Raw genomic sequence first — 115343 nt, 5'->3', positions numbered from 1 at the left:
GTTTAGTAAAGATTTATTAAAAGCCGACAAAAAATGTAATTACAATCGGTGTGTACAATACTTTTGCAGTTATGTCACCTACGTTACCAAAAAAATGTCACCAAATGAGAGAGAATATCAATAATACTGGATCTAATTATATTTTTAGTAAATCTACTAGATATGACGATTACCCTCTCAAAGACGGAATATTGGGACATTTTAGAATCAAAAAGGCCAATAATATCAAACGAGTTTGAAAATTTATACCAGTTCCCCGAGGCTCTTGGCAAGGGCTATCAGCGAGAATTTACATTTAGTAACGGACTGTTGTTAGAGATTTATGACTATGAATTGCAGGATGATTTAAGTCTAAAAATGCCCGTGCGAGAACACCCTGTAGAATTTGATATTCGTCTTGCAGGTAATTTTGGTTTTTGGGGTAATAAAAAGGAGAAAGAGATTCATGTTAAAGCTGGTGAAAGCAGTCTCTGCGGTAATGGTATTGCAGCAAAAGGAATATCGAATTACAAAGGCGGACAGCAAAATTTCGGTATTAATGTTCATATTGAACCCGATTTGTTAACATCATTTTTTTGTGATTCTTCAGAACCAATTACTCCAGAATTACAACTATTAATAAAAGGAAAAGATTGGCAAAATTGGTTTCCTAATCTAAAAATAAGTCCTGCAATGCAATTGGTAACACAACAAATTATCAATTGTCCTTACCAGGGATTCACGCAACGAATGTATTTGCAAAGCAAAGTATTTGAATTACTAGCTTTACATTTAGAACTGTTGCAACCGGATAAAAAAACTCAAATTCGTGCAAATAAACTCAACAAAGAAGATATTGAACGCATTCATCAAGCAAAAAACATCCTACTTGCTCGCTTTCACAATCCTCCTTCTTTGCTAGAACTATCAAGAGAAGCAGGTTTAAATGATTTTAAATTAAAAATTGGGTTTCATCATTGTTTTGGGACTACAGTATTTGGTTATTTGCATCAGTATCGGATGGAACAAGCAAGACAATTATTGAAACAAGGGAATTTAACAATTGCAGGAGTTGCCAGAGCAGTTGGATATGCAAATCGCAGTCATTTTTCATCTGCCTTTAAACGTAAGTTTGGTGTTAACCCCAGTATTTATAATAACACTAAGCTCTGTAAATAATTTCTAAAAAATCCGTCTTCGAGTCATAAAAATCCGTCTTTGAGTCATGAGAGTTTTCAGAATCCTTTATCATGCAGATTAATAACACTAATTGAGAAAAATTATTAAAAGCATCGAAGCTTTTGGTATTTATTTGCAATGTCTGTAAATTATGGTGTGAGGAAAAATTTATCGTGGGATTTAAAAGACAATCGGTTTGGGGGTTAATATTTACAGCATCTGTTTTTGTGCTGATGATACAACCTGCTTTTGCGGAAACTGGAAATAAAAGCAGGAAAATATCCCAGCAACCACAAGAAAAACCATCTAATTCAGAGCAGGATAATCAAGGGGGTATTGTACTAATTACCGGAGTCAAAGCCAACCCCACGGATAACGGCTTAGAAATAGTTTTACAAACTTCTCTTGCAAAGCAGTTACAGGTAATAAATCGCAGCAGTGGTAATAACTTTATTGCCGATATTCCCAATGCTCAATTACAGCAAGCGACGGGTGATGCGTTTAAATTTAGTTCGGAAAAGCCTGTAGAGGGAATTACTGAAATTACGGTAACTAATTTAGATGGGAATACAGTCAGAATAACCGCAACTGGTCAGACAGCATTACCCAAGGTGGAATTATTTGATAGCGGACAAGGTTTGATTTTTGGATTAGCACCTGCTGCTTCGACTGCACAAAAACCGGACTCTAAACCCGAAGAAACTCCATCAGAAGTAGAAAAACCTGCTAGTGAAACTCCGTCTCAGAAACCATCACAGGAGGATGAAACAATTGAGTTGTTGGTGAGTGGTGAGCGTTCCGGATATCGGGTTCCGAATAGTTCAACTGCTACTAAAACTGATACACCATTGCGGGATATCCCCCAATCGATTCAGGTGATCCCGAAGCAAGTATTAGAAGATCGTAACGTCACAGAACTTACAGATGCCTTAGAAACCGCAGGTGGTGTGACTTCTCTTGGCGCAAGGGGTTCGAGTGTCTTTGGAGAAGGCTTCCAAATTCGGGGCTTTAATGTTGACGGTGGTATCTTTCGAGATGGCATTCCTACCACTTCTTTAGGAGTATTAAGTACTAGCGATATCGAAAGTGTTGAGATACTCAAAGGTCCGGCTTCTGTATTATTCGGTCAAGGAGAACCTGGTGGAATTATCAACTTGGTTTCTAAGCAACCTTTATTTGAACCTTACTACTCTACCTCCTTTACAGTGGGAAGTTTTGATACCTATCGAGGAGCTATCGATTTATCTGGACCGTTGAATGATTCAAAAACAGTCCGGTATCGCTTAAATGCATCCTACGATGACTATGGTAGTTTCCGCGACTTTGTAGATGGCGATCGCTTTTCCATAACACCAACTGTAACCTGGGATATCAGCCCTGATACCTCTTTAAACGTTTACGCACGATACGTCACCGAGCGGGAAACTATAGATTTGGGGCTTGCGGAAACCAGTGATGGTGTGGTTGATGTTCCCCGAGATCGGTTTCTTGGCGAAGATTTTGGTGAATTTGAGCAGGATCAGTTTAATATCGGCTATACGCTGAATCATAAATTTAACGAAGATTGGTCAGTAAGACACGCTCTGCAATACTTAGAGTACGATCCTCTCAGATATAATCCTTTATATGATAGCTTTGACGAAGCAACGGGTGAGCTTTCTCGTACAGAATATGCTGCTGGGGGAACTTATCGGAGGTTTTTCACAAATGCAGATGTAATTGGTAAATTCAAAACTGGCTCAATTCAACACAAACTTTTATTTGGTGCTGAATATCGTCGTAATACTGAAGATCCAAGTTTTCAATTTAGTAACCCTTATCCATCTATTAATGTCTTCAATCCAGTTTATACTCGAAGACCTTACCAAATTGCTCCAGAATTTTTCCGGGACGACAAAGTAACACAGATAGGTATTTATCTGCAAGACCAAATTGATTTACTGCCCAATTTGAAAGTGTTGGCAGGTATTCGTTATGATAGTGCCGACCAATTTCGTACTGTCAGAAATTTAGGCGAACCAAGGGAAGAATTTGAGCAAACTGACAGTGCTTGGTCGCCTAGATTCGGTATTGTTTACCAACCAATTCAACCGCTGTCGCTCTATGCATCTTATACACGCTCGTTTGCTCCATCCTTTGGAGCAAGTCGTAATAATGGTGAGCCTTTTGAGCCAGAAACCGGACGGCAGTTTGAAGTCGGTGCTAAGGCAGATTTATCAGATACACTGAGCTTGACTTTAGCAGCTTTTGAGATTCGCAAACAAAATATAAGTACAACTGACCCCAATAATATTGCTTTTTCGATCCAAACCGGAGAACAAACCAGTCGCGGGGTTGAACTGAATTTGGGAGGGGAAATTTCACCGGGGTGGAAAATGACAGCAGCCTATACTTACCTTGACGCTTTTGTGAGTGAAGACAACACCGATATTGAAGGAAATCAGCTTCCTGGTGTACCAGAAAACCAACTCAGCTTATGGACAACTTACGAAATTCAAAAAGGTAATTTTGCAGGATTGGGGTTTGGCTTGGGGCTGTTTTATGTAGGATCTCGCCAACGGGATTTAGATAATACCTATAAGCTTCCCAGCTACTTTCGTACCGATGCAGCTTTATTCTATAAACGGGATAACTGGCGTGCTCAATTGAATATCGAAAACTTGTTTGATATCGATTATTTCAGTTCAGCGAATTATGACTATGTAGGAGGTGGGGTTAATCCCGGAAAACCTTTTGGAGTTTCCGCGACGTTTGCGATAGAGTTTTAGCCCAATACAGTTAATTATCTAAAATATGATCGCCCATCTACGTGTAAAAAGTTTTGAATTAATGGCAAATCGGTTGTGGAAATTTGCGCTCTTGACACTTTGCACTTTACTCCTGACTGTAGCCTGTAACAACGATATTTACGTACCAGCTAATTCTCAAGGAGCAAAAACAGCTTGTCGCAATGTCAAACACGCTAGTGGAATAACCTGTGTTCCCCAAAAGTTTGAACGACTTGTGACTATCGATCCTACAAGTTTTGAAAATGCGATCGCGCTAGGAATTAAACCTGTTGGTAGTGTTTTCTCTAACTTGTCATCCAATCTGAAAGATGAGTTTGTAGGTGTGGAAAACATTGGACAAGTTGGAGAACCCAGTTTAGAAAGTGTTCTGCTTCTCAAACCAGATTTGATTTTGGGGTTGGACTACCAACAATCTATTTATTCCCAAGCTTCACAAATTTCACCAACAGTACTGTTTAAATTTGAACATAGCGGTCAATGGAAAGATATGTTTCAAAAAGTCAGTACAGTATTAGGTAGAGAAAATGCCCCCAAACAAGCAATGGATAAATATTACCTTCGCCTAAAAGAATTTAAGCAGAAAATTGGTAATAATCCCTCAAAAATCAAAGTTTCTGTAGTGCGAGTTTATCCCGATAGGATCAACCTTTATCTACGTGATTCCTTCTGCGGCATAGTTTTACAGGATGCTGGATTATCACGTCCCAAATCTCAAGATATCCCCGCTTCCGTTGCCGAAAAACTATTTGGCAATCCAATTCAAACTTCTATTAGTAATGAATTGTTTGAAAAAGCTGACGGCGATTTTATATTTATTTTGACAGGTGAAAATACTTCTCAAGAAACTCAAGCAGCAGAAAAGAAACTAGAACAACTCAAGTCAAATCCACTATGGAAAAATTTAAAAGCCGTGCAGCAAAACAAAGTTTATACAGTTCCAAATTATTGGATTGGAAGTGGTGTTTTATCTGCAAATGCAGTTATTGATGATTTGTTCAAGTATCTAGTCAACACACCTTAATTGAGAGTTTGATAATTCGGTTCAATAATTTTTATAAATCCGATGGCTATGATTCATACTTTATTTGTTTGTAAATCATGTAGTGCTGTTATCGACCACGAAGAAGCAGACGAACGTGCTGAAGGTAATCAACTGCTTTTACAATTATTAGAAGCACAAAAAAATTCAGCATGCAATCTTAATATCGAAGCAGTAGGTTGTTTATGGACGTGCAATCGTCCTTGTTGTGTCACTTTCACCTGTCCGGGAAAGTATACATATCATTTTGTGGATTTACCCGTTCAAAATATTGTTTCCGACTTGTTTAAATTCCGCGAACTATATCAACAAAGTGAAGATGGTTATGTTTTACCTGCAAAAATGCCAGAACAACTTAAATCAAATTTACTTGTGCGGATTCCACCAGTACCAGAAGCTAAAAAATCTATTTAAAATTCATTTTTTAATTTTTACTATGTCTATCGTACTTCTAGATAGACAATTCTAAAACTAATTATGAATATTTCCCTTAAAGCCTATACTAATCTGCTCAAAAAATATCTTTTACCTCAACGAAGACGAGTAATTTGGCTAAGTTTGACTCTACTTTCTACTATTGCTTTACAACTAATCAACCCACAAATTATTAGCTATTTTATTGATACTGCTGTTGCTGGTGGTTCCACTCAAAAACTATACATTGCTGCTTTTATTTTTCTTGCTGTTGCACTTCTGACTCAACTATTTTCTATCTGTGCTAAATATCTAGGTGAAAATGTTGCTTGGACAGCTACAAATGCTCTCCGCAGCGATTTAGTAACCCATTGTCTTTCCCTTGATTTTTCTTTCCATAAATCTCGTACACCTGGAGAACTTATCGAACGAGTTGATGGTGATGTAAACGCTCTGTCGCGTTTTTTCTCGCAATTCATAATTGATATTATTGGCAATATTATTTTACTTTTGGGTATATTGATAGTGCTTTTTTGGCAAAATAGGCTTGCTGGTGCTTGCTTGAGTATTTTTAGCGCGATCGCACTCACTACCTTGGTAAGTTTGCGTCCCCTAGCAATCATTCCCTGGACTAATTACCGTCAAGTCACCGCTGAGTTTTTCGGTTTTATTGGAGAGCATATCGCTGGTTTAGAAGATATCCGGGCAAATGGTGCTGTAAATTATGTAATGTACCGCTTTCATCAATTTCAGCAACGTTGGCAATCTACTTACTATAAAGCTCGTTTAGCAGCAACTACTTTATGGGGGACTACAGTTGGTTTATTTACTTTAGGTAATGCTTTAGCCTTGGGAATAGCTGCTTATTTATGGAATCAACAGGCAATTACTATTGGTACGGCATATATCTTGTTTTACTATACTAATTTATTGCAAGAACCGATAGAAAAAATCCGCGAACAATTAGAAGATTTTCAACAAGCGGAAGCAAGTATTTATCGGATTCAAGAATTATTAGAAATATCGCCAGAAATTGATCGTAATATTATTGGTAATGTACTTGATGATGGTGCTTTATCAATAGATTTTGAGAAGGTTTATTTTAATTATGAAGATTTAAATAATATAGATAATAATAATTCAAATCAATGGATACTCAATGATATTTGCTTTAAGTTAGCACCAAATCAAGTCTTAGGAATTCTAGGACGTACCGGAAGCGGAAAAACCACAATTACCCGCTTACTATTACGCTTTTATCAACCGCAGTTAGGTAATATTCGTTTAAATAATATTCCCATAGGACAAATATCTACAAAAGAATTAACGCAGCGCATTGGAGTTGTCACCCAAGATGTACAATTATTTCAAGCCACAGTACGCAATAATTTAAGCTTCTTCAATTCAGCTATTAGTGACGAACAAATTATTAATGTTTTAGATGATTTAGGCTTAACTACATGGTTACATTCTCTCCCAGAAGGATTAGACACATATTTAACATCAGAAAGTGGTGGACTTTCTGCCGGACAAGCACAATTACTTGCTTTTACAAGAGTATTTCTTAAAAATCCCAGTTTAGTAATTCTTGATGAAGCATCTTCTCGTCTCGACTCAAAAAGCGAACAATACTTAGAAGTAGCAATTGATAAATTATTAACAGGCCGCACGGTAATAATTATTGCCCATCGTCTAAAAACTCTACAACGAGCAAATCAAATATTAATGTTAGATGATGGACGCATTATTGAATATGGTTTATATCAAGATTTAATTGATAATATTGACTCACATCTTTCGCAATTATTAACAAAAACATCATCATTAATTACGTAAGATGGTAATATATAAAAGCTGAATGTTTAGGCATAGCAGGTACAAAATTTACTCATCCAATCATCAAACAAGAATTAGAAAGAGCAGTATTTGTAGGGTGTGTGACTAGGGTGTTGACTCTATACCTTTTTTGGGGGTAAGAAATCATGCAAAAAACGTGTTATCCCTCTCCCCCTCCCCTCTCCCAAGCTTGGGAGAGGGGTGCCCTTCAGGGCGGGGTGAGGGAGAAAGATTATGGTTGCTACCGGCATAAAACTTGTATGAATGAAGCAGGCGGAAATTTTATCAAAGTCAACAGCCTAATGTGTGACGGCTATGAGAAATTTAGAAAACACAACTTAAAGCCTTAATATTGTCGTCACGCACCATCGTAATTAAACAACAATTTTAATTAGGAAGAAGATTATATTGAAAATCCTAAAAATCATATGAATTCAAATCAACAGTCCAATATTTGGCAACTTTTATGGCGAATGATTCGCTATACTCCCAGACTATATCTGATAGATGCTTTTTTTTGGTTATTTATTTTGGGGCTTCCTATATTACCAGGATTAATTATTCGAGAATTTTTTAATACTCTTACAGGTGAATCGAGATATAACTTTTCTCCCACAACATTAATAATATTTTTATTAGCTATTGGATTGGCAAGGGTAATATTTATTTTTATTGGTCGCTTGACAAAAACTCAACACCGCTTCACTATGAGTGCTTTATTACGTCATAATCTACTACAAACTATTCTCAAGCGTCCCGGTGCAATGTCTTTACCTGTAAGTCCGGGAGAATTAATTAGCTATTTCCGCGATGATATCGAATTGATTGAAGATAATATTGTAGGAACTGCGGAAATTTTGGATGCTGGTATATTTGCTTTTATTTCTTTGATTATTCTAGCTAATATTAACTGGAAAATGACTATTTTAGTTTTTCTACCTTTAGTATTAGTCATTATTGTAATTCAACAAATGGAGAAGCAAATTAAACGCTATCGTCGTGCTAGTCGCATCGCTACTGAGAAAGTCACGGGTTTGATAGGGGAAATATTTAATTCAGTTCAAGCGATTAAAGTCGCTGGAGCGGAAACTTTACTTATTAGTCACTTTCAACAGTTAAACGAACAACGACGAAAAGCCATATTAAAAGACCAATTATTTGCAGCAATTTTAAATTCTAATTTTCAAAATTTAGTGAATTTAGGCACGGGAATTATTTTACTTACTGCTGCAACTTCTCTGCAACAAAGTACAAACGATTTAAGCGTCGGAGATTTTGCTTTATTTGTTTATTATTTGGCTTTTATAACTGAATTTGTGACCTATTTAGGAGAATTTATCGCTTCATCAAAGCAGACAGAGGTATCCTTTGAACGAATGACAGCTTTAGTTGAAAATCAGAATAACTCAGCTTTGAGTTTAGTCGCTCCCCAACCACTTTATTTGAATCATATTTTTGGACAACAGCAACAACTACCTCAAATAAAAACATCCCTAAATTATTCATCAATACAATTATCACTGCAAGAATTAACTATTCAAAATCTGACCTATCATTACCCAGGAACTAACCAAGGAGTTGAAAATATTAGCTTTTCTTTGCCGAGAGGTAGTTTAACTGTAATTACTGGTGGTATTGGTGCGGGGAAAACAACCTTATTGCGGACTTTATTAGGATTATTACCCCTACAATCAGGTAAAATTTACTGGAACGGTTGCTTAATAGATAACCCGACAAACTTTTTTGTACCTCCCCGCAGCGCTTATACATCTCAAATTCCGCAATTATTTAGCCAAACTCTAAGAAATAATCTACTTATGGGCTGGGATACGACAAAAAATAATATACAAAAAGCACTTTACACATCTGTATTTACCGAAGATGTTACAGATATGTCTTTAGGCTTAGAAACCCTCGTCGGACATAAAGGGGTGCGTCTTTCCGGTGGACAGTTGCAACGTGCTGCTATTACTCGTGCTTTAATTCGTCAGCCAGAATTACTAGTATTTGATGATATTTCTAGCGCTTTAGATGTGCAGACAGAAGAAAAATTGTGGTCACGGTTGTTAAATAAAGAAAATACTTGCGAGTGGCAACCGACTATTTTAATAGTATCGCACCGCGAATGGTTGCTTAATCGTGCCGACCGAGTAATTTTTCTCGATAAAGGTAATATTAGCAGTTTTTGAATAATTATGTATATTGCGGAACCTTCTTTTTATCTCATATTGCGGTATAAATAAGGTTTAGATAATATCCGAATATATAAAATTGACATGACAATTACTGTCTCAAACCATAATTGGCAAGAGTTTTGGCAGGAAGAGAAACAACCAAATAATAATCAGCACGAACGCATTTGGAGTTTTTCTAATAATTTAGGAAAGGGTTATCAAAAACAAATTTTTCTGCGTTCTGGTATATCTATTTATATTCACGAGTTGGAATTTGTAGATAATATTGTTGAAACGATTTCGTCTCAAAAGTTTTTACCTGAATTTGCTTTTCATCTCCAAGGAAAGCGTCAGTTAGTAGATGGAAACTATCATCAAGATGGTGACAATTTCTTTGCGATAGGACCTTGTTTAAGTGGAACTCAAGAATGGTCTGCGAATTCTCCAATCCTCAAGGTTGATATACATGTTGAACCGAATTTTTTAGGAAGTTATTTAAGCGATTATAACCAAAAAACTCCTTCTCAATTAAACCAGCTTTTGGAAGGGAAAGACGAAAAGTTTTATTTTAATTCCGGTAAAACAACACCCCAGATGCAGCTTTGTTTGCATCAAATTTTAAATTGTCCCTATCAAGGTGCAACTCTAAAAATTTATTTGGAAGCTAAAGCATTAGAATTAATTGCTATGCGTTTGCAAGAAGTGCTTTCTGAGGAGAATTCTCAACATTGTTTGTCCCAGGTTATTAGAGCGAATGACGTTGAGCGAATTTATCAAGCTAAAGAAATTTTACGCGCTCAATTTGAGAATCCCCCTTCGTTACCAGAATTAGCTCGTCAGGTTGGCTTGAATCAGCGGAAACTCAAGCAAGGATTCCGTGCTTGTTTTGGAACTACTGCTTTTGGATATTTGCACGATTATCGCATGGAGCAAGCCAGACTGTTACTGACGGATACTCAAATGGGTGTAACTCAAGTCGCTCATAACGTTGGTTATGCTAGCTTACCGTCTTTTAGTGCGGCTTTTCGCAAAAAATTCGGTATTTGTCCGCGTTATATAGGGAAAGAGAAAAAAGTACCTTTGGAATAAGAAATAGTTCGTTTGGAATAAGACTTTAACGCCAAATTTGGTGTAATGTAATTGAAAATAATTGAAAATAATTCTTAACTGTCTCAAAAATTATCGTTAGCGCAGATTTTGTGTGTTAGCGACAGCCTAACGCTTCGTTATTAAGTAATTGGTGCGTTACTTAAACTTATTCAAAATCAAACTGATTCCGATATATTTTATTTCTTGTGTGAGGAAAGAATGAAATTACACCAATTGCTGAAAATTCTTATATTTACTAGTGTAATGGGAGTATGGGGAAACAATCTCGCTCAAGCTGAGCAGGTGCTTCCCGAAAGTAATTCTCGCAAATTCGCACAATCTTCACCACCAGTAAATAACAACGCAACGCAATTAATTAGAGTAAGTGGGGTCAGATTAAATCAAACGGATAAAGGTGTAGAAATAATTTTAGAAACAACTTCGGCTCGAAGTTTACAGGTTGTAAATCGCAGTCAGGGTAATAATTTTATTGCAGAAATCCCTAACGCTCAACTCAGCGTGTCTGAAGGAAATGCATTTACGGTTAGCAAGCCGATACAGGGAATTAGCGAGATAGAAGTAATTAATAAAGATGCTAATACTATTCAGGTAAAAGTAACGGGAGAAACAGCTTCACCACAAGTTGAGTTATTTGATAGTAGTACGGGTTTGATTTTTGGATTAAAGCCAACAGCATCTACGGCTCAAACACCGGAAAAACCCGCAGCAACTCCACCACCGCAGGAATCACCAACACCAGAAAAACCTACCACTTCTCAAACAGAGGATAATAATCAACCAATTGAATTAGTAGTAACTGCAACCCGAACCGAGCAAGATATTCAAAAAGTACCGCGATCAATAACGGTTATTAATCGTTCGGAAATCGAACAGCAAACTAGATTATCGCGTAATTTAATCGAAATTCTGGGTAAATCAGTTCCGGGTTTAGCACCTCCGACTCAAAGCGGTAGTAATTTTGGATTATCTTTGCGAGGACGCAATACTTTAGTTTTAATTGATGGGGTTCCTCAATCTACAAGTCGTAACGCTTTCCGAGATTTGAAAACAATCGATCCTGCTGCAATCGAACGAGTGGAAGTTGTACGCGGTCCGAGTGCGATTTATGGTGATGGTGCAACTGGTGGTGTGATTAATATAATTACCCGACGAGCAGATACAGATAGATTGACTTCAAAAACAGAGTTCGGTGTAAATGCTGCTTTGGGAGAATTGGAAGAAGATAGTTTCGGGACAAATTTACAACATACAATTTCTGTCAACGAGGGTAAAGTTGATTTTACTGGTAATATTTCATTCACTAATACTGGGAGCTATTTCGATGCAGAAGGAGACAAAATTCCTTCCGACCCCAACGGTCAAGGCGGTTTCGCCGATGCTCGCAGTATTAATTTATTCGGAAAGTTAGGTGTTGATTTTGACGATTATCAACGATTGCAACTGACATTTAATCGCTTCGACGAAAAGCAAGATACAGATATTGCTAGCGACCCCACTGTTAATACTATAGAGGGAAGACAAAAGGCTCGCGCTATTGAAGGACTAAGTTTAGACGAACTTCCAGGAAATGAAAATACGCTGTTAAATTTACAGTACAATCATGACAATTTGTTAAATAGTAAAGTCCAGGCTCAAGCATATTATCGAAATTATCTCACCAGATTCTTCCCTTTTGATGGTCGAGCTTTTGCTAGTTTGGGTAACGAAATCATTCAATCAGAAGTGGATTCGGAAAAATATGGGGGACGCTTACAGATAGAAACTCCTTTATTTGATGGGGAAAAAGCCAAATTACTATGGGGTGCAGATTATTTCAAGGAAGAAACATCTCAGATAGTCTCTACATTCGATGGAGATATTTTTGATTCGAGTGGAGGGTTGGTTTTTCGTAAAAATGGCGATCGCACTTGGGTTCCACCTCTGGATTTAAGCAGTCTGGGAATATTTGCTCAGTTAAATTTGAATGTTGGCGAAAAGTTAGTTTTAAACGGTGGTGTACGGTACGAAAACTCCGACGTAAGCGTTGAGGACTTTAGTACTTTAGCCAATCCCGATGTAAATATAGAGGGTGGCGACCTCGATTTTGATGCAACTCTATTTAATGCCGGAGCAGTATACTCTCTTACTGATAATGTAAGTGTATTTGCTAACTTTTCTCAAGGATTCTCCCTTTCAGATATTGGTTTAGCACTCCGCAACGCACCACCAGGCTTTTCTGTAGAATCATTAAGTCCGGAACCTCAGAAAGTAGACAATTATGAAATTGGTTTGCGGGGTAGATGGAATAAAGTTCAAGCATCCTTATCAGCTTTCTACAACGAATCAGAATTGGGTACTACCTTCACAGCCCCAGGAACAGTTATCCGCGCACCGGAAAGGATATATGGGCTAGAAGCAGCCCTCGACGTAAAACCCAGTCCCAGATTTGCTTTAGGCGGCACGCTTACTTTAACCGGAGGTGAAATTGATATTAATGATGATGGTAACTATGGTGCTTTAGATGGATTTCGGATTCCACCATTAAAGCTGACAGCTTATGTAGAGAATGAAACTTTACCAGGATGGAGCAATCGTCTACAAGCATTATTCTCAGGAAACCGAGACTTATTTGCAGATAATACCCGTTTTGGTAGAAGACCTGTAGACAGCTATTTTGTATTAGACTACATCAGTAGCATTAAAATGGGTGCGGGGACATTGCAAATTGGCGTTGAAAATCTTTTAGATAATCAATATTTTCCCGTAGTTTCTCAATTACAAGCAAGCAATAGCTCTTATAGCGCTGGAAGAGGTAGAACTTTGAGCGTTAGATATTCAGTGGATTGGTAAATAAGGAGTAGGGGGTAACGAGTTTTGAAAAAGTAGTGGGAGCGTCTCGCTCCCTAGAAAACAATTTCCTTCCCCCTCTCCCCCTCTCCCTATTCTTCCTCTGCGCTCTCCGCGTCTCTGCGGTTTTTGAAATCAGTAATTATCTGCTGTAAAGATAGCTATCCAAAATATATAATTCAATGAGACAAACCCCATGAAAAAACACAGCAGACGCTTTTTTCTCGGAACAACAATAATGTCTGCTTTAACAATTGCTTGCGAAAATAAATCAAATATTTCTCCAAAAACAAATCAATCAAATACTTCAAAAACACCAACTCGAATCGTCGCTTTAGAATGGGTTTACGTCGAGAATTTACTTGCGCTAGGGATTCAACCAGTCGGAGTTGCTGATATTAAAGGTTATAACAACTTTGTTAATATCAAGCCACAATTATCAGACAAATTAGTTGATGTAGGAACCCGAAACGAACCCAGTTTAGAAGCTATCGCGAAACTGAAACCAGATTTAATTTTAGGAGTAGAACTAAGACATAAAGAAACTTATAATTTACTTAAATCTATTGCTCCAACCTTTTTATTTAATCCTTCTTCTTCAGCAAATAGTGCAAATCAATTAGAGGAAATGCAGCAAACATTTCTCAAAATTGCTAACACTGTTAACCGCGAGAATACCGGGAAATTAGTATTACAAGAAATGCAGCAAACTTTTGACAAAGCTCAAAAACAACTTAGTAATTTAAAAAAGGTTCAAAGCAAATTTATTTTAGGACAATTAAGCGATAGTGCGCCGCAGTTGCGATTATTCACTGATAATGCAATGGCAGTACAAATATTAAATAAAATTGGTTTAGAAAATGCATTTGAAGGTAAATTTGATGCTTTTGGATTTAATACGGTTTGGGTAGAAGCGTTACCTAAAGTAGAAGATGCCAATTTTATCTATATTTCCGCAGATAATAACATTTACTGGCAGAACTTACAGAATAATCCCGTGTGGAAAGGATTAAAGTTTGTCCAGCAAAAACGAGTTTACCCTATTGAAGCAGATACTTGGGTATTTGGTGGCCCGCTTTCCGCACAATTGTTAGTGGAGAAGGTTGTGGCTGCTTTGAGTTCAGAATTGTGAATCAAACTCGGATATAAACACCTATTACCCGTGAAATATTGCCCTAACTACATCTTCGCGGTAAAATTATTACAATTAATTATCATTAAATCTTGATAAATTGTTTAATAATTCCCAACGATGACAATAACTATTGCTTCAAAAGACTATGATGAACTGTTAGAGGAAAGCAAACAAAATAGTAAATCTAATCCAGCCCTAGAAGAATTTGAGCATTTTTGTGAAATACCCAGACAACTAGGTAAAGGTTATAGACGAACTATTGAATTGCGTCCCGAACTATGCTTGTGTATTTTTGACGAAGAATATCATCGCGATGTATCGGTTCAAATCCCAGCAAATCACCATCCGCTTCAATTCGGTGCTTTAGCTTTAGGGATGTATACGGATACATACGGACAAGTAGGGGGAGGAAATACGTTTATTGCTGGTGGTGGGGTTCAACGTGAATTTGATATATGTTATCGTGACTCTCAAAGGGTAATAGGTGTTTATATTGAAATGACACCGGAGTTTTTAGTAAATTTGGTTCCTGGAAATGATGTAGAAACAGCACCGGAATTAAAGTTTCTTAATAAAGGTAATGATTGGCAAACATTAATTTATCCTCAAACAACTCCAGCCATTCAGGGAGTAGTACAGCAAATTATTGATTGTCCCTATAAAGGAATAACCAAACGCATGTATTTACAGGCTAAGATACTGGAATTAATTGCTTTACAGCTCGCTCCTTTCTTAGCCCAGCAAGGACAACAGCAAGCATCAGTACGACTCAAAGCAGCAACTATTACCCGAATTCATCACGCTAGGGAAATCTTACTTTCTCGTTTAGAAAATCCACCATCATTATTAGAATTAGCGCAGATGGTAGGGGTTAGTCAAACTACTCTTAAACGAGGATTTAGAGAACTTTTTGGGAAAACCGTATTTGGCTATCTTACAGATAAACGTATGATACAAGCAGAAACACTATTGCGACAAAACAACAGTAGCGTTGCAGAAGTTGCAAATTTAGTAGGTTATTCCCACCTGGGACATTTTGCTACTGCTTTTAAAAGAAGGTATGGTATTACACCAAGTCAATGTTTTTTGGGTAAAAAAGTCGTTTCGGGATAATAAAGGCTTTTTTGGATAGACTTACTTGCTGTAACTTCTTTACACTTAGCTCCACTGAAGTTAGTAATATTTCTCAATTATTGTTTGCTTCTGTCCGAGAGTGCGAGAAGTATACATATTAAATTAAAAGGAGCTATTATGCAGCCGTGGTGTTTATCCGTTAGCTTTCGTCTATGGATTTTGTTGAGCCTTTCAGGATATTTAAGTATTATTACAGTTCAACCGGGATTGGCTAAGGAGAAACCGAAGCATCAAGATAATAAGGCACGTTTAATTGCATCTTTACGCACGCAGCAACAGAAAAGTCCTAAAATTCATCAAGTCAGCGAAATTGAATTTCCTTCTACTAATGCTCGGATGCTGGTACAACAACCCGCACCAAATAATTCACCTGCAACCCCAATAGAAGTTATTACAATTACGGGAGTGAAAGCCAATCCCACAGAAAAAGGCTTGGAAGTAATTCTACAGACATCTCAAGCAAGGCAGTTACAAGTAATAAATCGCAGTAGTGGTAATAATTTCATTGCCGATATTCCTAACGCTCAACTAAAGTTACCATCAGGAGATACATTTAAATTTAGTTCGGAAACACCTCTAGATGGAATTACTGAAATAACAGTTATAAATTTAAATGCAAATACTGTCAGAATTACGGCAACTGGTAAAACAGCATTACCGAAAGTTGAATTATTTGATAGTGGTCAAGGTTTGATTTTTGGGTTATCACCTGCTGCTTCTACAGCACAAAAACCCAAACCACAGAGTGAGCAAACCCAACCACAACCAGAGAAGCCTGCAAATGAAACTCCCTCAAAAAAACCAACTCAGCAAGATGAAACAATTGAATTGATAGTTACGGGGGAGCGAGATGGATACATAGTGCCAAATGCTACTAGTGCGACTCGAACTGATACACCGATACGGGATATTCCCCAATCAATTCAGGTAGTTCCGAAACAGGTATTAGAAGACCGTAATGTCAGAACTGTAATTGAATCCACAGAAACGGTAAGTGGTGTTGTATACAATGGAGGCTATCCTGATGCTCCTACAGGTTCTGTAGTCATCAGAGGTTTTTCACAATCGCAACAGTTCCGAAATGGGATTAGAGATACAGACCGTGTTGGTTTGACGGGTATTGGAACCGTTGAGCAGATAGAAGTTCTTAAAGGACCTGCTTCAGTGCTTTTCGGAGCAGTGGAACCTGGTGGTATTGTCAACGCTGTCACCAAACAGCCCCTGAGCGAACCTTATTTCAACTTCGGTTTAGGGGTAGGTAATCGTGAATTTTTCCAACCCAGCATCGATTTATCCGGTCCGCTAAATACAGATAAAACCCTGCTTTATCGCTTTAACGCTAGCTATAAAAATTCAGATAGTTTTCAAGATTTTGCCACATCAAATCTAACTACAATTGCACCAACAATCACAGCAAAACTGGGAGATAATACAGACCTGAATTTATACTACGAATACATCAACTATTATGGTAATCCTCCTGAAGATTATTCTTTTCTTTTGAGCGATGGGAGCAAATCATCTCGAAGTTTCTTCTTGGGATATCCTGACTTCTCTTTTAGAGATTTTACTACTCAAAAATTTGGTTATGCATTAAATCATAAATTTAATGAAAATTGGCAGATTCGGAATAATTTCTCTGCTGCTGTTAGCGATGTCGAAGACAGATTTGCTGGACCATTTTCACTAGTAAACGATAGCGCTATAGAATTAGAAGCTTATGACCGCGAATTTACCAGAGATAATTATTACGGAAATATAGATGTAGTTGGTAATTTTAAAACGGGAACAATTACACATCAATTGTTAGTAGGATTTGATGTCAATCGCTACGAAGATACCTTTGCATTCTCTAGCGCTAGTGTTCCTAGTCTAGATATCTTCAACCCAAATTACGATGTTCCAAGACCTGAAAATTTCGTCCCAGCTTTTAGCGACGCTAATTTTATTACAAGATACGGGTTGTACCTTCAAGACCAGATTAGCCTTCAAGATAACTTGAAAGTCTTGATTGGGGGACGTTTAGATTGGATTTCCCAAAGAACTGAAGTACCTGAGGAAGAAACTCAAGAGCAAGATGATAGTGCATTCAGTCCTCGAATTGGGTTAGTATATCAGCCAAGCAAATCTGTTTCTCTGTATGCAAGTTATAGTCAATCTTTTAACCCTACCTTCGGGTCAAATCCTGATGGTACAGAATTCAAGCCTAGTAAAGGAACGCAATATGAAGCAGGTGTTAAAGCCGATTTTCTAGAAGGCAGACTTTCAACGACTTTAGCAGCCTATGAAATTACTAAGACAAATATTACAACACCCGACCCCAATAATCCCGATTTTTCTATCCAGGTAGGAGAACAAAGAAGTCGAGGGATTGAATTAGATGTAAAAGGTGAGATTTCACCGGGTTGGAAAGTAATTGCGTCCTACGCTTATACTAATGCCGAAGTCACCGAAGATAATAGTATTTCTGAAGGTAATAAATTAACGAATGTCCCTACCAATCAAGCAAGTCTTTGGACAACCTACGATATTCAGAAAGGTAATCTAAAAGGTTTGGGATTTGGTTTAGGATTGTTTTATGTTGGACAAAGACAAGGAGATTTAGATAATTCCTTTGAACTAGGAGATTATTTACGTACCGATGCTGCAATTTACTATCGTAAAAATGGTTTTAAATCAGCTATCAATATTCGTAATTTATTTAATACAGACTATTTTCGAGCTTCTGATGGTGGAGATTTATTTCTTTTCAGAGGTGAACCTTTTACAGTCGTCGGTTCCGTTAGTTGGGAATTTTGAGAATGGGTAATTGGTAATTGGTAATTGAAATTCAGAAAGTGAATAGAATATAACGTTTACTAAGCAACTAAGGTACAGCGATTACCTCACGCCGATAAAGCTGTGCTTTATATCCCCTCTCCTTATTAAGGAGAGGGGTTGGGGAGCCACTGCGTTGGGCGGGTTCCCCGACTTGTAGCAAGTGGCGTGGTGAGGTTTTAAGATATACCGAATATTCATGCAATTTATGTTTTTACCGAAACGGTTTAAATTTTTACTAATCTTTTTAGCAACGCTTCTATTTTTATCAATTTCCGCTTGCAACAACGATAAATTACAGCCAAAACAGACGCAGCTAAATTCATCTGCATCATGCCGAAAAGTTGAACATATAATGGGAGAAACTTGTATTCCCAAAAACCCGCAACGAATTATTACCTTGTATACTCCACCTTTGGCTAATACACTAGCACTTGGTATTAAACCGATAGGAATGACTCCAGTTACAGGTGTCCTGGATAAATTTCCCGAGTATTTAAGAGACAAAGTAAAAGGAATAGAAATAGTAGGTAATTTAAACGATGAACCGAACTTAGAAAAAATAGCCCAATTAAAACCCGATTTAATTGTAGGTTGGGATTTTCATCAAAAAAACTATTCTCTTCTTGCTCAGATTAGTCCTACTTTATTGATTCCAAAAGATAAAACAATATCATCTCGTGAGAACTGGAAAGAATATACTAAATTTTTAGCTGAATCATTAGGAAAACAAGAAAGCGGACAAGAAATATTAAACAGCTATAACCAGAGAATTAAAGAACTGAAAAAAGTTTTAAATAATAAATATTTAGGTAAAACAATATCTGTTGCTCATGTCAGCGATAAATACGGAATCGAAGCCCATACTAAAAACTCGTTTTCCGGCTCTATTTTGTCCGATTTAGGTTTGCAACGTCCCAAATCACAAGATGTAATTAAGCCGAATGGTGTAATTGAAGCAATTTCTCAAGAGAAATTAGAACTAATAGATGGTGATGTTCTGTTTGTTCTAAATTTCAGTAAAAATGACAAGAGGATGTTGGAAAATTTATTGAAAAAACCTTTGTGGAGAAACTTGAAAGCAGTTCAACAAGGACAAGTTTATCCCGTAGATGGCTGGACTTGGATTGTCGCAAATCCGCTTGCTGCTAATGCTGTCATTGATGACCTTTATAAATACCTCGTTAATGCATCCTAAGCTTAATTTGTGTAATTGTATCGGTTTTGATTAAATTTATTCATCGCTATCTTCTAATAACTGTTTGGAATCACGCAATCCCTGTTGTGAACCATGACGAACTCTATGAATACGAACAATCCCCTCATCTTCTTCCAAGTTTTGAATAACAGTGAACAAAATTCGGAAGCGCTTTTTGTAAATTAATTGTCGTACTTCTATATCCATATACTCGCTTTCTGGTGACATACGACAACGAGTAGGAAATTTTTCTAAAGTCAGCATGATTTCGTAGCATCCTCTAACCCATCGATGAGCTTGATCTAAAGAAGTTTCCCGCATCCACAGTCGGCGAAATTTCAATCTGGTATGTCATACTTATCCCGGAGTTGCTCGAATGCTTTGTCTAGAGACATACCTTTACCAAGCTCGAATTCCTCCATACTTTTGCGAATTCCTACACTTGTTTCTAAAAGTTCCAGTCGATCCAGCAGTTCTTGATAGCTTTCGGCATCTTGAACAACCACAGATGCTTTACCATTAACCGTGAGAACAATAGGCTCTTTGGTTCCCCTAAGCTTCTCTAAAAATGCTTTTGCACCCCGTTGGAATTCTGAGAGCGGATAAATATTACGAAGGCTAAGAGTCATATTTTCATAAAAAAAACTGATAATTTCATGTTAATTATTTGAAGCTCTGTTGTCAAAAATATTTTAAGTTGTTTGTTTTTTCGTCAAACTAGGATACTTACCTTTTTAATTGAGAAATAGTATCATTAATTTTATAATTACCAATCCCCCCAGCTATGGTGATCGCACTCACATTAAGAGAGGAAGAGGAACTTTGGCATGAAGCAACACAAAATAGTCCTCAAGCTTCATCTATAGAATCATTTGAAGTGTATCGAGAAATGCCGAAGCTTTTAGGAAATGGATATGCGATAGATACAGAACTTCATCCCGAGCTTTTGCTAACAATTTTAGACCATGAATTTCACGATGATTATTTGCTAAGATACCCGACTTCAAGTCATCCCTTACAGTTATCTGTGTTGCTTTCAGGGATAGTTAAAAGTAAATTTGGGTGCCTTGGGGAAGCAAACACGGTTATTTCTGGGGGTGGTATTCAACAGAGGATGAAGGTCGAGTATTTTCAATCTTCCCGGATAATGGGAATTGATATTCATATGTCCCCCGATTTGTTAGCAACTTTTTTTCCTGGAAAAGATGGGGGGATTCCTCCAGAGTTAAAGTTTTTGGCAAAGGGAGATGATTGGCAAACCCTAATTTATCCAGAAATGACCCTAGTAGTGCGATTTTTAACGCAACAAATATTGAATTGTCCCTATCAAGGAATAACAAAACGAATTTATTTACAAGCGAAAGTGCTAGAGTTAATCGCTTTACAACTATCTCCAATTCTTGAAAATGAAGGAGTTCCTCAAGCAGTATCGTTAAAATCGGATACCATTGCCCGGATTCACCACGCAAAACAAATTATCCTTTCTCGTTTAGAAAATCCTCCTTCGTTGATAGAATTAGCTGCATTAGTTGGGGTAAGTGACAGAACTCTGCGACGTGGATTTAGAAAGCTATTTGGCACAACCGTATTCAGTTATCTTACCAAGAAACGCATGGAGAAAGCCGAACAATTTTTGCGGGGAACTAACATGACTGTGGCTGAAGTTGCAAATTTGGTAGGTTATACGCATTTGGGACACTTTGCAGCAGCCTTTAAGCGTAAGTATGGCATTACACCAAGAGAATGTTTGTTGCCTTAAAAGTCCGTTTCCAAACTGTGATAGCATTTGAAAACAGATTACAGATTCAACTCTGCTTTTTAGGAGTGATAGTGGAAATTCAAGAATTAAAAGCATTAATTAAAGAAACAATGCGTGAAGTATAACAGGATATTGACTTCGCTTGTGCCAAATTCTTGTACCTTACATAAGTGATGATGAACAAAGCGAACTTGAAGCTGAATTTGGTTTACCTTCGGATGATGAAGATGATGAAGTAGTTGATATGACTGATTGGGTGAAACATGGCAATCAAATTTCGCAAAAAAGCGATTAAAATTTTAGACAAAGCAAATCCTGAAGATGTCGAAAATATTCGAGAAGAAATAAATCAAATTTTTGTAGCTATTGAAGACTTAGGGGTTATCCCGTTCACGGAATTAGATATAAAAAAGATGAAAGGCGATTGGGAAGGATATTACAGTACAAGTGTAGGCAAAAACAGAATTATTTTTACCGTTGATATTGATTCCCAAGATATTGAAATTTACGCTATTGGTGCAAGAGGGGATATTTATAAGTAATTTATAGACAGCATATTATTATTACTTATTTCTATAAAGCAAGCTGTGAAACTCGCTATAAAAATCCGATTTTTTCAAAAAACCGGGTTTCTGGGCACCTAGAAATTTTACAGGCTTTTGCTCCGTTTCACTCTTTAATTGAAAAACTTCATAGAGGCGAAGGATGAAACAGCTTATTATTTACTGTGTACGTGCAGCATTTTTAAGAAATATTATTGATAAATTGCAAAAAATATACTAAATTAATTGAATATATTGAGAAATAATAGCAATAATTTAAAATGTTATTTGATTAGCAGCCTATTTCTATGACTAAAGAATTAGTTAGATTAAACCGCAGATTTAATTTATGGTACGCAAATGCTTGTCTAAGTCCCAATTTCGTGCTTGATAATTTGTTTTTTGAAGATTTTTTCATCAATACTAATTGTAAATAATAATGAATAACGTAATTCTAAGCGGGATAAACCAATTTCCACAAAAACCCATATGCAGATAGTATCGCGAGCGAAACCTGTAATTGGCTTAATAGTAGGATGTATAGTACTTATCATCTGTCTTTTTGTTAGCGTTTCCTACGGTGCGGCTGATATTTCTTGGCAAGGTGTTTATGATTCGTTAATATCCTTCGACGGTTCGAGAGAACATCTAATTATCCGTACTGTTAGATTACCGCGTTCCTTACTGGCAATGATAGTAGGAGCATCAATATCGACTGCGGGTGCCATCATGCAAGGTATAACTCGTAACCCGTTAGCTGACCCCGGAATACTGGGAATTAATGCAGGTGCGGCTTTTGCGGTGGTGATGGCTATCTTTTTATTTGGTGTGTCATCGCCGAGTGTTTATGTATGGTACGCTTTTGCGGGTGCGGGAATTACTGCGGTGAGCGTCTATTTTTTAGCTTCTTTAGGTCGTAGCGGCATTACTCCACTCAACTTAACTATTGCTGGTGCCGCGATTAGCGCTTTCCTCGCTTCCCTTACCACTGGCATATTAATTATTAGTCAAAGTACTTTGGAAGAAATTCGTTTTTGGCTAGCGGGTTCTTTAGCTGGTGCGGATACAAGTCTGATTCTACAAATTCTACCTTATGTCTGCATCGGCATGGTATTAACGTTAATTATTTCCAAACAAATCACAATTTTAAGTTTGGGGGAAGATATCGCTAAAGGTTTAGGGCAACAAACCGCATGGGTAAAAATCGTTGCTGCTGTATGCGTTTTGCTATTAGATGGAAGTGCGATCGCAGTTGCTGGTGGGATTGGATTTATCGGTTTGGTGGTTCCTCACATTGTCCGGTTTGTGGTAGGGGTAGATTACCGTTGGATTCTGCCCTATAGCGCCTTATTTGGTGCCATATTACTTTTAGCATCCGATATCGCAGCTCGATTAATTATTAATCCGCAAGAAATCCCCGTAGGTATTATGACAGCTTTAGTCGGTGCGCCATTCTTCATTTATTTAGCTAAAACCAAGGTGAAGAAATGAAGACAAATACAATAGTTTTTCGTTCTCGATTACTCCCGATTTCCTTCCGTCTCAAAAAGCGGGTTCCTATTGTCTTGTTAATAATAATTCTGACTACTTTAACGGCAATGGTGATGAATACTTCCTTCGGGGAATATCCCATTCCACCGCTTGCAGTTATTCAAACTGTTTTGGGAATAGATACGGGAAATGCAGATTATGCATTTGTAATCAATACCTTACGCTTACCTAGAACCCTTACCGCTTGTCTTGTGGGTATGGCTTTAGCGATTTCCGGTACCATCATGCAAGGTATAACTCGTAACCCCCTCGCCGATCCAGGAATTATTGGTATTAACGCCGGTGCGAGTTTGGCTGCGGTGAGTTTAATTGTATTATTACCAAATTTACCTGCGGGAGTATTACCTGTAGCTGCTTTCGGCGGTGCTTTGATAGCTTCGTTATTAATCTATCTTTTAGCTTGGAATAGAGGTACGCATCCAGTACGCTTAATTTTAATAGGTGTCGGAATTGCATCTGTTGCTGGTGCTTTTACTAATTTATTGGTGACATTTGGCGATATTAATAATGTCAGTCAAGCCTTAGTATGGTTAGCAGGAAGCGTTTACGGACGCAGTTGGGAGCAGCTTTTCTCGTTACTACCTTGGTTAATTGTTTTTATACCGTTAGCTTTAGCAAATGCACCTCAGTTAAATGTTTTGAATTTAGGAGAAGAAACGGCTAAAGGCTTGGGTAGTAAAGTAGAATGGCAGCGGAGTTTTTTATTGTTAATTAGTGCTGCTTTATCAGGTGCAGCAGTAGCGACAGCAGGAACAATAGGTTTTGTGGGCTTAATCGCACCTCATATAGCCCGTCAATTAGTAGGTAATATCCATGAAGGATTAATTCCAGTGGCTGCAATTACCGGAGCAATGATTGTAGTGATAGCTGATTTTTTAGGAAGAATTTTATTCGCTCCCATAGAAATACCTTGTGGAATTGTTACTGCTGTTATCGGTGCCCCTTATTTTGTTTATTTGTTAATTAGAACTCGGAGAAAATAAGATAAAACAAAAGACTAGAAATAACTTCTCAGCGTATCTCCGCGCAAATCTCCGCGTACCTTTGCGTTTACAGACTCAATTCAATCTCTAAATTATAAATGAAACTAGCAACTAAAACTCATTACCAACTTTCAACCAAAAACCTAACATTAGGATACGATAACACCAAAATAATTAAAAATATCGATTTAAGCATCCCTCAAGGTAAAATCACTGCTTTAGTTGGTGCCAATGGCTGTGGTAAATCTACATTGTTGCGGGGTTTAGCAAGATTATTGAAACCCTATAACGGAAGCATTTATTTAGATTCTACTGATGTATTTAAACTATCGACAAAAGCTGTTGCAAAAAAGTTAGGAATTCTTTCTCAATCACCAGTTGCACCAGAAGGTTTGACGGTAAAAGATTTAGTCGCTTGCGGACGTTATCCTTATCAAAATTGGTTGCAGCAATGGACGAAGGAAGATGAACGTTTTGTTGAGATAGCGTTAGAAACTACCAGAATGAAGGAACTAGCGGAACGTGAATTAGATACTTTATCTGGGGGACAGCGACAACGTGCTTGGATTGCAATGGCTTTAGCTCAGAATACTGATATTTTACTGTTAGATGAACCCACAACTTTTTTAGATTTAGCGCATCAAATTGAGGTGATGGATTTGCTGTGGGAATTGAATCAAAATCAAGGAAGAACCTTGGTAATGGTGTTACATGATTTAAACCAAGCTTGTCGTTATGCTGATTACTTGGTAGCGGTGAATGAGGGGAATATTTATACGCAAGGTAAACCAGAAGAGGTAATGAGCGAAAAGATGGTTTTAGATGTGTTTGGGTTGGAATGCAAAATTTTTCCAGATCCAGTTTCTGGGACTCCGATGTGCGTTCCAATTGGGAGAAAGGGTAAGGAATAAAAAAAGTAAAATGCATCCCGAATTACAACCCAAACTGTAGTAGCTCACTAATTTATTTTTGCACTAAAAAATCTGATTTACGGTAATTAGAAAAGAGAATATCTAAGTCATATATTAGCGCGTCAAATCAATTTAAAAAACTACTGAATTCAAAATTCACGTCTCAGCAAGAGGCAATTCAATCAGTAGACAGCTTAAATAAATTGATTGGTTCAAGTAAAGCAGTAACGAGAACAATTCAGGTTCTGCATCAACTCGGTTATGCAAATATACGCGACTGTACTCCATTAGTACCAACTTCAAATCCAGGGGAACTAATGAGCGTGTTGATTCGTTTAATTACAGTGCAAAAGCAGCAATTTTTAGCAAATAAAATGCCTCTTAAAAGGAGTCTTTTTTTTCGTAAAAGCTTTTATTTGATTGCTATGTATTAGTTTAAAATGGGCATTGACTTTTGGTAAAAATTAATACTTAACGTATAAATATGTGTAAACCAAAATGTTTTACTGAGGAATAAATTTTTCCATTAATATCAATCAATGTTGCTCATTTAATCTTTAACTTGATTGAGCTAAAATCTTTCCTCGATACATATTCATCCCACAAGTAAAAGGATATTCACCCGGTTTTTCGGGAGTAAATTCTACGGTTGTCACTTGATTAAGGGTTAAATCTTGAGCAATATGAAAATCTGGAACTAATACTTTTTCCAAACAGCTACTAGCATCGCGCCTTTCAAAGTTAAGTCTCACTGGTTGCCCTGCTTCCACAACAACTTGATTTGGTTCGTAGCCGCCATCTACAATAATTGTGATTTCTTGTATATCTTGATTTCTATTAGCTTGAACGGCTTTAGATTTACTCAAAAGAAACCACCATAACTCTAATCCAATCAAACCAATACCGCCTAAAGTCACAGCAACTTTTAATCCTAAAGGTTGCTCAATTCGGCGAAACTGCACGTTTTCTTGTTTGGAAGCAGGCATTTCTACAGGTTTTTGAGCCAAAGCTGTTCCAGAAGCAACCGATAGAAAAAATCCCGCCCCAGCAATACCGCTTAAAATCTTTTTTTTATTAAACATAAATAACTATCCCTCGCCCTTCAACCGAAAATTACGCAAACGCAAAGCATTGGTAACAACCGAAACCGAACTAAAAGCCATTGCACCACCAGCAATAATCGGATTCAACAACCAGCCAAATATGGGAAATAAAATTCCCGCAGCGATGGGAATACCCAAAACGTTGTAGAAAAATGCAAAGAATAAATTCTGGCGAATGTTATTGATAGTAGCCTTAGAAAGCTTGATTGCCGTCACAATTGAACGCAAATCGCCAGAAATTAATGTGATATCACTTGCGGCGATCGCCACATCTGTTCCGGTACCAATTGCCATTCCCACATCGGCTTGCGCTAAGGCTGGAGCATCGTTTATACCATCTCCCACCATCCCCACGATTTTAACAACGGATGCTTTTGTTTTGTATTGAGAACTTTTATTTTTACCCTTTTTTCTTATGCCTTCGGCTTGCAAAGACTTGACAACAGAGGCTTTTTGGTCTGGTCTAACTTCTGCAAAAACGCGGTCAATACCAACTTCATCCGCAATTGCTTCTGCTGTGGGACGGTTATCTCCGGTCAACATTATTACTTCTAAGCCCAACTTACGCATGACTTTTACGGCTTCAATAGAAGTAGGTTTCAAAGTATCGGCAATTCCCATTAAACCTTCAACTTCTCTATCCACCGCAATCCAAATTACGGTTTGTCCGAGGGATTCCCAATTGTCTTTTTGCTCTTGGAATAAATTGGTATCAATTCCAACTTCAGACAGCCAGCGTTTAGTACCAATTTGCACAAGTTTATCGGAAACATATCCCTCAACGCCACTTCCAGCAACTGCTTCAAAATCGCGGCTATTTACTAACTCCACACCCTGAGCCTCAGCATATCTAACTACCGCTTCCGCCAAAGGATGTTCGGAATTACGCTCTAAACTAGCTGCCAATCCAATAAGTTTAAATTCATTTTGGTTAGCAGTACCGCGTACCGTGACAAAATTAGTTACAGTCGGTTTTCCTTCCGTTAAAGTCCCAGTTTTATCCAAAACAATCGTCTTGATTTGATGAGCGAGTTCTAAACTTTCCGCACCCTTAATCAAAATACCATTTTCTGCACCCTTACCCGTACCAACCATTACTGATGTCGGAGTTGCTAAACCCAAAGCACAGGGGCAAGCAATAATCAAAACACCCACCGTGGTAATTAAAGCGAGGCTGATATTACCCATGAAATTAAACCAGATGATGAAAGTAAAAATTGCAATAGCTATAACTACCGGGACAAACCATCCCGTCACCTGGTCTGCTAATCTTTGAATAGGAGCTTTACTTCCCTGCGCTTGTCTAACTAACTGCACAATTTGCGATAGTACGGTATCGCTTCCTACCCTTGTTGCCTTAAACTTAAAACTACCAGTTTTATTAATAGTTGCGCCGATAACTTCATCACCGGGTTGCTTTTTCACGGGTACGCTTTCCCCCGTCACCATTGCTTCATCGATGGTAGATGTACCTTCTACAACTTCTCCATCTACAGGTATTTTTTCCCCAGGACGTACTAAAATAATATCATCAAGCTCAACTTCTTGAATCGGAACATCTACTTCTTTTCCGTTACGAATTACTCTTGCATCCCTAGCCTGTAAACCAATTAATTTACGAATTGCTTCGCTAGTTTGTCCTTTGGCACGATTTTCAAAAAATTGTCCTAAAAGAATTAAGGTAATTACAACCGCAGCAGTTTCATAATATACCTCCGGCATCAATCCTTGATTGAGAAAGAAATCGGGAAATATGCTTGCAAACAGCGAATAGAAAAACGCTGCCGAAGTACCCAAAGCAATTAGGGTATCCATTGTAGCACCGTGGCGCTTCAAAGCTTTCCAAGCTCCGGTATAGAATCTATAGCCACACCAAAACTGTACGGGTATAGTTAGTGCTAACTGCAACCACTGATTGTGCAACCATGCCGGAATAAAGGGCAATTCTAACCCCGTCATCATTGGTAATGAACCAATAATTAGTACAGCACTAATCACACCTCCGAAAATCAGCTTACGAATTAAGTCGCGGGATTCGGCTTTTCTGGCGGCTTTATCTTCATCGTCTTCCCCCGTAATCATTTCTTGCTCTTGTAGGGGAGTTGCACTGTATCCAGACGCATCAACTGCATCTTGAATACTTTTAATGTCAGTTTTCTGAGGATTATACTTAACAGTAGCTTGTTCGGCACCAAAGTTAACATTACATTCGCTAACTCCGGGAATCGAATTGATTGTTTCTTCGATGCTGTTTGCACAGGAGGCACAACTCATACCTCGCAGTTTAAGGGTGGTGGTATCCATAATCGGAATTTAATTAGTAAAACGAGAAAACCCGCTTTTTGTATTTGTTTAACTCAAATCAAAATTAAGCAGCAGGATAGCCCGCTTCAGCTATAATTTCTTTAATTTTGTTTTCTGATTGTTGAGATTGAACATTAACTATTTTTGTTTTTGTGTCAGCGTCTACAGTGGCATCAGCATCAACTGATTTGATCGCTTTAGTTACAGTATTTATACAAGCTGAACAAGCGATATTTGGAACTTTTAGTTGAATAGTCATAGTCTTAAGAATCAAGAACAGTAATTTACTTTGTTGATGATATGGTAAACCCTCTAGTAGGCTAGAGAGTCAAGGGATATAAAAAAATATTTTTTGCAGATTGAAGGAGTATTGCATAGTCTTTCATCAAAGCCCTACAAGTAATCAGGTACGAGCTAAAGTAAGCTTTAAATGCGTAAAGTAGATATTAAATCGGTATTCATACAATAAAAGTATTTTAATTCAATAATTTATTTCTTGAGAAATAAGATCGAAAAACTCTTCCCAGTCGTTTTGCAATTCACCGATATTCCAAGTCGGACAGCCGATAATAATATTTTCGTATTCATCAAAATCGCTTGGTTCAATTTGGTAAATTTCTTGCAATTCCACGACTGATTCACCTCCAAACTCTTTCTGAATTATTTTAGCTTCTGTTTGAGTATTTCCTGTTTGAGTACCAAAAAACAAACCTATCTTAGACATGATTAGCTCCTTATTTTGATTGCTTAACTAACAGTATTTGAGATTTTTTAGCTATTTCAAAAATCTCTTTTTTTAGTAAAAATAGTATGTACCGAAAGGATAAAACTAAAAAATTTTTTCTACATCATCAAGAAAATATTGGTTTGATATTTTTGATTTCAAAACTCAATGAGAATGTCCAGATTCTTCAGATTCTTCTCCCCCTTTTTCTGTTTGAGAACCTTGATTATTATTAAGTTCTACATCATCTGGCATCAAAAATGGTAAATCTCCTCGCACTTCTGTATGTCTAATAATTCCTCCTTGCAATCCAGCCCAAGAAACTAAACCTGTAGAAATTATTACAAATATGACGAATGTAGCTGTAAGCCAATTAGGAGTTTTTCTCGGACTTTTAGAGATTAATAAACCCATTAAAGCAAAAGCTCCGGTAATTTCTAAAGCAATAAAAGCCCACTCGGCAATGTTTCGGTGTTTGTGAACAAAAGCTTCCGAAACGTTAGGAAGGTCAAGAACAATACCTGCGGCTTGTTTGCCAGCAAAATATGTAGGTATTGTTAGTAAAGCAATGATTATAAAAAGCCAGTAAGTAGCAAGATTTAATTCTTTACTGTCTTTTACCATTGCATAAACTAATAATGATAGACCAAATATTGCACCTACAATCGGAAAATGATTCAGAAGTAAATGTGTGTGTGCCCAATTAAAAGTCATAAGCTAAAGTATCTCCTCTGTTAATAAAAAAAGTTAGGGGCTTGGAAAAGTTTGTCTTTTACATTTAGATGTTTCTACTTGTTAAAGCCTAAGTGATGATGCGTAGAAAAACCTTGTTAAACTTAGCGCATGGTGAAAAATTCTTCACCTATCGTAGGATGAATACCGATATTTGTGCCAGTGGTGGAAGATATGAATTAAATACTACTCACCACGAAAAATATTTAGATATGAAAATCTTTCAATGTTCGCTACTATGACTCAGACTATTTCATAAGTGATTTCATGATTCTTATCTCTTCCTTCTGTGTCTGGACAATAGTCGTGCATAGCTCCTGAATACGTTCATCTGTAATCGATGCTTGCTGACATACCAAAATAGCAGCAGCGTGATGTGGAATCATTGAACGCAAAAATTGTTGATTTATTACTGCTGCTTGAGTTCGCACAAGCGTCCAGAACAATAATATCGATGCGGTTCCTACAGCAAGAAGCGCAATGTTTAACTTTTTGTTTTTGTACATTGAACCCATTGCGAACAGCATGATGAGCAGCATCGTTGATACCATTAGTCCAGACATATAGACTTGGTTAAGGCTAAGGAACAAATTGTCAAGCTCGTTAACCCGCGAAAGCATCAGACCTAACATTACGATGTAAGAAATTATCAGTGAAATTAGCAGGCTAATGTAGGGCTTCATGCTAGATTTGGATTCCATTTTAGATTTTTCCTTATTGGTTTAAATCAGTTATCAGTTAGCAGTGAGCAACAATCACCTATTTATTTCACTGGTAACTGTTAATTGGTAACTCGTAACTGAAAAGCTTATGCTGCTACGGCAGCAATTTTTTTGTATTCTTCTACACTGTCTCGACAGGCTTTTGCACATTTCTTACAATGTTCTGCATCGTGCTTTTCACATTCAATTGCACAGGCTTCACAAATCTCTGAGCAAGCACGCGCTAAGTGAGGAATGTAGCGCGAACCTCGCACCATATATGTTGCAGCAGTACGACAAATTTCTGCACAATCTAAGCAGCTACGAGCGCACTGCACCATTTCTGACATACCCATACAAGCTTCAGCACAATGTTCGCATTCCACGACACAACGCATTGCAACATCAAAGCTAGACTGATATTTTTCGTGAACTAAAAGCATAAATTTATTTCCTATTAAATTTGGTTCGGGTTTAATAGACATCTCCGGTTAGGAAAAAAACCTCTCTCCAAACCTCTCTCCGGAGCAGGAGAGAGGCTTTAAAACCCCACTTCCCTGCTCCGGGAAGGGGGGCAGGGGGGTTAGGTAAATCTGTAAATTTAAAACTATAAATGTTTTCCGGAGATGTCTAATACGATTGCGACGATCAAATTACGTTTCGGAGACGAATCTGTAAGATTAAAAACTTAAACGGAGATTTATTTGGATAATTACTCGTTAGGTTAGTAGACATCTCCGGTTAGGAAAAAGACCTCTCTCCAAACCTCTCTCCGGAGCAGGAGAGAGGCTTTAAACCCCACTTCCCTGGCAGGGAAGGGGGGTAGGGGGGTTAGGTTTTCAACTGTAGTGAATGTTTTCCGGAGATGTCTAGTAGATCAACTGCACCAATAATTTGAGAAATTTTGTCAGTGCTGAAAATATTCTCAATTTCATCCTAATTTCATATTGCGATGTCACACTAGTAATCAGGTGCCGAAAAGTACACTAAATACCAAGCCTATTTTGTTTAATAATTTTTATAAATATAATTTCTTTTTCTAGCTAATATTTATGATTGATTACTATGCCTAAATCTTATCGCTGCCAACAATCTACAGCAATTCGTTATATTTCTAGCACAATCTTGAGCCTATCTTTGCTTGCATCTCCCGCAGCAGTACTGGCACATGCCGGACATGGGGACGAATTTCAAAGCGGGGGTGAAGCCCAAACTACTTCAATTCAAGTTGACGCTGATACTGCTAATAGATTAGGTATTAAAGTTGAACCTGCGAAAAAACAACGGTTGGATGTAGGTATAAAAACTACAGGGCAAAGTGAAACTTTACCCGACCAAAAAGTTGAGGTGACTGCACCGCTAACGAGCAAAGTTGTTGAACTATTAGTTAAACCCGGCACTAAAGTTAAAAAGGGTGAAACTGTAGCTGTGATAGCTTCGCCTGAGTTAGTAGAGTTGCGCGTAAATTCTCAAGAAAAACAAGCGGATGCACAAGGTGAATTGCAGAAAGCACAAGCCGATTTGAAATTAGCCCAAGAAAATCTAGTAAGGCAGCAAAAAATATCTGACGCTGAAATAGCACAGACGCGCAGCCAATTAGCAGCAGCAACTGCACAATATAACCGCGATTTGGCATTAGTAAACCAGCGTGGAGTTCTCAAAGTTGCTCAAGAAAACCTCAAACGTCAGCAGCAAATAGCTTCGGCAGATATAGCACAAACTACCATAGAAGTAGCAGTGGCTCAAGAACAATATGACCGAGATCGGGAATTAGTCGAAAAAGGTGCATTACCGAGACGACAAATGCTAGAATCTCAAGCTAGGTTGTCCAAAGCAAAAGCAGAACTTGCTAGAGCAAAAAGCAGTCCAGAAGTAGTTCAAGCCGAATCTGAAGTCAAAAAGGCTGAAGTTGACTTGCCCCTGCGAGAATTACGTTCTGCTCAATCGCTTGTAGCCGAAGCACAAACTCAACTCAAAAAAGCTATTGCCCGCCGAGATGTTTTAGAAGCACAAGCGCAACTCAAACGCGCCCAGTCCGATGTCAAAGTGGCAAATTCACGGCTCAACCTGAGTAATACTACTTACAATACCAGATTGCAACAGTTAGGAACTACTGCTAATGCTAAAGGGCTAATAACGATAACAGCACCCATTGATGGCATTGTTGTAGACCGTGAAGTTAACATCGGTCAATCTCTCCAAGATGCTGGTGGCAAGCTGATGACGATTATTAATGATAATCAAGTTTTTGCAACAGCGAATATCTATGAAAAAGATTTAGACAAAGTAAAAATTAATCAAAAGACAATAGTAAAAGTTGCTTCGCTCCCTGACATTACTTTTGCAGGAAAGATTACCCGCATTGGTTCAGTTGTGCAGGAAGAAACGCAAGTTGTACCCGTCCAAGCGGAAATAAATAATCCAAACGGACAACTCAAACCTGGAATGTTTGCTGAGTTGGAAGTACTTACAGACAAAACCGAGGCAGAAATTTTGGCAATTCCCAACTCTGCGGTTGTAGATGTTAATGGGAAGAAAACAGTTTATGTGCAAAATGGAAATGCTTTCCAGCCTACAGAAGTCAGTTTAGGACAAACAACGGGGAATATGGTCGAAGTTAAGGCTGGTTTATTTGAGGATGATATGATTGTCACGCAGCGTGCGCCGCAGCTTTATGCTCAGTCTTTGCGCGGTGGAAGTACTAAGAAAGCAGATATTCCTCACACCGAAGTAATGCAGAGTAGCAGTAACAGTTTGCCTATACCCTTGTTGTTAATAACAGCAGCAGGAGGCTCGTTAATAACTATTTTAGGTGTTTTAGGTGTGAATTTTTTACGAAATCGTCGTCAGGGTTCGGGCTTAGTTGCAGTTAATGCTGCTTCGGACGATGCAAGCTTTGAAACTGAAGCGGAGATTTATTTGGATAACCACGAGCAAGTTGTTCCTGTCTGCGATCGACAAGAGAATAAAATTTAACCATAAAATATTGATCGCTAGCTAAGTCTGGGACAAGCCGTAGGAATTTGTCAAATTGACTAAGTAAATCGGCATAAATAAACAGAAATTAACGCTTCGGGCGGCAGCCACTCAGAAGTGAGTATCGCACCCCTCTATAATGGGAATATAAAAAGTAGCTTGGCAAAATAGTGAGGGATTTAAATTTGTGACACTCCAAGAATTAGAGCAACAACTTCTTGCCCTGAGTCCCGACGAAAAAGTACAAGTCATACAGTTACTTGCTCAAAGTTTGGGTAGCAATTGGCAAGGAATTGAGAAAACACCCAGAGTCTGTGGTGGAGAAGCACGGATTGCAAAAAGTCGTATTCCAGTTTGGGTACTGCTGGAAGCTCGCCATCTCGGATATAGTGATGCTGACCTTTTAATCAGCTATCCAAGCATTACTGCTAAAGATTTAGCAAATGCTTGGGTGTATGCAAAAGCTCATCCCGATGAAATTCAATTGGCAATCGAGCGTAATCAGGTAGCCTAGCAGATGGCACGTTTTTACGCAGATGAGCAGTTTCCGTTTCCGGTTGTGGAGCATTTACGTAATTTGGGGCATGATGTTTTAACAGTTCGAGAAGCAGGAAAGGCTAACCAAGGCATACCTGACGATGAAGTGTTAGCGTTTGCCGTCAGCCAAGAAAGGGCAATCTTAACTATCAATAGAGATGATTTTATCTGTTTGCATCGTCGTGATAATAAGCATTTCGGCATTATTGTTTGTACCAACAATCGGAATTGGGAGCAGTTTGCAGCACGGATCGATGAGGCTGTAACAGCAGAAGAATCATTACAAGGTAAGCTAATTCGTGTGGTACGTCCGGTTATTTGAAGGGTAGTAAGAGGGCGATCGCAATATTCTAAACCACCAATAAATTCACGCTTCGGGCGGCAGAGCCACTTAGAAATGAGTATCGCATCCAATCAACCCAATAAATCGCACCCCAAACCCCATAACGAAAAAAACCTAACTGTCATTGCGACGTAAGGAAGCAATACCAATATCTCTCATCACCAACAAGTCAATGCGATGGGATTGTAAAATCGACTACTAGCTCACAAAAGAAAATAAATTTCATCTTGATTTCATCTTTGTGGTGGAGATTAGATATAGTGACCAATCGAGAATATTGAAATTTTATCTAACTTAATTAACAGTGAGGAGTAAATCAATGCGATCGCTCAAATTAGGCTTTGTCGTTTTAGCTAGTACAAGTTTATTATTTATAGGTGCTTGTAGCAACCAAGCTTCTGATATCAGCAATACAAATGGTGGTACTACTGAAACCGCAAGCAAAGTTGAAACTGCTGCAAGTAACGCAAGTGAAAGCAAAGGTGGACAAGTTGTAGAAACTGGAAAATACCACTTAGAGTTAGTACCTGAGAAAGAAGCTAATGGAACACATTTAGATTTATTCCTCCAAACAGGTGACAACCACGAAACAATACCAAATGCCAATGTTACGGCTGATATTCAGTCACCTGACGGAACACAAAAAACAGTTCCTTTTACCTATGATGCCAGCGGGAAGCATTATGCTGCTGAGTTAGAGAATCCTACACCAGGTCAATACCAAGTAAGAGTTATAGCAGATGTTGGTGGTGAAAAAGTAAACGGTCGATTTAATTTTAATCAGTAAGTAATAAAATTAGCAAACTGGAGAAAAAATGAAGCGTATTCTAACTGCACTTGCGATTACTTCAATTGCAATTACTGCTGGTTGTACAAGCAAAATTTCGAGTAGTCAGACACCAGATAGTAATGGCATTACGGTTGCTGCGGATAATCCTCATCAAGGTCATAACATGGGTGCTACAACTCCTGACACCAAGGAAAATCCTCATGGAAATCATGGTGGTCATTCTGAATCTAAATTGGAACCCGCAAATGCCACAACTAAACTAATTGTTCCGCCTAAAATTAATATTAATACACCTGTAGCTCTAGCGATTGATATTAAAGATCAACAAGGTAATTCTATTACCAATTTTGATCAATTCCAAGAAAAACTAATGCATTTGATTGTTGTTAGTGACGATTTTGAGACTTTTAATCACATTCATCCTACATACAAAGGCAACGGACGGTTTGAAGTTCAAACTGATTTTTCCAAGCCAGGTGGTTATACACTGTTTAGCGATTATAAAGTAGCTGGAAAAGCAGAACAAGTTTCAACTTTAAAAGTCCAAGTTCCAGGTACAAATCTGAGTACGCCAAAAATCGATTTAGCGACAAATAAAACTTTTGGTAATACTAAAGCTAATCTCAAATTATCTCAACCGACTATCAAAGCTGGACAAGAAGTACATTTAATTTTTAATTTATTAGATGCTACAAGTAATCAACCACCGCAAGATTTACAAAATTACTTGGGTGAAAAAGGACATTTAGTTATCCTGAAACAATCAGCACCGCTAACTGAAGCAAACTATATTCACGCTCATGCATTGAAAGATACTCCCCCAGGTGAGATTCATTTTATGACTAAGTTTCCCCAACCAGGAAAATATAAAATGTGGGGTCAATTCAATCGTAACGGCAAAATTGTTACTGCTGATTATTGGGTGGATGTGCAATAACGAGCGATAAAATTTAAGATAATTTAGCAGACAATCATGATCGATAGCATTCTCAAGTGGTCAATTGTACAACGGTGGCTGGTGGTAATTGGAGCAATGATTGTGATGATGTTAGGAGTTTACAACCTAACTCAAATGCCTTTGGATGTTTTTCCGAACTTTGCTCCACCTCAAGTAGAAATTCAAACCGAAGCACCGGGATTAGCACCCGAAGAAGTAGAATCTTTAGTAACTTTACCAATTGAAAGTGCTGTAAATGGAACTCCCGGTGTAGAAACTGTACGTTCTTCCTCTGGAATTGGGATTTCTGTTGTCAGAATTATATTTAATTGGGGAACCGATATTTACCAAGCGCGTCAGTTAGTCACCGAAAGATTGCAGCAAGCCTCGCAAAAACTGCCTGCAAATATCGAATCACCCCAAATTTCGCCGATTAGTTCCCCTATTGGAACAATACTTTCATACGCTTTTACTATCGATTCGGAAGCAGGAACTAAAACTGACATGATGGATGTAAGGCGATTTGTTGACTTAGTTGTCACCAATCGTCTCCTCGCAGTTCCGGGTGTTTCTCAATTAATTTCTTATGGGGGAGATATCCGCCAATATCAAGTTTTAGTTGACCCTGCAAAGCTAAAAGCTTTTAATGTCTCTTTAGAAGATGTCACCACAGCTGCTGCTAAAGCTAATAATAATGCGGCTGGTGGATTTTTAATCGATCCAGACCAAGAATTATTAATTCGGGGTATCGGAAGAGTTACTGCAATTGAGGATTTACAGAAATCAGTTGTTACTGCCCGTGACGGTACTCCTGTACTTTTAAGTAATATTGCCGATGTCCAAATTGGTGCAGCATTAAAGCGGGGTGATGGTAGTTTTAATACTCAGCCTGCGGTGGTGGTAATGGTTAACAAACAGCCCCAAGCTGATACTCCTACTGTCAGTCGGGCTGTTGAAGCCGCGATGGAAGAACTCAAGCCTAGCTTACCTGCCAATGTTAAGTACACGGTTACTTTTCGCCAGGAAAGTTTTATTGATGATGCTATACAAAATGTTACAAGTTCTCTGAGGGATGGCACAATAATTGTTTCAATTATTTTGCTGATGTTCTTGATGAACTGGCGTACAGCCGTGATTACTCTGAGTGCCATTCCTTTGTCGGTATTAATTGGGATGATGATTCTCAATTTCTTTGGTCAAGGTATTAATACTATGACCTTGGGGGGATTAGTAGTAGCCATCGGTTCGGTAGTGGATGATTCTATTGTTGATATGGAAAATGCCTACCGGGGATTGCGGGAAAACCAGCAAGCAGAAAATCCCGTTCATCCTTTTCAGGTGGTATATGACACTTCTGTAGAAGTGCGAACCAGCGTCATTTTTTCGACAGTAATTATTGTTGTAGTGTTCGCGCCAATTTTTACTTTAAGTGGAATAGAAGGTCGAATTTTTGCACCAATGGGTTGGGCTTACTTGGTATCAATTTTGTCGTCAACCTTAGTGGCAATGACTTTATCTCCGGCATTGTGTGCCATACTGCTAGCTAACCAGAGACTACCAGATGATGAAACTTGGGTAAGTAGATGGTCGCAAAAATTATACCGTCCGCTGTTGAATTTTTCGATCAAACGTCCCAGCGTAGTGATTTTGACAGCAGTTGCAGTTTTTGTGGCATCAATGGTGATTTTTTCGAGTTTGGGACGAGTGTTTTTACCGGAATTCCAGGAACGTACTTTAGTAAATTCCATGCTACTGTATCCCGGTACATCTTTGGAAGTTACCAACCAAGCCGGAAAAGCAATTGAGTCAGCACTCAAAGATGACCCCCGCATTGCATCAGTACAGATGCGCTCCGGACGCGCTCCGGGTGATGCGGATGCTGCACCTGTCAACTTAACCCACCTCGATATCGAGATTAGCGATGTAGGGATGAAAGATCGGGAAGCAACGGTAGAAAAAGTTAGGGAAGAATTTGCCAAAATACCTGGTTCAGCAGCAGCTATCGGAGGTTTTATTTCTCACCGCATGGATGAAATTTTGTCCGGTGTCAGAAGTGCGATCGCCGTAAAAATATTTGGTTCCGAACTTGAAGAGTTACGTAGTTTGGGGAAAGAAGTGGAAGCTGTAATGCAAGATATTCCTGGTTTGGTAGATTTGCAGCTAGAACCACAAATACCTATAAAGCAGGTGCAAATTGAGTTTGACCGCGATGCTGCGGCGCGTTACGGTATTTCTGTGGGTGATTTATCGGAAATCACCGAAACTGCCTTAAATGGTCGCGTAGTATCCCAAGTATTAGAAAAACAGCAGCTGTTTGATTTGTTGGTGTGGTTAAAACCAGAAGCACGCAACAACTTAGACACCATTCGCAACCTACTTGTCGATACTCCTAACGGACAGAAAATACCTTTAGCAGCAGTCGCAAAAATTGACTACGGAACTGGTCCCAATACCATTAACCGAGAAAATGTTTCTCGCTTAATTGTTGTTTCTGCAAACGTTTCTGGTAGAGACTTGGGTTCTGTGGTAGATGAAATTCGCGCCCAAGTTAAAGCACAAGTACAAGTACCATCTGGCTACTTTATTCAATATGGCGGTCAATTTGAATCGGAACAACGAGCTTCCCAAAATTTATTGATATTTAGCAGTTTATCAATGGTTGTAATTGCTGTTTTAATGTATTTCGCCGTCAAATCAGTACCAGCAACCTTGATCATTATGAGTAACTTACCTTTAGCATTGGTTGGAGGAGTCTTGTCTGTAGCTTTGGGTGGTGGTATCCTTTCAGTAGCATCAATGGTCGGATTTATTACTTTATTCGGCGTAGCTACCCGTAACGGTTTATTGCTTGTAGAAAACTATAACAGCAAATTTGCGATGGGGATGCCTTTACGGGAAGTGATTTCCCAAGGTTCAATCGAAAGACTTGTCGCTATTTTGATGACAGCCCTAACATCTGCGTTAGGTATGGTTCCTTTAGTAATTGGGACTGGTGCGGGTAAGGAAATTTTGCAACCTTTAGCGGTAGTTGTATTAGGTGGTTTATTTACTTCTACAGCTTTAACTCTGTTAGTACTTCCAGCTTTATATAGTAAATTCGGTAAGTATTTGATACCCAAACAAAAATCATCCGCAGTTCAAGTAAAAGTCGCTTCAGAAATTACCGCGAATGATGATTTAAGTATTCTTAATAATGGTAAAGGGAGATAAGCATTTAGAAACTACTACTCAATTTAATTCTTTGCGTTTCTCCGCAAACCACTCTGCGTTCCTTTGCGTTAATAAATTATATTCTGAAAAATCAAGGAGTCAAAAATGAAATCACTGAAATTAGGTGCGATTATTCTAGGTAGTATAGGACTGGGTTGCGGATGGAGATGAAGCTTGGAGTTGTTTGCAAGATAACTGGAACAAATATACATTGGCAATCTTTGATTGGTTGTTACCGGGATTATCTGGTTTAGAATTATGCAAATATTTACGGCTGCGGAACAACCCATTACCCGTACTAATATTAACAGCTAGAGATAGCATGGAAGATAAAGTGACTGGTTTGGATGCGGGTGCGGATTAAAATACTGACGGGCAACTTTTCGCCATCCTTCTTTACTTTGAATTCTCTCTTTCCAGTCTGGTAAATCTTTTTTATCTTCTTCCTCTCCCTCATCTTCATTTAGTTTACGGCGGGCTTTTTGCAGCAATTTCTTAGGACGAGTAAATTTAATAATTTGCCAGCTAAGCAGAATTAAAAGTATACCCCCGATATATTCTCCTACCACAAATTGCCAACCTAGAAAGATAGAAATAATAATACCTAGCTCGATGACAAGATTGGTAGAAGCTAACAAAAATGCAATAGCAGGAACAAAACCCGCACCTTTTTTAAATAAAGATTTGGTCGTTGATAAAGCTGCAAAGCTACAGGAGCTAGATATGAAACCGAAAAAAGTACCCAGGGCTATGCTTTTTTTTCCAGCTTCCCCCATAGACTGTTTCATCCGTTCTCGCGTCACAAAAACTTGAATGCAGCTACTAACAATGTAACCAACAACAAACGCCCACAATGCTTTCCAGATAAAGCCCAAGGAAGTTAACGCTGCTTCACCGTAAAGTTGCCAAAAGTTGCTATCGTTCATCGTAATTCTGTTATGTTTAGACTTCTGCTTTCTCCAAGCTTCTCAAGGCTTGAAAAACAATGTTAATAATTGCCACTTCTGTAGATATCAATCACTTGGCTGCTAGAAATGGCGAAATTATAAGTTAGTTTCGTTTTTTTACCGAATATTTTCAACCTAAATGATTTTTAGAAGCTTTTGTATCTAGCTGAAGGTTGAGAAGAATATTTTATTAAGTTACTACTCAGGAAATACTTACATTTCATCTTAATTTCATCTTGATATGATATGTATTTTAGCTAAAGATTTACTTTCAAGATTTAATCAGAAAAAATCTCGTCCGTTAACCATTCTGTTACGGCTTTAAAATTATGAACTGGAGTAGGTAAAGTTGTTAAGTACCTGCTTTGACGAATCAAGTGAGCGGGTTCTCCCGTAATAATCGCCTTGTTAAACAAGTTTGCTCCTGCTTCACCTACTCCGAATTTCATCAGCGAACCGCGTATACTAACACTGCTATCATTCGGAGAATTTTCCATAGATAAAGCTTTGAGATTATTCGCGATTGTTGCTCCCTGCTGATAAGCGACTTGAGCTAAGGGTGGTTGGGAATTCTGCATTGGTGTTGCACAATCTCCCCCCGCAAAGACGTAAGGAAATTCAAGTAGTTGTAATGTTGGTAGAACCTGCAATCGACCTTTTTTGTCGCGTTTTTCTGATGGTATTGGTAGAGATTCAATTAATGGATGGGTAGTTGTTCCTGTAGTCCAAATAATAGTTGCAGCTTCAAGGGATTCATGATGTTCGTTGCGTTCAAATTCTAAGCGTTCTTTTTCAATTTTGGTTGCCGAAGCATTCATCTGTAATTCAACGGCAATATTGCGATTTCGTAATGCTGTTTCAGCTACTTCCTGTAAACCTTTATTGGTATCACCCGAAAGAATTTGAGAACCACGATTGATAATAACAATACGAACTTCCTCTTTCATGCCCCCCATTTCCATATACCAGTTAGGAACAACATCAGCCAAAGTTGCTGCTAATTCTACTCCGCTAGGACCAGCACCTACAATTGCTACCGTTAAAAGATGGCGGCGCTTTTGAACATCAGTTGTTTGGATTGCTTGCTGGAGGCAGTTTATTAGATGTTTTTGTAGGGCGATCGCATCTTCATAGTCGCGGAAAGCAAAAGTATTTTCTTTGGCTCCTTCAACCCCAAAATAACCAGTAGGATTACCTAAAGCTAAAACTAAATTTTCATAACTATATTCTTGAGTGGAGTTGATTTTAACTTTTCGAGAATGCAAATCAATTTCCTGCACTTCTGCTGGTACAAACTTTACACCGCTATCTTTGAGTAAATCCGTGTAGTGAGGACAAACTTGTGATTCATCTAATTCCTGACTTAGTAAATCATAGAGTAAGGGTTTGAAAGTAAAACGTTTATTTTGGTCAATTAGGATAATTGGTTTTTCATAATTTTGCTGTCGCAAATGAAGGACGGTAAATAATCCGACAAATCCACCACCAAGAATGATTGTGTAGTTATTTGAGTTATTCATTAGATAAAAGTAAAGTACAAAACTAATTTTGGTTAAATTTTTTCCAAAATAACTCTGCCTAATGGTACTTAATTGTTCCAAAAGGCTCCTATTAAAAAAAATTCTCTGGAACCGGTACTATTTCACTCCATTGATACATCATATAGTCAGCAAAAGCGACTACATAATAATTCCAACGGTGACGCAAAACAACGTAACAGTTGAATTTGTCTTAATATTGCTGAACCTCCTTAACTTCAACCGTCCCCATTTCCCCACCAGTCTGCATTTCGCGCTTCACCTGTAATTTAATCCCCCGATCGCGATCGCTATTGCGTATTTCGTTAACCACCTGTAGTGTGGCTTTTGGATCTAACAATACAACTCTTCCTTCTTCATCTATCAAACCGTAGCCACTTTCAGCGCAATGTCCGGCTAAACCGCAATCACGAGTGTGAGCGCGGGCACGTTCGACCATTTCATTGCTAGGGTATTTCCGAATGCAGATAATATCAACAACGTATCCTTCAAGAGTTTCAGTACAATTAGTCATGGGTTTGTTTATTCCTAAATATGTTGGATTAAATTGACTACATAAGATTAAGAATGCATCTGAATCAGCTAGCATCCGTTCGACATTAATTAATCGGTAATAAAGCAGAAAACAAACAAGTTAACTAACTAAAGTGGTAAGAATTTTTTGCCAATGGTCAAATATCAACAGATGTCCTTCATCGGGATAAAAACGAGCTTCACAGTTGGGAATAGTATTTGCAAGATATCGCCCAGCACTCAAAGTAACATTTTCATCTTTCTCGCCATGCCAAAGGTAGACTTTTGGTGAGATATTCTTGAGTTGAAAGCCCCAAGATTCGGCAAAAATGTTCATATCTAAGGCAAATCCACGAGCTCCCTGATGAAAAGCTTGAGGCAAGTGTTCTAAAAACATATCTCGCACCGCAGGCCGAAATAAAACCTTTTGGTCGTGTACGGGAAAATAATTTCTCAGCCCATAATCAAATAACTTTTGCGGATTTTTGCGTCCTATTAGTGCGATTGGACTCAACAAAGGTTTTAGAAGAAAAGGGGTATAGTGCGCTATCCCTATTAAAACTCGGTTAATCGCGTTCGTTCCTTCAGTAAAGTGAGAGACATTAAGGGGAGACAGACTGCTAATAACACCAACCCGTATAATCCTTTCGGGGATTTCGGATGCACAAGCAAGAGCGTAAGGTCCACCTCCAGACACGCCTGCAACAACAAATTGCTCAATGTTCAAAAAATCAGCAAATTGAACTACGTCTTGAGTCCAATTCACTAACGTATTATCTGGCTGAAAGTCTGACAAACCATATCCTGGACGCTCAATGGTAATAATTCGAGTTGTTAAAGCAGTCGCAATAGATTCGTCAAAATGAGGAAATAACCTCGCTCCTGGTGTAGTGTGGAAAAAGAACACGGGTTTTCCATTCGGGTCGCCAAATTCGGCATATCCCATCTGACGACCATCTTTTAATTGAAAGGTTTGATTTGATTTATTTGATTTAGAAATATTATTCATGGGGATTTATTTCAAGGACAGTAATCCTGACAATCCTTTGCTTCTTTCGTCATCACTTTTTCTGGCTGTACCGCACACTTTAGGTAAGAATTATTATTAAAGTAGCGGCATTTTGAACAAGGAGTTTTATGATTAAAACGAATCTTGAAAAAACCTTCTTCTGGCGACTTGCCAATGTCGCACCATTTGATTAAAGTTATCACCAAAGCTAGAAAGAATAAAAAACCCATTCCTACTAATGAGCCGCTATTAGTAGGGGTTTTCTCATTTTTAACTGCTTCAATTACAGTAGTCGGCGGCGAGACTGTTTCCTTTAATACAATTTGATGAAAATTTTCATAAGCATTCATCTTACTTCCCCTTTGTAAAGATAATCTTAAAATTACTACGATTGAATTTCCAAAATTTACGCTGGTTTTTCTACTGGTAAATTTTCACTTTTCCAAGCAATCCACGAACCGGGTATATTAATAACGTTCTCAAAACCGTGTTTTTGTAAAATACTCGCAGCGATTGAAGCCCGATAACCACTACCACAGTAAGTAGCAACTGTTTGATTTTTATCCAATTCATCTAAATGTTCTTTTAGATGCGGTACATAAATATGTTTTGCTCCCGGTACATAACCATTTTGATATTCGCCGTCGCTGCGGACATCTAACACCGTCAAATTAGAATCTTCTTTGTGTTGATTTAACTCGTTTACAGTCCACTCCCCTAGATCTTGTAAAGGTAATCCAGCATTTTGCCAACTTGTCATTCCATCATGTAAATATCCAGCACAGTTGTCATAACCAATACGGAAGAGATGTTCTACCACCAAAGATATATCTCGCTCGCTCTCCACCACCAGCAAAATAGTTTTATCCGGTGAGATCATCCAGCCAATCCAAGCTGGAAATGATGAGGTTAAAGCAATATTGATTGCACCGGGGATATGTCCGCCACCAAAAGCCAGAATTGAGCGGGTATCAATAATTACGATGTTTTCATCCTGCATCTGTTGTTGGAATTCCTCAACCGATAGCGGTGGTAAAGTCGGTACGCATCCCAACACTTTTGCACCTTTAGCATTAACTTTCTTCAGATAAGAATAGTAAGTGGGTGGTTCTGGCATTCCGCTTAAAATCCACTCGATAAACTCCGACTCCGTTCTTTCCTTAAAAGCTTGACTAAAAACTCGTTCGTTACCGATAGTACTTTGTTTTCTGTCTCCGATCGAACGTCCGCAAGCCGAACCCGCGCCGTGACAGGGGTAAATTTCGATTCTATCTCCCAAAGGTAACAGCTTATCAAACAGCGAATGATAAAGTTGTGCGGCTTGTTTTTTCTCCGTACCCGTACCGAGTAAATCCGGTCTTCCTACATCTAAATTAAACAGAGTATCGCCAGTAAATAAACCAAATGGTTCTTCACCTTGTTGAGCATCAAATATCTGCAAACAAATGTGTTCTGGGGTATGTCCGGGTGTTTGCAAAACGCGGAGAGTAATTTTACCAAGTCTTAACTCATTACCTTCAGTCAACTGGTGTAAATCAAACTCATAATCATTACTTTTTCCACCGTAAATAGTAGCACCCGTTCTGGCTTTGAGTTCGTGAGAACCGGAAACAAAATCGGCATGAATATGAGTTTCAATAATATGAGTAATTATCAAGCCAACTTTTCTCGCCATTTGTAGATATACATCAGCATCGCGCTGCGGATCGACTACAGCCACCACACCTGCTTTATCATCACCGATTAAGTAAGATAGCTGAGCAAGCCCTGGTGCGTTAATTTGTTTTAAAACCAGTGCCATTTTATTTCTCCAGAATTTCAATTTTTGGGTAAAAGTTTTCTAATTAAGGTTAGTAATAAACAACTATCAACTAACAATCCCTAAGCCAACTTTGCTCGTCGCAACATAACAGCATTAATTCCCACAACCACCGTTGATAAACTCATTAATAATGCCCCGATCGCTGGAGAAAGTAAAAATCTCCAAGCATACAGTACCCCTGCGGCTAAAGCAATCGCAATTACGTTGTAACCTGTTGCCAACCACGCGCCATATACGTTGCCGCAGTACGACAGATTTCTGCACAATCTAGACAGCTACGAGCGCACTGCACCATGTCTGACATACCCATGTTCGCATTCCACTAATCAAAAGCTAGATTGGTATTTTTCGTGAACTAAAAGCATAATTTTATTTCCTGTTTCAACATAGATACTTACACATTGATAGGTAATTTCTCCTTTGTTTCGCGTCTATCATTAGAGTTAAATAAAATTTATACCAAAAGAAATACTCCTATTTCATGCTGATTTCATATTTATATGTATTTATGCTTTTATAAGGTCAAAGCCTAGCTTCTCGGCGGCTTCAAAAGCTTCTCCTGGTCTCATTCCCTTATGTACACATTTGCTCTCATTTTTGATGGTTGGAGTTTCCTTTTATCCCAGCATTTTCTCCCATGCACTGATTCATCTGCTCCATCATTCCCATCATTATGAAATTTTGTTAGGTTTCTATAAATTGCACTTTTAATATTCAGCTTGCGGTTTCATCTACTTTTAAAAGTTATTTCGTCTTTAAATATACATATCTAAAAACAAAAGCGGAGCAAGGTAGTTTCAGCAAAAAATTTCGCATCAAATGTAAATTAAGATAGAAATGCAGTTCAATAATTTAAACTTACAGCAATGCAAGTTACTTATACGGACAATATCATCATTGCTGGCTTTCATGCTCTTTCCGATCCACTGCGGATTAAAGTTTTGCAATTACTGAGAAAACAAGAAATGTGTGTGTGTGCCTTGTGCGATGTTTTACGGGTAAGTCAATCTAAGTTATCTTTTCATCTCAAAAATCTTAGAGAGGCTGACTTAGTTTATGCTCGTCAAGAAGGACGCTGGATTTATTACAGTCTCAATTCGCCTCAGTTCCAGGTTCTAGAGCATTACCTCGCACAATACCATCTCGTCAACCAAATATTACCTGCGCCTTCTTGTAAAGATTCTTAACATACATATCAATTTTTTTTGATTCATTCTCTGGTATTGTGATATCGTTTACTTGATATATCAAGATTTTTTGAAATGATGGGAATATCCCCTTGAGGTCAACATAAGTACATACTATGAAAGCAACAGCAAGAAAAATCGCTCTGATGCTGGGAGTATTAGTTTTGACGGCTAGTTGTACCAACACATCCAGCACTTTTAGCAAAACTCAGCCACAGCAGACAGCAACTGAAGTTAGTAATTCTGAAGCGACGATAAAAATTGATGGTTCGAGTACGGTATATCCAATTACAGAGGCTATAGCTAAAGATTTCCAAGAACAGAATCAAGCACAAGTCCAAGTAGATGTTTCCGGTACTACAGGTGGCTTTGAAAGATTTTGTAAAGGAGAAACAGATATCAGTAACGCTTCGCGTCCGATTTTGAAGCAGGAATTGAAAGCCTGTACTGCTAATGGCGTAATATTTACCGAGCTACCTATAGCTTTTGATGCTTTGACTGTAGCGGTGAATCCCCAAAATACATGGGCAAAAGATATCACTATAGAGGAATTAAATAAAATTTGGCAGCCATCAGCCCAAGGAAAGATTACCAATTGGAAACAGGTACGTGCTTCTTTTCCCGATAAACCATTGAATTTATATGGTGCTGGGGATAAATCGGGTACTTATGACTACTTTACAGAAGCGGTAGTTGGAAAATCTGGAGATATTCGTAACGACTATACAGCCAGTGAAGACGATGAGGTTCTAGTTTCTGGTATCAGTAAAGATCCTAATGCATTAGGTTTCTTTGGCTATGCGTATTACGAACAAAACCAAGATAAACTGAAAGCTTTGGGGATAGATAGCGGTAAAGGAGTAGTATTACCTTCGAGAGAAACTGTTGAAAAAGCAGAATATCAACCACTTTCTCGCCCTTTGTTTATCTACGTAAATACTAAGTCAGCTCAACAAAAAGAAGGGGTGAGAGACTTTGTAAATTTCTATATCGAAAAAGCGCCGCAAGTAGTTAGTTCTGTAGGGTATGTAGCTTTACCCGAAGATGCTTACTACCTAGACAAGGTTCATTTTACTACAGGTAAAGCAGGAACTGTATTTGAGGGAGAAGCCCGACTCGACTTAACTATCGGTGAAGTCTTGCGAAAACGAGCCGAGTTTTAGCGATTAGCTGTAGATATAAAGGAGGTTAGACAGATGAGTACAAATAATTCTCAAGCCAGTAAAGCGCCAGTAAAAGCTGGAAGTAATCTGAGTTTTTTTGAAAAATACCTTACAGTTTGGGTGTTTTTCTGCATCATTGCCGGGATTGGATTAGGGAAAATGTTTCCTGGGATAGCAACGGCATTAGATGCTATGAGCGTGTTTCAAGTATCCATTCCCATCGCGACATGTTTGTTTTTCATGATGTATCCCATCATGGTAAAAATTGACTTTACCCAGGCTGTTCATGCCATTCGCGCTCCTAAACCTGTAATTCTGACTTTAGTAATCAACTGGTTGATTAAACCATTTACGATGGTAGCGTTTGCTCAGTTTTTCTTGGGATGGTTATTTCGTCCTTTGATTGAGGGAAGTGAAATAATTCGCGGTAGCGAAGTTGCGCTGTCAAATTCCTATATTGCGGGGACGATTTTGTTAGGAATTGCCCCTTGTACTGCAATGGTGTTGATGTGGGGATATCTTTCTTACAGCAACCAAGGACATACTTTGGTAATGGTGGCGGTAAATTCTCTGGCAATGCTGTTTTTATACGCACCTTTAGGTAGATGGTTGCTGGCAGCGAACAATTTAACAGTTCCTTGGCAAACTATTGTCTTATCGGTGATAATTTATGTAGGATTGCCCTTAATAGCCGGGATATTCAGCCGTTACTGGATTTTGAAAAACAAAGGTGAGGAATGGTTTGAGAGGCGATTTTTAAAATATCTAACTCCGATTTCCATTACCGCTTTACTGTTAACTTTGGTACTGCTGTTTGCCTTTAAGGGTGAATTAATTGTCGAGAATCCCCTGCACATCTTATTAATTGCCGTACCACTATTTATTCAAACTAACTTCATTTTCTTGATTGCATATGTAGCAGCGCTAAAACTGGATTTATCTTACGAAGATGCCGCACCTGCTGCTTTGATTGGCGCTAGCAATCACTTTGAAGTCGCTATTGCTACGGCGGTGATGCTGTTTGGCTTGAATTCCGGTGCAGCCTTGGCAACAGTGGTAGGCGTTTTGATTGAAGTGCCATTGATGTTGATGTTGGTTGAATTTTGTAAGCGTACTGCTGCTTGGTTTCCACGAGAACCAGAAAAGGCGACTTTACGAGATCCACGCCCTCCTCTAATTGTGCGGATGAATAATGATAGTTCATCAAGGTAAGTATAAAGTCGTTTAAATAGTAATCGGTCGCAATGTTGGGTAAAACAGCAATCTTTCCAAATTTCCGTTAATTAAATATTATGACCGATTTCAATCATCCACCCAGGATTTTATTTTTATATGGCTCCTTACGAGAGCGTTCTTACAGTCGGCTTGCAGCAGAAGAAGCAGCCCGAATCATTGCTGGATTTGGTGCGGAAGTCAAGTTTTTTCATCCCCATGAATTACCAATTCGGGGTAGCGTACCCGAATCACATCCTAAAGTTCAAGAATTACGGGAATTAAGCTTATGGTCGGAAGGTCAAGTTTGGTCATCTCCAGAAATGCACGGTAATCTTACTGGTATTCTCAAAAATCAAATTGATTGGATTCCTTTAAGTATAGGAGCCGTTAGACCAACTCAAGGTAGAACTTTAGCTGTCATGCAAGTCAGTGGTGGTTCTCAATCTTTTAATGCTGTGAATTCAATGCGGCTTTTAGGACGTTGGATGCGGATGTTTACCATTCCTAATCAATCTTCCGTTGCTAAAGCTTACCAAGAATTTAACGAAGACGGAACCATGAAAGATTCGCCTTATCGCGATCGCATAATCGATGTCATGGAAGAATTGTACAAATTTACTTTATTGTTGCGTTCTGAAGTAGATTATCTGACCAACCGCTACAGCGAACGCAAAGAAGAAGCAATCACAGCAGGTATCAGTGCAGATACTTGTCTGCCTAAATTTTAGTCTCACAACAAATAGGTAATACCATGAAAAAAGTTATGTTTGTTTGCAAAAAGAATTCTCGTCGTTCCCAAATGGCAGAAGCCTTCGCTCGAACTTTAGGAGAAGGTAAAATAGGCGTTACTAGTTCGGGTTTAGAATCGAGTTTTGTAGACCCCAAAACTGTAGAAATCATGTCTGAGATTGGCATTGATATCAGCAATCAAAAATCCAAACCTTTAAGCGATTTTAATTCTGAAGATTATGATGCGGTGATTTCTTTATGCGGTTGCGGTGTAAATTTACCACCAGAATGGGTGACAAGAGATATCTTTGAAGATTGGCAATTAGATGACCCAGAAGGCGGAGATATTGAAACATATCGTCGTATTCGCGAGGAAGTTAAACAACGAGTCATAAAGTTAATTGCAACTTTGAGTTAGTTTTTACAAAAATATCGGGGAGGTTCATAATATGTACGCTGTGTGACGCTTGAATAAATATTATACGTAGTAATCAAACTATAGCGTCACGCACCATTTGTCATTACTGTTGATTTCATCCTAATTTCATATTGCAATGTCACACTAGTAATCAAGTGCCGAAAAATACACTAAATACCAAGCCTATTTTGGTTAAAAATTTTTATAAATATAATTTCTTTTTCTAGCTAATATTATTGATTACTATGCTTAAATCCTCCCGCTTCCCAGAATCTACGGTAATTCGTGATGTTTTTAGCACGCTATTAAGCTATCTTTGCTTGCATCTCCGTCGGTAGTACTGGCACATAGCGGACATGGGGACGAATTTTAAAGCGTCAGTGAATCTGAAACTACAAGTTCAATTGAAGTTGACGCTGATACTGCCAATCGATTAGGTATTAAAGTTGAGCCTGCGAAAAAACAACGATTGGATGTAGGTATAAAAACTACAGGCCAAATTGAAACTTTGCCCGACCAAAAAGTTAAGGTGACTGCACCACTAACGAGTAAAGTAGTTGAGCTATTAGTAAAACCAGGGATTAAATTATTCAGTCGCGTAACTATGTAGTACCATATGATGATAATGATATTCATTATCCAGAAAAAAGAGAATGACTGCCCAAACATTAGATACAGTCCCGGTAACTGTTTTGACTGGTTACTTAGGAGCAGGAAAAACAACTTTACTCAATCGGATTCTCACCCACGAACACGGTAAGAAAGTCGCGGTGATAGTCAATGAGTTTGGGGAAGTTGGGATTGATAATCAGTTGGTTGTCGATGCTGATGAAGAAATTTTTGAAATGAATAATGGCTGCATCTGCTGTACGGTACGCGGTGATTTAATTCGGATCATTGCTAACTTGATGAAACGTCGTGACAAATTTGACCACTTAGTCATTGAAACTACTGGATTAGCCGACCCGGCTCCTGTAATTCAGACGTTCTTTGTCGATGAAGATATGCGGGAAAAACTAAACTTAGATGCTGTAGTTACGGTAGTTGATGCTAAGCATATTTGGCAGCATTGGGATGCAGATGAAGCCCAAGAACAGATTGCTTTTGCAGATGTAATTTTACTAAATAAAACCGATCTAGTAGCTCCAGAACAACTTGATGAATTAGAAAACCGCATCCGGGGAATGAATGCGATCGCAAAAATTTACCGCACCCGCAATTCTGAGCTAGAAATGGATGCACTCTTAGGAGTACAAGCGTTTGATTTAGATCGAGCCTTGGAAATTGACCCAGAATTTTTGGGTGAAGATGCTCACGAACATGATGAAACAGTTTATTCTATCGCTTTGGTAGAACAAGGAGAATTAGACGGAAATAAATTAAATCAGTGGTTGAGTAATTTACTCCAAACCAAAGGTCAAGATATTTTCCGGATGAAAGGTATTCTAAATATTTTTGGAGAAGATGCCAGGTTTGTTTTCCAAGGAGTGCATATGTTATTAGATGGTAAGGAAGACCGTTTGTGGAAAGAAGGCGAAAAACGCAAGAATGAACTGGTATTTATTGGTCGTAATTTAGATGAAACTCAGTTAAGAAAAGATTTTTTAGCTTGTATGGTCTAGTTTCAGTTAACAATTAACAGTTGTGAAATAATTTTTGGCGTTGCTAATTTAGTGTATGAATAAAAGTGTTTTATTTGAAGTATAAAATCTACATTTTGAAAGAAGATTCAGCAACGCCTATTTTTTTGTAAGTATAAAAGGTAAAATATGAAAACTATTAAGTCTACTTTTGATTTGGATTGGAATTGTATACTTTCTGATTATACAACCGCTGTAAATTGGTCGCCGAATGGTGATATTCTAGCGATGATTTCTGCGGCTGGGGAAGTAAAGCTTTTTGTTGAGAATAAGTTGATTGCTTTACAAGAAGCAACAAATACTTCGATTGATGGAATGAATTTTTCTGCGGATGGACAATTTATTGCTGTTGGCGGACAGGATGGTAAAGTAAAAATATGGCATATTTCTAATAACCAACTTATTACTACTTTAGACAATGCTCCAGCTTGGGTAGATAAATTAGTATGGAGTCCCCGCGAAAATCTTCTAGCTTTCAGTTTAAATCGTTACGTACAGATTTGGAACGCAGACATTCAAGAGATTGTCGTCACCTTAAATTTTGAAACATCTTCGGTACTAAGTATTGACTGGAGTTCTGATGGTAAATTTCTTGCCATTGCTGGTTATCAAGGTGTAAAAATTTGGCGTTCTGATGAATGGGATGAAGACCCCTATTTTTTTAGCATACCATCTGCAAGTGCGGTTGTTGCTTGGTCTGGGGATGGTAAATACCTAGCTTCGGGTAACATAGATAAAACCATCTGTGTATTAGACACAGATTTTATTATGAATGCTAAACAAGCCGAACCTTGGTTAATGCATGGTTTCCCCGGTAAAATACGTCATTTAGCATGGTCAAAAGTTAGCACATCAAAAAAAGAACCTTTACTAGCATCTTCTAGCGCCGAAGGTATAGTCGTCTGGGAAAAACAAGATGATGCATCTTTGGGTTGGGGTGCGACTATATTAAGCAACCACTTTAGTACTGTTGAAGCAATAGAATTTGCACCCGATAGTTTGATGCTTGCTTCTGCTGCTGCTGACAGTTGGCTTTGTTTATGGAAGAATGCCAAAAAAATCGCGCAAACTTTCCAAGGTGCTGACAAGGGTTTTTCTTCTGTTGCATGGCACCCCCAAGGTAATAAAATTGCTGCGGGAGGTCAAAATGGAGAAGTAATGATTTGGTCTAAAGCTAGTCGTGGGCTTGGTTTTGGTTGAAAAATCCATTTTAGACATTATTACTTTATGTTAAGTAACGTCAAACATCTGTGCGATAATGATTATCATTGTTTGCGGCGAGTCTATCAAGCTACTTAGCTCAATATAGGAGAAAAATGTCACTAGAATTTAGTGAGAATCTTGTTAAAGAAACTGTTAGTAACATCAACGCAGTAAATTTCCCTGCCGCTATCAAGGATTTACCTTCAGACAATAATGATAATGCGTGTTTTATTGAAGGCGAACAAGCAATACCTGTAGATATGCTTCCTCAATCTTGGCAAGATATTTATACGGGAAAGTCAAATACAAAGCTTTCCGATTCTCCAGCATATGTGAAGATGGCACAATTATTTCTTCACAAAATGTCGAATGGGGATGTAGATTTGTTTAATGAATCTAAAAATTCAGCACATCTCAAGCCTGCTTTTTGCGAAATTTTTGGTAGTCTTGCTTGGGAAGCGCTTGAGTTTTATGGTGAAGATTTTAAAGTTGAGAAATATCCCGACTTTGACTTAATTGAAAAGGAAATTTCTGTAGAAAAAGATTACAGCGAACGTAAGAAGATAGTAGATATAAGTAAAGCTCTTTTTGAAGAGTTCGGATACGACTTACCCGCATCTTTTTATCACGTACACTTAGCACCTATTTACAGAAAAGAAGTATCAGAAATTCGTCCCTTAAGATTTTCTGAGCCAGATAAAAACAATGCTCGTGCGTGGGATGCTTCTTTACACGGACAAAAAGTATTTCCTATTCAATTAACGGTGCAAAGTATATCTTCTAAACATGGCTTTTTCCAAGAGCATGGTTGTGGATGCAATCACGCAATGACCAGAGTTGGTAGTACCGATAGCGCTTTTGATTACCAGATTCGTCCCGAAATGCGAACCACCTGGATTAGAGACTTTATTTGGACAATATGGTACGAGTATGCATTTTTTAAGTTTACTCCTGTAACTCGTTTCTTGATTAGTTAATTATTGGTAAAACAATAACAAGAACCAATATATTTACTACAATATTCTGGAGAAACTACATTCTTCAGGATTTATTTTTTACTAATCAAAGTAGATGATTATATCCATAATCTGAATTAGTCATATTGATAAGTTTGTTTCAAAAATTAAAAATAACAATATGTCTTCCTAAAGAAAGATATTATATAAAAATGATTCTTATTCTCAATTAATATGCTATATTAAAATCGTTTTGAATAAGGAAAATTTGGAAAATGTTCAATTCCTCAAAATCAGCTTATCCCAGTAATTCTAGAATGTTAAAAAGCCTTTTTTCCGAAGCATATAAAACAGCAAAGCAAGGCTTATGTGGCGATAGAGTTTTAGCAGAAAATAAGACTGTAGAAGACAGATTAAAAATATGTTCAACTTGCGAAAAATTTGATGCTCCAGAAAAACGCTGTACTGTTTGCGGATGCTTTATGATGGTAAAAGCTAATCTTGAAGCTTCTAATTGTCCGGATGGTAAATGGTAAAAAATATGGTTCTTTCGCTACTTTTATGGTAGAAAATAATTATAAATATTGAATTTTCAAGCAGTTTTAGCTTGATTTTGAGCAACATTAGATTTGATAATTGCTTTAAGCATTTTATCGCTTGCCATTCTTGCACCCGATAAATTTCGGGCTGTTGGTCCGATTTGCAAAGCTGCTAACCCACCCATAATAAATAACGAACAACCCCGCCACTGCAAATTATCATCTAAAATAGGTAGACCGTCGATCGCAGGAATTGGATACATCTCTAAAACTTCCTTTAACAAAGGTTCGCAATTCACATCGAAACGGGTTCCAGTGGATAACCAAATCCGATCAAAGCGATCGCAATTCCCATCGTCAAATTTCACCAGCCATTGATTATCTACCCACTCAGCTTCGACGACTTGAGTATTCTCCTGGATTTTTAGCTTACCATGACGCACTTGTTGTCGCAGCTTAATTCCCATAGCAGGAGTCATCGAACCACCGTTACGAGCTTGTTGAATCATTGCAAAACGCTTTGCAAAATCTGACTCGGCAAAAAATCCTTTGAGATATTTTGGCCCCAACCAACCAGCATCCGCATCAAATATCTTCTCTTGTAACTTTCGTCGCATCGATATCACCACTTTAGCACCGCGAGATATTGCACCTATCGCTAAATGTCCGCTGGTTAAACCTCCACCTACAATCAACAGCTTTTGATTAGCTAAAGTTAACTTGCGTAAATCTACTGCATGAGAATGACAAATTTTATCTTCTGAATAATTTTGATGAATTTGACTTACCCAATCTGGTATTTGTACTTGACTGCTACCAGTTGCGAATACCACTCTCCGAGCTACAATTGATTTCCCCGAACTCAACCACAGGCGAAACCGGGAAAATAAAGGATTGCGTATTGGTTGAATTCTCATCACCTTTTCACCCACAACCATATTATCTAAATCCCAACGGCTGACTATATTCTGACAAAAATTATTAAACAGGCTAGTTCCAGGTAAATCATAGGGAGGAAAAAACTCATTCGAGCCGGACTCTGCGAACTTTCGTAATGCAAAAGGATTGGGTTCTGGGTGATGAACAGCAGGAGAACGCAAATGGGGTATTTCCAATGCAGCAAACTGATGCTCCCACCCACTCATCCATTTACCACTAGGATCGAACACCGCTATTCTAGAGCGGATTTTTTGTCTTTTCTGTAGTAAATAACTAACTAGAGTTAAAGCGTGAGGGCCAGCACCAATAATCGCTAAATCAACTTTCTTCAAAAGCTGTAAGTAACTAGACATAAAATCTTGCAAATAATGATAATCGTTATCATATTAGCATTAGATTTTAGAAAAGTGTCCTGTTGAGTGAAAATTCACCTCCGTTTCATCGAACTTACTTGCGACAAAATTTTGGAACGATTCTTTCTTCTCGGACGAGTTAATATACCCTGAGTTGGACTAAATAAAAATGTGAATAAAAATAATCCGCAAATAAATAATACAATCGATGCTCCCGAAGGTACATTTTGATAATAACTAATATATAAACCGCCAACGCTACCAATAACCCCGATTATCGAACCGACAAACATCATTTGATGCAGTTCTTTGACTAATAAATAAGCTGTAACTCCAGGACCAATTAATAAAGAAATCACTAATACAACTCCTACAGCCTGCATACTAGCAATAATTGTTAAAGTAATTGCCGCTGTTAAACCAAAATTAATTAGATTTACTGGTAATCCACTGGCTTTTGCACCTAAAGGGTCAAAGGTGTAAAATAGCAATTCTTTATAACAAAGTTTAACTAAAAGTAAGGTAATGACTGTAATGATTAAAGTTCGCCAAACGTCCGCTGTAGTCACACCTAAAATATCGCCAAATAAGAAGTGATGTAAATCAACTTTACTTTTAAAAGTGCTAATTAGCATAATACCCAATGCTAAAAAACCAGAAAAGACTAAAGCCATCGCAGCATCAATTTTAACGCGAGACTGTGACTCAATCCAGGCAATGACAAAAGTGCTGAAAGTCCCTGAAATAAACGCACCCAAGAAAATATCAACACCTAAAAAAAGCGCGATCGCAATTCCCGGTAATACAGCATGAGCAATTACATCACCAAGTATACCTTGACGCTGTACTATCAAATAAGAACCGACAACAGAACAAAGAACACCCAAGCAAGTCGCAATCAGTAGCGCATCTCGCATAAACCCAAAAGTCAACGGTTCTAAAAGCAGATTAAGCATAATTGATAATTGTTAATTGACTAAGCTGATTTATGTTCTCTATTTAAAAATAAAAGATTATTGCCATAGGCACGCTGCAAATTTTCAGTTGTCGCAACCTCTTTGATCGAACCATCTGCAATAATATGTTTGTTTAACAATAGTAAGGAGTCACACTTGGTTAAAGTTTCACCCAAATCATGGGTAATTAAAATCAAGATTTTGCCCTCCCGTTTTAATTCGTGAAAAACATCAAACATAATATCTTCAGTAGTGCGATCGATGCCAACAAACGGCTCATCAAAAAAGAATAAATCCGCTTGCTGTGCCAATGCTCTAGCTAAAAATACTCGCTGCTGTTGTCCCCCGGATAGTTCACCAATTTGACGAGAACGAAATTCCCACATCCCCACTCTCTCTAAGGCAAATTTAACTATTTCTTTAGACTTACGATTTGGTTGACGAAACCAACCAGTGCGTGCTGTACGTGCCATCATCACCACCGAAAGCACGGTAATTGGGTAATCCCAATCTACTTGGGTTCTTTGAGGTACGTAAGCGATCGCATTCAACTGCTTTTTAATTAGACCGTTACGAAATCTAATAATTCCATTTGCGACGGGAATTAAACCTAGTATCGCTTTGACTAAAGTACTTTTCCCTGCGCCATTTGGACCAATTATACCAATCATCTGTCCAGGGGTAATCCGAAAGCTCACATCTTCAACAGCCACTACTCCCCGGTAATCTACATCCAAATGCTCTACTTCTAGCACCAATTTCTCCTGTATGATAATGATTATTGTTAATGTTAAAAATTTATTTCCCTTAGTACAATAGCTGCTGTATGATAACGATTATCATTCTACGCTATTATCGTTATAAGTGATGTTTAGAAAATTACCACTAAGCGCAATTACAGGATTAACATTAGCTATCGGTTTAATTAGTTGCGGTGAAACCCCATCCGTTTCCAACACCCAGACGACAGAAAATACTGCTACAAACACTAGCAGCACGACGGGAGAGCGTCCTTTGGTTGTAGCGACTACAAGCGTACTATGCGACTTAACTAAGCAAGTTGCGGCCCAAACCGTTGACTTGAAGTGTTTGGTTGATGCAGGAGCAGACCCCCATACGTATCAGCCAAAACCAGAAGACAGGAAGGCGATCGAGCAGGCTAATTTGGTTTTGTACGGTGGTTACGATTTTGAACCCAGTATTATTAAGTTAGTTAAAGCCAGTGGCAATACAGCCCCAAAAGTAGCTGTACATGAAGTTGCAGTACCTAAACCATTGATTGGGGAAGAACACGACCACGAGCATGAGGGAGAACACTCCGAAGAAGAAGAAAAACATTCCGACGAAAAAGTACCAGACCCCCATGTGTGGCATAATCCTCAAAATGGGATTCAGATGGTGGAAGCGATTCGGAGTAATTTAGAACAAGTTTCTCCAGAGAATGCTCAGTTATATGCAACTAATGCTGAAAAAATGACCGGGGAAATTAAACAAGTTGATAGCTGGATTAAACAAAATATTGCCACAATTCCTGCTGAACAGCGTAAATTAGTTACCACTCACGACGCTTTGGGTTACTATACTCAGGCTTATAACATTAATTACGAAGGTGCTGTAGAAGGTTTGAGTACAGAAGCACAACCAACAGCAGCGAGAATTGCCGAACTATCAAAAGAAATTAAACAAGAGAACGTACCGACAATTTTTGCTGAAAGTACCCACAGTCCTAAACTAATCGAACAAGTTGCGAGAGAAGCGAACGTCAAGGTTTCTCCAGAAAAACTATATGCTGATGGGTTGGGGGAACCGGGAACGGATGCCGATACTTATCAAAAAATGTTGATTGCTAATACTAAAGCTATTGTTGATGGTTTGGGAGGTAAATATACGGCTTTCCAAAATTAATATTTGACTCTTAGCTAAAAGTAATTAATCATAAATTTGATTAACTTTTTATTGTGAAATTGATTACTTTTTTGTGATTTATTATCTCAGATAAAAGCCGGGTTTCTTAAGAATGCATAAAACTTAAAATCTCAATTTTGAGTAAAATTTCTTATCAATAAATCTTGCCAAGCCATATTCTAGAAACCTGGTTGTTTATTTTTTAAATTTGGAGTGTATTTCGTTTTCCGATATCTGTATTTTTTTTAATCTAAGTGTGAGGAAAAAGTAATCATGAAGAGAAGCTTGTGGAAATTTGTACTAACTAGTCCCGTCGTATTTGCAACATCATTATTAATTAATGACAGCGCTATTGCACAAACTCAAGCCCAAGAAGAAACGTTAGGACAAGTTACTTCTGTTTCGCAATTTTCTGACGTACAGCCAACAGATTGGGCATTTCAAGCACTACAGTCATTAGTCGAACGTTACGGTTGTATTGCGGGGTATCCCAATGGTACTTTTCGCGGAAATCGAGCATTAACTAGATATGAATTTGCTGCGGGTTTGAATGCTTGCTTGGATAGAGTCAATGAGTTGATTGCAACCGCAACTGCCGATATAGTAACTAAAGAAGACCTTGCAACCCTACAAAGGCTACAAGAAGAATTTTCTGCGGAATTAGCAACTCTCAGAGGAAGAGTAGATGCAGTCGAAGCAAGAACTGCTGAAATAGAAGCAAATCAATTCTCTACAACTTCTAAACTCGAAGGTGAAGTAGTGGTGGGGATTACAGATGTATTTGAAGGGGATACAAACGATGAGAATACCGCATTAGGTGCAAGAACAAGAATCAACTTTGCAACTAGCTTCACAGGAAAAGATATTCTCTACACCAGATTGCAAAGCAATAATATAGTTGGTCCCGATATTGGTACACCCGAAGGAAGTTTAGCTTTTGCTGGTGAGAGTGGAGATAACAACATTGAATTAGATGCGCTGTTCTACGGCTTCCCCCTAACTGAAAGCACTAACGTCATCGCGATCGCAAACGCAGGTGCAGCAGATGATGTTGTCGATACAGTCAATTTATTTGATGGTGATGGTACAGAGGGAGCTTTATCTAGCTTTGGAACTCGTAACCCGATCTATGGAGCAATGGATGGTGCGGGTTTGGGAGTTACTCAAGAATTTGGTAAAAATTTGTCTTTGAGTTTGGCTTATTTAGCAGGTTCGGCAAATGATCCTAGTACCGATAATGGTTTATTTAACGGCTCCTACGGTGCATTAGCACAACTAACATTTGCACCAAGCGATCGCTTTAAGATTGGTTTAACTTATATCAATTCTTATAACCAGTTCAATGGTACTGGTAGTAGTGCTTCTAACTTTAATACAGTTTCACCATTAGACAATGTATCCACTCTTGCAGATACTCCCTTCAGTGCCGATTCCTATGGTGTTCAAGCATCATTAGGAATCAGTAAAAACTTAGTATTAGGTGGTTGGGCTGGTTATACTAATGCTCGTAATTTAGCCACATCAGCAGCTTTTCCAGACCGGGGAAGCACAGATATTTGGAACTGGGCTGTAACTTTGGGTTTACCTGACTTTGGTAAAAAAGGTAACTTGGCTGGGGTTATCTTTGGTATGGAACCCAGACTTACTAGTTCTAGTATTGATGGTTTAGAGGAAGACCAAGATACTTCATATCATATTGAAGCATTTTATCAGTATAAGATTAATGACAATATTGCCATTACTCCTGGTGTGATTTGGTTAACTGCACCAGACCATAATGAGAATAACAATGATGTAGTTATTGGTACTTTTAGAACTACCTTTACTTTCTAGAAATTAAAACTCTGGAGTTCAACAGTATTTACCCAATAGACATCTCCGGAAAACATTTATATAGTTTGCAAACCTAACCCCCCTACCCCCCTTCCCTTAAAGGGAAGGGGGGTTTTAAAGCCTCTCCCCCACAGGGGGAGAGGTTTGGAGAGGGGTATTTTTCTTTTTCGGAGATGTCTAATAGTCCACCACATAAGTTATTAAGTTATGTGGTGGATTACTAATTTACGAATACCGGATATCCCAAATGAATTTAGACAAATACAAAATTGTCAGCATTTAAACTACTTGCTTGAATACCCTCTAATACTGCTAAGTTATTACCGTCAAAGCTAATTAACAAATCCTGATTTTGCTGTGTAAATGTCAACTTACTAAAATCACCACCACTCCCGGCAATTCCCATGACATCTTCACCAATGCTAAAGTCGGTAATTGTGTTTGTTTCTTGAGGTATTTCACCTGTAACAATCCAAAATTGATCCGCTCCGCTACCACCTGTTAATATATTTCCACCACCCGATTGGGCAAAAAATCTGTCGTTTCCATCTTCCCCAAACACCATATCTCCTTGACCAAGAATAAATGTATCATTGCCATTATCACCGTAAAGACGATTATTTCCAGAACTTGAGATTGCATCAATCAAATCGTCTCCTGCTCCAGCAAAAACTAATTGATTACCTTTATCGATGGTGATTAAATCATTGCCAAATGTACCAAATATTGGTTCGCTGGGAAGCGTTGTAGCTAATCCTTCATATTCGGTCGAAACTAAAGCATTTGTACCAGGAATATCGCTGGCAATTTGCACCAGTTGCAAATTCTCACCATCTTCGAGCCGAGCCATGAGATCGCCATCTTTGTTAGCAATCTGGAATTCCTTATAGACAACTCCTTCATATACGTCATCGTATATTCCTAACTGATAGTCATCAAGATTCCCAGCGACAATTAATTGGTCTTCTTTAGGATCGAAATCACCAATCAATACATAATCTTCATCCTCTTTACCAACATAGAAATCTTCTCCTTGATTTCCTAACAAAAAGCGATCGCTACCAAAGGAACCGTGATAATGGTCTCTGTCACCTGTTCCAGTTGTTGCTGTTTTGATTGCTCCTGTCATTGGATCGTATTCAGTAATGGGAAAACTGACTATTGTGGCATTTCCTTGGGGATAGAAAAAGCGGTCGTTTCCGACTACTCCATTAAAAAATGTTTGTCTTTCTTCATGAATCCCAGCTTTGATAAAGTGGTCCCAAGCTGATTGATATTCTCCTGAATCAATCAATGCTTCCACATCGGGATTCGCTGCGAGATATGCTGGTTGATTGAAATAGGGTTGAGTGTTTCTTGCGTAGTAAGAATTCTCTGGGGCAAATAATAGTAACCCGTTATCTGTAAATAAACCATCGGGAATCAGTTTTGTTACATCCTCAACAATACCGATCAGGTCGTCGTTTTTAGAAATATGAACGCTATTATCTACCGTCTCTAATGTATAATCTTCAGGCTTACCCGCTAGATATACCGCATCTTCACTAGTAGGAGCAAAATAACGAATAACTGCATAATCTTCATCCCCATTACCTAAATAGAAATCTGAAGGATTTTCTGCGGCATTATCCCCAAGGTAAAATACATTACGTCCCGGTGAACCTAGCAAAGTATCGATCTCACCAATTCCCAAGGATGAGGTTTCGGTATTAATTAATCGATTCCCAATTTCGGCTGTCTCAACATTAACACCTATGACTGAGGATTTTTGTCCGGAAGCTTGAACTGTATCATTGCCATTGGTGCCGTTAAATATAACACCGCTACGCTCAACAAATTGCCCGACTTGAGTAAATTCATCGTATCCAGAAGCGTGCTTTCCTTCTTTTACCGAAGCAGCAACTTCTGGATTATTGGCAAGATATAGTTCTTCGTCGAAAAATTGATTTGTTGTCATTGTGCTAAGACTCACAGGGTAGATGTTCTTAAAACGGATTTTACCTAAGTGCAAATACTCATTTACCCTCAGACCTATGTATATTAGCATTTAGTTGAGAATGAGAATCATTATATAAATATTATTTTTTGAGGAGAGTTGGGGACTAGGAAAGGTTTACAAAAAATATAGATGTTTATTGCTTTTGACATCGCAAGCACTTACTTTCAACTCCATTGCATTTCTCCCCATATTTAGGACAGCCAGTTGCATAAGTCTCTCGTTCCGATATCTCTCGGCAGTATTGACAAATGAAGTTATAAATCCTGGTATGGATAATACGGTCGTGTGCTTTGACTTTATATTCCCGGACGTGAATTTTTTTGCTTGGCATAGTTTTAATCAAGATGTTAAGTTGACAATGATAATGATAATAAATTTTAGCCGAATAATTCTAAAAGTAGAAAATACTTGAATTAAAAAACTTGTGAAATCCTATATAACAAGTATTTAAAATAATTACACAAAAATTAATGTAACATGAATAGCTTGTATTCGATAATCATTATCATTGTTATATGCAATAATCGTTCTCATTATGTCATCAGAAAATCCCACCTCCAACAGCAGCTTAATTCAACGTCCCCGTCGTCTACTTCGGACTCCAGCATTACGTAATATGGTGCAGGAAACTCAACTAACTGTAGACGACTTAATATACCCGATGTTCGTCATGGAAGGGGAAAACCAAAAAATGGAAATCTCTTCCATGCCGGGATGTTATCGTTATACGTTGGATTTATTGCTCAAAGAAATCAAGCAAGTTAGTCAATTAGGAATTAATGCGATCGCGCTTTTTCCTCTGATTTCAGAAGCCAAAAAGGATGAAACTGGTACGGAAAGTTACAATCCGGATGGTTTGGTACAAAAAACCGTGAAAGCGATTAAACAAGCTGTACCAGAAATACTTGTGATTACCGATGTTGCCCTCGACCCCTTCAGTATTCACGGTCACGATGGTATTGTTGATGACAACGGAGTAATTTTAAATGACCCCACAGTAGAAGTATTGGTGAAAATGGCAGTTTCCCAAGCCGAAGCGGGTACGGATATAGTCGCACCTTCCGACATGATGGACGGTAGAATTGGTGCAATTCGTCAAGCTTTAGATGCCGCAGGATACTTTCATGTAGCAATTTTGGCATACTCTGCTAAATATGCCTCTAGTTATTATGGACCTTTCCGCGATGCTTTGGATTCAGCACCAAAATTTGGGGATAAAAAGACTTATCAAATGGATGCAGCTAATGCCAGAGAAGCTTTAAAAGAAGTAGCATTAGATATTGCCGAAGGTGCGGATATAGTCATGGTGAAACCTGCTTTGGCATACATGGATATTATTTGTCAGGTAAAATCAACAACAAATTTGCCCGTAGCAGCATATAACGTTAGTGGGGAATATGCCATGATTAAAGCCGCTGCACAGCAAGGTTGGATTGATGAGAAGAAGGTAATTTTAGAAACATTGACTAGTATGAAGCGGGCTGGTGCCGATTTGATTTTGACTTATTTTGCGAAGGAAGTTGCTTTGATGTTGCTTTAGTTAGTATGAGTGTCTTGGGAATTCCAAGACACGAACCGACTATGCAATTACATTATTTCGTTATTGTAATGCAGTACCATATTATGATAATGATTTTCATTTTTACCAGAATAACTGCTTAAAACTACTACTATCATGACAAATCAAGAACCTGCTGTTGTTTTCGACAAAGAGCGTGCTTCGTCTTATGATGAAAGATTTGCACGTTTGGCTCCATTCCGCGATGCACTTCATCTGTTAATCCGCCAAATATTTTCAGAGCTTCCTACCGATGCAAACATTCTTTGTGTCGGAGCAGGAACAGGAGCAGAAATGATTTATCTTGCTGAGAATTTTCCACAATGGCGGTTTACAGCGGTAGAGCCTGCGGCACCAATGCTCGATATTTGTCGCCAGAAAGCTGAAGAATGCGGTATTTCGTTCCGTTGCACTTTTCACCAAGGTTATCTCGATTCGCTTCCTGCTTCAAATTCTTTCGATGCGGCAACGTGTCTTCTGGTTTCTCATTTTATGATGCAGCAAGATGAGCGAAGCAATCTTTTCAGGCAAATCGCTGCACGGCTTCATCCTCATGCCTACTTGGTGAGTTCTGATTTGACTTGCGATATGGACACTTCAGAGTATCAAAGCCTGTTGGAAGTTTGGCTGCGAATGCTTAAATTTTCTCAAGTACCTGTTGCGGAAGTTGAAAATATGCGCGCTTCCTATGGAAAAAATGTTGCTTTGTTGTCACCGCAAAAAGTTGAATCGATTATCATCAAAGGCGGCTTTGACTCACCCACATTATTTTATCAAACCCTTCTTATTCGTGCTTGGTATTCTAAACGAACTCCTTGAATTAGGATTTGCCGAAAGCAACATGATCGCGATCGCCTAGAACAGGTACTAGTTTTTTACATAAGTCCCTCTCATATCATTCAACATCAAGATTCTCCCCCACTTTGTTTTTCAATAACTTTTCTCACAACTTCAACTTCCGTTTTCTTGTGCTTGAGTAATTTGTTCGACACTTAATCACATATTTTACCGAAGCCCTTCGGGCAAAAGTCGCGAAGTAAAAAGTAAAAAGTGATAATATATGCCCGTATTTTGGTATAAAGCCTCGTCTTTTAAAGACGAGTAAAAACCGTGCTTGTATCATTATTTGAATCCTCTACCTGAATACGGAGAGGTATTACTTCTTACTTACTACTTATTACTTGTGAAAAACGGGGAATTGCTTCAAGTTTTGTTTCTTGCTTAACTATCAATCTCAATTCTTGTCCACGAAAACAGTATCTAAGCCAAAGCTCTCCAAGACTGTGAAAGTACTTTCCCTGCCGACTTTGCAAAAACAAACGTTAACAACAAACCTACTGCTAAATCCGGCAGTATCGAACCCGTTAGAAAAACTAATCCTGCTGCTACAAGAACAGATATATTGGCAATAATGTCATTTCTCGAACATATCCATACAGAAGACATATTTAGATTATCCTTTCGATGTCTAGCTAATAACAGCAAACAGACTAAATTGGCGCATAACGCTATAAATCCAATCGCACTCATAACATTTGCCTCTGGAGTTACACCCGAAAAGAATTGATAGGTTGCTCTGGCAAAGACTGCGATCGCAAACAAAAACATGATGATTCCCTTCAGAAATGCCGACCCAGCCTGAGCTTTACTACCCTTATTAATGACATACAAACTGCTTGCGTAAACCAACGTATCACCCAGCATATCGAGGGAGTCTCCAGTCAAAGATACCGAATCCGCACGAATCCCTGCTCCAAACTCAACAACGAACATCACAAGGTTGATAAATAAAACTACCCAAAGTATCTTAGCTTGCTGTTTTTTCAGCTTCGTTAGCTCACTACCTTTGTTTTGACAGCAGTTGTCACTCATGGTTTTCCTATTATTCAAATATTCTAATATTCAAACGAACATTTGAATGATATCACAAAAAAAGTTCATTCTAATGTTGCTTAGAATGACTTACTCAGCAAGTTGCTTTAAGGTATGCCAAAGAATTTCGGCTATACGCTGGTCTTTAAGAGAGTAGTAAGCTAACTTGCCATCGTTTCTATACTTTAAAATTTTGAGGTCGCGCAGTTTCCGCAGGTGATGAGAAGCGGAAGCAACCTTAACGGACAGCAGGGAAGCCACATCACAGACGCAAAGCTCTTGACCATTACTTAGAGCATGGAGAATCTTTAGACGTGATTTATCTGCTAAAGCACCAAAAAGAATTTGAGCATTTTCGAGAATATCATCTTCCGGCAGTGCTTCACCAACCTGAGTTACTAACTCCTCATTAAAACACCGGGTTTGGCAAATGTCGCTTTCCTTGGCTTTGGTCACAAATCTTGACAGGCACGAATTTTACTATTTAATTATAGCTGCCTGCCTACCGTGACCTACTGTCCCTAAAAATAGCACGAGCAGTATAAATATTTTTGTTACAAAAAGTCTTCACATCAAACTAACTTTTTACGCTATCATGATAACGATTCTCATTCTAATTATGTATGGTCAGTTCATTATCTCAATCTCAGGAAGGCTTAAAAAAAGATACTCAACAGCTTGAGCGGATTCGTCATACTTGCGCTCATATTATGGCTATGGCTGTACAAAAGCTGTTTCCGGGGACAAAAGTTGCGATCGGACCAGTTACTGATACAGGTTTTTACTACGACTTTGATTGTCCTGTAAGTATTACGACCGATGATTTGGGTAAAATTGAAGCCGAAATGCGAAGAATAATTAAGGCAAATTTACCTATTATCCGTGAGGAGGTAGAAAGAGAAGCAATTAAAAAAGAGATTGCAGAATTAAACGAACCATATAAATTAGAAATCTTAGAACGCATTCCCGAACAAGAGATAATTACCCGTTATTTTATTGGTATTCCTGATGCTAATAAAACAGAATCATCATTATTTAATGTAGATAATACAAATAATATAAAAACTAATCAAGCTGATAGTTATTGGTGGGATTTATGTGCAGGACTCCATGTAAATTTTACTAGAGAAATTAATCAAAAAGCCTTTGTATTATTAAATGTTGCGGGTGCATATTGGCAAGGTGATGAGACCAAGCCGATGTTACAGCGTATTTACGGTACAGCGTGGGAAACTCCGGAAGAATTACAGATTTATTTAAAACAAAGAGAAGAAGCATTAAGACGCGACCATAGAAAATTAGGTCAACAATTAGATTTATTTAGTATTCAAGAAGATGCTGGTGGAGGCTTGGTATTTTGGCATCCTAAAGGTGCAATAATTCGCTACTTAATTGAAGATTATTGGCGTAAATCTCACTTGCAGTCTGGTTATCAGCTATTATATACACCTCATATTGCTAATTTAGATTTATGGAAAACATCGGGTCATTACGACTTTTACGGTGAGAATATGTTTGATTCAATGGAAGTGGAAAAACAAGCTTATCAAATTAAGCCAATGAATTGTCCTTTCCACGTTCTGACTTACAAAAATCAACTACATTCCTATCGAGAATTACCTCTAAGATGGGCAGAATTAGGAACAGTTTATCGTTACGAACGTTCAGGTGCGCTGCATGGTTTGATGCGGGTACGTGGGTTTACTCAAGATGATGCTCATATCTTTTGTTTACCCAATCAAATTACTGATGAAATTTTAGGAGTATTGCATCTTACCGAACGAATTTTATCTGATTTCGGCTTTAATAATTATGAAGTAAATCTTTCCACTCGTCCTAGTAAATCTGTCGGAACAGATGAGGTGTGGGAGCTAGCAACTGCGGCTTTAAAAGCAGCTCTAGATACTAAAGGTTGGAATTATATTATTGATGAAGGTGGTGGTGCTTTTTATGGGCCAAAAATAGATATTAAAATTCAAGATGCAATTGGTCGTTTGTGGCAATGTTCTACGATTCAGGTAGACTTTAATTTACCGGAAAGATTCGATATGCAATATGTTAGTGCTGACGATAGCAAACAGCGACCAATTATGATTCATCGAGCAATTTTTGGTTCGATAGAACGTTTTTTTGGAATTTTGATTGAGAACTATGCTGGTGATTTTCCTTTGTGGTTAGCACCGATTCAATGTAGATTATTACCAGTTAGTGATGAAGTACGAGAATACGCTCAATCCGTAGCTGAAGAATTACATAAAGAAGGGTTAAGAGTAGAAGTTGATAGTAGTGGAGAAAGATTAGGTAAACAAATTCGGAATGCACAATTAGAAAAGATTCCTGTAATAGCTGTAGTTGGGAAACGAGAAATGGAAAATAAAAATTTAAGCGTGCGTACCCGACAAGCGGGAGATTTAGGAACGTTATCAATCGGTGAAACAATCAATTGTTTACAGTCAGCTATTGCTTTGAACTCAACTATTTAGTTATTAATTTTAGCCATTAACTAAGTCATCAAATATATGAGCTTTTCTTTCGGAAAACAATCTCAAAAAGCCAGTTCTCAAGAAATTGAGCAAGTCAAGCAATGGATTTATCAAGCTTTGCAAATTGATGATGAAATTTCTATTTCTTTAAGTCAGTTACAATGTACAGAACCTGGATGTCCACCAATAGAAACGGTAATTAATGTGATGACTAATCCCGTACAACAATACAAAATTCACAAATCTATTACTGAAATCGAGTATACAGATATTAGTATGTTCGAGCCGGGTAAATAATCTTTATTTATTAAAATTTATCTTGAAGTTTATCTAATTATGGCTGCTCACACATTATTTGTTTGCAAATCTTGTTACTTCTCAACTACACAACGCGATTATATGGGTGAAAGAGGTGGTAAAGTTTTATTTACTAAATTACTCGAATTGCATCAAAAATGGTCATTAAAATCTGACTTTTTAATTGCAGAAGTAGAATGTTTAAGCGCTTGTAAAAGACCTTGTGCTGTTGCACTAAATGCTCCAAACAAAACTACTATTATGTTTGGTGATTTACCACCATTAGAAAGTGCGGTAGATATATTAAAATTGTGCGAACAATATCATGCTAGTCCTAATGGCATAGTTCCACGAAATCAACGACCAGAAGTTTTGCAAAAAGGAATATTAGCACGAATTCCCGCACCAATAGACCAGTATCAATAAAAAATCTGACAAAAATCAAAACCTAGTAATAAATACAAGGAGAAATCATGACTCAATTAGCTGCACCCAAATCCGATATCATTCCTAATATTCCTAAGCGAGGAATGCCCGTAACTATCATTACAGGATTTTTAGGCAGTGGAAAAACGACATTGCTCAATCAAATCCTGCAAAATAAAGAAGATTTAAAAGTTGCCGTATTAGTAAATGAATTTGGTGATATTAATATTGATAGTCAGTTACTTGTATCCACAGATGACGACATGATGGAATTGAGTAATGGCTGTATTTGCTGTACAGTTAATGATGGTTTAGTTGATGCTGTTTATCGAGTTTTAGAAAGAGATGAGCGCATTGACTATATGGTCATAGAAACTACAGGTGTAGCCGACCCGTTACCGATTCTTTTAACTTTTTTAGCTACAGAACTTAAAGCTTTTACCCATGTTGACTCGATACTAACTCTAATTGATTCAGAAGCTTTTGATTTCGAACATTTCCAAAGTGAAGCTGCTTTAAAACAGATAATTTATGGTGATATTATCCTCCTAAATAAAACCGATTTAGTTGGTGAAGAAAAATTATTAGAGTTAGAAAGTTTTATTCAAGATAATAAAGTTGGTGCAAAAATTCTTCGTACCTCTTATGGTAAAGTTGCTCTACCATTAATTTTAGATGTGGATTTAACCTCTAAAAAGGAATATTCTGCTTTAATTGAGGAAGATAGTCACGAGCATCATCATCACCATCATGAACATGACCATCATGACCACGAACATCACCACCATCACTCCAACCACCTAGAAAACGACGGATTTGTTTCCATCTCTTTTCAGAGCGATCGCGCTTTTGATGTCCACAAATTTGAAATATTTCTTAATGAAAAAATGCCACAGAATGTGTTTCGAGCCAAAGGTATCCTCTGGTTTAACGATAGCGAATTACGTAACATTTTTCAACTTAGCGGTCCTCGGTATCAACTCGATGCTGATGTATGGACTACCGAAAAACGCCAAAATCAGCTAGTTTTTATCGGTCGTGATTTGCAGCGTGAGGAAATATATTCTCAGCTTAACGATTGTTTACTGTAATTTGATTAATGCACCCTAAAGTTATTTGTTGCATATTTTTTAGGGTGTTAACTAATCATCAACTAATGTTTATTAGCAAAAAAAACTCAAATTAATGACTTTATCCTTCCGTTCTGAATTAAATTCTACCGAAGTAGTTTCATTGTCAACACAAAATCAACCTAAGATTACAGAAGTCGAGATGATGCAAGCTGTAAGAACTTTACTACTTGGATTAGGAGAAGACCCAGATAGAGAAGGACTCAAAGATACTCCTAAAAGAGTTGTGAAAGCCTTACAGTTTTTAACTAAGGGATATCATGAATCTTTGGACGAACTGTTAAATGATGCAGTATTTACAGAAGATGCCAATGAAATGGTATTAGTGAGAGATATTGATATTTTTAGTTCCTGCGAACACCATATTTTACCAATTCTTGGTCGCGCTCATGTGGCTTATATTCCTAATGGTAAAGTCATAGGATTATCAAAAATTGCCCGTATTTGTGAAATGTACGCAAGACGCTTACAAGTACAGGAAAGATTGACTTTACAAATTGCTGATGCGCTCCAAGGTTTACTCAAACCCCAAGGTGTAGCAGTAGTTATCGAAGCAAGCCATATGTGTATGGTAATGCGCGGAGTACAAAAACCTGGCTCTTGGACTGTTACCAGTGCAATGCGAGGAGTATTTTCTGAAGATTCCAAAACTCGCGAGGAATTTATGAGTTTGATTCGACACAAAGCTAATTTTTACTAATTTTTAATTTTTTGTTAAGGTAATGGCAAATCAACTTAAACCATTACCTGTAATTCTCGTTTTAGGGTTTACGGGTAGTGGAAAAACAAGTTTCATTCAACATCTAAGCAGTCAAACACAAGTTGCTGTAGAGCATATACAAAGTGGTTCTCAAAACCTTGGTAGTGGTTGTATTTGCTGTAGTGGACTCAAAGATTTAAAACAGTTAATTAAAGATTTACTTGTTGATAGAGAAAATGAAAAAATTGAATGTCAGCAATTGTTTATCGAAGCTAGCCACGAAACCGATCCAATTCCAGTAATCAGAACCATTCGTCAACACTTTTCCCCAGGAAATATTTTCTTGAAAGAAGTGATTACAGTGATTAATGCAGCAAAGTATCCACCTAAAGATGCACAACGCTACTTAGTCACAAATCAAATATTCTTTGCCAATAAAATAGTAGTGAATCATTGCGATTGCGCTACTGATGAGCAAATAAACAACTCTCATAAGCATATCCGCAGTGTTAAATGGCAGCCAATATTTAACGCTATTCAAGGAATTGTAGATACTAACGAGTTTTCCGTGCATCCAGCAGTAGAGACATCTATACCTGTTTCTACTGTAATTTCTTTTGGCTCCTAAATTTCAACCTAAAATCCTAAATCAGATGGCTCTAACAATATATAATACCTTGACTCGCCGTAAACAAACTTTTCAACCTTTAGAACCAGGAAAGGTAAAAATGTACTGCTGTGGTGTCACGGTGTATGATTATTGTCACTTGGGTCATGCAAGGTCTTATATTGTTTGGGATACGGTGCGACGCTATTTAGAATTTAGCGGCTATCAAGTGCGCTACGTACAGAATTTTACCGACATTGATGACAAAATTCTGAATCGTGCTAAAGCTCAAAATACATCAATGCAAGAGGTTTCTCAAAAATACATTCAAGCCTATTTTGAAGATATTCGTCGCTTAAATGTGATCGATGCATTTGAGTATCCCCGTGTAACCGAAAATATCGCAGCAATTCATCAGTTGATTGCGGAATTAGAACGAAAAAACTACGCTTATGCGGTAGATGGAGATGTTTATTATAAAACAGAAAACTTCCCTAAATACGGTCAACTTTCCGGTAGGCATTTAGAAGATATGCAAGCTGGAGCAAGTGGTAGAGTCAATTTAGAAGACTTATCTAGGAAGAAGAAACACAAACCGTCTGATTTTGCCTTATGGAAAGCAGCAAAATCGGAAGAACCTGCTTGGGATTCACCTTGGGGAATGGGAAGACCGGGATGGCATATTGAATGTTCAGCAATGATTCGCGCTAGACTTGGAGAAACCATTGATATTCATGGTGGTGGTGGTGATTTGGTATTTCCCCATCATGAAAATGAAATTGCTCAGTCACAGGTAATTACAGGAAAACCACTCGCTAATTACTGGATGCACAACGGCATGGTAACGGTGAATGGTGAAAAGATGTCGAAATCTCTAGGTAATTTTACGACGATTAGAGAATTACTTGAGCGACCCATTGATCCGATGGCGATCCGGTTATTTGTACTGCAAGGGCATTATCGTAAGCCTTTAGACTTTACAGAAGATGCGATTACTTCCGCTGAAAATGCTTGGGAAACTCTCAAAACTGGTTTGTTTTTCCGACACCAATATGGCGAAAAATTGGCATGGAATGAAACAAATCTAACTCCACAATCTGAATTAAAAAATTCTTACATAAGCAGCTTTCAAACAGCAATGGATGACGATTTTAATACACCTGGGGGGTTAGCTGTGTTATTTGAACTTGCTAAAGAATTATGTCGAGAAGGTAATTTAATCATTCATCAAGGTGAAACTGCAAGTTCCTCAGATCATATACTACAAATATGGCAGACTTTGGTAAGATTAGCGCAGGTTTTGGGATTAGAAATTTTATCTACAGCAGAAAATAAAAACGAACATCATCTCTTAGGTGATGCAGAAATTGTAACTTTAATTGAGCAGCGACAAGATGCACGTCAAAATCGTAACTTCGCTTTATCCGATGAAATTCGTAATCAATTACAATCTGTGGGAGTAAATTTAATTGACCAAGCTAATGGGGAAACTCGCTGGTATCGAATCTAACGAGCCATAACATCGATAACTGCCGCCAGTTTTATAACTTTCATTTTCTAAGATTTTAGATATATCATCTTTATTATAAGTGGCAACGAGTAATACTAAGTTGTGTTCTATCGTAGTAGTTCAAGTCCACAGATTGCTATTTATCGAGTGTGAGTTCGATGTCTGCAATAAATTATACATTGTAAGCTTGATGTCTAGGATAAGCTGAAACCATTATCCAAAGCTTAGATCAATATTATTGAATATTCTCATCGATAAGTAGGGATTTCAGCTTTTGAGTTAAATCTATATAATTATTCCAGTATCTATGTGCAATATCTCTCATGGGTTCTTTGTTTACCTGATTTTTTTGGTAATTATAAACAAACTTGACAATATTCAACAGGTTTTTTTGTTCATAAGCAGTCAAGTCCCTAAAATATCGAAGTAAATCTATCTGTGTCGCTGTAGACATAATATTATTAAAAATTTTATTCATATCTAAAAAATCAGGTATATTTAGCTCAATTTTAAAGTTACGTTGATTTACGAATGCAACCAAGGATGCATAATATTGTTTTTCAATTATTTTATAAGTATCCTTTCTTTGATTATCTTTAAACGATTCACACGCAATCAAAAATTTTAAAATTGTTAATAAATTATCTTTTTGTTGATTATTTATTTGAGAGATTAGAGTCATCAGTTCTATCTCTTGTTTCTTATTTTCTGAACTATTTAATTCCTCTACTAATTCTTCTCTACCATTCAAGGTTGCAAAATCTGTTGTTCTTGGAGTTGGGGTTGTGGTGTTTGTTGAGTTTGGAACATCATTTTGAAACTGATTAGTATCAGTGCGACTGTTATCGCTACTATTAAAAAAATTACGATCAAGCGAATTGTTTGGTTCTTCGGAGAAGAGTTTTCCGAAACTGTCTGAGGTTTGGACGATATTGGTTCCTTTTTTTTTTCTGGTGATTGAACAATTTCTTTGATTGGTTCTTGCACGTTTGATGCAAAACCTCTCCAAACGCCTACATTGTGAAGAATTGTTCGTCTTTCTAAATTTTCTGTAACTACAACTAAGACACCATCAGTTTTTGTACTTCCATCCCAAGCAATCCAATTTTCTGGTAGAGGTTTATTGACTATTTCTTCAGCTAATTCTTCTAAAACCTCATCAGATTTGCGTCCTATTTGATAGCTCTGCTTAGATTCAATTGTATCAATTTGTTGGTAATTATCTTGTTCGATCGACTGGATAAATCGATTAATTACATCTAAATCAACTTGAAATTCTTCTAGTTCAAAAAAATCAATCGATTCTTCGATCATTTTAGAGAAAGTTAAGTCTTTATTCAAAAAGCTTTGAATTGCACTGTAAGCAATTTTTCTGAGAAGCGCTTCATTCTCTTCCAAATCATCTGCAATCCAGACAATAGAATTTAAAACTCTTCTTCCTAATTTTTCAGAACGTTGAGGTGATTCAATTCCTGTCACTTCCAATAATAATTTATTATCTTCCTTATCTCTAAAGAAAAGCAAAGATGGTTTAACTTCATCAATTAAGTCATTAACAATTGTAATTTGATTATTATCATCTTTGATTAATTGACGTTGAATTAAACCAGGTTTTTCTATTGGTTGATGCTCTTGAGTCTCAATTTTACGCCAGTGGATACCTCTTTTACCCAGTGCAGAAGTTTTGACATAAATTTTAACATTATTCATAATTCAATTATCCTTAGTTATAAACATTAGCGATAAATTAAAAAATATTCTGAGGAATTTCTAACCATTTATGACCTTGAATAATAGCAAAGCCATCGTTATTCTTACAGCCGATAGCAAATCTAAATAAAGCATTATTAAAAGCATTTATCTGTTCTTGAGTTGCTTGAACTGTCAACAATGTTGCTTGTAAATTTGTTTGCACCTCTGATACAGTACTTTGCTTTTTATTGACTTCTTGTTTAGTTTGATTTAATGGTGTTTCTCTATCATCAAAGAAGTTAGCTACTTCTCTAAATAACCACCACATTTTTTTTCGCTCATTTAAGAGCATTTGTTTCGTTGCAAATTCTTGTTTGGCAAACTCTAATCTATTCTTTTCGGTAGATAAAGTTGTTTCCAGATTTTCTAAATGTTTTTGTTCTTTTTGCAAAACCTGCTTTTTGTTTTCTAAAAATACATTAATCAGAAAAAGCAAAATGTACCGCAGAGGCTGTTCTCCATCTTTTGGTTGATAGGGAGCATTAATTGGAGTTTTATGATAATAAAATTTGGTGAAATTATTTGCGTCAGTTTTATAGTGAGAAAAAGTTATGTTGCCAATAGTTTGTACCGGAGTAACAACTACGGCGACTTTATTAATTAAAGCGTCCGATTTAAAGAAGTCTAATAACCCACTATAAGCTATTTTTAGATGATAGAGTAGATTCTCTGCATCTGTACTAGTTTTAGTATAAGCTTCGCATTTAATCGGTGCAAAAATTACTAATCGAGGCGAATATATCTGAGAAAATGCATCTTTAACTAATTGAGTAATCCGCTGAGAATAATTTTTTTCCTCGTGCCATTCTCCAATTTCACCATGACTGACTCTACCTGTCTTTTTTTGCATTAATGCAGTAGCATCAATTGGAATTACAATAGCATCACATTGGTTTAATTGCTGTTTGATATAATCTTTCTGTTCTGGTGCTGCATCGGGGTTGAAATACTCGCCAGAAGGATCGGTAAACCGCAATCCCATGAATTTTTTAGCACCACTTCCAATCTCAAAATAAAAGCCTTGGTCATTCCAAGGATTATCTTTTGGTTGTGTTGGAGTAACTTGTTTTTTCAAACGTGGATCGATATTTTTAAGGATAGATTTGCATTCTTCAATAGCTCGTAAGCTATTAGTATCATCCACCCATGTTTGGAGGTTAGCACGCTCAAATGTTTTATGAAATTCTTCGTGCATTGCTGCTAAGAGACTAGTTTTACCAATACCTCTTAAAGCAACCATTAAAATTCTCAGTTCTTCAATTTCATTCATAATTTTGTATCCAGATGATTGACCTAGTTATTTATCTTGATTTTATCTCTATTGAGCAAAAGAAAAATATTCTTGCTTATTTACCGTTGTGACTTGATTAACTGCTTGTATCCATTCCTCTCTCATTTGTTTCTCTTGTTCTTTTTGAGCAAAAATCTCAGACCAAATGTTACCACGGTTCTTTCTTAAAAAGCTTTTCCATTCTTTTTGAATATCTTTTTGCATAATTACATTATCAATGAACTCTTCTACCATTGCGTATACAGCTTCGGCTGGTTCACATAATAGTTCTTCCAAAGCTGGTTGGATAGTATTAATTGCTTTTTCATAATCAATTTCTAAAGCTGTAAGAATATCTTCTGCTGTAGTGTCTTTAGAAACGGCAAGTGTTTTATCTACTGGTTCTAACATTTGTCCATATTGTCCAGCGAGGGGACTAATATTAGTAAGTCCATCTAAGTGATGACGAATTCGAGGCAGAATTAAGCCACGATAGGATAGCTGAAAATTCCCTATCACTTGAAAACCAGCTTTTAATTTAAGTGATTTTTCCGGAATAAAATTAACTAATTCCGTTAAAAAGTATGAACCTTCTTTATCCGATAAATTATTGAATTTACCCTTTGACTTAAAAATTTCAGCAACTTTATTTTTAACTGATTCAACTTTACGAATTAAACTTTGATCTAAGGATAAAAATTTATGGGATATTAAAACCCTTAATTCATCTTGATAATCTGGATAAACTCTAAATGCACTACTCATCATAATCCGAGTATTAATTTTTTCGAGAGCATTTTCACATGATAGTATACCTTTATCCTGTTCGCAGTTTTCAATTGCAGCAATTACTCCTTCATGTAGTTCCTCATCAGGTATTTGACGTTGATACCAAAGTTCTGTTCTCAGTTGCTGAAGACTCAACGTAATATCTCTCCACCAACCACCATCATGATTTCCAAATAACTCGCTAAAAATTTCTTCGGTTTCTAAATAATCATCTTCTGAACCTTGAGGCAGAATCATTTGAGCTTTACTTAGCAATGCATTAACAGATTCGTAAATTTTAACTAAACGCTGTTGACAGACACTTGCATATTTGTTATCAAGCTCACCTATCTGATTAGTTAAATAATCTAAAATAGCCTCTAATAATTGATTTGTTGCTTTATTATCCGAGCAATTAGTAATTAAACATTTTTCTACTAAGATATATTTTTCTTTAATTGTCTCTAATAAATCATGGCAATTTTTCAGATTATCACCATTGTTAGAATTAGGACTAGTTTGATTTAGTACCAGAAATGACCATAAATTAATTGGTAATTCATCTAAGGCTGAACGTGCAGCATCATATAATTTAACATCTACATCTGCCCAGTAATCTCCTGAAGATTTGGGCATTCTTACAAATAAAACAAAATCAATATCTTTTCCTAATGCTTGGATTAATCTATTCTCGTCCCCAAGCCCTGTATCACCTAATCCGGGCATATCAACTAAAGCAATTTTACCAACATTTGGATTGGGAAATGTACAGGTAATCTTTACTTCTTTGACTGCTAAATAATTAAATAAAATTCTTTCACCATCGGTCGTATCTTGTGCTGTATATTCCCGTATTTGGTGCTTTTGAATAATTTTTGAAGAAGGTTGTTTCAAAAGATGGCGATATTGCTCAAACTGGGAATGGTATCGCTTTAAATGCTCGTACATTGCTCCTGGTTCTGCATAACCAGGAATATTTTCAGGTAATTGTGGCAAGGGTTTATTTGCGAATTCCTCTACAGTTAGAGGTTTTGCACTTAAATGAAGCTTTTCGTAGTAGGGAGCGATCGCTTCGTCGAGAAAAGATCGCTCTGTGTGAAACCACACCTCACCATAAGTATCTACGTTTGTATTGTGATAAATCGTACTACGAACTCCCGTACAATGTTGGCGATCGCCATCGGGTATTTCTGCGGCACTTAATCCTGTTAAACTTTGCAACAGACGGCTTTTCCCCTGTCTTGCACGTCCTATGACACCAATGTTAAAGGTATCGCGGGAAAAACGGTTTTTCAGTCGAGTTAAGGTTTCTAACTCAGAAGCGATCGCTAACTGGATATGAGAAAAATCTACTTCCTTGAGCTTTTCAAGAACATTCACATCTCCAATTTGGCTGGAAAGATAATTACGACGCTCCTCAAGTTGTTGTAAAGCAGCAAATAGAGTTTTTAAATTTCCTTCTACTTCTTCTATTTTACGAGCCAGAGGTTTACGCTTTTCGATAATATTGGCGATGCGTGTGGTTATGTCCATTGGATATGATTCTAAAACATACTAGCCAGTATATTTTACTACTTAATTATTCGCTACTATTACCCCATGAAGCTGAAAGAAACTCCCTGGTAGTCAAAAGTACAATTAAAAATTCCTTCCCCCCTCATTCCCAAATCACCTGAAAACGATTATCATTCACATATGAGTTACACTTAAGGTTGATAAATCCTCATGAATCTATGACTGTACCTTTAATTAACGTTGTAGCTGGTCCTGCGGGTTCGGGAAAGACAGCTTGGATTCATCAGCAAATCCAAGATACAGCAGTAGAAGATGAAAATATCATTTATTTCAGTCCCGGTACTGGTAAAGTTTCCATAGATAAAAACCGAATTGCAGCGGATTTTCCTAAAATAAAAGTTTTCAGCGACACTCAAGAAGTCGATTTACTCAAGGCAATAACTGAAGCAAAAGCAGTTTATATAGAATTGGGTTTTTATTTGCAATTGAGTACGAATACAACAATATTAAATAATTTGTCTTACCGTGCTGTTGCTATTTTACCTGCTCACCTTCCAGATTCGGAATATCATGTTTGGGCTGATGAAATTATTTTAGGAGTTCGGGCACAAACTATTTTATCTAGCCATTTATGGAGACTTGCAACTAATACCCAAGTTATTGATGAAGACAGTTTGACAGAATTTTGGTATGAATTAACTCACGGTGCTTATGGTCATGTTACCCGTGCTAAGGCAATTTTTGATGTTAATGATGGTAGAAGTATTTACTGTGATTTTGTTGCAGGTGTACCCCAAGCAGGTTTTTTGGAATTAAATTTACCCCGTCATTTGGAAGGTAGACCAGGACGTTTTAGCGGTATTGAAGTGGTGGGAGAAAATTTGCATGAAGATGCGCTCAAGCAAACTTTATCTGATTGTTTTTTATCAGATTCATTAATTAAGCAGTATCAGCAACAAGTTAAACAGATGTTATTAGAAGGTACGCAAGTATGAAAGTAGCAGTTATCTCATGTATTCACGGCAATATCGACGCTTTAGATGCTGTTTTATTAGATATAGACCGACACTTTGCTGAAAAAATCTTTTGTTTAGGGGATTTAGTTGGGTATGGTCCCTATCCTAATGAAGTAGTAGAAAAAATTCGTTCTCTAAATATTCCTACTTGTGGTGGTTGTTGGGATGAAGACGTAGTTGAAGGATTGAATGCTTGCGATTGCAGTTATCCTTCTTTGTTAGCAGAAAAACGCGGACTTGTCGCTCATGAATGGACTAATAAACAGATAGAACCAGAAAACCGCGATTTTTTAGCTCAATTACCTTATATTCTTAAAGAAGATAACTTAGCTTTTGTTCATGGTAGTCCTCACAGCAACCACGAATATTTATTACCAGAAATCGATGCATTTGTAGCGTTAGAAAGAGTAATTTCATCAGGTGCAGATGTGCTTTTTTGCGGTCATACTCACACCCCTTATTTCCGCAATTTAGATTCCGGTCAGTTAAAAATTCGCGTGGAAAGCAATAATTTATCTGAAGAAAAGAGCTTTACCGCCTCATTTAAAAAGATTATTAATGCAGGTTCGGTGGGAGAACCAAGACATGGGCGACCGAATGCAACTTATGTAATTTATGACACTGAAAGTCAAGAAGTGATACTGCGGGAAGTTGCTTATGACTATCAAAAAACTTGTGCAGCAATTATTGAAAAAGGATTACCACCTATCTTTGCTTGGCGTTTAGCACGGGGAATAGAATTTGCAGAACGTGCAGATGATCCAACTCATGTTTGTACTCGGTGATAGGTAATTGGGCATGGGGAATGGGGCATGGGAAGATATTTACTACTAACAACTATCCACTATTCACTAACTACTAACTTTTTAATCCAAAATTACTTATGAAGTGGGCAATTTTAAGCGGTATTGAAGGCAATTTGGCGGCTTATGAAGCGGTGATGGCGGATATTAAACGTCAAAGTGGTTATGTTGAGGCTGTATATATTTTAGGTGATGCGATCGGACCCACTCCGGAATCTGAGAAGTTGGTGGAACGTTTGGGTCAGCCACAGTCTGGGTTAACACCGCTCGTTTGTAAAGGATGGTGGGAGGAGCAATGTTTAATATTGCATGGTTTATCTGCGACTTCAGAACCTACCGATTTATTGCAAAAATATGGTGGCGAAACAGTAAAATTACTATGGAATCATGTTTCACGTCATACTGTAGAGTGGATACGAAATCTTGATTTTGGTTTTTTTGAGTTAGATTCTTTGTTGATTCATGGGACTACGGTATCTGTCGATGAAGCATTAACCCCAGAAACTTCTCCGATCATAATTTTAGATAGGGTAGCGCGGATGCAAGCGAATAATTTATTTTGCGGTCGTTCCGGTTTAACTTTTCAATATAATTTGGAAGCTGGTTCGATTGATACGGAAATAACCACCCTCGATAGTCAAATACCCCATCAGACTATCAATGTTACTCCGCGTATGGTAGTAGGGGTAGGGAATGTCGGTAGAAAAACAGGGGAAGCTACTTACACTCTCTACAACCCGAATAATAATCAAGTGGAATTCAAGACTGTCCGCTACGGAACAAGCAAGGGCTTTGGAGTCAGATTGAAGTTGAAAAAATAAGAGAATAGCTAAGAACGCAACCGTTACGGCAAAGCCTACGTAATACCCTAGCCCGAGAGACATTGAGATGAAGTCACCCGCCGTCTCGCCGAGCGTCGTAGCGATAATCTTCATAATCCAGAAGAAAATTGTGACTTTTGCGACTTTATTCATTTCTGCTCCTACTTGCTATCGGGAGATATATAATCTAAACTTTCGGCTTTATGCTATAGAGAAAAAGTCAAGAACTTGGGAAGATTTGGTAGGAAATAAAAACCTTACTGTTCATCGTAATTTCTGATATATTTGGTCAAATTCTTCTCAAGTTCTTGACAATTAATATCTACAGTTAAATAACAAACTGAGAACAACGTAATTTCACATCATGAGTGCAACAAAGATAATCGCTTTAGCCGCAGTTTTAGCCAGTACTTTAGGATTTGCTGGTTTAGCCCGTAACGTGTCTGCACAACAAACCGAGTCACAGTTAGCAGTAAATAATCGTGAAAGCACTGAAATAGCCCAAGCAATCTATGGTGATGGTGAAACAGATGATGATGCAGAAGAACAGCAAGAAACTGCAAAATACCAATCCTTGACAAAAATCACTTTCGAACAAGCCAAGCAAGCAGCGGAAGCAGCCGTAGGAGGAAAAGCCAAAAAAGTGGAATTAGAAAACGAAGATGGTAATCTCGTGTATGAAGTAGAAATTGGCAAAAAAGAAGTAATTGTTGATGCGGGTAACGGTAAAGTTCTCTACACCGAGAATGAAGATCGAGAAGACGACGAAGCTACAGAAGCAAATCGACCTAAAAGCAGTATTCAGGTTCCCTATACTTAAGCAATAGTCTTCAATCAATTACATCTGTGATGTAAATAAATCTGTCAATTTTCACAGATAATTTTTCTGACTCACACCGATAAACGGGTTTTGAGGTAAGGATTTATTTCTTATTCTCAAAACCCTTTCCTGATTAGTCTTTAAGATTCAAGTTTTGATACCAAAATAAGTTAAATTTAAAACCTATAAAACTTACGCAAAATTTACTGATTTTTTTTTACGTTGTTTGCGAATCTGATTCCAGAAATACTAAAATACAGCTAAATACGTCAAAAATACGACAATTTTCAAGAAATTAAAACTTTTGAATAGCTCAAAAATTTCTAGTACTATGCTGATACCGACTAAACCTAAAACTAAAAATTTTGCCCAAGATTTCTCATACCATAAACCAATAGCTTCAATTACGGTTACAAAGGCATATATTCCAGAAACTATGCCGCTAAATTGTAAGGTTTGCCTTTTAATATTGATAATTTTATTTACTAACCATTCAATAATATCGAATTTACTTTCTAAAATGTAAGATTGAGAAAATGATGAAATATGCTGATAATTAGCAAGACTAAAAAATCAAAATACAGATGCTATGGCAAGAAGAAAAGCTTCTAACAATTTGTAGATAACAATAACAGTTAAACCGAAAGAGCGTTTTTTTGACATAATAGTTGATAAATTGGCTTTAAAGTGGTGTAATAATATTTGTGAGAATATTTAGTATGCTATGTATTTTATTACTTTTTCCCAGTTTAAAATGCAGAAAAAAACGCGCCTAGTCAAATTAGTAAATTAACAAACAAACTTATTAAAATCTTTTCATTATTCATTTCATTATTCATATATATCTTCTATGCAAAATTACCTTCGCAAACTAATAAATTTTTGGTTCACTCGGGTACATCCTCGTATAGCTTCACTTATTACCACTATTGGAGTTGCTGGTTTAGCTATCTGTTTATTAATTGTCTATATATTAGCCCAGCTTTCAGAAGAAGTTTGGGAAAAAGAAGCTTTTGCTTTTGATAAAACTATTTTGCTATGGATACATCAGTTTGCAAATCCCACATGGGATAATATCATGCTCAATATTACAAAAATAGCTAATCCTCCTACAGTTGTGACTATTGCTATCATTACTTTCGGGTTACTTTGGTGGAAAAGGTATCAACAAGAAGCCAAAATTTTCGGTATTCATGCTCTTGGAGGTGCAATCCTGAGTTATGGTTTAAAACTGTCTTTTAGCAAACCGCGTCCGCAGCTTTGGCAGCAATTAATTACAGAAAAAACCTATAGTTATCCTAGCGGTCATGCCTTGGGTTCGATGGTGCTATATGGCTTTATAGCTTATTTACTAGCGTCTCATTATCCAAAATTTGCTAAGATAATCTATACTTTTGCGGTTATATTAATTGCTGCTATCGGCTTAAGTCGGCTGTATTTAGGCGTACATTGGCCCACAGATGTGATTGCTGGTTATGGAGTTGGTTATTTGTGGTTGATGTTTTCTATTACCATGCTCAAATTACAACAGTCTCGTTTTATCAATTCTCCTAGATGAAATTAGGAGCGTATTCTTAAATAAAATTCTTCATTATCAGACACAAAGTTTTTAGTAGTTGTCGGTAGTGCAGCAGCAAAATCACGATCGAATAGTATTTTATCGGTGCGATAGTGAAACCGATCTCTTATGCTTTAAACTTAAGTAAATAATCAGACTTACAATTATACAAAGAAAAAGCATACTAGTTCCGGTCGTACCGAAACCGAAACCACCATTTTTAGTTGGTTGGGATAGTAAATCACCGATAGATGCTCCAAGGGGACGAGTCAAGATGTAAGCTAACCAGAATGCCAAAACTCCATTCAGTCCAAAGTAATAATAACAGCCAGCGATGATTACAATTGCAGCACCAAATATTAGTGCTGCTTGTGCATAACCCAGTTTTAAAGCCTCTGCCAATAAATCTCCCATTGCCGTACCCAAGGCAAACGTAAATAAAATAGCCATCCAGTAGAAAAGCTCTCTTTGAACTGTGTTGATAGAGTGCATAGCTAATGTCTTTTCTTTTGAATACCAGAGCGCAAAAACTGCCGACAAGACAACACTAAAAACTATAGCAGTTGTTACTAAACTAACTCCAAATTGTGTATCTCTAAATACAGCCGACTCAAACCTATAGCACCGATTAATATAACAGCGAAAGTATAGATAATTTTGCTCTGTTTTGGATAATGATATGCTAGTAAATAAGCGATAAAACCGTATAACACTATCGAGCCTAAGGCATGAACGCTAGGATAACTAAAGGTTTTTTCCATAAAGAGGCTTTAATAAAATTTTTGAGTGACTGTATTACTTTTTAATCAGTATTAATTTCATTTCATTCGAGGTAGGTAGGTAAACGTATAGTAAAACAACTACCAATTCCTAACTCACTACTAACAGTAATTGAACCGCCGTGATTGTTCATAATTGCTTGAGAAATTGCTAAACCTAAACCAGAACAACCAGACTCATAAGAACGAGCTTTATCGGAACGCCAAAACCGCTCAAAAATTCGTTCTAAATTTTCTGGCGCAATAGCTACACCTGTATCTTCTACCGTTACCTGATAGTAAGAATCGACACGATTTGCTTTGACTTCAACTTTTCCACCTTCATGAGTATAGTAAATCGCATTTTGAATAATATTACCGAAAGCTCGACTCAATTTCTTTGCATCTCCCAGTAATAATAAATTATTTTGAATTTCTACTTGTAAATCTATACCTTTAGCTGCTGCTTGAGATTTATATAATTGTATTAAGTTAGAAATAATTATACTTAAATTAATAGTTTTTAGCTTTGTATCGGCAACTTTATCCATGCGTGCTAGAAGCAATAAATCTTCGGTTAAATGAGCCATTTGATTGGTTGCACTACTGATAGCAGTAAATTTTTCCGCATCAATATTTCTCATTCCTTCTGGATACTTCAAAGCAACTTCAGCACTACTCTTAATTGCCATTAAAGGATTGCGTAATTCATGACTTGCATCAGCAGTAAATTGCCTCAGACGCTCAAAACTTTCTTCGATTGGCTGCATTGATTGACGGTTCAGCCACAGTCCCCCAATTCCACTTAAAATTAAAGCAAAAACTACCCCAGCACCCAAACCCAAGTCTAATTTTTGGATAGTTTCATCAAAATCTTCTAAAGATTGACTTACTCTGATATAGCCAATTTTTTGTTGAGTTTCATGATCAAAAATTGATAAAGTTACTGCTTGAATTTGTTTTTCTCGATCAATTTGTCTTTGTACGGTTTTATTGGGATTTAAAGGTAAATTTAAGGTATATTTACCCTGCTGCTGAAGTAAATTACCTTTAATATCAAACCACTGCAAACCACCTTTGCGAGCATCTAAATCTTTATCTTGCCAATACTCATCAATATCTAGTTTTCCTGCTTCTAATTCTGCATCTACAGTTACACCTTGTCCTAAAACTATAAGTTTATCTATGACTTGCTCGCTGAGGCTGCTAACAAAAACAACTCGCACAACAATTGCAAATCCTGCTAGAACAATTGTAAAAACAGTTAAGCTAGATAAAAGTAGGCGATCGCGAATTTTCTGAAACATTGCTTAGAGGATATTGATAATATTTAATCGGATTTTCTAATCATCAACTGCCCCTAAACGATAACCCACAGCATAAACTGTTTCAATCAAATTATCTGGACTTCCCGCAGTTCTTAGTTTACTACGCAAGTTGGTAATATGAGTTTTTACCGTTCCTTCTCCAGAAAACTTGTCAAATTCCCAAAGTTTTTCCAGAATTGCCGAACGGGTCAAAACTTGCTGGGCATGGCGCAGAAAGTATTCTAAAATTAAGTATTCTTTAGGAGTTAAGAAAAGAGGATTACCTGCATAAGTAATTTCGCTACTATTTGGGTCGAGTTGTAGTTTACCGTGAGTTAAAATTGATGGTTTAACTTCTGGAGTTCTACGGGATAAAGCGCGAATTCGTGCAGCTAATTCTTCTAGTTCAAAGGGCTTTATGAGATAGTCATCTGCACCTGCATCGAGTCCAATTACTTTATCAGTGGTAGTATCTTTGCTTGTTAACATCAAAATTAGAGCATTGGATTTATTCTCTCGCAATCTTTTGCAAAGACTAATACCATCTAAGCGCGGTAGCATCAAATCTAATAATATTAAGTCATACTCGGCAGCTTGAGCAAAATTCCATCCCTCAATTCCATCAAGAGCAATATCAACTGCGTGATGTTGATGTCTTAAATCTTCAGCCAGCGCTTTAGCAATTCGTTTATCATCTTCTACAATTAAGATTTTCATGGTTTCAAGAATTACATTTGAATTACAAATTTTACACCTCTCCAGTGATTTATATTAAAAAAAGTTAGTTTTTTTTACATCGATATTTGTCTTGGTAAAAAGGTTTTGGTATCTGTTGAAAATTAGAATTTAAAAAGACTTGAATCTAACGTCAAGTAGCCACTTTACCGCATCTAAGTAACTTTGATCGTTCAAGTCTTGCGAACTAATACGGTTATCTTTGACACCAGCTTGAATCAATTGTTCAGCATCAACTCTACCCAACTTATACTCCCAACGAAAGCCACCAAAACCAGGTATTCCCCGATCTTTTAAGTATCCGTCATCAGCCAAACTTACTAATGCAGAAGGCGAAACCGATTGGTTACTCGTATTCGATGTTATTGGCTGTGCGGCGAATGTATCCGTGTAAGAATTTGACCGTGCAAAGGTAGGTAAGCCAGTAAACAGCAATACCGTGCCAGTCATAGCCAGAGCCAGAATACCATGCCCTCTTGTTTTTGAATGTTTATTGTTCACGATTATCAAACGAACTGTTTTATTACAAAACTAACTTTAGTTAAATAATGTCAAGAACTCGGTAAGATTATGATGCTTTTATCCGATCGCAATTCTAAACAAACGAAATCTTGTCAAGTTCTTGACACTTCAAAAGTAAGTTAAGAAGCAGACAATTTACTATTAAATCAAATGACTAGCCTTTCTTTGTCACTTCTAGCTGCTTATGCTGCTTATCACAAAGTTAAGTTGACTCGTAAAACTCTTCAAGTTTATACAGTTCAAGAGCGGTTTTTACTTAATCTCCTCCAAGCCCATCGGAACACTGAAATGGGGAGAAATTTGGGATTAAGCTCTATTAAAACCATTCACCAATTTCGCGAACAAGTTCCAATTCTGCCTTACGAAAGCTACGAGCCTTATGTCGATCGCATTAGCAAAGGAGAGAAAAACGTTCTTAATCCCGAACCAGTGGTTTACATCAATCTTACCAGTGGTTCGACCGGAAACAAAAAGCAGGTGCCTGTAACTCGCAGCTTTCAAGCTTCCTTACGACGGGCAGATTTAGCTAGTATGGGCTTTGCGATTGAATTGCTTAGGCAACAAGGGTTAGAGTTTGGTAAAACGCTGCTGCCCAACTCGGCGAATTTGCAGGGAGTTACAAGTGGTGGTATTCCCTATGGCCCGGTGAGTGTAGGCAGTATTCGCAAGGGTCGGTTTCTGTTTGAGCAAGCTTTTGTGCATCCTTACGGCGCGCTTCAAATTGCCGATAGTCTGGCTCGTCATTATGTCTGCTTGCTATTTGCTTTGCGAGATCGAGATATGCGGGGAATGACGGCTAATTTTCCCATGTTGATTTTGCGTACCTGCGGCTATCTAGAACGCTACGGGGAAGACTTAATTAATGATTTGGAAACAGGAGCGATAGCCAAGGAGCTAAAACTAGAACCGCATATTCGCGTCAAGTTAGAACGTAAGTTGTTCCCAGCACCAGATAGAGCTGCCGAACTCAGACAAATCCTCAAAATAGAAGGAAGACTTACACCCAAGCAAGCATGGTCAGGTTTATCCTATATTGTCACCGCTCAAGGAGGAACATCGGATTTTTATTTGCAGCACTTCCCCGATTACTTTGGAGATACCCCTATTTTTGGCGGGGTATATGGTTCGGCAGAAGCTACATTTAGCGTTTATCCCAAATTCAATTCGGAAGGTGGCATCTTGGCAATTGAAAGCGGGTTTTTTGAATTTATTCCTGAAGAACAGTGGGAGGAAGAAAATCCCAAAACCCTTCTGGCAACTGAAGTACAAGCTAATAAACTTTACCGCATTCTAGTTACAAGCTACAGTGGTTTTTACCGTTATGACATTGGCGACGTTGTACAAGTATTAGGATTTTACAACCAAGCTCCCTTGATTGCGTTTCGCTACCGTCGGGGTGGACTGTTATCTTCCACGACCGAGAAGACAACTGAATCTCATACAATTCAGGTAATGCAAGCACTCCACAAAGAGTTTAATCTGCGTTTAGATGATTTCTGTATCACACTCTCAGAGCAAGAGTTTCCCGCTAATTATATAGTAAATATAGAATTGGCTGCGGGAGAAACATTGAGTAATCCTCAAGCGTTTCTAAATCGCTTTGAATATTGGCTGAGGCAGATAAACACTCCTTACGGAACCGTTCGCGACGGACAGGTTCCACCACCTCGATTGCGAATTTTAAAGTCAGGCAGTTTTAATATTATTCGTCAGCGGCAGTTAAAGAAAGGTATGCCTGATTCTCAACTTAAATTACCCCACATCAGCGAAAATCGTTCATTTTTAGCTGAACTAACTATAGAACATGAAGTAACATTATCTGAGGTGTCAATCAAGTTACCGATACCGTCCTAACTATTACTAATTTGACGAAAAGATAAATGCCTTCTTAAATAAATTTTCTGAATAATTTTGTAATCAATGGTTTCTATTGCTCGCAAAAATCTGTTTGAAGATATTCCGCGCTTTTTAATAGCTCAAGCGGGAATCATGTTTGCTGTCAGCTTAGTGACTATTCAAACTGGAGTCTTGAATGGGGTGATTCGCTCTACCATAACTTTAGTAGAAAATTCGACCGCCGATATCTGGTTAGCGTCAGATAAGATGATCCAACTTGAATTGACGCGACCAATTTTGTACGATTATGCCGTCAGAGCTAAAAAGATTGATGGTGTAAAAAGAGCCGAAGCATTGCTTCAAGGCGCGGCTAATATTGTGTTTAGAGTATAGTCTTGTTAAAAACCACGAAGAATAAATTTCATCCTAATTTCATAATTAGCTGGCAAGATCGACAAATGTAAGTAGATATATAAACTGCGATCGCCCTTCTTAACCATGCCTTTCACCGCAACATCTGTAATCCTATCTCAAATGAAGCCGTCGGAAAATCACGAGGGGATGAATCATGGTGCCGCACAAAATCATAATTTAGTATCTCACACAGCTTTGCTGGGTGGGGGAATTTTCCTTATCGGTTTGTTATTGGTTTTTAGTAGATTCTTATTAAAACGTTCCCCGAAAAAGCATAAAAAACCTGTGGAATCCTCATTACGTCCGGGTAAAACACTTATAGGGATTGGTATTTTCGTCTTGCTTTCCGGAGCTATTTTAACAGTTACCAATCAACTAAAACCTGCTTCCTCAATGGCAGGGATGGAAGGACATGATATGTCCAAGAATTTCAGCTAAAAATTGACCGTCGTAGAGCCAAGGAACTGGGATTAAATATCAAAGATATCGCCGAACAAGCCCGTTATGCTTTGAATGGCGGTTACACTCGCAGATATTATAATCGTCCCAACTTAAGACAAAATTCTATTTTAGTTAGGTATGAAGAAGATGACAGAGCAACGATGCAAGACTTGTCTTCAACCTATATTACCACGAACGATAATCAGCAAGTACCGTTAAGCACCGTTGCAACATTACAACCGGAACAAGGACCGACATTAATCGAACGAGTTAACGGCAAGCGGGTGATTTACGTCAACGGATACTACCGTAAAGATGGGCCAGCTTCGATGGATTTATCAATGTTAATAGCCATGCGTGCGGGTAGTGAATTAAACTTTCCCCCCGGTTACGGTATCGATTCGATGGGGGATATGACGGATATGATGATTGAGTTTGAACGACTTTTACAAGGTTTGGTAATTTCTTTATTATTGATTTACCTCATATTAGTAATTCAATTTGGTTCGTTTATCCAACCTTTAGTAATGATGCTGTCAATTCCTTTGCAGTTAGTAGGAGTTTTCGGAGGGTTGTTACTTGCGGGACAAACTTTGTCTACGGTTTCGATTTTAGGAATTGTTATTCTATCGGGTTTATCCGTTTCCGCCGCTATCTTATTATTAGAATTGATTTTAACTAAACGTCAGGAAGGAGTACCGAGGGCTATTGCAATTCGCGAAGCGGGGCCAGTTCGACTCAAAGCAATTGTAATGACTACCTTTACAACAATCATTGTAATTGTCCGACTAGCCTTTTTCCCAGAAACCGGAATGGACGCTTATTCACCCATCGCGACGGTAATTTTGGGTGGTTTGCTTATTTCAACTTTGCTGACTTTGATTGTTGTACCCGTGGTTTACTCGCTTGTAGATGATATTACAATTTGGTTGAGCTGGTTGAGGAAAAAATTAGGATGGCACGCTTGAGTTGAAAAAATTAAATTTGATTCTGAACTAATTTCATCTTGATTTCATAAGTATATGAGAAATTAGTTATTAGTGTAGTTCCTCATGCTCGGCTTTCCATTAAATTTATTTTTAATGGATAAAAAATTGGACTTTTATATGCTCTTATAATGCATATAAAAGTCCACTTTTTGGTATAGCTGGCATTGTGGACAGATTAATCTGCAAATCCTGTTTGGGCACATCGTAGCGCATATTAGATATCTCCGGAAATGAAAAAGAACTGTATACAAACCTCTCCCCGTTCACGCAGTGGCCGCTTACGGCTAGCGGAGAGAGGCTTTGAAATCCCCCTTCCCTGCTCCGGGAAGGGGGGTAGGGGGGTTAGGTCTACGTATATAATTAAACTCATATAAATGTTTTCCGGAGATGTCTATTTGTAGTTAGCAACTTTAGCGTTACTTTCATAATTGCGATTATAATCCATTCACCAGCACAACGATGATTTTGATAATAATCGCCTTTTGGCATCTTGTCATACCTCAATAAGCTTCAGTTAACTCACTGCCATTTCATAATTATGCCTTTGATGTAATTGTGTGTGCCAATGCTTTTCATTATTTTGAACAGCCACAAATAGCATTAGCACAAATTAAACGGGTACTTAAACCCAATGGTAAATTAATTATTCTTGATTGGAGCAAAGATTTTTTTATCTGTAGAATCTGTTACTACTAACCCTTAGTTTCTTCACAATTGCTTGCTCAACTCCAGAAACAGAAGCACAAACAGAAACAGCATCAACCACCACATCCGGGCAACAAACAGAAAACGCCACAATTAATTTAGTTAGCCCTAACTCCCAAGAACCCGTAAAAATGGGTGAAAATCAACTAATCGTAGAAATTATCGACCCCCAAACCCAGAAACCCGTAGCCGTAGAAAACCTAGACGTAAACGTTTCCATGCCGATGGAAGGTGAAGAAGAGATGACCTCAATGGCAAAAGTCGAACCAGACGCGCAACCGGGAAGATACATTAAATTAATAAAAGAAAAACATTTCATCCTAATTTCATTTTTATCTGTCAATATTAAAAATAACTCAATAGACCTATTACTAACAGTGAGATATTTTCTGTAACTCCTCACTAATTTCACCATTTAAATAATTATAGTAATTAAGGTCTGCTGAGTTTTTCTTACGACTGAAGTAAGTGCTTAGGCAAAATTAATTAGATATTGTCATTGCGAGGAACCAAGCAATCACAAGGATTTCAAGGTTTCGGAATGTACAATTAATTTTGCACAACTACTTGTATACTTTATTATTCGCGTCGAGAAACTAAAATATATTAATTGCGTTATTGCAAGCAAGTTCAATGTAGAGGTACGCTATCAATTAAGGGACAAACTTCTTCCTGCTTTAAATTAGATTCCGGTTTATTTGCCCAACTTGCACGATATTCTTCTAATTCCCCTTTGAATAAAGTCATTTGTTTAATTTGAATTGCCAATTGTTCGATTTTATTCTCTAATAAACTCTGTACTAAATCGCAAGGAATTTCACCACCGTTGCGAACATCAAGGATTTGTTTGATTTCTTCTAAGGTAAATCCGAGAGATTGAGCTTTCTTGATAAATTCTACCTGCTCGGAGGCATTCGCAGCGTAATATCGATAGCCATTGTCTCCTATGAGTACGGGTTGCAAAAGTCCTATATCGCTGTAATAACGTAATGCTCCTACAGTAAGTCCTGTTTGCTTGGCTAATTCTCCAATTTTTAGATAGGCTAATTTATTCATGGTTATTTCCCTGCCTATTTCTACTACTTAATTAATCATAAACTCTCTAGTTAACCAGAGAGTCAATTTTACGATATTTATTGTTTGCATTATCTATCTATCTAGCATCTTGCAACCGAACAACCGCAGCAGGTTCAATTTCTTTTACCTTGGCAGATTCGACTTCTCCGGTAGCAGCAGAGTAAATTAACGCTCCTCCCATAAGTGCCATAATCGCATTTTCGGCAAAGCTAATTATTCCTAAAGGTGCTTTGGAATTTCCTCCCACACAAGCACAGTTGAGCGCTAGTTTATCAATATATACCGCTTTAAATACCGAAATACCGCCGCTAACACCAATAAACAGAGAAGTGATTCCCGTTACTAATGGTGCAACTCCGGAAAGAAAACCAAGGGCGATCGCCAATTCTGCAAATGGATAAACTTTGGCATAGGGTTTGATTCTTTTGGTTATCAGATCGTACTTTTTAAAGCCCTCAGCAAAAGATTCGATATCCATCAGCTTTAAAGTAGCTAGCAAGGAAAGAGAGAAACCCATAAACCCAGTTAAGCCCATAGTGGTTGCTAAAGCCATCAACCCTGCGCTGGAAAATACCGCAATAACCGGAGTGTAGGAATAATCTGCACCTTCTGCTTCAACGTCTAGCTTTTCTGCTAAATCGGTATAGCCTCCAATTCTTTCATCACCAGAGAAAATCTGTGGTGTGGTTTCAACATGATGTTTGGCTTTAAAGTCGTCTACTTCTTCACGAGATGTCAGTTTATTATCTTCAAACTCAATTCCTTTTTCGTTGAGTAGATTGATTGTTTTTAATCCCCAAGGGCATTCGTGTTCTGGGGTAGACATCCGATATACTTTAACTTTTTCGAGGGTTGTGCTATTCATATTTTTTATTTAATCAACTATATATTTAAGATAAACTCTCTAGTGAACTGTAGAGTCAAGTAGTTTCGGCAAATATTTAGGCGTTACTCAATTAAGCAATGAATTATGTTTATCTATATTCTGTATTAGACAGAAAACTGGTGTAAAGACGTAGCAGTGCTACGTCTCAAACAATACAATGTGAAATCGTAACTTCATCCGCATGATTAAACAGCGAATAACCTATAACTTACGCTGCTGCCATTTTACGACAAGATTCTGCACAACGACGACAGGATTCGGCACAGCGTTTGCAGTGGTCAGTGTCATGTTTGCCACACTCTGAGGCACAAGCTTCACAAGCATCAGCGCACACGCTACACATTTGAGCATGAATACCTGATTGACGCACCATCAAACGAGCGCAAAGGTCGCAGGTATCCGAACAGTCTCGGCATAGTTTGATGCATTCAGACATCATTTGCACCATATCGCTGCTCAAGCAAGCAGTGGCGCAATTTTCGCATTCTTTCAAACAATCTAGACAAGCCTGAATACAAGATTCTAAATTAGATGATTGAGTTTGAGTAGCTGTCATAACTTTAACAAGAGGGAATAATGAATTGAAATAGGTTTTGTTACCTACTGTTTTACATTATTAATTGACAAAGCATGATTTCATCTAACGGAGGTAATAGCCTTAATTCTAACTATTGATGCGACATGATTTCATCCTGATTTCATTTTTGTATGTTATGAGGATTTTGATTTGTGCAATACTATCCAGATTTATGACCAATTTTTTTTAAATACAAGCGCTGAAAGACAATAATAAGTCTTACGAAATGTGGCTTAATGGAATAGATTTAGCATAATCAAATATCATATTTTTATTGATAAATTTAGTTTTCATCTTGATTTCATAAATTTATGTCAATCTGTTTTTAGAGTGAACTTTATTACAGTTAAATTTTGCGCGTGTTTTATGAGAGTGTTACTAGTAGAAGACGAACCAGATTTGGGTGCAGCGATTAAACGAGTTCTAACTCAACAAAAGTATTTAGTAGACTGGGTGATGGATGGTAATGAAGCATGGGGACATTTAGAATATCGGTGGACGGAATATACAATCGGTATTTTCGATTGGCTGCTTCCAAAAATGTCGGGATTAGAATTATGTAAAAAGCTGCGTCAAAATAAAAATGCTATGCCCGTTTTAATGCTAACAGCTAAAGATAGTATGGAAGATAAAGTAGCTGGTTTGGATGCGGGGGCAGATGATTATTTAGTTAAACCTTTTGGAATGGAGGAATTATTGGCAAGGTTAAGGGCTTTGCAAAGAAGGGTACCTCAATTTCAACCGCAAAAACTGACTATGGGCAATTTAACTTTAGATTACGGTAATAATATAATTATTAATAAAAACACTTCCGAAGATAAACAAGAAATGTCTTTGACAAACAAAGAATTTCAGCTATTAGAATATTTGATGAAGCATCCCAATCAAATTCTCACAACCGAACAAATCCGTAACCAGCTTTGGGAAGCAAGTGCAGAATCGAGTAGCAATGTAGTAGCCGCGCAAGTTCGTTTGCTGCGACGTAAATTAGCATCAAGTGGTTGTGGAAATCCAATCGAAACTTTGCACGGTATGGGATATCGGTTTAATTTTAAGAATTAGTTATAAGCATGAATCAAAATAAACTGTTTCAACGTACTCGAATTCGATTAGCGTTTTGGTATGCCATTGTCATGGGTTTAATTTTAACTGCGTGCGGTTTTGGTTTTTACACGGCAGTATCTCATGCTCATTCGGAAGCATTAGATAGAGAATTAGAATTTGCGGCTAAAAGTTTACATAATAATTTAGAACTTAAGTTAAACCAGCCCGAAAAATTATCACCAATTGTGAAAGAAGTTTTACCAAATATTTGTGTAGTTGAAACAGGTTGTATCTCGGAAAAATCAGTTTCTCAACGGCATATTTTAAACGCAATTAATCAAGGTTATTACGTGCGTTTATTTGGTAATTCGGGAAATTTGATTGCGACTTCTGGTTCGTTACCTCAAACTCAATCTTTAGATTTAAACAAGAAACTTTGGCAAACTATTGAAGATGATACTGGTAACTTCTACCATCAAATGTCATTAGAATTACACACTAAAGATAATCGCGATTGGGGATATTTACAAGTAGGAAGAAATATCGCCGACGTTAATAGCTATATGGATGCAGTTAAATTAAGTTTGCTGGTGGGATTACCAATTGCAATGATGATGGTAGCTTTTGCTAGCTGGTGGTTAGCAGGTTTAGCAATGCGACCAATTTATCAATCTTACCGACAAATTCAACAATTTACAGCCGATGCTGCACACGAATTAAGAACACCTTTAGCCGCAACTCAAGCAACAATAGAATCAGTTTTATTAATGCCAGATTTAGATATTAAAGAAGCTTGGGATATTCTCGCAACTATCAAGCGTCAAAATCAGCGGCTTACTAGTTTAGTTGTAGATTTATTAATGCTTTCTCGCTTTGATAGAGAATCTATTGACCTACAGCGGGAATTATGCTCTTTGAATGATATTATTGATGACTTGATAGAAGAATTTGCCGCAATGGCAATTTCAGCCAAAGTAACGCTAAAATCGGAAATTAGCGTGCATAAAGATGTGAATATTATCGGTAATTCCGAGCAGCTTTATCGCTTATTTTCTAATTTAATTGTCAATGCAATTCAGTATACTTTACCTTCTGGGGAAGTTACAGTTATTTTAGATAGTTATGAATCGGATGCTGAAATTCGAGTCAAAGATACGGGTATTGGTATTCCGACTCAGGAATTGTCTCATGTATTTGACCGCTTTTATCGAGTTAATAGCGATCGCTCTCGTCATACTGGCGGCTCCGGCTTGGGTTTGGCTATTGCAAAAGCGATTGTAGTATCCCATCACGGTAGCTTGGAATTACAAAGTGAAGTTAATAAAGGTAGCACTTTCATTGTTACATTTCCTTTATTACAACCATCTCGCACAATATTAATCAAAAAGGGTTTATAGGCTTAATTTAACAGAAATGGCCGCAACCGCAACGATAAATTAACTCTTTCAACCGTTTAGATCCCCCCAACCCCCGCTGTATTGGGGGGCTTTGCATATATTACTAATTTACTAGCTAACATACATATCCTTATAAAATAATTCTGCTACTAAGTAAATCTATAGTGTAATTCTCATAATCCTTTCATTTTTTTGGTTGAAATATTGTATAATTACAAAAATGAGAAAATTATGAAAATGATTCCGAGGGGGAGCTATATGTCTATCGTTTTCCGTCAACACCTTTATGTACAAAAACTTGCAATTGCAACGGGAATCGTATTTGGACTATGCTTGAGTGGGTGTAGCCCTTCGGAAAACGTGTCTGAGAGTCCAGTGCAAGAGATTGGTGATACTGCACAAAATCCGAATACGAAAAACAAAAAAGTTATTCTAACGACATTTACGGTGCTTGCTGATATGGCTCGTAACGTTGCAGGAGACAAAGCCATTGTTGAATCTTTAACCAAACCGGGGGCGGAGATTCACGGCTATGAGCCGACTCCTAGCGATATAGTCAAAGCGCAGGATGCAGACTTAATATTAGATAATGGTTTGGGTTTGGAACGCTGGGCGCAGAAGTTTTATGGAAATCTCAAAGATGTGCCTCATGTAACTTTGAGTGAAGGTATTACACCGATAGATATCGGTGAAGATGCTTATGCGGGAAAACCGAATCCTCATGCTTGGATGTCGCCAAAAATAGCTTTGAAATATGTAGAAAATATTCGTCAAGCTTTAGTAAATTTAGATCCAGCCAACGCAGAGACTTATAATGCTAATGCTCAAACTTATAGCGAACAGATAAAGAAAGTCGATCAAAAACTACAAAAGACAGTGGCAGAAATTCCTGAGAATAAACGTTATATGGTGACTTGTGAAGGAGCATTTTCTTATTTAGCGAAGGATTATGGATTAAAGGAAGAGTATTTGTGGGCGGTTAATTCCGAAACACAAGCGACTCCACAACAAGTAAAAAAAGTAATTAACACAGTGCGGGAAAATCAAATTCCCACAGTCTTTTGTGAAAGTACCGTCAGCGCTAATGCTCAAAAACAAGTAGCAAAAGAAAGCAATGCAAAATTTGGCGGAGTATTTTATGTTGATTCACTTACTGATGCAGATGGCGTTGCACCTACCTATTTTAAGTTGTTAGAGTACAACATTAACACCTTAGTTAATGGTTTGAAACAGTAAAAAATTGAGAATTGATAAACCATTCAACCTAATTAGATAATTAATAAATATGATGTCTAGAATTGCAGTTCAAGTAGAAGAAGTAACAGTTGCTTATAACGGTAAAGTCGCTTTACATTCAGCTAATTTACAGCTAAATCGTGGTTCTATTAGCGGCTTAGTGGGGATGAATGGTTCAGGTAAATCTACTTTGTTTAAATCAATTATGGGTTTTGTTAAGCCGACAAATGGGCGTGTATTTATTCAAGGAATGCCCATAAAGAAGGCACAAAAACAAAATCTAGTTGCTTATATTCCCCAATCTGAAGATGTAGACTGGCATTTTCCAATAGATGTGCAATCTGTAGTGATGATGGGGCGCTACGGCTATATGAACATCTTAAGAATTCCTCGTGAAAATGACCGCCAAGCTGTTGCAGAAAGTTTAGCGCGAACCAACATGAGTGAATTTAAATTCCGACAAATTGGCGAACTTTCAGGAGGACAAAAGAAACGAGCATTTGTAGCGCGTGCTTTGGCGCAACAAGCACAAATAATTCTCTTAGATGAACCCTTTGCGGGAGTTGATGTCAAAACAGAAAAAGCACTTATTCAACTTTTAATAGAATTACGCAATATGGGTCATACAATTTTAATTTCAACCCACGATCTTTCCTCAATTTCTACATTTTGTGATGATGTGGTATTAATAAATCGGACAATTTTGGCATATGGCCCTACAGAAGAAGTTTTTACGGAAGAGAATATTACCCGTACCTTTGGAGGAATGATGCCAGTTAAAGGAATAGGAAATTAGATAATTGGTAGTTGGTAGTTGGTAATTAGTAATTGATAATTTATTTAAAAGATTATGAGTATAGAAGCAATTTGGCAATGGTTTGCCGCACCCTTGCAGTATGAATTTATGGTTAAGGCAATATTTGTAAGTGCCTTAGTGGGTGTAGTTTGTTCGGTGCTTTCATGTTATATGACTCTTAAGGGGTGGGCATTAATGGGAGACGCGGTGTCTCATGCAGTTCTCCCAGGAGTTGTAATTGCTTATATTTTAAATATTCCCTTAGCCATTGGAGCATTTGTGTTTGGCTTGGGTTCTGTAGTTTCTATTGGGTTTATTAAATCCAAAACTAGAATTAAAGAAGATACGGTAATGGGGTTAGTATTTACGGGCTTTTTTGCCTTTGGTTTGGTGCTAATTTCTAAAACCCCAAGTAATATAGATTTAATGCATATTCTATTTGGAAATGTCTTAGGTATTACCGATGAAAACTTAATCCAAACAATCATCATTTGCTCCATCACGATGATATTTTTAATGATACTGCGAAAAGATTTACTGCTATTTTGTTTTGATGCAACTCATGCCCGTAGTATAGGATTAAATACCACTGCTTTATACTATATTTTATTAACTTTATTAGCTTTAACTATTGTCGCCGCGCAACAAACAGTAGGAATTATTTTAGTAATTGCAATGTTAGTAACTCCAGGGGCAACTGCTTATATGTTGACCGATAATTTTGATAAAATGACATTAATTGCTGTCGCATCCGGGATATTTTCTAGCTTAATGGGGACTTATATTAGCTATCATCTCGATGCTGCAACAGGTGGATGTATTGTAGTATTGCAAACTCTGTTGTTTGTTATTGCGATGATTTTTGCACCCAAACATGGACTGTTAGTAAGGACATTACAAGCACGCCAAAACAAAATAGTTTGATTCAGAAGGCAGCTATGTTGGAGGCAGGAGGCTTTTATGGACTCACCCTTAAAAGAGTGAGTTGTAACAGGGCTTTATACCTACGGTGTACACACAAGTCTTATAAGTTGGTTTTATAGCGTTTTGATCCCCCCTAACCCCCCTTGGAAAGGGGGGAATGGGAGTTAAAGTCCCCCTTTTTAAGGGGGATTTAGGGGGATAGAGGCGAGATGTGTGTACACCGTAGGGCTTTATACTCAGAACTAAAGTTTTAATTAATACTTTTTACCGATCAAGCCTCTGCCCTCTGCCTCCTACCTTTTTTGTAACAAAATTAAACACATATTTAAACATATATTTAAACAGTTTAAAAAGGAAAGGTACTATGAGCGATGCTAACCAAGCCGAACAAAATCAGCCAAAACAAAGCTATTGGCACGTTTGGACTGACGATCGGGGTGTGAGTCATCAGACTCGTTGCGAGTTAACGAATTTCAAGCAGGAGAGTATGGGGGGCGATGCTGCACCACAGTGGAATAACCACTTACTAAGTGCTGATGCCAAAGTTTTGTTTACTGAAATGCCAGTCGGTTGGGTTGGCGAGTGGCACGAAAATCCACAACCGCAATGGATTATACCGCTATCAGGTCGATGGTTTGTAGAAACTATGGACGGTATGCGGGTAGAAATGGGTGCTGGAGAGGCATCTTTCGGCGGCGATCAAAATACTAAACCAAATCAAGAAGGTCATAAAGGACATCTTTCTGGTACGGTTGGCGATCAACCTGCAAGAGTAATGATTGTGCAACTGACTGGCGATCGCTGGATTGGGGTAAAACCTGGCGACTTTGCTTGATGCTTTAAACGCCAATTCACAGTTTATCATTATGGTGCATAAAGGAAAAAGCAATGAAACGGATACTGATAACTGGAGCAACAGGAAATATTGGATCTGAAGTGATTCGGTTTCTTTATAAAATAGAAACCAAAAATAAAATAGTTGCTGCTGTCAGAAATATTGAGAAAGCACAAAAAAAAATCAAATATTACCCCCAGCTAGATTTCGTTCAATTTGACTTTGAAAATCCAGAAAAATTCGAGCGAGCATTTAAAAATATTGATTGTGTTTTTCTTTTGCGTCCACCTCAAATTGCCGATGTCGATCAATATTTCAAACCATTAATCGTTAAAATGAAAGATGAAGGAATAAATCAAATTGTTTTTTTATCCGTTCAAGGAGTTGAAAAAAGTCCAATAATTCCACATCACAAAATTGAAAAACTGATTCAGGAATCCGGATTGAACTATATTTTTCTTCGTCCAAGTTACTTTATGCAAAACCTGACAACCATTTTGCTCAGTGATATTCAAAATAAACGAAAGATAATATTACCAGCAGGAAAAGCTAAGTTTAACTGGATAGATGTAGAAAATATTGGAGAAGCATCAGCCATATTATTAAATGATTTTGAACAATATAAAAATCAAGCGGTTGAGATTACGGGATACGAAAATAAAAATTTCTCCGAAGTAACCGTTCTGATTAATCAAACAATAGAAGATAAAATCGAATTTGTTAGTTCTAATCCATTGCGATTTTACAACATCAAGAAAGATGACGGATTAGAAACAGGAATGATACTGGTAATGATAATGCTTCATTTTTTGCCAAGATTTCAAAAAGAGCCAATAATCTCCGATCTTTACGAAAAATTAACTGGCGAGAAACCAACTAGTTTGGAAGAATTTATCGAAAGAGAAAATAAAAAATTTACCTCATTCCATAATCAATAACATTGCGTGCCCGTTGGGATCTTTGATTAAACAACCTTGACGGTAAAAATATGTTTTGGGGAACTGTACGAGTTGCGGCGAGACAAATTCAACTTGATTTTGCTTAAGTATATCTACAGCCCGTTCAATATCATTAGCAACAAGCTCTACTTGCATATGAGCGATATCGCAACTTTTTTGGTCGTTGGGTATGGGACGACCATTTGCAGGTTTGTTGGTCTGCAAATACCAATCCATCTGACCCAGTTCCATGACCGCAAAAGTGAAGGATTTGGGGGTTAATATCTAATAAAGCTCGACGCAAGTCATCAGTTCGCACTGCTCCTAGCTTTTCTAGTTGGAACTGTTCACGATGCTGAGAACGTCTTAGACCTTCATCAATTTCACGAGTTTCTACATCCAAGCGTAATTTTGCTTGGTCTACAGGACTGGCTGCCAGAATCAAGATTTTTCGTGGCTGAGTAGTTTGTTGCTTAACCATTTCTCATCATTCATGGATGTATTAAAGCCTACCAGATTGGCAAGGTCTGAGGTCTGCTTCAAAGGTAAATTTAATAATTCCGGGAGAAATCACCAATCCACGCCACAGTAACAGAACCTCGAATGAGCAATAACAAGAAAGTGAGTAAGTAAGGTAAAACTAAGGAAAAGCTGTAATACCAGAAATTACATGATTTTTTTTGGGTATAGAAAATACCATTAGCTTAGGAGTATCTCTACAGAAAAACATCCGCACCGAAGAGAATAGCTTTTGAGTTAGGTAACTTATTGATGTAGTACTTTCTGGGAGTGATGCTTTGTACCGTGACAACCCGGCAGCGGTTGTTATAACTGAGTTTTATACGACTCTTTCAGTACCCCCAAATGCCATAATCATTCTCTCAAAAATTTATTCATTTAGACGTATTTACATTTTGAACCTTGTTTTTATGTAATCGACCACAGGGCGATCGCAAATTACAAGACAACGAAGCCCTTGTGTAGAAGGGACTTATGTAGGGCTTGCTGAAAAAGCCTCCAAATTTAAAATAGAGTCCATATAGCAAGCACAATAGCGGGTTTAGCGGCTTGAATACTAAACTTCCCTAAAAATTTCTCGTAGAAGTGCAGGGGTTTTGAGCCTGTAGCGGCTATAAGAAACGGCACTTATTTTGAGTAAAAATGCTTGAAAGCCTTACCTAGAAAGCTTCTCAATTCTATTCAGCAAGCCCTAATTACATAACTAAAATCGGCTAACAAAATCTGATCTAATTTAGGACTTAATAGCGCCCCCCAAAGACGGCGGGGGGTTGGTGAGTCTAGTTGGCGGTGTCGGTTTCCGTCCCGCCAAACTAGCGTTAGCGAAGCGTCTCCGAAGGAGATACCCGAAGGGGGGGATCTAGAATGTCTGGAACACTACACTTTCCGTTATAGCTGCGTAAGTCTTATAATAGTAGATTTTTCAGTCTACTTAAGTAGACTTGAGCTATTAGCCGATGCTTTTGATTCCAAGGCAATTTTGAAAGTTAACTGAGAACGATCAAAGATGCTACGAAAAACCTTAATTAACTAACTTTATCGCTCTTTCTTTCAATGCTTCTGCTGTCAAACCATTAAAGCCCATTAATTCACCAGCACTCGATGTGGTTTCCCCACGTTTCCATGCTAAAGTATCGCGCTTACAATTACTCCGCAGCATCACTGGTTCTAACGTCGCCGCAGCGCCACCTGTAACGCCAATTAAAGCATCTCCATCAAAGATTTCGGCAAATTTGGCATCAGAGATAAAATCGCCGTCTGGATGCGAACACAAATCCCAAGCTGTATCTTCGGGACGATATAAACGACGGGGATTAATTACGGAAACAATTTTTACGCCAATACCTGATTTTTGCAGATGTTCGGCTGCTTCGTAGACTGGCTTTAACATCATATCGCCAATGACTGCAAATACTACTTTCTTATTTCCCTCGGTTTCTTGCAAAACTACCGCACCATCTTTTAAACCTTGTCGGGTTTGTTCAAAAGTAGTACGAATCGGTAAAGGTGATTTACTTGCGGTAATCACAATTCCTTTATTTTTAGTAGTCAAAGCCCATTCGTAACAAGCTTGAATGCTGTTGGCATCGGTGGGGAATAGTGGAAAAATATTACCGTTACGCATCATGGAAGCAAAGTAAGCTTCGATTTCCGGGCGTTGGTGAGTCCATCCGTTACGCCCTTGCTCTAATGCACCGGCTGTAAATAAGGTAATTGTGGAAGGTGTAGCGCGGCGTAATTCTGCCATTGCTTGAGTTACGGTTTGCCAAATCGGTAAACCATTTACAGCAAAAGATTCGTAGGAACACCACAAACTGCGTCCGCCCATCAAGCATAAACCCGCAGCTAAACCAGCACAAGCATCTTCGCTCAAAGGTTCGTAAACCTGTCCCTGTGGTGCTTGGTTGTAATCATCATCTTGCGTGGGATGAATAATTTTTAAAGCTTGGTTAATATTGCCAATACCCGATGCAGCGTTTCCATCAGCGTTGGTAACTAAGAAATTCTTGTCGGCTTGTCCAACTTTACCAACTAAAAGTCCCATTGCAGTGGTAGAAACTTTCGGCTCCCCACCTACCTGAAATTCTTCTAAAGGCAACTCGCCCAACTCAGGTAATTGTAACTCAAATTCAGTTACCGCAGTCTTTGCAGCAGGGCCACCACCAGCGCGATCGCAATTATTTCGTACCAATTCCCAAGCTTCTACAGATAAAGCTCGTTCTTTCAATGCTTCCATCATATGAGGTGCATCTAAAGTATCTTTGGGATAAAGGTTGTGGGATTTGGAACCAGTGGCGTGAACCCCGGAACCTTTAAGCTGTTTAATAATAAATACGGTTAATTTTCCACTGAGTGCAGATTTAGCTGCTTTATCAACTCCTTCCAATACAGCTTTGGTAAACTGCAACCTTTTCTCAAAGGAAAATTCGGTACTATCTACATAATCTCCCGGCTGATTTTGATCGTCAAAGTCTTTAGCATCAACTAAAACAACTGACTCAAAACCATTACCAACCCAGTAATTTCCCATTTCATCGTTGGTTTTCAAAGAAACCATACTGTGATGTTCTTGAGAATAACCATTCCACACCAACACGGGAAGGAAATTAGTAATTTGAGGAAAAGCAGTATTAAAATGCGCGATCGCACTCATAATATAAGGCTCACCCAAACCACCATCACCAACGGTAAAGGGAAACAACTTATCGCGATTCAAATAAGCCGCAGCCATTGCAAAATGTTGCCCTTGCCCCAAAGGCCCCGCAGGTGCGAGAATACCGGGAATCATTCCCGAAAGGTGTCCCAAAAGTCCGTGTTTTTCGCGGTAACGTTCCCGCAACTGTGTCACCGTGGTAATATCCATGTCTTCTAAAGAACGGTCAAGAAACATGGCACTATAGAAACCAGGGGCATGATGTCCCACTTCAGTAAGAATATTCTTGTAACCCAGCATGACTAAAGCAGCATAAGCTTCCGCTTGAGATGCAAAACCGCCAGGATGCCCCGAAGCTTTTGTTCCAGTTACCTGTAATGTTAAATAACGTAAAGCATCGGCATAAAGTAAAGTTTGGTAAATAGCCGCTTTATCTTGAGTATCGCTAATAGCAGTTTTACCTTCTGGAATCGCGCTTTGCTTACCGTACTTATCAAAATCCGGTTTAGATCCCCCAAAGTATTGAATACCTTCGCAAAACTTGGGAGCCGATGTTGCCTTTGGAGATGTTGCTGTCATGCCGAATACCTTGTATTTAACAAAAATTTTACAGCTTTACGGCGATCGGCGTTGATTGCGATTTCTCAAGGTATAGATAAATAATCAATATGGGCAATGGGGATTGGGAATTGCGCGCATGGGTGAATAGTTAGTAGGTTGGGTTAGACACGAAAGTCAATTTGGCTTGTAACGAGAATATTTATTAATCGTGTCGTAACCCAACATCGGCAAGGGTACATAAATGATACAATTGCCGCGAAAATGTGGGATCTTTGAGAATGCAATATTGGGTTAAGTTGCAATATTAATTTTTCATTCCTTCACCATTATTTTTTTATGCGCCGTGAAGCTAACCTACTAGCTTCAATTGGGCCACTGGGCATTTTGGATTGATAATCTCCCCCATCTTTAATCAAAATTCGTAATTTTTCCAAAACTCTCAGATATATATAGATACCATTATTGAGAAAGCCCAGATACAGATTATGGAAATATTTTTTGCATTAATATTTGTTGTCTTGATAGTACTGGTTCTTTTAGGAGCAAATAAATCCCCAAAAGCCAATAATTCTTCTGCTAGTAGTTTTTCGGGTAATCGGACAAATCAGTCCCCAAAAGCAAGTAATTCTTCCCGTCGTAATTCTTCGGCTAATTGGACTAGTTACAATTCATATTCCGCTAGTGATTACGGTTCAGATGCCGGAAGTTCCCATAGTTCAGATGCGGGAGGTTCTCATAGTTCAGACTGTGGTAGTTACGGCGGAGGGGGTGACTTTGGAGGCGGTGACTGTGGTGGCGGCGATGCAGGTGGCTTTTAAATTTAGTTAATCGTTAAATTTCAGTTTGATTGCCTAAACCAAGAGGGAGGCAGCTATCTCAAAGCCGGAAAATGCGCCCCCTCTTTTCACTGCTCTCGAATTAAGTAATAACACTGTTTAGATAGCTACCGATTGCGTTTTTTAAATCTCAGTGTATCTGCTTTGTTAAATTTTTAAAGCTGAAGTTAAAGTAAAGAGAAAAAATAAACAATTAAATAAAATAATGAAAAAACAATTTTTCCGTCGTTGTCGGATATTGATATTTGCATTTACGCTATTTATTACTTTAATTATCTCTAATATTCCCAGCTATGCTCTAACAGTAAATGAAGTACCAAACCCCCGCCAACAAAACAGCGGTTGGGTAACAGATATGGTTGATATGCTTTCTCCTCAAGCAGAAACTCAACTTAATCAAATGATTTCTGAATTAGAGAAAGAAAATGGTACAGAAATTGCTGTCGTTACAGTACCAACTACTAAACCTTCATCCACACCCAAAGCGTTTACCACCGAATTATTTAACACTTGGGGTATCGGTAAAAAAGGTCAAAATAACGGGATTTTATTTCTGGTTACAAAAGGCGATCGCCGTACAGAAATTGAGACTGGTTATGGTATAGAAGGTATTTTACCCGATGCCAAAGTTGGTAGTATTATTCGCACGCAGGTAACGCCGCAATTTAAAAAAGGAAACTTTGAAGCAGGTATTATTGCGGGTACAAAATCACTGATTAAAGAATTGGGAGCAGACGCTGTAAAACCACAAACTGCTGTTAATTCTCAACCTCCCGCATCTAAAGTTAATCCGCAACCTCCAATTGCTCAAATTAATCCACCAGTCGAAAATACAAACACTAATCCTTTAATTTACTTATTATTGATTTTAATTGGTTTACCAGTATGGAAATTTGTCGGTTTGCCCTTAGCAAAATATATCTCGTCATGTTTTGTGCATCTTACTAAAGATGATTTATCTCCATCGGGAACAACACGGCGACGCTTTTATTTTCCTAGAAAAGCCTACTGCGAACAATGCTCGAAACCAATGCAGCAAGTAGAAGCCATAGAAATAGAATCTTATCTTAAGCAACCCCAAAAAGTAGCACAGAGACTTGGTAGTAACAAATTTAAAGGTTGGCGATGTTCTGATTGTGCATTAGACAATATGCATCTTCTTATCTACGAATTTAGCGGTAAAGCATCTAATTGTCCTACCTGCGATGAATTAACCGTTACCAAAATCCGTACAGAAGTTATTAGTCAAGCAACCGAATATTCATCGGGAACTCGTCGCACGTGGAAAGAGTGTCAATGTTGTAATTACGCTACCACCACAGATGAAACAATTCCTAAATTGTCTCCTCCAAGTTCGAGTAGTAGTTCCAGCAGCAGCGATTCAGGTAGTTCGAGTAGCAGCGACTTCGGTGGTGGTGATAGCGGTGGAGGTGGTGCTGGAGATAGTTGGTAAACCGAAAACAATAGCTAAGTATTTAGATCGACCAATTATGTTCCTGGATTTCCAGGAGCGCACTCTCAAGGGGAAACTTTGGACGAATATTTATTAATCGTGTCGTAACCCAACATCGCTATAATTCGTATAATAAACAAAAAGTTTCTACATAACATAATTAACACAGGGTAATCTCCGATGAAGTCCACCTCAACCTATTGGAATCCATTAGATAAAAGTAATTTGAATGAGTGGGAAACCATAGATGGATCTGAAGGTAATATAAGCCAGTTAACAATATCTGAGGATAAAAATACTGGAGATTACACGAGATTAACTTGGTTTAAAAGTGGTTATTATTCAGGTTCGTTTGGTTCCAAAAGCCATACATATCCCGAAGAGATATTTGTTGTATCCGGTCGGTTGTATGATGAAGCCTTCGATATGTGGCTTGAGCCAGGATTTTATGCAAGCCGTCCTCCTGGTGAAGTTCACGGGCCATTTCGTGCAGATGGTGATGTAGTAATTTTTGAAGTTTCATATCCATCACAATCTATTGATGTGACAGATTGATAACTCGCGCGATCGCTGTTCTATATCGCAACTCAAACATTCACAATTCTTGTTTAAACTTGAGAGTTTGGTTGCGGCTTGGAAATAACGCGAATTTCAATATCACTTCCCAAAGCATTCAAAAATCGGAAAAGACGTTCAGTTGAATACTAATTTGTCGGACAAGTTCCGCTTTAATCAACAACTCATCAGAATTTGTAAGTCCTAAATCTTCAAAAACATTACCACTGCTAGATTGAACATCAATATCTTTGTTCATTTAAAATTACCTCTAAACGTTATTTGTAATTCTGCTCGGAGAATTTAGAAACCTGATGATTTCATTCTTCATTACCTTCAAATGCTAATAAAATCTCTTCCGATAGAGCATTAAAGTCATCCGGTACTACAAACTTTCCCTTATCTTGTCCCAAACTAGAACGTCTAATTTCAATCAACGTAGCTTCTTCAGGTGTTAGCTCTAAGAAATCTTCTACCCTTCTACCGTTCCAACTTTCCATCCCTGAGATTCTAAACGTTGCTTTTTTGATTCATCCATCATTTTATTCCTTCCTTTATATTAAAACCAAAACCCACAACTCCTTAATACGATAAAATTATGAAAAAATATTAAGGCTTTATTTTAATGAACTGGTTGCTTTCTACCTTGGGAATTATCCTTGCAATACTAATTGTAAGCATCGCACTATATTTACTTACCGCTCGTCGCTATCAATCATCTGACTCGGTAGCAAATTCTTACGACGAATGGACAGATGATGGTATTTTGGAATATTACTGGGGTGAACACATTCATTTAGGACATTATGGTTCCCCACCCACAAACAAAGATTTTCTAGCTGCTAAATACGATTTTGTTCATGAAATGGTGCGTTGGGGTGGTTTAGATAAATTACCCGCAGGTACTACAGTATTAGATGTTGGCTGTGGAATTGGTGGTAGCAGCCGCATTTTAGCTGCTGAATACAACTTTGACGTTACGGGTGTTACCATCAGCCCTCAACAAGTTAAACGTGCGACTGAGTTAACCCCCGAAGGTGTGAGCGCTAAATTTTTGGTAGATGATGCAATGGCTCTTTCTTTCCCCGATGGCAGTTTTGACGTGGTTTGGTCGATTGAAGCGGGGCCACATATGCCAGATAAAGCCGTTTTTGCAAGGGAGTTAATGCGGGTAGTAAAGCCTGGTGGAATACTGGTTGTAGCCGATTGGAATCAAAGAGATGACCGCCAGACTCCGCTGAATTTTTGGGAAAAACCAGTCATGCAGCAACTGTTAGATCAATGGTCCCATCCTGCTTTTTCCAGCATAGAAGGTTTTTCCGAACTATTGCAAGCTACCGGATTTGTGGAAGGGGAAGTAATAACCGCAGACTGGACAAAAGAAACACTTCCTTCATGGTTCGATACAATCTGGCAGGGAATCGTTAAACCCCAGGGATGGATGCGTTTTGGGCTTCGTGGTTTTATTAAATCTGTGCGGGAAGTACCGACAATTCTTTTGATGCGGTTAGCATTTGGTACCGGGCTGTGCAGATTTGGAATGTTTAAGGCGGTTAGGGGTAATTCTACATCGCGATCGGCTGATGTTTCGAGTGAAGTTGCTCAAGTTTGATTAGTTAGGTAATTGGTAATGGGTAATTTGTGATAGAAGCTAGTAATCTAATAATTCAAAATTGAGATTAGGTTGTGTTTTATTGTTAATGAAACAACTATTCTAGACACAGGATAAACTAGTTAAAGAGATATATTTATTTACCAATTATCCATTACCAATTACCAATTATCTATTCTCAAAAATCATAATGGTTCAAACAGCACCGAAATTTATCACTGTCGATGATTTTATTGCCAATTACGGCGATAATGAACGTTATGAGCTAATTGACGGGGAATTATTTGAAATGGAACCAACCGGGTTTCACGAGCAAGTAGGTGCATTTGCCGGAAGAAAGCTAAACGTACAAATTGACCAATACAACCCAAATTACTTTATCCCCCATCGATGTTTAATTAAATTGTTGGGAACAGAAACTGCTTTTCGTCCAGATTTAATTGTATTAGATAAAACCCAGCTTGCAAACGAACCATTATGGAAGCAGGAACCTGTAATTACTTCAGGAAATTCAATCAAGCTAATCGTTCAAATAGTTAGTACAAACTGGCAGAATGATTACGCACGAAAAGTCGAAGATTATGCATTATTGGGTGTACCAGAGTACTGGATTGTAGATTATCTTGGTATTGGTGGAAGAGAATATATTGGTAAACCGAAACAGCCAACGATTACGGTATGTAATTTAGTTGGCGATGAATATCAAAGAAAATTATTTCAGAATAATGATATCTTAGTTTCTAAAATATTTCCAGAACTTCAGTTGAGTGCGAATCAAATATTTGAATTTGCTCATAAAATTTAGATAAATTACCAATTACCAATTACCAATTACCTATTTAACACATCGCTTTTATGTTCCGGTGCAGCAGCAACAGCACCAACTTCTTGAATAAGTTCATCGGAAATTCCTAATTTTTTCAAAGTTTTAACTAAGTTTTCCACAACTGCATCAAAGTGTTCGCCATTTAATCCCATTTCTTCAACTAAATGCTTGTGAGCTTCTCTCATCATTTTGCCTTCATACACAGAAGAACCACCAAAAGCATAAGTTAAAAAAGCCTTTTGATGTTCGCGCTGTTTTTTCATATCAACATTTGCAAAAAAGTGGTTGATTCGTTCATCGTTTAAAATATGCTGGTAAAACTTGTCCACAGCGATATCAACGGCATCTTTTCCACCCAATTTTTCATACAAAGTAGCCATTTTTTTTCTCAAAATTTTAGCTTTTTAAGCTATTGTTCTATCTAGAATATGTCAAAATCCGATCAAAGGTGTAATTCGAGAGACAATGAATTTTAAATTATTTAAAAGTGTAGCAGATTGCCGTAACACAAACGATTTTAAAAATTTAGCTAAAGCAAAATTACCTGCTCCGATATTTCATTATATAGATGGAGCGGCAGATGATGAAGTAACCTATAGAAGAAATACCGCAGCTTACGAACAATGCGATTTGATTCCTAACGTATTGGCAGGAGTTGAAGAAGTAGATACCTCTGTGGAAATAATGGGAATGAAAATTGATATTCCCATGTTTTGTTCTCCAACAGCATTACAAAGGTTGTTTCATTATGACGGTGAAAGAGCGGTTGCTAAAGCAGCAGAAAAGTATGGAACTTTGTTTGGGATATCGAGTTTGGGTACGGTTAGTTTACAAGAGATTGGTAAAACAATTTCAACACCGAAGATGTTTCAATTTTACTGTCATAAATCCCCACACGAGTAAATTATGAATTGGACACTTAAAGCTTTAATGATAGCTAGAGCTATGACATATATTTCGTATGTCATCGCGGGGATTGCATTTATTTACGTCGCAACTTCGATACTGATTGACGTTACAGCTTGTCATTAAGTTGACCGTTGTTGTGGGTAAAGTTGTCCAAGATATCCCCCTATCCTGATTTTGGCAATGTCCGCAAAGGTAGCGCGGAAATTAATATCAATAACCGCGAGCACAAAAACACCAACAACAAACAAAATAACAACCACAGACCGTGTATTAATAGTTTTCATGCAATTGATAATTTATTTTAAAAGTAGTGATTTAATCTCAATCAAAGTTCGATCAATTGCGTCAGAACGGTGATCAATTTCTGCAATAATTACATTCAGATTTTGCACAATTTGCTCATAATTACGTTTGATATGTGCAAAGTCTCGCTCTAGCCCATACTTGCGCTTTTCTGCATTTACGTACTGGATGACTAGAGAGCAAATAATCGTTGTTACAGTTAGAAAAAAACCCCCAACTGCAATTAAACTATTAAGATTAAACGATTTCATTAGTAATAGATTCACTTTTTGAGAAATGAATCAAATATATTAATCAGTAGGGTCATCAAGATTATCTGGAAATAAAGCCGTGTCAACTTTTACTTTGATAAGAAAGTGATATTCGGGCTGTTCTGCCGTTCCCGCAAGCATTTCAGAAGCAAATTCAATCGGATCTAAATCTTGATTAATTCTAGCTTCGTTAACTTGATCGGTTAATTTAGCTATTCCCCTTAAAAGCTTTACTATGCCTTCAATAGAAGATGATTCTAAGCTTAAATCATTACCCGTAATTTGACTAAAATTTGCTTTTAATTGATTATTTCCAACAAACTCAATAGAACCGGGTGGTAAAGCTTCACCCAAAGCTTGATAACTTAAAGTACTCATAGTTGATCAATTTTAAATTCGATTGTTTCTAATTTTGCTTGAATAGCTTCTACTAAGTCTTCAGTAGAATCACTTTCAATACCTTTATATTCCCAAACTCCTAATCTTAACTCAGGTATCCAAGGTACAAAATCAAATCTTAAATTGTGATTACCTGAGATGAACGGAAATATTACTATTTTGCTGACATTTAAAGGAATAATTTCTTGCCCGTAGTCAGCGGTAGTTGTAGGGATTTGTCCCAGTCCTTCAAAAACTACCGTGTCGTCAATGCTTATTCCTCTAACTTGCCGCGACAAATAACCCGCTGTATACCAAGTTGGTCTTACCTTGAGAGAAAAAGTACTCACAAGAAAAATTCGGGCACTCGTTAGTAAAGGTAATTCTATCGGCTCAAGGTAAGGTTTGACGTTGAATACTGGATTGACAGAAAATTTTCGGAAAAATACCAATTCCCAAGCATTAGCAGCTGTTACTTCCGCGTTCAAAGTCATGCTAAAAGCGGGATATTCCAGCAAGTTTCATCTAGGTCAAAAACGTTGTAGCCGTCTTCTACAAGAAAATCTAAGAATGCATCAGCGTCAAGCTTTCCGGTAAGGAAGTCTTGAGTTGCGTTTGTTCTAGAAATCATGTCCGTAATTTCTTCTAAAAATTCGGCTTCGGTTTGTCCTGGATACCAAACTACTGGAGTAGAAACGTCTAAATTATTCACCGCCATCTGAGATTACAAAGTATTCAGGAGTGTACCAAACACGACCATAAGCGCCGCCTAATTTACCCTTTACCGAAGTGAATAAAGCTTTCAATTCGGTATCTAACGATCCAATAGTTGTTACTGAAAAGGGAGCGCTATAAGTGTATTGCACGTTGCTATCTCTAGCACCTTTACCGTACCTAATATAAGGACGTTTGCTACCTTCTGCTCGAACAAGGGTAGGAGTCGTGTCTGCTACTGTTGCGTGTACTTTTGCCGGTTGCGAGCCTCTAGCCAACGGGCCTTCTGAAGTTACATCTGTAAGGTTAAGAGCAGCTTGTGTAAAAAATAATACTGCTTCTTTAGATGCTTGAACTTTGTACTTTGTTCTGGTTTCCGAAATCATCGCTCCATAAGCTAAAGCAATTTTGGGTAAGCGTCTTGTAGTGGATCCTTGTTCTCGCTCAGGTGGTTGGTAAGCTTCTCTAGCTTGGGCGTATTTTAATTGAAGTTGAAGTTCTTTTGCTGATTTCCGACGTGCCATTTTATTTATCTAGTAATAACAAGAGTGGATATTTATTTTTTCTTTTATAGCAAGTAATAAAGCTTGTTTTTTGCAGCCGGACAAGTATACTTTTCCAGTAAAAATTCCCCAAAATTCCCGCTACACTCGCTCGATTACACTTCTTAATCTACTGCCACCAGAAGCTACTAAATTGATCGGGTTTGGTTGCCCCCATATGAGCAGTTGAGCATACCTAAATTTCACATCAACTCGCCGTCTGATTATTGGTTTTTTTACAGTCCGACCGTAAACTCTATGAGTTCCTGGATTTAAAGGGTAAGTCCTATCATGTTCGATAAATTGAAAAAAATCGCGATCGAATGAATGATTTTGAATTCCGATTACTTGACGAACTACTTGTTCTGCTTCTGCTTTACTTTTTACCAATAAGCGCAAATCGTAGCCGCGTTCTGAATCTAAATACGTAGCTTTAAACCATCCCTTAGACCATGTAAACGCTGGTTTGGTAAAAGTGCTTTTAATTGATCTTGCGAGACTTTCAGCGTCCGCTCGTGAGATAGTATCACTCGCTTTATTCATTAATCTAAAAGTGATTTCACCTTCAGCTAGAGGAATACCGTTTACCTGTGTTTCTTCATCGTAATCTTCCGAAAAATATAGTTTTATTTGTGGTTTGAATTTGCGTTCTTGTTGCAATTCTGTTACTGGTATCCCGTAAATAGGAGTTTGAACTGATTGCAATCGACCTACGGTAACTTCAAATAACCACATTCGTAACTGTGTCATTGTTGCCGTGTCATCGTCTTTAATAACACAAGCGTGTTTTAACTTTGATTTAGTTGTTGAAACGTCGTTGTCTGGAGTATTTTTAAAATATCTTAGAACTGCACGATTGTGATCTAATCTTATTAAATCTTGCAAGTGTTCCCATTCGCTAAATTGTGTTGGTAAAGGCATTATTCATCCGCCTCCTTGTCAAATTCTGAAATTATTGCACCTTGACTAAATAGTTTTGCAATATCTTGAGCTTCTTTCACTGATAGATTATTAGGTCTTTCTTTCGGTGCTAATTCTTCGATTGATTTTTCAAATTCTTCTTTTTGAGTAGTTAATTCTTTTAAATTATCTTTAATTGAAACAGCTTCCGAAGTTACCATCTCGATTCCACTGGCGGCTTCCTCTAAATTCTGTAAGCGTTGCATCCAAACGCTTTGAGCGTTCACTTGCTCTGGCATCCACGGGAATGCTTTCTCGCCGATCGCACCAAACTTTTTGAGAGCATTACCTATTTTCCCGGTATTTTCTGCAATAAACTCTGTAATATTTCTAAGCGAATCAATCATCGATCTAACGGTGTTTGCAATATTAGCAGCCGCTTGATAAATACGGCTCCAATTCTTCCAAGTTGTCTTCATCTCTTTCCAATTCTGTAAGCCGAAAAGACGGGCTGCAAATTCATCAATTTTACTTCCGAAGAATCCTTTAGTATCAATTGATTGTCCATCCATGTCTTTAATAAATAAGCCAATAATATTGTCTATTGCACTAAATAAAGTATCGGACAATGAATTGCTAAGCATATAAGCATTGTGCAAAGTATTCATCCAAGTCAGCACGTTTAAAATCCGATCAAACTGCATCCATTTGGCAAGTTTTTTCAGGAATCCACTGATACCTTCTCCTGGAATTTGCGGCCCTAATTTTGTATTAATTACATCTAACTTGGCGTTCATCGCCGCAATAGCAGCTAAATCTAAGGCATTTAAAAGCGCGTTTATTTTCCCCAATTGATCGGCGTTTTGACCAACTTGATCTGAAATTTTGCCCCCACAACTTCCTTTTTGACAAGGACTACCAGCTGGCGCGGGTGCGGCCGGTTGTGCCCTACCAGGGAAGAAAGGAAAAGGGAGGGGTGGTATGCCTGGAGCTTTTTCTTTTTCTTCCTCTCCAGGTGGCGGATTGGGAGACGGATCTTCTCCTGGAGTTGGTGGTGGTGGATTTTCCATTGGTGGTGGATTTGGATTTTGAGGTGGTGGAGGCGCTGGTGCTGGTGGAGGCTTAGGCGCTGGTGCTGGAGATGGCGATGGCGCTGGCTTTGGCGCTGGAGATGGTGATGGCGCTGGCTTTGGAAATGGAGATGGTGATGGCGATGGCTTTGGAGATGGAGATGGCGATGGCGCTGGCTTAGGCGCTGGAGATGGTGATGGCGCTGGCTTTGGAAATGGAGATGGCGCTGGCTTTGGAGATGGAGATGGAGATGGCGCTGGAGATGGGGATGGCTTTGGATCTGGAGATGGCTTTGGATCTGGAGATGGCTTTGGATCTGGAGATGGCTTTGGATCTGGAG

The 115343-nt window shown here is 37.9% G+C and carries 115 protein-coding genes and 6 pseudogenes; 72 read left to right on the top strand and 49 right to left on the bottom strand.

Features of this window, described 5'->3' with window-relative positions; all coding sequences use genetic code 11:
• The first annotated feature begins 162 nt into the window (after positions 1–162).
• From ACM03V_RS09025 to ACM03V_RS08970, 12 genes are all read left to right on the top strand, one after another.
• Entirely contained in the window at positions 163–1158 is a 996-nt protein-coding gene (locus tag ACM03V_RS09025; RefSeq protein ID WP_414620430.1) for a helix-turn-helix transcriptional regulator, read from the top strand.
• A gap of 173 nt (positions 1159–1331) precedes the next feature.
• Complete coding sequence (locus tag ACM03V_RS09020; protein WP_414620429.1) at positions 1332–3926, top strand: TonB-dependent siderophore receptor; 2595 nt, start codon at positions 1332–1334, stop codon at positions 3924–3926.
• A 91-nt stretch (positions 3927–4017) separates the two neighbouring features.
• Positions 4018–4968, top strand: coding sequence for an iron-siderophore ABC transporter substrate-binding protein (locus ACM03V_RS09015; RefSeq protein WP_414620428.1), 951 nt, complete (start codon positions 4018–4020; stop codon positions 4966–4968).
• A 48-nt stretch (positions 4969–5016) separates the two neighbouring features.
• Complete coding sequence (locus ACM03V_RS09010) at positions 5017–5400, top strand: DUF1636 domain-containing protein (RefSeq protein ID WP_414620427.1); 384 nt, start codon at positions 5017–5019, stop codon at positions 5398–5400.
• Positions 5401–5463: 63 nt separating this feature from the next.
• Positions 5464–7236, top strand: coding sequence for an ABC transporter ATP-binding protein (locus ACM03V_RS09005; protein WP_414620426.1), 1773 nt, complete (start codon positions 5464–5466; stop codon positions 7234–7236).
• 428 nt (positions 7237–7664) lie between these two features.
• A complete protein-coding gene (locus tag ACM03V_RS09000) occupies positions 7665–9425 on the top strand; it encodes an ATP-binding cassette domain-containing protein (RefSeq protein ID WP_414620425.1) in 1761 nt (586 codons plus the stop codon).
• Positions 9426–9512: 87 nt separating this feature from the next.
• Complete coding sequence (locus ACM03V_RS08995) at positions 9513–10499, top strand: helix-turn-helix transcriptional regulator (protein WP_414620424.1); 987 nt, start codon at positions 9513–9515, stop codon at positions 10497–10499.
• A 219-nt stretch (positions 10500–10718) separates the two neighbouring features.
• The gene (locus ACM03V_RS08990) at positions 10719–13349 is read left to right on the top strand and encodes a TonB-dependent receptor domain-containing protein (protein ID WP_414620423.1); all 2631 of its coding nucleotides are present in this window, start codon (positions 10719–10721) and stop codon (positions 13347–13349) included.
• A gap of 235 nt (positions 13350–13584) precedes the next feature.
• Positions 13585–14478, top strand: coding sequence for an ABC transporter substrate-binding protein (locus tag ACM03V_RS08985; RefSeq protein ID WP_414620422.1), 894 nt, complete (start codon positions 13585–13587; stop codon positions 14476–14478).
• Between the two features lie 120 nt (positions 14479–14598).
• The gene (locus tag ACM03V_RS08980) at positions 14599–15594 is read left to right on the top strand and encodes a helix-turn-helix transcriptional regulator (protein ID WP_414620421.1); all 996 of its coding nucleotides are present in this window, start codon (positions 14599–14601) and stop codon (positions 15592–15594) included.
• A 138-nt stretch (positions 15595–15732) separates the two neighbouring features.
• Positions 15733–18414 carry a TonB-dependent siderophore receptor gene (locus tag ACM03V_RS08975; RefSeq protein ID WP_414620420.1) on the top strand — a complete coding sequence of 894 codons (2682 nt, stop codon included), beginning with the start codon at positions 15733–15735 and terminating at the stop codon, positions 18412–18414.
• 217 nt (positions 18415–18631) lie between these two features.
• On the top strand, positions 18632–19630 hold the full coding sequence (locus tag ACM03V_RS08970) for an ABC transporter substrate-binding protein (protein WP_414620419.1): 999 nt from the start codon (positions 18632–18634) through the stop codon (positions 19628–19630).
• Between the two features lie 36 nt (positions 19631–19666).
• Here ACM03V_RS08970 and ACM03V_RS08965 read toward each other — a convergent pair whose 3' ends face one another.
• The gene (locus tag ACM03V_RS08965; protein ID WP_414620418.1) at positions 19667–19972 is read right to left on the bottom strand and encodes a type II toxin-antitoxin system RelE/ParE family toxin; all 306 of its coding nucleotides are present in this window, start codon (positions 19970–19972) and stop codon (positions 19667–19669) included.
• Positions 19969–20259 carry a type II toxin-antitoxin system Phd/YefM family antitoxin gene (locus ACM03V_RS08960; RefSeq protein WP_414620417.1) on the bottom strand — a complete coding sequence of 97 codons (291 nt, stop codon included), beginning with the start codon at positions 20257–20259 and terminating at the stop codon, positions 19969–19971. The genes ACM03V_RS08965 and ACM03V_RS08960 overlap by 4 nt, the downstream gene beginning before the upstream one ends.
• A gap of 155 nt (positions 20260–20414) precedes the next feature.
• Between ACM03V_RS08960 and ACM03V_RS08955 the strand changes: the two genes are divergently transcribed.
• The 6 genes from ACM03V_RS08955 (at position 20415) to ACM03V_RS08930 (ending at position 25376) form a co-directional block, all read left to right on the top strand.
• On the top strand, positions 20415–21389 hold the full coding sequence (locus tag ACM03V_RS08955; protein WP_414620416.1) for a helix-turn-helix transcriptional regulator: 975 nt from the start codon (positions 20415–20417) through the stop codon (positions 21387–21389).
• A gap of 142 nt (positions 21390–21531) precedes the next feature.
• Entirely contained in the window at positions 21532–21684 is a 153-nt protein-coding gene (locus ACM03V_RS08950; protein ID WP_414620415.1) for a hypothetical protein, read from the top strand.
• A complete protein-coding gene (locus ACM03V_RS08945) occupies positions 21653–21931 on the top strand; it encodes a type II toxin-antitoxin system RelE family toxin (protein WP_414620414.1) in 279 nt (92 codons plus the stop codon). Before ACM03V_RS08950 ends, ACM03V_RS08945 begins: the two co-directional genes overlap by 32 nt.
• Before the next feature lie 489 nt (positions 21932–22420).
• On the top strand, positions 22421–23422 hold the full coding sequence (locus ACM03V_RS08940; RefSeq protein WP_414620413.1) for a FecCD family ABC transporter permease: 1002 nt from the start codon (positions 22421–22423) through the stop codon (positions 23420–23422).
• Complete coding sequence (locus tag ACM03V_RS08935) at positions 23419–24465, top strand: FecCD family ABC transporter permease (RefSeq protein ID WP_414620412.1); 1047 nt, start codon at positions 23419–23421, stop codon at positions 24463–24465. The genes ACM03V_RS08940 and ACM03V_RS08935 overlap by 4 nt, the downstream gene beginning before the upstream one ends.
• Before the next feature lie 98 nt (positions 24466–24563).
• Positions 24564–25376, top strand: a complete 813-nt coding sequence (locus ACM03V_RS08930) for an ABC transporter ATP-binding protein (RefSeq protein WP_414620411.1) — start codon at positions 24564–24566, stop codon at positions 25374–25376.
• Positions 25377–25933: 557 nt separating this feature from the next.
• Here ACM03V_RS08930 and ACM03V_RS08925 read toward each other — a convergent pair.
• The 5 genes and pseudogenes from ACM03V_RS08925 to ACM03V_RS08905 all read right to left on the bottom strand — a co-directional run bounded on the left by ACM03V_RS08925 (position 25934) and on the right by ACM03V_RS08905 (position 30221).
• Positions 25934–26458 carry a cupredoxin domain-containing protein gene (locus ACM03V_RS08925; RefSeq protein WP_414620410.1) on the bottom strand — a complete coding sequence of 175 codons (525 nt, stop codon included), beginning with the start codon at positions 26456–26458 and terminating at the stop codon, positions 25934–25936.
• A gap of 6 nt (positions 26459–26464) precedes the next feature.
• Positions 26465–28783: a heavy metal translocating P-type ATPase gene (locus tag ACM03V_RS08920; protein ID WP_414620409.1), complete on the bottom strand. Its 2319-nt coding sequence runs from the start codon at positions 28781–28783 to the stop codon at positions 26465–26467.
• Positions 28784–28847: 64 nt separating this feature from the next.
• Entirely contained in the window at positions 28848–29042 is a 195-nt protein-coding gene (locus ACM03V_RS08915) for a heavy-metal-associated domain-containing protein (protein WP_414620408.1), read from the bottom strand.
• 249 nt (positions 29043–29291) lie between these two features.
• Positions 29292–29507: pseudogene (locus ACM03V_RS08910) on the bottom strand (flavodoxin domain-containing protein); the annotation flags it as partial.
• Between the two features lie 165 nt (positions 29508–29672).
• Positions 29673–30221 carry a hypothetical protein gene (locus tag ACM03V_RS08905; protein WP_414620407.1) on the bottom strand — a complete coding sequence of 183 codons (549 nt, stop codon included), beginning with the start codon at positions 30219–30221 and terminating at the stop codon, positions 29673–29675.
• Between the two features lie 95 nt (positions 30222–30316).
• On the opposite strand from ACM03V_RS08905, the gene ACM03V_RS08900 reads away from it, so the two are divergent.
• A complete protein-coding gene (locus ACM03V_RS08900) occupies positions 30317–30481 on the top strand; it encodes a hypothetical protein (protein ID WP_414620406.1) in 165 nt (54 codons plus the stop codon).
• A gap of 6 nt (positions 30482–30487) precedes the next feature.
• Here the strand turns inward: ACM03V_RS08900 and ACM03V_RS08895 are convergent, their stop codons facing one another.
• A complete protein-coding gene (locus tag ACM03V_RS08895; RefSeq protein ID WP_414620405.1) occupies positions 30488–30766 on the bottom strand; it encodes a DUF305 domain-containing protein in 279 nt (92 codons plus the stop codon).
• Positions 30767–31047: 281 nt separating this feature from the next.
• Positions 31048–31383, bottom strand: a complete 336-nt coding sequence (locus ACM03V_RS08890; RefSeq protein ID WP_414620404.1) for a four-helix bundle copper-binding protein — start codon at positions 31381–31383, stop codon at positions 31048–31050.
• 622 nt (positions 31384–32005) lie between these two features.
• Between ACM03V_RS08890 and ACM03V_RS08885 the strand changes: the two genes are divergently transcribed.
• The 7 genes and pseudogenes from ACM03V_RS08885 to ACM03V_RS08855 all read left to right on the top strand — a co-directional run.
• On the top strand, positions 32006–33916 hold the full coding sequence (locus ACM03V_RS08885; protein ID WP_414620403.1) for an efflux RND transporter periplasmic adaptor subunit: 1911 nt from the start codon (positions 32006–32008) through the stop codon (positions 33914–33916).
• Positions 33917–34103: 187 nt separating this feature from the next.
• Positions 34104–34430: a DUF433 domain-containing protein gene (locus tag ACM03V_RS08880; RefSeq protein ID WP_414620402.1), complete on the top strand. Its 327-nt coding sequence runs from the start codon at positions 34104–34106 to the stop codon at positions 34428–34430.
• Between the two features lie 3 nt (positions 34431–34433).
• Positions 34434–34775, top strand: a complete 342-nt coding sequence (locus ACM03V_RS08875; protein WP_414620401.1) for a DUF5615 family PIN-like protein — start codon at positions 34434–34436, stop codon at positions 34773–34775.
• 340 nt (positions 34776–35115) lie between these two features.
• Positions 35116–35583: a hypothetical protein gene (locus ACM03V_RS08870; RefSeq protein WP_414620400.1), complete on the top strand. Its 468-nt coding sequence runs from the start codon at positions 35116–35118 to the stop codon at positions 35581–35583.
• 28 nt (positions 35584–35611) lie between these two features.
• Positions 35612–36523 carry a hypothetical protein gene (locus tag ACM03V_RS08865; RefSeq protein WP_414620399.1) on the top strand — a complete coding sequence of 304 codons (912 nt, stop codon included), beginning with the start codon at positions 35612–35614 and terminating at the stop codon, positions 36521–36523.
• Between the two features lie 36 nt (positions 36524–36559).
• The gene (locus tag ACM03V_RS08860) at positions 36560–39733 is read left to right on the top strand and encodes an efflux RND transporter permease subunit (RefSeq protein WP_414620398.1); all 3174 of its coding nucleotides are present in this window, start codon (positions 36560–36562) and stop codon (positions 39731–39733) included.
• A gap of 148 nt (positions 39734–39881) precedes the next feature.
• Positions 39882–40094 (top strand): annotated as a pseudogene (locus ACM03V_RS08855) (response regulator); the annotation flags it as partial.
• Here the strand turns inward: ACM03V_RS08855 and ACM03V_RS08850 are convergent.
• The 7 genes from ACM03V_RS08850 to ACM03V_RS08820 form a co-directional block, all read right to left on the bottom strand.
• Entirely contained in the window at positions 40045–40659 is a 615-nt protein-coding gene (locus ACM03V_RS08850; RefSeq protein ID WP_414620397.1) for a permease, read from the bottom strand. The pseudogene ACM03V_RS08855 and the gene ACM03V_RS08850 overlap by 50 nt on opposite strands.
• A 299-nt stretch (positions 40660–40958) precedes the next feature.
• A complete protein-coding gene (locus tag ACM03V_RS08845) occupies positions 40959–42200 on the bottom strand; it encodes an NAD(P)/FAD-dependent oxidoreductase (RefSeq protein WP_414620396.1) in 1242 nt (413 codons plus the stop codon).
• Between the two features lie 211 nt (positions 42201–42411).
• A complete protein-coding gene (locus ACM03V_RS08840) occupies positions 42412–42732 on the bottom strand; it encodes a hypothetical protein (protein ID WP_414620395.1) in 321 nt (106 codons plus the stop codon).
• Positions 42733–42852: 120 nt separating this feature from the next.
• On the bottom strand, positions 42853–43740 hold the full coding sequence (locus ACM03V_RS08835; protein ID WP_414620394.1) for an alpha/beta fold hydrolase: 888 nt from the start codon (positions 43738–43740) through the stop codon (positions 42853–42855).
• An 11-nt stretch (positions 43741–43751) separates the two neighbouring features.
• A complete protein-coding gene (locus tag ACM03V_RS08830) occupies positions 43752–44090 on the bottom strand; it encodes a hypothetical protein (protein ID WP_414620393.1) in 339 nt (112 codons plus the stop codon).
• 56 nt (positions 44091–44146) lie between these two features.
• Positions 44147–45541: an MBL fold metallo-hydrolase gene (locus ACM03V_RS08825; protein ID WP_414620392.1), complete on the bottom strand. Its 1395-nt coding sequence runs from the start codon at positions 45539–45541 to the stop codon at positions 44147–44149.
• Between the two features lie 80 nt (positions 45542–45621).
• Positions 45622–45828, bottom strand: a complete 207-nt coding sequence (locus tag ACM03V_RS08820; protein WP_414620391.1) for a hypothetical protein — start codon at positions 45826–45828, stop codon at positions 45622–45624.
• A gap of 600 nt (positions 45829–46428) precedes the next feature.
• On the opposite strand from ACM03V_RS08820, the gene ACM03V_RS08815 reads away from it, so the two are divergent.
• From ACM03V_RS08815 to ACM03V_RS08770, 10 genes and pseudogenes are all read left to right on the top strand, one after another.
• On the top strand, positions 46429–46749 hold the full coding sequence (locus ACM03V_RS08815; RefSeq protein ID WP_414620390.1) for an ArsR/SmtB family transcription factor: 321 nt from the start codon (positions 46429–46431) through the stop codon (positions 46747–46749).
• Between the two features lie 116 nt (positions 46750–46865).
• Positions 46866–47912, top strand: a complete 1047-nt coding sequence (locus ACM03V_RS08810) for a PstS family phosphate ABC transporter substrate-binding protein (protein ID WP_414620389.1) — start codon at positions 46866–46868, stop codon at positions 47910–47912.
• Between the two features lie 33 nt (positions 47913–47945).
• Positions 47946–49124 (top strand): ACR3 family arsenite efflux transporter, encoded by a 1179-nt coding sequence (gene arsB, locus ACM03V_RS08805; RefSeq protein ID WP_414620388.1) that lies wholly within the window; start codon positions 47946–47948, stop codon positions 49122–49124.
• An 80-nt stretch (positions 49125–49204) separates the two neighbouring features.
• A complete protein-coding gene (gene arsH, locus ACM03V_RS08800) occupies positions 49205–49855 on the top strand; it encodes an arsenical resistance protein ArsH (RefSeq protein ID WP_414620387.1) in 651 nt (216 codons plus the stop codon).
• A gap of 35 nt (positions 49856–49890) precedes the next feature.
• A complete protein-coding gene (arsC, locus tag ACM03V_RS08795; RefSeq protein ID WP_414620386.1) occupies positions 49891–50274 on the top strand; it encodes an arsenate reductase, glutathione/glutaredoxin type in 384 nt (127 codons plus the stop codon).
• A 304-nt stretch (positions 50275–50578) separates the two neighbouring features.
• A pseudogene (locus tag ACM03V_RS08790) lies at positions 50579–50854 on the top strand (efflux RND transporter periplasmic adaptor subunit); the annotation flags it as partial.
• A gap of 73 nt (positions 50855–50927) precedes the next feature.
• Positions 50928–51896, top strand: a complete 969-nt coding sequence (locus ACM03V_RS08785) for a CobW family GTP-binding protein (RefSeq protein ID WP_414620385.1) — start codon at positions 50928–50930, stop codon at positions 51894–51896.
• A gap of 147 nt (positions 51897–52043) precedes the next feature.
• The gene (locus tag ACM03V_RS08780) at positions 52044–53114 is read left to right on the top strand and encodes a WD40 repeat domain-containing protein (RefSeq protein ID WP_414620384.1); all 1071 of its coding nucleotides are present in this window, start codon (positions 52044–52046) and stop codon (positions 53112–53114) included.
• A gap of 116 nt (positions 53115–53230) precedes the next feature.
• On the top strand, positions 53231–54094 hold the full coding sequence (locus tag ACM03V_RS08775; RefSeq protein WP_414620383.1) for a hypothetical protein: 864 nt from the start codon (positions 53231–53233) through the stop codon (positions 54092–54094).
• A gap of 254 nt (positions 54095–54348) precedes the next feature.
• Entirely contained in the window at positions 54349–54609 is a 261-nt protein-coding gene (locus ACM03V_RS08770; RefSeq protein ID WP_414620382.1) for a DUF6171 family protein, read from the top strand.
• A 56-nt stretch (positions 54610–54665) separates the two neighbouring features.
• Here the strand turns inward: ACM03V_RS08770 and ACM03V_RS08765 are convergent, their stop codons facing one another.
• The 3 genes from ACM03V_RS08765 to ACM03V_RS08755 all read right to left on the bottom strand — a co-directional run bounded on the left by ACM03V_RS08765 (position 54666) and on the right by ACM03V_RS08755 (position 57615).
• Complete coding sequence (locus ACM03V_RS08765) at positions 54666–55904, bottom strand: FAD/NAD(P)-binding protein (protein ID WP_414620381.1); 1239 nt, start codon at positions 55902–55904, stop codon at positions 54666–54668.
• Positions 55905–55978: 74 nt separating this feature from the next.
• Entirely contained in the window at positions 55979–56860 is an 882-nt protein-coding gene (locus ACM03V_RS08760; protein ID WP_414620380.1) for a metal ABC transporter permease, read from the bottom strand.
• 20 nt (positions 56861–56880) lie between these two features.
• Positions 56881–57615, bottom strand: a complete 735-nt coding sequence (locus tag ACM03V_RS08755) for a metal ABC transporter ATP-binding protein (protein WP_414620379.1) — start codon at positions 57613–57615, stop codon at positions 56881–56883.
• A gap of 112 nt (positions 57616–57727) precedes the next feature.
• Between ACM03V_RS08755 and ACM03V_RS08750 the strand changes: the two genes are divergently transcribed.
• Together ACM03V_RS08750 and ACM03V_RS08745 are read left to right on the top strand one after the other, a co-directional pair.
• On the top strand, positions 57728–58765 hold the full coding sequence (locus ACM03V_RS08750) for a metal ABC transporter solute-binding protein, Zn/Mn family (RefSeq protein ID WP_414620378.1): 1038 nt from the start codon (positions 57728–57730) through the stop codon (positions 58763–58765).
• Positions 58766–59038: 273 nt separating this feature from the next.
• The gene (locus ACM03V_RS08745) at positions 59039–60598 is read left to right on the top strand and encodes an iron uptake porin (protein ID WP_414620377.1); all 1560 of its coding nucleotides are present in this window, start codon (positions 59039–59041) and stop codon (positions 60596–60598) included.
• Between the two features lie 253 nt (positions 60599–60851).
• On the opposite strand, the gene ACM03V_RS08740 is transcribed toward ACM03V_RS08745, so the two are convergent.
• Both ACM03V_RS08740 and ACM03V_RS08735 read right to left on the bottom strand, forming a co-directional pair.
• Positions 60852–62555 carry a calcium-binding protein gene (locus tag ACM03V_RS08740; RefSeq protein WP_414620376.1) on the bottom strand — a complete coding sequence of 568 codons (1704 nt, stop codon included), beginning with the start codon at positions 62553–62555 and terminating at the stop codon, positions 60852–60854.
• A gap of 175 nt (positions 62556–62730) precedes the next feature.
• Positions 62731–62928, bottom strand: coding sequence for a hypothetical protein (locus ACM03V_RS08735; protein ID WP_414620375.1), 198 nt, complete (start codon positions 62926–62928; stop codon positions 62731–62733).
• Positions 62929–63132: 204 nt separating this feature from the next.
• Here ACM03V_RS08735 and hemB point away from each other — a divergent pair, with 204 nt between their 5' ends.
• Positions 63133–64137, top strand: a complete 1005-nt coding sequence (hemB, locus tag ACM03V_RS08730) for a porphobilinogen synthase (protein WP_414620374.1) — start codon at positions 63133–63135, stop codon at positions 64135–64137.
• A 135-nt stretch (positions 64138–64272) separates the two neighbouring features.
• Positions 64273–64974 carry a class I SAM-dependent methyltransferase gene (locus ACM03V_RS08725; protein WP_414620373.1) on the top strand — a complete coding sequence of 234 codons (702 nt, stop codon included), beginning with the start codon at positions 64273–64275 and terminating at the stop codon, positions 64972–64974.
• Positions 64975–65415: 441 nt separating this feature from the next.
• On the opposite strand, the gene ACM03V_RS08720 is transcribed toward ACM03V_RS08725, so the two are convergent.
• Together ACM03V_RS08720 and ACM03V_RS08715 are read right to left on the bottom strand one after the other, a co-directional pair.
• Positions 65416–66027, bottom strand: coding sequence for a cation transporter (locus ACM03V_RS08720; RefSeq protein ID WP_414620372.1), 612 nt, complete (start codon positions 66025–66027; stop codon positions 65416–65418).
• Between the two features lie 90 nt (positions 66028–66117).
• A complete protein-coding gene (locus tag ACM03V_RS08715) occupies positions 66118–66483 on the bottom strand; it encodes an ArsR/SmtB family transcription factor (RefSeq protein ID WP_414620371.1) in 366 nt (121 codons plus the stop codon).
• Between the two features lie 167 nt (positions 66484–66650).
• On the opposite strand from ACM03V_RS08715, the gene thrS reads away from it, so the two are divergent.
• The 7 genes from thrS to cysS all read left to right on the top strand — a co-directional run bounded on the left by thrS (position 66651) and on the right by cysS (position 73180).
• Positions 66651–68510 carry a threonine--tRNA ligase gene (gene thrS, locus ACM03V_RS08710; RefSeq protein WP_414620370.1) on the top strand — a complete coding sequence of 620 codons (1860 nt, stop codon included), beginning with the start codon at positions 66651–66653 and terminating at the stop codon, positions 68508–68510.
• A 36-nt stretch (positions 68511–68546) separates the two neighbouring features.
• The gene (locus ACM03V_RS08705; RefSeq protein WP_414620369.1) at positions 68547–68807 is read left to right on the top strand and encodes a hypothetical protein; all 261 of its coding nucleotides are present in this window, start codon (positions 68547–68549) and stop codon (positions 68805–68807) included.
• Positions 68808–68846: 39 nt separating this feature from the next.
• Entirely contained in the window at positions 68847–69233 is a 387-nt protein-coding gene (locus tag ACM03V_RS08700) for a DUF1636 family protein (protein ID WP_414620368.1), read from the top strand.
• A gap of 47 nt (positions 69234–69280) precedes the next feature.
• A complete protein-coding gene (locus tag ACM03V_RS08695; protein WP_414620367.1) occupies positions 69281–70324 on the top strand; it encodes a CobW family GTP-binding protein in 1044 nt (347 codons plus the stop codon).
• A 94-nt stretch (positions 70325–70418) separates the two neighbouring features.
• Positions 70419–71063, top strand: coding sequence for a GTP cyclohydrolase I FolE (gene folE, locus ACM03V_RS08690; protein ID WP_414620366.1), 645 nt, complete (start codon positions 70419–70421; stop codon positions 71061–71063).
• A 22-nt stretch (positions 71064–71085) separates the two neighbouring features.
• Positions 71086–71691, top strand: a complete 606-nt coding sequence (locus ACM03V_RS08685) for a GTP-binding protein (protein WP_414620365.1) — start codon at positions 71086–71088, stop codon at positions 71689–71691.
• A gap of 25 nt (positions 71692–71716) precedes the next feature.
• Positions 71717–73180 carry a cysteine--tRNA ligase gene (cysS, locus tag ACM03V_RS08680; RefSeq protein ID WP_414620364.1) on the top strand — a complete coding sequence of 488 codons (1464 nt, stop codon included), beginning with the start codon at positions 71717–71719 and terminating at the stop codon, positions 73178–73180.
• Between the two features lie 235 nt (positions 73181–73415).
• On the opposite strand, the gene ACM03V_RS08675 is transcribed toward cysS, so the two are convergent.
• The 4 genes from ACM03V_RS08675 to ACM03V_RS08660 are packed head-to-tail and all read right to left on the bottom strand — an operon-like array spanning position 73416 to position 78503.
• On the bottom strand, positions 73416–73931 hold the full coding sequence (locus ACM03V_RS08675; protein WP_414620363.1) for a hypothetical protein: 516 nt from the start codon (positions 73929–73931) through the stop codon (positions 73416–73418).
• Complete coding sequence (locus tag ACM03V_RS08670) at positions 73928–74890, bottom strand: hypothetical protein (protein WP_414620362.1); 963 nt, start codon at positions 74888–74890, stop codon at positions 73928–73930. The genes ACM03V_RS08675 and ACM03V_RS08670 overlap by 4 nt, the downstream gene beginning before the upstream one ends.
• A 37-nt stretch (positions 74891–74927) precedes the next feature.
• The gene (locus ACM03V_RS08665) at positions 74928–76202 is read right to left on the bottom strand and encodes a TRAFAC clade GTPase domain-containing protein (protein WP_414620361.1); all 1275 of its coding nucleotides are present in this window, start codon (positions 76200–76202) and stop codon (positions 74928–74930) included.
• A gap of 48 nt (positions 76203–76250) precedes the next feature.
• Entirely contained in the window at positions 76251–78503 is a 2253-nt protein-coding gene (locus ACM03V_RS08660) for a hypothetical protein (RefSeq protein ID WP_414620360.1), read from the bottom strand.
• A 200-nt stretch (positions 78504–78703) separates the two neighbouring features.
• Here ACM03V_RS08660 and ACM03V_RS08655 point away from each other — a divergent pair, with 200 nt between their 5' ends.
• The 3 genes from ACM03V_RS08655 (at position 78704) to ACM03V_RS08645 (ending at position 81125) form a co-directional block, all read left to right on the top strand.
• Positions 78704–79480, top strand: a complete 777-nt coding sequence (locus ACM03V_RS08655; RefSeq protein ID WP_414620359.1) for a GTP-binding protein — start codon at positions 78704–78706, stop codon at positions 79478–79480.
• A complete protein-coding gene (locus ACM03V_RS08650; protein WP_414620358.1) occupies positions 79477–80286 on the top strand; it encodes a metallophosphoesterase family protein in 810 nt (269 codons plus the stop codon). Before ACM03V_RS08655 ends, ACM03V_RS08650 begins: the two co-directional genes overlap by 4 nt.
• A gap of 98 nt (positions 80287–80384) precedes the next feature.
• Positions 80385–81125: a metallophosphatase gene (locus ACM03V_RS08645; RefSeq protein ID WP_414620357.1), complete on the top strand. Its 741-nt coding sequence runs from the start codon at positions 80385–80387 to the stop codon at positions 81123–81125.
• Positions 81126–81167: 42 nt separating this feature from the next.
• Here the strand turns inward: ACM03V_RS08645 and ACM03V_RS08640 are convergent.
• Positions 81168–81239: pseudogene (locus ACM03V_RS08640) on the bottom strand (hypothetical protein); the annotation flags it as partial.
• A 250-nt stretch (positions 81240–81489) separates the two neighbouring features.
• On the opposite strand from ACM03V_RS08640, the gene ACM03V_RS08635 reads away from it, so the two are divergent.
• Positions 81490–81945, top strand: a complete 456-nt coding sequence (locus ACM03V_RS08635; protein ID WP_414620356.1) for a PepSY domain-containing protein — start codon at positions 81490–81492, stop codon at positions 81943–81945.
• 249 nt (positions 81946–82194) lie between these two features.
• Here the strand turns inward: ACM03V_RS08635 and ACM03V_RS08630 are convergent, their stop codons facing one another.
• Positions 82195–82491, bottom strand: a complete 297-nt coding sequence (locus ACM03V_RS08630; protein WP_414620493.1) for a DUF2127 domain-containing protein — start codon at positions 82489–82491, stop codon at positions 82195–82197.
• 304 nt (positions 82492–82795) lie between these two features.
• Between ACM03V_RS08630 and ACM03V_RS08625 the strand changes: the two genes are divergently transcribed.
• Entirely contained in the window at positions 82796–83503 is a 708-nt protein-coding gene (locus tag ACM03V_RS08625) for a phosphatase PAP2 family protein (protein WP_414620355.1), read from the top strand.
• 99 nt (positions 83504–83602) lie between these two features.
• Here ACM03V_RS08625 and ACM03V_RS08620 read toward each other — a convergent pair whose 3' ends face one another.
• The 5 genes and pseudogenes from ACM03V_RS08620 to ACM03V_RS08600 all read right to left on the bottom strand — a co-directional run bounded on the left by ACM03V_RS08620 (position 83603) and on the right by ACM03V_RS08600 (position 86804).
• Complete coding sequence (locus tag ACM03V_RS08620; protein ID WP_414620354.1) at positions 83603–83995, bottom strand: hypothetical protein; 393 nt, start codon at positions 83993–83995, stop codon at positions 83603–83605.
• 95 nt (positions 83996–84090) lie between these two features.
• Positions 84091–84270, bottom strand: a pseudogene (locus tag ACM03V_RS08615) (phosphatase PAP2 family protein); the annotation flags it as partial.
• A 56-nt stretch (positions 84271–84326) separates the two neighbouring features.
• Positions 84327–85568, bottom strand: coding sequence for a sensor histidine kinase (locus ACM03V_RS08610; RefSeq protein ID WP_414620353.1), 1242 nt, complete (start codon positions 85566–85568; stop codon positions 84327–84329).
• Between the two features lie 36 nt (positions 85569–85604).
• The gene (locus tag ACM03V_RS08605) at positions 85605–86285 is read right to left on the bottom strand and encodes a response regulator transcription factor (protein WP_414620352.1); all 681 of its coding nucleotides are present in this window, start codon (positions 86283–86285) and stop codon (positions 85605–85607) included.
• A gap of 129 nt (positions 86286–86414) precedes the next feature.
• Positions 86415–86804, bottom strand: coding sequence for a hypothetical protein (locus ACM03V_RS08600; RefSeq protein ID WP_414620351.1), 390 nt, complete (start codon positions 86802–86804; stop codon positions 86415–86417).
• 171 nt (positions 86805–86975) lie between these two features.
• On the opposite strand from ACM03V_RS08600, the gene ACM03V_RS08595 reads away from it, so the two are divergent.
• From ACM03V_RS08595 to ACM03V_RS08570, 6 genes are all read left to right on the top strand, one after another.
• The gene (locus ACM03V_RS08595; RefSeq protein ID WP_414620350.1) at positions 86976–88679 is read left to right on the top strand and encodes a GH3 auxin-responsive promoter family protein; all 1704 of its coding nucleotides are present in this window, start codon (positions 86976–86978) and stop codon (positions 88677–88679) included.
• A 66-nt stretch (positions 88680–88745) separates the two neighbouring features.
• Positions 88746–89054, top strand: a complete 309-nt coding sequence (locus tag ACM03V_RS08590) for a hypothetical protein (RefSeq protein ID WP_414620349.1) — start codon at positions 88746–88748, stop codon at positions 89052–89054.
• 105 nt (positions 89055–89159) lie between these two features.
• On the top strand, positions 89160–89513 hold the full coding sequence (locus ACM03V_RS08585; RefSeq protein ID WP_414620348.1) for a hypothetical protein: 354 nt from the start codon (positions 89160–89162) through the stop codon (positions 89511–89513).
• 2 nt (positions 89514–89515) lie between these two features.
• Positions 89516–90484, top strand: coding sequence for an efflux RND transporter permease subunit (locus ACM03V_RS08580; RefSeq protein WP_414620492.1), 969 nt, complete (start codon positions 89516–89518; stop codon positions 90482–90484).
• A 543-nt stretch (positions 90485–91027) separates the two neighbouring features.
• Positions 91028–91201, top strand: coding sequence for a class I SAM-dependent methyltransferase (locus tag ACM03V_RS08575; RefSeq protein WP_414620491.1), 174 nt, complete (start codon positions 91028–91030; stop codon positions 91199–91201).
• Entirely contained in the window at positions 91189–91605 is a 417-nt protein-coding gene (locus ACM03V_RS08570; RefSeq protein ID WP_414620490.1) for a FixH family protein, read from the top strand. Before ACM03V_RS08575 ends, ACM03V_RS08570 begins: the two co-directional genes overlap by 13 nt.
• 235 nt (positions 91606–91840) lie before the next feature.
• Here ACM03V_RS08570 and ACM03V_RS08565 read toward each other — a convergent pair whose 3' ends face one another.
• The 3 genes from ACM03V_RS08565 to ACM03V_RS08555 form a co-directional block, all read right to left on the bottom strand.
• The gene (locus tag ACM03V_RS08565) at positions 91841–92266 is read right to left on the bottom strand and encodes a heavy metal-responsive transcriptional regulator (RefSeq protein ID WP_414620347.1); all 426 of its coding nucleotides are present in this window, start codon (positions 92264–92266) and stop codon (positions 91841–91843) included.
• Between the two features lie 97 nt (positions 92267–92363).
• Positions 92364–93152 (bottom strand): MauE/DoxX family redox-associated membrane protein, encoded by a 789-nt coding sequence (locus ACM03V_RS08560; RefSeq protein ID WP_414620346.1) that lies wholly within the window; start codon positions 93150–93152, stop codon positions 92364–92366.
• A 229-nt stretch (positions 93153–93381) separates the two neighbouring features.
• A complete protein-coding gene (locus ACM03V_RS08555; RefSeq protein WP_414620345.1) occupies positions 93382–93729 on the bottom strand; it encodes a four-helix bundle copper-binding protein in 348 nt (115 codons plus the stop codon).
• A 387-nt stretch (positions 93730–94116) separates the two neighbouring features.
• On the opposite strand from ACM03V_RS08555, the gene rppA reads away from it, so the two are divergent.
• The 7 genes from rppA to ACM03V_RS08520 all read left to right on the top strand — a co-directional run bounded on the left by rppA (position 94117) and on the right by ACM03V_RS08520 (position 100920).
• Positions 94117–94812, top strand: coding sequence for a two-component system response regulator RppA (gene rppA, locus ACM03V_RS08550; RefSeq protein WP_414620344.1), 696 nt, complete (start codon positions 94117–94119; stop codon positions 94810–94812).
• An 8-nt stretch (positions 94813–94820) separates the two neighbouring features.
• Positions 94821–96191, top strand: coding sequence for a two-component system sensor histidine kinase RppB (gene rppB, locus ACM03V_RS08545; RefSeq protein ID WP_414620343.1), 1371 nt, complete (start codon positions 94821–94823; stop codon positions 96189–96191).
• A gap of 258 nt (positions 96192–96449) precedes the next feature.
• Positions 96450–97427 (top strand): metal ABC transporter substrate-binding protein, encoded by a 978-nt coding sequence (locus tag ACM03V_RS08540; RefSeq protein ID WP_414620342.1) that lies wholly within the window; start codon positions 96450–96452, stop codon positions 97425–97427.
• Positions 97428–97479: 52 nt separating this feature from the next.
• Entirely contained in the window at positions 97480–98223 is a 744-nt protein-coding gene (locus tag ACM03V_RS08535) for a metal ABC transporter ATP-binding protein (protein ID WP_414620489.1), read from the top strand.
• Positions 98224–98277: 54 nt separating this feature from the next.
• Positions 98278–99147 carry a metal ABC transporter permease gene (locus ACM03V_RS08530; RefSeq protein ID WP_414620341.1) on the top strand — a complete coding sequence of 290 codons (870 nt, stop codon included), beginning with the start codon at positions 98278–98280 and terminating at the stop codon, positions 99145–99147.
• A gap of 364 nt (positions 99148–99511) precedes the next feature.
• Entirely contained in the window at positions 99512–99982 is a 471-nt protein-coding gene (locus ACM03V_RS08525) for a cupin domain-containing protein (RefSeq protein ID WP_414620340.1), read from the top strand.
• Positions 99983–100035: 53 nt separating this feature from the next.
• Positions 100036–100920 (top strand): NmrA family NAD(P)-binding protein, encoded by an 885-nt coding sequence (locus ACM03V_RS08520; RefSeq protein WP_414620339.1) that lies wholly within the window; start codon positions 100036–100038, stop codon positions 100918–100920.
• On the opposite strand, the gene ACM03V_RS08515 is transcribed toward ACM03V_RS08520, so the two are convergent.
• From ACM03V_RS08515 to ACM03V_RS08505, 3 genes are all read right to left on the bottom strand, one after another.
• Positions 100903–101076 carry a hypothetical protein gene (locus ACM03V_RS08515; protein ID WP_414620338.1) on the bottom strand — a complete coding sequence of 58 codons (174 nt, stop codon included), beginning with the start codon at positions 101074–101076 and terminating at the stop codon, positions 100903–100905. The two genes, ACM03V_RS08520 and ACM03V_RS08515, sit on opposite strands and share 18 nt — an antisense overlap.
• Positions 101054–101401: a hypothetical protein gene (locus ACM03V_RS08510; RefSeq protein ID WP_414620337.1), complete on the bottom strand. Its 348-nt coding sequence runs from the start codon at positions 101399–101401 to the stop codon at positions 101054–101056. The genes ACM03V_RS08515 and ACM03V_RS08510 overlap by 23 nt, the downstream gene beginning before the upstream one ends.
• Before the next feature lie 1059 nt (positions 101402–102460).
• Positions 102461–104671 carry a phosphoketolase gene (locus tag ACM03V_RS08505; protein WP_414620336.1) on the bottom strand — a complete coding sequence of 737 codons (2211 nt, stop codon included), beginning with the start codon at positions 104669–104671 and terminating at the stop codon, positions 102461–102463.
• Between the two features lie 467 nt (positions 104672–105138).
• Between ACM03V_RS08505 and ACM03V_RS08500 the strand changes: the two genes are divergently transcribed.
• The 3 genes from ACM03V_RS08500 to ACM03V_RS08490 all read left to right on the top strand — a co-directional run bounded on the left by ACM03V_RS08500 (position 105139) and on the right by ACM03V_RS08490 (position 107497).
• The gene (locus tag ACM03V_RS08500) at positions 105139–105471 is read left to right on the top strand and encodes a hypothetical protein (protein WP_414620335.1); all 333 of its coding nucleotides are present in this window, start codon (positions 105139–105141) and stop codon (positions 105469–105471) included.
• A gap of 223 nt (positions 105472–105694) precedes the next feature.
• On the top strand, positions 105695–106942 hold the full coding sequence (locus tag ACM03V_RS08495) for a TPM domain-containing protein (RefSeq protein ID WP_414620334.1): 1248 nt from the start codon (positions 105695–105697) through the stop codon (positions 106940–106942).
• 180 nt (positions 106943–107122) lie between these two features.
• Positions 107123–107497 (top strand): cupin domain-containing protein, encoded by a 375-nt coding sequence (locus tag ACM03V_RS08490; protein ID WP_414620333.1) that lies wholly within the window; start codon positions 107123–107125, stop codon positions 107495–107497.
• Positions 107498–107615: 118 nt separating this feature from the next.
• Here ACM03V_RS08490 and ACM03V_RS08485 read toward each other — a convergent pair whose 3' ends face one another.
• Positions 107616–107756 carry a hypothetical protein gene (locus ACM03V_RS08485; RefSeq protein ID WP_414620332.1) on the bottom strand — a complete coding sequence of 47 codons (141 nt, stop codon included), beginning with the start codon at positions 107754–107756 and terminating at the stop codon, positions 107616–107618.
• A gap of 61 nt (positions 107757–107817) precedes the next feature.
• A complete protein-coding gene (locus tag ACM03V_RS08480; protein WP_414620331.1) occupies positions 107818–107997 on the bottom strand; it encodes a hypothetical protein in 180 nt (59 codons plus the stop codon).
• Positions 107998–108122: 125 nt separating this feature from the next.
• Here ACM03V_RS08480 and ACM03V_RS08475 point away from each other — a divergent pair, with 125 nt between their 5' ends.
• Positions 108123–109109, top strand: a complete 987-nt coding sequence (locus ACM03V_RS08475; protein ID WP_414620330.1) for a methyltransferase domain-containing protein — start codon at positions 108123–108125, stop codon at positions 109107–109109.
• A 190-nt stretch (positions 109110–109299) separates the two neighbouring features.
• Positions 109300–109914, top strand: coding sequence for a Uma2 family endonuclease (locus ACM03V_RS08470; RefSeq protein WP_414620329.1), 615 nt, complete (start codon positions 109300–109302; stop codon positions 109912–109914).
• Positions 109915–109940: 26 nt separating this feature from the next.
• On the opposite strand, the gene ACM03V_RS08465 is transcribed toward ACM03V_RS08470, so the two are convergent.
• Positions 109941–110315 carry a group I truncated hemoglobin gene (locus tag ACM03V_RS08465; RefSeq protein WP_414620328.1) on the bottom strand — a complete coding sequence of 125 codons (375 nt, stop codon included), beginning with the start codon at positions 110313–110315 and terminating at the stop codon, positions 109941–109943.
• A gap of 85 nt (positions 110316–110400) precedes the next feature.
• Here ACM03V_RS08465 and ACM03V_RS08460 point away from each other — a divergent pair, with 85 nt between their 5' ends.
• Positions 110401–110838, top strand: a complete 438-nt coding sequence (locus ACM03V_RS08460; protein ID WP_414620327.1) for an alpha-hydroxy-acid oxidizing protein — start codon at positions 110401–110403, stop codon at positions 110836–110838.
• A 3-nt stretch (positions 110839–110841) separates the two neighbouring features.
• Positions 110842–110967, top strand: a complete 126-nt coding sequence (locus ACM03V_RS08455; RefSeq protein WP_414620326.1) for a hypothetical protein — start codon at positions 110842–110844, stop codon at positions 110965–110967.
• 470 nt (positions 110968–111437) lie between these two features.
• Here the strand turns inward: ACM03V_RS08455 and ACM03V_RS08450 are convergent, their stop codons facing one another.
• The 6 genes and pseudogenes from ACM03V_RS08450 to ACM03V_RS08425 form a co-directional block, all read right to left on the bottom strand.
• On the bottom strand, positions 111438–111776 hold the full coding sequence (locus ACM03V_RS08450) for a hypothetical protein (RefSeq protein WP_414620325.1): 339 nt from the start codon (positions 111774–111776) through the stop codon (positions 111438–111440).
• Complete coding sequence (locus ACM03V_RS08445) at positions 111773–112270, bottom strand: hypothetical protein (protein WP_414620324.1); 498 nt, start codon at positions 112268–112270, stop codon at positions 111773–111775. The genes ACM03V_RS08450 and ACM03V_RS08445 overlap by 4 nt, the downstream gene beginning before the upstream one ends.
• The gene (locus ACM03V_RS08440) at positions 112267–112494 is read right to left on the bottom strand and encodes a hypothetical protein (protein ID WP_414620323.1); all 228 of its coding nucleotides are present in this window, start codon (positions 112492–112494) and stop codon (positions 112267–112269) included. Before ACM03V_RS08440 ends, ACM03V_RS08445 begins: the two co-directional genes overlap by 4 nt.
• The gene (locus tag ACM03V_RS08435; protein WP_414620322.1) at positions 112481–113014 is read right to left on the bottom strand and encodes a hypothetical protein; all 534 of its coding nucleotides are present in this window, start codon (positions 113012–113014) and stop codon (positions 112481–112483) included. Before ACM03V_RS08435 ends, ACM03V_RS08440 begins: the two co-directional genes overlap by 14 nt.
• Positions 113015–113134: 120 nt before the next feature.
• Positions 113135–113953 carry a hypothetical protein gene (locus ACM03V_RS08430; RefSeq protein ID WP_414620321.1) on the bottom strand — a complete coding sequence of 273 codons (819 nt, stop codon included), beginning with the start codon at positions 113951–113953 and terminating at the stop codon, positions 113135–113137.
• Positions 113953–115343 (bottom strand): annotated as a pseudogene (locus ACM03V_RS08425) (hypothetical protein); the annotation flags it as partial. The pseudogene ACM03V_RS08425 and the gene ACM03V_RS08430, both read right to left, overlap by 1 nt.

The sequence above is a fragment of the Calothrix sp. CCY 0018 genome (assembly GCF_963920925.1).
GTDB lineage: Bacteria > Cyanobacteriota > Cyanobacteriia > Cyanobacteriales > Nostocaceae > Rivularia.
The sequence above is the reverse complement of the archived record's forward strand: the minus strand, read 5'-3'. Positions and strand labels throughout refer to the sequence as shown.

What these genes read in the sequence shown, in the direction of transcription:
- ACM03V_RS09025 (WP_414620430.1), top strand. Translation starts at nt 163, where the DNA reads ATGACGATTACCCTCTCAAAGACGGAATATTGGGACATTTTAGAATCA.
- ACM03V_RS09010 (WP_414620427.1), top strand. Translation starts at nt 5,017, where the DNA reads ATGATTCATACTTTATTTGTTTGTAAATCATGTAGTGCTGTTATCGAC.
- ACM03V_RS09005 (WP_414620426.1), top strand. Translation starts at nt 5,464, where the DNA reads ATGAATATTTCCCTTAAAGCCTATACTAATCTGCTCAAAAAATATCTT.
- ACM03V_RS09000 (WP_414620425.1), top strand. Translation starts at nt 7,665, where the DNA reads ATGAATTCAAATCAACAGTCCAATATTTGGCAACTTTTATGGCGAATG.
- ACM03V_RS08995 (WP_414620424.1), top strand. Translation starts at nt 9,513, where the DNA reads ATGACAATTACTGTCTCAAACCATAATTGGCAAGAGTTTTGGCAGGAA.
- ACM03V_RS08990 (WP_414620423.1), top strand. Translation starts at nt 10,719, where the DNA reads ATGAAATTACACCAATTGCTGAAAATTCTTATATTTACTAGTGTAATG.
- ACM03V_RS08985 (WP_414620422.1), top strand. Translation starts at nt 13,585, where the DNA reads ATGTCTGCTTTAACAATTGCTTGCGAAAATAAATCAAATATTTCTCCA.
- ACM03V_RS08980 (WP_414620421.1), top strand. Translation starts at nt 14,599, where the DNA reads ATGACAATAACTATTGCTTCAAAAGACTATGATGAACTGTTAGAGGAA.
- ACM03V_RS08975 (WP_414620420.1), top strand. Translation starts at nt 15,733, where the DNA reads ATGCAGCCGTGGTGTTTATCCGTTAGCTTTCGTCTATGGATTTTGTTG.
- ACM03V_RS08970 (WP_414620419.1), top strand. Translation starts at nt 18,632, where the DNA reads ATGCAATTTATGTTTTTACCGAAACGGTTTAAATTTTTACTAATCTTT.
- ACM03V_RS08960 (WP_414620417.1), bottom strand. Translation starts at nt 20,259, where the DNA reads ATGACTCTTAGCCTTCGTAATATTTATCCGCTCTCAGAATTCCAACGG.
- ACM03V_RS08955 (WP_414620416.1), top strand. Translation starts at nt 20,415, where the DNA reads ATGGTGATCGCACTCACATTAAGAGAGGAAGAGGAACTTTGGCATGAA.
- ACM03V_RS08945 (WP_414620414.1), top strand. Translation starts at nt 21,653, where the DNA reads ATGGCAATCAAATTTCGCAAAAAAGCGATTAAAATTTTAGACAAAGCA.
- ACM03V_RS08940 (WP_414620413.1), top strand. Translation starts at nt 22,421, where the DNA reads ATGCAGATAGTATCGCGAGCGAAACCTGTAATTGGCTTAATAGTAGGA.
- ACM03V_RS08935 (WP_414620412.1), top strand. Translation starts at nt 23,419, where the DNA reads ATGAAGACAAATACAATAGTTTTTCGTTCTCGATTACTCCCGATTTCC.
- ACM03V_RS08930 (WP_414620411.1), top strand. Translation starts at nt 24,564, where the DNA reads ATGAAACTAGCAACTAAAACTCATTACCAACTTTCAACCAAAAACCTA.
- ACM03V_RS08925 (WP_414620410.1), bottom strand. Translation starts at nt 26,458, where the DNA reads ATGTTTAATAAAAAAAAGATTTTAAGCGGTATTGCTGGGGCGGGATTT.
- ACM03V_RS08920 (WP_414620409.1), bottom strand. Translation starts at nt 28,783, where the DNA reads ATGGATACCACCACCCTTAAACTGCGAGGTATGAGTTGTGCCTCCTGT.
- ACM03V_RS08915 (WP_414620408.1), bottom strand. Translation starts at nt 29,042, where the DNA reads ATGACTATTCAACTAAAAGTTCCAAATATCGCTTGTTCAGCTTGTATA.
- ACM03V_RS08905 (WP_414620407.1), bottom strand. Translation starts at nt 30,221, where the DNA reads ATGACTTTTAATTGGGCACACACACATTTACTTCTGAATCATTTTCCG.
- ACM03V_RS08900 (WP_414620406.1), top strand. Translation starts at nt 30,317, where the DNA reads ATGATGCGTAGAAAAACCTTGTTAAACTTAGCGCATGGTGAAAAATTC.
- ACM03V_RS08895 (WP_414620405.1), bottom strand. Translation starts at nt 30,766, where the DNA reads ATGCTGTTCGCAATGGGTTCAATGTACAAAAACAAAAAGTTAAACATT.
- ACM03V_RS08890 (WP_414620404.1), bottom strand. Translation starts at nt 31,383, where the DNA reads ATGCTTTTAGTTCACGAAAAATATCAGTCTAGCTTTGATGTTGCAATG.
- ACM03V_RS08885 (WP_414620403.1), top strand. Translation starts at nt 32,006, where the DNA reads ATGCCTAAATCTTATCGCTGCCAACAATCTACAGCAATTCGTTATATT.
- ACM03V_RS08875 (WP_414620401.1), top strand. Translation starts at nt 34,434, where the DNA reads ATGGCACGTTTTTACGCAGATGAGCAGTTTCCGTTTCCGGTTGTGGAG.
- ACM03V_RS08870 (WP_414620400.1), top strand. Translation starts at nt 35,116, where the DNA reads ATGCGATCGCTCAAATTAGGCTTTGTCGTTTTAGCTAGTACAAGTTTA.
- ACM03V_RS08865 (WP_414620399.1), top strand. Translation starts at nt 35,612, where the DNA reads ATGAAGCGTATTCTAACTGCACTTGCGATTACTTCAATTGCAATTACT.
- ACM03V_RS08860 (WP_414620398.1), top strand. Translation starts at nt 36,560, where the DNA reads ATGATCGATAGCATTCTCAAGTGGTCAATTGTACAACGGTGGCTGGTG.
- ACM03V_RS08850 (WP_414620397.1), bottom strand. Translation starts at nt 40,659, where the DNA reads ATGAACGATAGCAACTTTTGGCAACTTTACGGTGAAGCAGCGTTAACT.
- ACM03V_RS08845 (WP_414620396.1), bottom strand. Translation starts at nt 42,200, where the DNA reads ATGAATAACTCAAATAACTACACAATCATTCTTGGTGGTGGATTTGTC.
- ACM03V_RS08840 (WP_414620395.1), bottom strand. Translation starts at nt 42,732, where the DNA reads ATGACTAATTGTACTGAAACTCTTGAAGGATACGTTGTTGATATTATC.
- ACM03V_RS08835 (WP_414620394.1), bottom strand. Translation starts at nt 43,740, where the DNA reads ATGAATAATATTTCTAAATCAAATAAATCAAATCAAACCTTTCAATTA.
- ACM03V_RS08830 (WP_414620393.1), bottom strand. Translation starts at nt 44,090, where the DNA reads ATGAATGCTTATGAAAATTTTCATCAAATTGTATTAAAGGAAACAGTC.
- ACM03V_RS08825 (WP_414620392.1), bottom strand. Translation starts at nt 45,541, where the DNA reads ATGGCACTGGTTTTAAAACAAATTAACGCACCAGGGCTTGCTCAGCTA.
- ACM03V_RS08815 (WP_414620390.1), top strand. Translation starts at nt 46,429, where the DNA reads ATGCAAGTTACTTATACGGACAATATCATCATTGCTGGCTTTCATGCT.
- ACM03V_RS08810 (WP_414620389.1), top strand. Translation starts at nt 46,866, where the DNA reads ATGAAAGCAACAGCAAGAAAAATCGCTCTGATGCTGGGAGTATTAGTT.
- arsB (WP_414620388.1), top strand. Translation starts at nt 47,946, where the DNA reads ATGAGTACAAATAATTCTCAAGCCAGTAAAGCGCCAGTAAAAGCTGGA.
- arsH (WP_414620387.1), top strand. Translation starts at nt 49,205, where the DNA reads ATGACCGATTTCAATCATCCACCCAGGATTTTATTTTTATATGGCTCC.
- arsC (WP_414620386.1), top strand. Translation starts at nt 49,891, where the DNA reads ATGTTTGTTTGCAAAAAGAATTCTCGTCGTTCCCAAATGGCAGAAGCC.
- ACM03V_RS08785 (WP_414620385.1), top strand. Translation starts at nt 50,928, where the DNA reads ATGACTGCCCAAACATTAGATACAGTCCCGGTAACTGTTTTGACTGGT.
- ACM03V_RS08780 (WP_414620384.1), top strand. Translation starts at nt 52,044, where the DNA reads ATGAAAACTATTAAGTCTACTTTTGATTTGGATTGGAATTGTATACTT.
- ACM03V_RS08775 (WP_414620383.1), top strand. Translation starts at nt 53,231, where the DNA reads ATGTCACTAGAATTTAGTGAGAATCTTGTTAAAGAAACTGTTAGTAAC.
- ACM03V_RS08770 (WP_414620382.1), top strand. Translation starts at nt 54,349, where the DNA reads ATGTTCAATTCCTCAAAATCAGCTTATCCCAGTAATTCTAGAATGTTA.
- ACM03V_RS08765 (WP_414620381.1), bottom strand. Translation starts at nt 55,904, where the DNA reads ATGTCTAGTTACTTACAGCTTTTGAAGAAAGTTGATTTAGCGATTATT.
- ACM03V_RS08760 (WP_414620380.1), bottom strand. Translation starts at nt 56,860, where the DNA reads ATGCTTAATCTGCTTTTAGAACCGTTGACTTTTGGGTTTATGCGAGAT.
- ACM03V_RS08750 (WP_414620378.1), top strand. Translation starts at nt 57,728, where the DNA reads ATGTTTAGAAAATTACCACTAAGCGCAATTACAGGATTAACATTAGCT.
- ACM03V_RS08745 (WP_414620377.1), top strand. Translation starts at nt 59,039, where the DNA reads ATGAAGAGAAGCTTGTGGAAATTTGTACTAACTAGTCCCGTCGTATTT.
- ACM03V_RS08740 (WP_414620376.1), bottom strand. Translation starts at nt 62,555, where the DNA reads ATGACAACAAATCAATTTTTCGACGAAGAACTATATCTTGCCAATAAT.
- ACM03V_RS08735 (WP_414620375.1), bottom strand. Translation starts at nt 62,928, where the DNA reads ATGCCAAGCAAAAAAATTCACGTCCGGGAATATAAAGTCAAAGCACAC.
- hemB (WP_414620374.1), top strand. Translation starts at nt 63,133, where the DNA reads ATGTCATCAGAAAATCCCACCTCCAACAGCAGCTTAATTCAACGTCCC.
- ACM03V_RS08725 (WP_414620373.1), top strand. Translation starts at nt 64,273, where the DNA reads ATGACAAATCAAGAACCTGCTGTTGTTTTCGACAAAGAGCGTGCTTCG.
- ACM03V_RS08720 (WP_414620372.1), bottom strand. Translation starts at nt 66,027, where the DNA reads ATGAGTGACAACTGCTGTCAAAACAAAGGTAGTGAGCTAACGAAGCTG.
- thrS (WP_414620370.1), top strand. Translation starts at nt 66,651, where the DNA reads ATGGTCAGTTCATTATCTCAATCTCAGGAAGGCTTAAAAAAAGATACT.
- ACM03V_RS08705 (WP_414620369.1), top strand. Translation starts at nt 68,547, where the DNA reads ATGAGCTTTTCTTTCGGAAAACAATCTCAAAAAGCCAGTTCTCAAGAA.
- ACM03V_RS08700 (WP_414620368.1), top strand. Translation starts at nt 68,847, where the DNA reads ATGGCTGCTCACACATTATTTGTTTGCAAATCTTGTTACTTCTCAACT.
- ACM03V_RS08695 (WP_414620367.1), top strand. Translation starts at nt 69,281, where the DNA reads ATGACTCAATTAGCTGCACCCAAATCCGATATCATTCCTAATATTCCT.
- folE (WP_414620366.1), top strand. Translation starts at nt 70,419, where the DNA reads ATGACTTTATCCTTCCGTTCTGAATTAAATTCTACCGAAGTAGTTTCA.
- ACM03V_RS08685 (WP_414620365.1), top strand. Translation starts at nt 71,086, where the DNA reads ATGGCAAATCAACTTAAACCATTACCTGTAATTCTCGTTTTAGGGTTT.
- cysS (WP_414620364.1), top strand. Translation starts at nt 71,717, where the DNA reads ATGGCTCTAACAATATATAATACCTTGACTCGCCGTAAACAAACTTTT.
- ACM03V_RS08670 (WP_414620362.1), bottom strand. Translation starts at nt 74,890, where the DNA reads ATGAATAATGTTAAAATTTATGTCAAAACTTCTGCACTGGGTAAAAGA.
- ACM03V_RS08665 (WP_414620361.1), bottom strand. Translation starts at nt 76,202, where the DNA reads ATGAATGAAATTGAAGAACTGAGAATTTTAATGGTTGCTTTAAGAGGT.
- ACM03V_RS08660 (WP_414620360.1), bottom strand. Translation starts at nt 78,503, where the DNA reads ATGGACATAACCACACGCATCGCCAATATTATCGAAAAGCGTAAACCT.
- ACM03V_RS08655 (WP_414620359.1), top strand. Translation starts at nt 78,704, where the DNA reads ATGACTGTACCTTTAATTAACGTTGTAGCTGGTCCTGCGGGTTCGGGA.
- ACM03V_RS08650 (WP_414620358.1), top strand. Translation starts at nt 79,477, where the DNA reads ATGAAAGTAGCAGTTATCTCATGTATTCACGGCAATATCGACGCTTTA.
- ACM03V_RS08645 (WP_414620357.1), top strand. Translation starts at nt 80,385, where the DNA reads ATGAAGTGGGCAATTTTAAGCGGTATTGAAGGCAATTTGGCGGCTTAT.
- ACM03V_RS08635 (WP_414620356.1), top strand. Translation starts at nt 81,490, where the DNA reads ATGAGTGCAACAAAGATAATCGCTTTAGCCGCAGTTTTAGCCAGTACT.
- ACM03V_RS08625 (WP_414620355.1), top strand. Translation starts at nt 82,796, where the DNA reads ATGCAAAATTACCTTCGCAAACTAATAAATTTTTGGTTCACTCGGGTA.
- ACM03V_RS08620 (WP_414620354.1), bottom strand. Translation starts at nt 83,995, where the DNA reads ATGCACTCTATCAACACAGTTCAAAGAGAGCTTTTCTACTGGATGGCT.
- ACM03V_RS08610 (WP_414620353.1), bottom strand. Translation starts at nt 85,568, where the DNA reads ATGTTTCAGAAAATTCGCGATCGCCTACTTTTATCTAGCTTAACTGTT.
- ACM03V_RS08605 (WP_414620352.1), bottom strand. Translation starts at nt 86,285, where the DNA reads ATGAAAATCTTAATTGTAGAAGATGATAAACGAATTGCTAAAGCGCTG.
- ACM03V_RS08595 (WP_414620350.1), top strand. Translation starts at nt 86,976, where the DNA reads ATGACTAGCCTTTCTTTGTCACTTCTAGCTGCTTATGCTGCTTATCAC.
- ACM03V_RS08590 (WP_414620349.1), top strand. Translation starts at nt 88,746, where the DNA reads ATGGTTTCTATTGCTCGCAAAAATCTGTTTGAAGATATTCCGCGCTTT.
- ACM03V_RS08585 (WP_414620348.1), top strand. Translation starts at nt 89,160, where the DNA reads ATGCCTTTCACCGCAACATCTGTAATCCTATCTCAAATGAAGCCGTCG.
- ACM03V_RS08565 (WP_414620347.1), bottom strand. Translation starts at nt 92,266, where the DNA reads ATGAATAAATTAGCCTATCTAAAAATTGGAGAATTAGCCAAGCAAACA.
- ACM03V_RS08560 (WP_414620346.1), bottom strand. Translation starts at nt 93,152, where the DNA reads ATGAATAGCACAACCCTCGAAAAAGTTAAAGTATATCGGATGTCTACC.
- ACM03V_RS08555 (WP_414620345.1), bottom strand. Translation starts at nt 93,729, where the DNA reads ATGACAGCTACTCAAACTCAATCATCTAATTTAGAATCTTGTATTCAG.
- rppA (WP_414620344.1), top strand. Translation starts at nt 94,117, where the DNA reads ATGAGAGTGTTACTAGTAGAAGACGAACCAGATTTGGGTGCAGCGATT.
- rppB (WP_414620343.1), top strand. Translation starts at nt 94,821, where the DNA reads ATGAATCAAAATAAACTGTTTCAACGTACTCGAATTCGATTAGCGTTT.
- ACM03V_RS08540 (WP_414620342.1), top strand. Translation starts at nt 96,450, where the DNA reads ATGTCTATCGTTTTCCGTCAACACCTTTATGTACAAAAACTTGCAATT.
- ACM03V_RS08535 (WP_414620489.1), top strand. Translation starts at nt 97,480, where the DNA reads ATGTCTAGAATTGCAGTTCAAGTAGAAGAAGTAACAGTTGCTTATAAC.
- ACM03V_RS08530 (WP_414620341.1), top strand. Translation starts at nt 98,278, where the DNA reads ATGAGTATAGAAGCAATTTGGCAATGGTTTGCCGCACCCTTGCAGTAT.
- ACM03V_RS08525 (WP_414620340.1), top strand. Translation starts at nt 99,512, where the DNA reads ATGAGCGATGCTAACCAAGCCGAACAAAATCAGCCAAAACAAAGCTAT.
- ACM03V_RS08520 (WP_414620339.1), top strand. Translation starts at nt 100,036, where the DNA reads ATGAAACGGATACTGATAACTGGAGCAACAGGAAATATTGGATCTGAA.
- ACM03V_RS08515 (WP_414620338.1), bottom strand. Translation starts at nt 101,076, where the DNA reads ATGCAAGTAGAGCTTGTTGCTAATGATATTGAACGGGCTGTAGATATA.
- ACM03V_RS08510 (WP_414620337.1), bottom strand. Translation starts at nt 101,401, where the DNA reads ATGGTTAAGCAACAAACTACTCAGCCACGAAAAATCTTGATTCTGGCA.
- ACM03V_RS08505 (WP_414620336.1), bottom strand. Translation starts at nt 104,671, where the DNA reads ATGACAGCAACATCTCCAAAGGCAACATCGGCTCCCAAGTTTTGCGAA.
- ACM03V_RS08500 (WP_414620335.1), top strand. Translation starts at nt 105,139, where the DNA reads ATGGAAATATTTTTTGCATTAATATTTGTTGTCTTGATAGTACTGGTT.
- ACM03V_RS08495 (WP_414620334.1), top strand. Translation starts at nt 105,695, where the DNA reads ATGAAAAAACAATTTTTCCGTCGTTGTCGGATATTGATATTTGCATTT.
- ACM03V_RS08490 (WP_414620333.1), top strand. Translation starts at nt 107,123, where the DNA reads ATGAAGTCCACCTCAACCTATTGGAATCCATTAGATAAAAGTAATTTG.
- ACM03V_RS08485 (WP_414620332.1), bottom strand. Translation starts at nt 107,756, where the DNA reads ATGAACAAAGATATTGATGTTCAATCTAGCAGTGGTAATGTTTTTGAA.
- ACM03V_RS08480 (WP_414620331.1), bottom strand. Translation starts at nt 107,997, where the DNA reads ATGGAAAGTTGGAACGGTAGAAGGGTAGAAGATTTCTTAGAGCTAACA.
- ACM03V_RS08475 (WP_414620330.1), top strand. Translation starts at nt 108,123, where the DNA reads ATGAACTGGTTGCTTTCTACCTTGGGAATTATCCTTGCAATACTAATT.
- ACM03V_RS08470 (WP_414620329.1), top strand. Translation starts at nt 109,300, where the DNA reads ATGGTTCAAACAGCACCGAAATTTATCACTGTCGATGATTTTATTGCC.
- ACM03V_RS08465 (WP_414620328.1), bottom strand. Translation starts at nt 110,315, where the DNA reads ATGGCTACTTTGTATGAAAAATTGGGTGGAAAAGATGCCGTTGATATC.
- ACM03V_RS08460 (WP_414620327.1), top strand. Translation starts at nt 110,401, where the DNA reads ATGAATTTTAAATTATTTAAAAGTGTAGCAGATTGCCGTAACACAAAC.
- ACM03V_RS08455 (WP_414620326.1), top strand. Translation starts at nt 110,842, where the DNA reads ATGAATTGGACACTTAAAGCTTTAATGATAGCTAGAGCTATGACATAT.
- ACM03V_RS08450 (WP_414620325.1), bottom strand. Translation starts at nt 111,776, where the DNA reads ATGAGTACTTTAAGTTATCAAGCTTTGGGTGAAGCTTTACCACCCGGT.
- ACM03V_RS08445 (WP_414620324.1), bottom strand. Translation starts at nt 112,270, where the DNA reads ATGACTTTGAACGCGGAAGTAACAGCTGCTAATGCTTGGGAATTGGTA.
- ACM03V_RS08440 (WP_414620323.1), bottom strand. Translation starts at nt 112,494, where the DNA reads ATGGCGGTGAATAATTTAGACGTTTCTACTCCAGTAGTTTGGTATCCA.
- ACM03V_RS08435 (WP_414620322.1), bottom strand. Translation starts at nt 113,014, where the DNA reads ATGGCACGTCGGAAATCAGCAAAAGAACTTCAACTTCAATTAAAATAC.
- ACM03V_RS08430 (WP_414620321.1), bottom strand. Translation starts at nt 113,953, where the DNA reads ATGCCTTTACCAACACAATTTAGCGAATGGGAACACTTGCAAGATTTA.